Annotated in this window: 108 protein-coding genes (1 of these 108 only partly in view); 50 read left to right on the top strand and 58 right to left on the bottom strand. The window is 64.3% G+C overall.

What is annotated here, in order from left to right; all coding sequences use genetic code 11:
* The 8 genes from ACFZCE_RS07950 to rpmH form a co-directional block, all read right to left on the bottom strand.
* A protein-coding gene (locus ACFZCE_RS07950; protein ID WP_390937737.1) for an AAA family ATPase crosses the window boundary here: on the bottom strand, positions 1-126 show its 5' end (the start). Its footprint begins 666 nt before the window's first position; 126 of the gene's 792 nt are visible here — the first part of the coding sequence; its start codon is at positions 124-126; its stop codon lies off the left edge, out of view.
* Between the two features lie 18 nt (positions 127-144).
* A complete protein-coding gene (rsmG, locus tag ACFZCE_RS07945) occupies positions 145-792 on the bottom strand; it encodes a 16S rRNA (guanine(527)-N(7))-methyltransferase RsmG (protein WP_390937735.1) in 648 nt (215 codons plus the stop codon).
* Positions 789-2681 carry a tRNA uridine-5-carboxymethylaminomethyl(34) synthesis enzyme MnmG gene (gene mnmG, locus ACFZCE_RS07940; protein WP_390937733.1) on the bottom strand — a complete coding sequence of 631 codons (1893 nt, stop codon included), beginning with the start codon at positions 2679-2681 and terminating at the stop codon, positions 789-791. The genes rsmG and mnmG overlap by 4 nt, the downstream gene beginning before the upstream one ends.
* Before the next feature lie 475 nt (positions 2682-3156).
* A complete protein-coding gene (mnmE, locus tag ACFZCE_RS07935; RefSeq protein WP_390937731.1) occupies positions 3157-4521 on the bottom strand; it encodes a tRNA uridine-5-carboxymethylaminomethyl(34) synthesis GTPase MnmE in 1365 nt (454 codons plus the stop codon).
* An 81-nt stretch (positions 4522-4602) separates the two neighbouring features.
* Positions 4603-6276, bottom strand: a complete 1674-nt coding sequence (yidC, locus tag ACFZCE_RS07930) for a membrane protein insertase YidC (RefSeq protein WP_390937729.1) — start codon at positions 6274-6276, stop codon at positions 4603-4605.
* Between the two features lie 2 nt (positions 6277-6278).
* Positions 6279-6524: a membrane protein insertion efficiency factor YidD gene (yidD, locus tag ACFZCE_RS07925; protein ID WP_390937727.1), complete on the bottom strand. Its 246-nt coding sequence runs from the start codon at positions 6522-6524 to the stop codon at positions 6279-6281.
* Complete coding sequence (gene rnpA, locus ACFZCE_RS07920; RefSeq protein ID WP_390937725.1) at positions 6517-6918, bottom strand: ribonuclease P protein component; 402 nt, start codon at positions 6916-6918, stop codon at positions 6517-6519. The genes yidD and rnpA overlap by 8 nt, the downstream gene beginning before the upstream one ends.
* A gap of 14 nt (positions 6919-6932) precedes the next feature.
* Positions 6933-7067 (bottom strand): 50S ribosomal protein L34, encoded by a 135-nt coding sequence (gene rpmH, locus ACFZCE_RS07915; RefSeq protein ID WP_043192020.1) that lies wholly within the window; start codon positions 7065-7067, stop codon positions 6933-6935.
* Positions 7068-7625: 558 nt separating this feature from the next.
* Between rpmH and dnaA the strand changes: the two genes are divergently transcribed.
* The 5 genes from dnaA (at position 7626) to ACFZCE_RS07890 (ending at position 14492) form a co-directional block, all read left to right on the top strand.
* Positions 7626-9140 (top strand): chromosomal replication initiator protein DnaA, encoded by a 1515-nt coding sequence (dnaA, locus tag ACFZCE_RS07910; protein WP_390937723.1) that lies wholly within the window; start codon positions 7626-7628, stop codon positions 9138-9140.
* A gap of 39 nt (positions 9141-9179) precedes the next feature.
* Positions 9180-10283 (top strand): DNA polymerase III subunit beta, encoded by a 1104-nt coding sequence (gene dnaN, locus ACFZCE_RS07905; protein ID WP_390937721.1) that lies wholly within the window; start codon positions 9180-9182, stop codon positions 10281-10283.
* 12 nt (positions 10284-10295) lie between these two features.
* Entirely contained in the window at positions 10296-11399 is a 1104-nt protein-coding gene (gene recF, locus ACFZCE_RS07900) for a DNA replication/repair protein RecF (RefSeq protein WP_390937719.1), read from the top strand.
* Positions 11400-11402: 3 nt separating this feature from the next.
* On the top strand, positions 11403-13823 hold the full coding sequence (gene gyrB, locus ACFZCE_RS07895; RefSeq protein ID WP_390937717.1) for a DNA topoisomerase (ATP-hydrolyzing) subunit B: 2421 nt from the start codon (positions 11403-11405) through the stop codon (positions 13821-13823).
* Between the two features lie 186 nt (positions 13824-14009).
* Complete coding sequence (locus ACFZCE_RS07890) at positions 14010-14492, top strand: DUF2938 family protein (RefSeq protein WP_390937715.1); 483 nt, start codon at positions 14010-14012, stop codon at positions 14490-14492.
* Positions 14493-14526: 34 nt separating this feature from the next.
* On the opposite strand, the gene bkdR is transcribed toward ACFZCE_RS07890, so the two are convergent.
* Both bkdR and ACFZCE_RS07880 read right to left on the bottom strand, forming a co-directional pair.
* Positions 14527-15015: a Bkd operon transcriptional regulator BkdR gene (bkdR, locus tag ACFZCE_RS07885; protein ID WP_390937713.1), complete on the bottom strand. Its 489-nt coding sequence runs from the start codon at positions 15013-15015 to the stop codon at positions 14527-14529.
* 386 nt (positions 15016-15401) lie between these two features.
* Positions 15402-16418, bottom strand: coding sequence for a 1-aminocyclopropane-1-carboxylate deaminase (locus ACFZCE_RS07880; protein WP_390937711.1), 1017 nt, complete (start codon positions 16416-16418; stop codon positions 15402-15404).
* Between the two features lie 139 nt (positions 16419-16557).
* Between ACFZCE_RS07880 and ACFZCE_RS07875 the strand changes: the two genes are divergently transcribed.
* Positions 16558-17055 carry a winged helix-turn-helix transcriptional regulator gene (locus ACFZCE_RS07875; protein WP_390937709.1) on the top strand — a complete coding sequence of 166 codons (498 nt, stop codon included), beginning with the start codon at positions 16558-16560 and terminating at the stop codon, positions 17053-17055.
* Positions 17056-17061: 6 nt separating this feature from the next.
* Here the strand turns inward: ACFZCE_RS07875 and ACFZCE_RS07870 are convergent, their stop codons facing one another.
* On the bottom strand, positions 17062-17949 hold the full coding sequence (locus ACFZCE_RS07870; RefSeq protein WP_390937707.1) for a LysR substrate-binding domain-containing protein: 888 nt from the start codon (positions 17947-17949) through the stop codon (positions 17062-17064).
* 137 nt (positions 17950-18086) lie between these two features.
* Here ACFZCE_RS07870 and ACFZCE_RS07865 point away from each other — a divergent pair, with 137 nt between their 5' ends.
* Positions 18087-19748: a GMC family oxidoreductase N-terminal domain-containing protein gene (locus tag ACFZCE_RS07865; protein WP_390937705.1), complete on the top strand. Its 1662-nt coding sequence runs from the start codon at positions 18087-18089 to the stop codon at positions 19746-19748.
* 94 nt (positions 19749-19842) lie between these two features.
* Positions 19843-21465 carry an MFS transporter gene (locus tag ACFZCE_RS07860; RefSeq protein WP_390937703.1) on the top strand — a complete coding sequence of 541 codons (1623 nt, stop codon included), beginning with the start codon at positions 19843-19845 and terminating at the stop codon, positions 21463-21465.
* Between the two features lie 109 nt (positions 21466-21574).
* On the opposite strand, the gene ACFZCE_RS07855 is transcribed toward ACFZCE_RS07860, so the two are convergent.
* Genes ACFZCE_RS07855 through glyQ form a run of 4 tightly spaced genes read right to left on the bottom strand, consistent with a single transcriptional unit; the run spans position 21575 to position 25905 of the window.
* Complete coding sequence (locus ACFZCE_RS07855; RefSeq protein WP_390937701.1) at positions 21575-22336, bottom strand: 1-acyl-sn-glycerol-3-phosphate acyltransferase; 762 nt, start codon at positions 22334-22336, stop codon at positions 21575-21577.
* Positions 22337-22369: 33 nt separating this feature from the next.
* On the bottom strand, positions 22370-22903 hold the full coding sequence (gmhB, locus tag ACFZCE_RS07850; protein WP_390937699.1) for a D-glycero-beta-D-manno-heptose 1,7-bisphosphate 7-phosphatase: 534 nt from the start codon (positions 22901-22903) through the stop codon (positions 22370-22372).
* Positions 22904-22906: 3 nt separating this feature from the next.
* Positions 22907-24961, bottom strand: coding sequence for a glycine--tRNA ligase subunit beta (gene glyS, locus ACFZCE_RS07845; protein WP_390937697.1), 2055 nt, complete (start codon positions 24959-24961; stop codon positions 22907-22909).
* Entirely contained in the window at positions 24958-25905 is a 948-nt protein-coding gene (glyQ, locus tag ACFZCE_RS07840) for a glycine--tRNA ligase subunit alpha (RefSeq protein ID WP_390937695.1), read from the bottom strand. Before glyQ ends, glyS begins: the two co-directional genes overlap by 4 nt.
* An 84-nt stretch (positions 25906-25989) precedes the next feature.
* On the opposite strand from glyQ, the gene ACFZCE_RS07835 reads away from it, so the two are divergent.
* A complete protein-coding gene (locus ACFZCE_RS07835) occupies positions 25990-26547 on the top strand; it encodes a DNA-3-methyladenine glycosylase I (RefSeq protein ID WP_390937693.1) in 558 nt (185 codons plus the stop codon).
* Positions 26548-26577: 30 nt separating this feature from the next.
* Positions 26578-27465 carry a lysophospholipid acyltransferase gene (locus tag ACFZCE_RS07830; protein ID WP_390937691.1) on the top strand — a complete coding sequence of 296 codons (888 nt, stop codon included), beginning with the start codon at positions 26578-26580 and terminating at the stop codon, positions 27463-27465.
* Between the two features lie 54 nt (positions 27466-27519).
* Here the strand turns inward: ACFZCE_RS07830 and ACFZCE_RS07825 are convergent, their stop codons facing one another.
* From ACFZCE_RS07825 to def, 5 genes are all read right to left on the bottom strand, one after another.
* Complete coding sequence (locus ACFZCE_RS07825) at positions 27520-27825, bottom strand: hypothetical protein (RefSeq protein WP_390937690.1); 306 nt, start codon at positions 27823-27825, stop codon at positions 27520-27522.
* A gap of 134 nt (positions 27826-27959) precedes the next feature.
* Positions 27960-29333 carry a Trk system potassium transporter TrkA gene (trkA, locus tag ACFZCE_RS07820; RefSeq protein WP_390937688.1) on the bottom strand — a complete coding sequence of 458 codons (1374 nt, stop codon included), beginning with the start codon at positions 29331-29333 and terminating at the stop codon, positions 27960-27962.
* Entirely contained in the window at positions 29330-30640 is a 1311-nt protein-coding gene (gene rsmB / locus ACFZCE_RS07815) for a 16S rRNA (cytosine(967)-C(5))-methyltransferase RsmB (protein WP_390937686.1), read from the bottom strand. The genes trkA and rsmB overlap by 4 nt, the downstream gene beginning before the upstream one ends.
* On the bottom strand, positions 30637-31569 hold the full coding sequence (gene fmt, locus ACFZCE_RS07810; protein ID WP_390937684.1) for a methionyl-tRNA formyltransferase: 933 nt from the start codon (positions 31567-31569) through the stop codon (positions 30637-30639). The genes rsmB and fmt overlap by 4 nt, the downstream gene beginning before the upstream one ends.
* Positions 31570-31635: 66 nt before the next feature.
* Entirely contained in the window at positions 31636-32142 is a 507-nt protein-coding gene (gene def, locus ACFZCE_RS07805; RefSeq protein WP_390937682.1) for a peptide deformylase, read from the bottom strand.
* Positions 32143-32277: 135 nt separating this feature from the next.
* Here def and ACFZCE_RS07800 point away from each other — a divergent pair, with 135 nt between their 5' ends.
* From ACFZCE_RS07800 to ACFZCE_RS07790, 3 genes are all read left to right on the top strand, one after another.
* Positions 32278-33303, top strand: a complete 1026-nt coding sequence (locus tag ACFZCE_RS07800) for a LysM peptidoglycan-binding domain-containing protein (protein ID WP_390937680.1) — start codon at positions 32278-32280, stop codon at positions 33301-33303.
* 82 nt (positions 33304-33385) lie between these two features.
* The gene (gene dprA, locus ACFZCE_RS07795; RefSeq protein ID WP_390937678.1) at positions 33386-34504 is read left to right on the top strand and encodes a DNA-processing protein DprA; all 1119 of its coding nucleotides are present in this window, start codon (positions 33386-33388) and stop codon (positions 34502-34504) included.
* Between the two features lie 23 nt (positions 34505-34527).
* Positions 34528-35082 carry a Sua5/YciO/YrdC/YwlC family protein gene (locus ACFZCE_RS07790; protein ID WP_390937676.1) on the top strand — a complete coding sequence of 185 codons (555 nt, stop codon included), beginning with the start codon at positions 34528-34530 and terminating at the stop codon, positions 35080-35082.
* A gap of 267 nt (positions 35083-35349) precedes the next feature.
* Here the strand turns inward: ACFZCE_RS07790 and ACFZCE_RS07785 are convergent, their stop codons facing one another.
* A complete protein-coding gene (locus tag ACFZCE_RS07785; protein WP_390937675.1) occupies positions 35350-36324 on the bottom strand; it encodes an NADPH:quinone reductase in 975 nt (324 codons plus the stop codon).
* A 119-nt stretch (positions 36325-36443) separates the two neighbouring features.
* On the opposite strand from ACFZCE_RS07785, the gene hemF reads away from it, so the two are divergent.
* Entirely contained in the window at positions 36444-37379 is a 936-nt protein-coding gene (gene hemF / locus ACFZCE_RS07780; protein ID WP_390937674.1) for an oxygen-dependent coproporphyrinogen oxidase, read from the top strand.
* A 15-nt stretch (positions 37380-37394) separates the two neighbouring features.
* The gene (gene aroE, locus ACFZCE_RS07775; protein WP_390937673.1) at positions 37395-38222 is read left to right on the top strand and encodes a shikimate dehydrogenase; all 828 of its coding nucleotides are present in this window, start codon (positions 37395-37397) and stop codon (positions 38220-38222) included.
* A gap of 3 nt (positions 38223-38225) precedes the next feature.
* Here the strand turns inward: aroE and choX are convergent, their stop codons facing one another.
* Positions 38226-39146, bottom strand: a complete 921-nt coding sequence (gene choX, locus ACFZCE_RS07770; RefSeq protein ID WP_390937671.1) for a choline ABC transporter substrate-binding protein — start codon at positions 39144-39146, stop codon at positions 38226-38228.
* A gap of 14 nt (positions 39147-39160) precedes the next feature.
* Positions 39161-40678: a choline-sulfatase gene (betC, locus tag ACFZCE_RS07765; RefSeq protein WP_390937669.1), complete on the bottom strand. Its 1518-nt coding sequence runs from the start codon at positions 40676-40678 to the stop codon at positions 39161-39163.
* A 115-nt stretch (positions 40679-40793) separates the two neighbouring features.
* On the opposite strand from betC, the gene ACFZCE_RS07760 reads away from it, so the two are divergent.
* From ACFZCE_RS07760 to ACFZCE_RS07750, 3 genes are read left to right on the top strand one after another with little or no spacing between them, the layout of a single operon-like run.
* Positions 40794-41726, top strand: coding sequence for a choline sulfate utilization transcriptional regulator (locus ACFZCE_RS07760; RefSeq protein ID WP_390937667.1), 933 nt, complete (start codon positions 40794-40796; stop codon positions 41724-41726).
* The gene (locus ACFZCE_RS07755) at positions 41723-42214 is read left to right on the top strand and encodes a hypothetical protein (RefSeq protein WP_390937665.1); all 492 of its coding nucleotides are present in this window, start codon (positions 41723-41725) and stop codon (positions 42212-42214) included. The genes ACFZCE_RS07760 and ACFZCE_RS07755 overlap by 4 nt, the downstream gene beginning before the upstream one ends.
* A gap of 2 nt (positions 42215-42216) precedes the next feature.
* Entirely contained in the window at positions 42217-42549 is a 333-nt protein-coding gene (locus ACFZCE_RS07750; RefSeq protein WP_390937663.1) for a DOPA 4,5-dioxygenase family protein, read from the top strand.
* 57 nt (positions 42550-42606) lie between these two features.
* Here the strand turns inward: ACFZCE_RS07750 and ACFZCE_RS07745 are convergent, their stop codons facing one another.
* The 3 genes from ACFZCE_RS07745 to trpB form a co-directional block, all read right to left on the bottom strand.
* A complete protein-coding gene (locus ACFZCE_RS07745; protein ID WP_390937662.1) occupies positions 42607-43056 on the bottom strand; it encodes an anti-virulence regulator CigR family protein in 450 nt (149 codons plus the stop codon).
* Between the two features lie 139 nt (positions 43057-43195).
* Complete coding sequence (trpA, locus tag ACFZCE_RS07740) at positions 43196-44005, bottom strand: tryptophan synthase subunit alpha (protein ID WP_390937660.1); 810 nt, start codon at positions 44003-44005, stop codon at positions 43196-43198.
* 2 nt (positions 44006-44007) lie between these two features.
* Positions 44008-45228 (bottom strand): tryptophan synthase subunit beta, encoded by a 1221-nt coding sequence (gene trpB / locus ACFZCE_RS07735; RefSeq protein ID WP_390937658.1) that lies wholly within the window; start codon positions 45226-45228, stop codon positions 44008-44010.
* 105 nt (positions 45229-45333) lie between these two features.
* Between trpB and ACFZCE_RS07730 the strand changes: the two genes are divergently transcribed.
* A complete protein-coding gene (locus ACFZCE_RS07730; protein ID WP_390937656.1) occupies positions 45334-46230 on the top strand; it encodes a LysR family transcriptional regulator in 897 nt (298 codons plus the stop codon).
* Here the strand turns inward: ACFZCE_RS07730 and ACFZCE_RS07725 are convergent, their stop codons facing one another.
* Positions 46231-46554: a DUF883 family protein gene (locus ACFZCE_RS07725; protein ID WP_390937654.1), complete on the bottom strand. Its 324-nt coding sequence runs from the start codon at positions 46552-46554 to the stop codon at positions 46231-46233.
* Between the two features lie 158 nt (positions 46555-46712).
* On the opposite strand from ACFZCE_RS07725, the gene ACFZCE_RS07720 reads away from it, so the two are divergent.
* Positions 46713-46928, top strand: a complete 216-nt coding sequence (locus ACFZCE_RS07720; protein ID WP_390937652.1) for a dodecin — start codon at positions 46713-46715, stop codon at positions 46926-46928.
* 93 nt (positions 46929-47021) lie between these two features.
* A complete protein-coding gene (locus ACFZCE_RS07715) occupies positions 47022-47243 on the top strand; it encodes a DUF1161 domain-containing protein (protein WP_390937650.1) in 222 nt (73 codons plus the stop codon).
* Positions 47244-47313: 70 nt separating this feature from the next.
* On the opposite strand, the gene ACFZCE_RS07710 is transcribed toward ACFZCE_RS07715, so the two are convergent.
* Positions 47314-48318 (bottom strand): MsnO8 family LLM class oxidoreductase, encoded by a 1005-nt coding sequence (locus tag ACFZCE_RS07710; protein ID WP_390937648.1) that lies wholly within the window; start codon positions 48316-48318, stop codon positions 47314-47316.
* Positions 48319-48470: 152 nt separating this feature from the next.
* Between ACFZCE_RS07710 and ACFZCE_RS07705 the strand changes: the two genes are divergently transcribed.
* Together ACFZCE_RS07705 and ACFZCE_RS07700 are read left to right on the top strand one after the other, a co-directional pair.
* Complete coding sequence (locus tag ACFZCE_RS07705; RefSeq protein ID WP_390937646.1) at positions 48471-48902, top strand: OsmC family peroxiredoxin; 432 nt, start codon at positions 48471-48473, stop codon at positions 48900-48902.
* A 2-nt stretch (positions 48903-48904) separates the two neighbouring features.
* Positions 48905-49144 (top strand): DUF1161 domain-containing protein, encoded by a 240-nt coding sequence (locus ACFZCE_RS07700; RefSeq protein ID WP_390937644.1) that lies wholly within the window; start codon positions 48905-48907, stop codon positions 49142-49144.
* A 3-nt stretch (positions 49145-49147) separates the two neighbouring features.
* Here the strand turns inward: ACFZCE_RS07700 and ACFZCE_RS07695 are convergent, their stop codons facing one another.
* A complete protein-coding gene (locus ACFZCE_RS07695; RefSeq protein WP_390937641.1) occupies positions 49148-49564 on the bottom strand; it encodes a hypothetical protein in 417 nt (138 codons plus the stop codon).
* A gap of 40 nt (positions 49565-49604) precedes the next feature.
* Positions 49605-50024 carry a hypothetical protein gene (locus ACFZCE_RS07690; RefSeq protein ID WP_390937639.1) on the bottom strand — a complete coding sequence of 140 codons (420 nt, stop codon included), beginning with the start codon at positions 50022-50024 and terminating at the stop codon, positions 49605-49607.
* An 81-nt stretch (positions 50025-50105) separates the two neighbouring features.
* On the opposite strand from ACFZCE_RS07690, the gene ACFZCE_RS07685 reads away from it, so the two are divergent.
* Positions 50106-51200: an aminopeptidase gene (locus ACFZCE_RS07685; RefSeq protein ID WP_390937637.1), complete on the top strand. Its 1095-nt coding sequence runs from the start codon at positions 50106-50108 to the stop codon at positions 51198-51200.
* Here the strand turns inward: ACFZCE_RS07685 and ACFZCE_RS07680 are convergent.
* Positions 51197-51862: an HAD hydrolase-like protein gene (locus ACFZCE_RS07680; RefSeq protein ID WP_390937635.1), complete on the bottom strand. Its 666-nt coding sequence runs from the start codon at positions 51860-51862 to the stop codon at positions 51197-51199. The two genes, ACFZCE_RS07685 and ACFZCE_RS07680, sit on opposite strands and share 4 nt — an antisense overlap.
* Positions 51859-52404: a DapH/DapD/GlmU-related protein gene (locus tag ACFZCE_RS07675; protein WP_390937633.1), complete on the bottom strand. Its 546-nt coding sequence runs from the start codon at positions 52402-52404 to the stop codon at positions 51859-51861. Before ACFZCE_RS07675 ends, ACFZCE_RS07680 begins: the two co-directional genes overlap by 4 nt.
* A gap of 91 nt (positions 52405-52495) precedes the next feature.
* On the opposite strand from ACFZCE_RS07675, the gene prlC reads away from it, so the two are divergent.
* Together prlC and ACFZCE_RS07665 are read left to right on the top strand one after the other, a co-directional pair.
* Complete coding sequence (prlC, locus tag ACFZCE_RS07670) at positions 52496-54547, top strand: oligopeptidase A (protein WP_390937631.1); 2052 nt, start codon at positions 52496-52498, stop codon at positions 54545-54547.
* Between the two features lie 11 nt (positions 54548-54558).
* The gene (locus ACFZCE_RS07665; protein WP_390937629.1) at positions 54559-54813 is read left to right on the top strand and encodes a YheV family putative zinc ribbon protein; all 255 of its coding nucleotides are present in this window, start codon (positions 54559-54561) and stop codon (positions 54811-54813) included.
* Between the two features lie 10 nt (positions 54814-54823).
* Here ACFZCE_RS07665 and ACFZCE_RS07660 read toward each other — a convergent pair whose 3' ends face one another.
* The gene (locus tag ACFZCE_RS07660) at positions 54824-55531 is read right to left on the bottom strand and encodes an FCD domain-containing protein (protein WP_390937627.1); all 708 of its coding nucleotides are present in this window, start codon (positions 55529-55531) and stop codon (positions 54824-54826) included.
* A gap of 212 nt (positions 55532-55743) precedes the next feature.
* Between ACFZCE_RS07660 and gudD the strand changes: the two genes are divergently transcribed.
* Positions 55744-57090, top strand: a complete 1347-nt coding sequence (gene gudD / locus ACFZCE_RS07655) for a glucarate dehydratase (protein WP_390937625.1) — start codon at positions 55744-55746, stop codon at positions 57088-57090.
* Positions 57091-57141: 51 nt separating this feature from the next.
* On the opposite strand, the gene ACFZCE_RS07650 is transcribed toward gudD, so the two are convergent.
* Together ACFZCE_RS07650 and ACFZCE_RS07645 are read right to left on the bottom strand one after the other, a co-directional pair.
* A complete protein-coding gene (locus tag ACFZCE_RS07650) occupies positions 57142-59229 on the bottom strand; it encodes a diguanylate cyclase (RefSeq protein WP_390937623.1) in 2088 nt (695 codons plus the stop codon).
* Positions 59230-59329: 100 nt separating this feature from the next.
* Positions 59330-59968, bottom strand: a complete 639-nt coding sequence (locus ACFZCE_RS07645) for a DsbA family protein (RefSeq protein ID WP_390937621.1) — start codon at positions 59966-59968, stop codon at positions 59330-59332.
* Between the two features lie 229 nt (positions 59969-60197).
* Here ACFZCE_RS07645 and yihA point away from each other — a divergent pair, with 229 nt between their 5' ends.
* On the top strand, positions 60198-60839 hold the full coding sequence (yihA, locus tag ACFZCE_RS07640; RefSeq protein WP_390937619.1) for a ribosome biogenesis GTP-binding protein YihA/YsxC: 642 nt from the start codon (positions 60198-60200) through the stop codon (positions 60837-60839).
* A gap of 2299 nt (positions 60840-63138) precedes the next feature.
* Here yihA and polA read toward each other — a convergent pair.
* A complete protein-coding gene (polA, locus tag ACFZCE_RS07635) occupies positions 63139-65910 on the bottom strand; it encodes a DNA polymerase I (RefSeq protein ID WP_390937617.1) in 2772 nt (923 codons plus the stop codon).
* A gap of 69 nt (positions 65911-65979) precedes the next feature.
* Here polA and ACFZCE_RS07630 point away from each other — a divergent pair, with 69 nt between their 5' ends.
* The gene (locus ACFZCE_RS07630; protein WP_390937614.1) at positions 65980-66252 is read left to right on the top strand and encodes a DUF2782 domain-containing protein; all 273 of its coding nucleotides are present in this window, start codon (positions 65980-65982) and stop codon (positions 66250-66252) included.
* 56 nt (positions 66253-66308) lie between these two features.
* A complete protein-coding gene (locus ACFZCE_RS07625) occupies positions 66309-67262 on the top strand; it encodes a homoserine kinase (protein ID WP_390937612.1) in 954 nt (317 codons plus the stop codon).
* Positions 67263-67265: 3 nt separating this feature from the next.
* On the opposite strand, the gene ACFZCE_RS07620 is transcribed toward ACFZCE_RS07625, so the two are convergent.
* Positions 67266-68195 carry a metal ABC transporter solute-binding protein, Zn/Mn family gene (locus ACFZCE_RS07620; RefSeq protein WP_390937610.1) on the bottom strand — a complete coding sequence of 310 codons (930 nt, stop codon included), beginning with the start codon at positions 68193-68195 and terminating at the stop codon, positions 67266-67268.
* A gap of 57 nt (positions 68196-68252) precedes the next feature.
* Between ACFZCE_RS07620 and ACFZCE_RS07615 the strand changes: the two genes are divergently transcribed.
* From ACFZCE_RS07615 to ACFZCE_RS07600, 4 genes are all read left to right on the top strand, one after another.
* Positions 68253-68735: a transcriptional repressor gene (locus ACFZCE_RS07615; protein ID WP_390937608.1), complete on the top strand. Its 483-nt coding sequence runs from the start codon at positions 68253-68255 to the stop codon at positions 68733-68735.
* Positions 68735-69508 carry a zinc ABC transporter ATP-binding protein ZnuC gene (znuC, locus tag ACFZCE_RS07610; protein ID WP_390937607.1) on the top strand — a complete coding sequence of 258 codons (774 nt, stop codon included), beginning with the start codon at positions 68735-68737 and terminating at the stop codon, positions 69506-69508. The genes ACFZCE_RS07615 and znuC overlap by 1 nt, the downstream gene beginning before the upstream one ends.
* Positions 69501-70286: a zinc ABC transporter permease subunit ZnuB gene (gene znuB / locus ACFZCE_RS07605; RefSeq protein WP_390937605.1), complete on the top strand. Its 786-nt coding sequence runs from the start codon at positions 69501-69503 to the stop codon at positions 70284-70286. Before znuC ends, znuB begins: the two co-directional genes overlap by 8 nt.
* Before the next feature lie 95 nt (positions 70287-70381).
* Positions 70382-71098, top strand: coding sequence for a PA5502 family lipoprotein (locus ACFZCE_RS07600; RefSeq protein WP_390937603.1), 717 nt, complete (start codon positions 70382-70384; stop codon positions 71096-71098).
* Between the two features lie 42 nt (positions 71099-71140).
* On the opposite strand, the gene katE is transcribed toward ACFZCE_RS07600, so the two are convergent.
* Positions 71141-73258 (bottom strand): catalase HPII, encoded by a 2118-nt coding sequence (gene katE / locus ACFZCE_RS07595; RefSeq protein ID WP_390937601.1) that lies wholly within the window; start codon positions 73256-73258, stop codon positions 71141-71143.
* A gap of 231 nt (positions 73259-73489) precedes the next feature.
* Between katE and ACFZCE_RS07590 the strand changes: the two genes are divergently transcribed.
* Genes ACFZCE_RS07590 through ACFZCE_RS07580 form a run of 3 tightly spaced genes read left to right on the top strand, consistent with a single transcriptional unit; the run spans position 73490 to position 75992 of the window.
* On the top strand, positions 73490-74497 hold the full coding sequence (locus ACFZCE_RS07590) for an ATP-binding cassette domain-containing protein (protein ID WP_390937599.1): 1008 nt from the start codon (positions 73490-73492) through the stop codon (positions 74495-74497).
* On the top strand, positions 74497-75168 hold the full coding sequence (locus tag ACFZCE_RS07585) for a methionine ABC transporter permease MetI (RefSeq protein ID WP_390937597.1): 672 nt from the start codon (positions 74497-74499) through the stop codon (positions 75166-75168). Before ACFZCE_RS07590 ends, ACFZCE_RS07585 begins: the two co-directional genes overlap by 1 nt.
* A 50-nt stretch (positions 75169-75218) precedes the next feature.
* Complete coding sequence (locus ACFZCE_RS07580; protein ID WP_390937595.1) at positions 75219-75992, top strand: MetQ/NlpA family ABC transporter substrate-binding protein; 774 nt, start codon at positions 75219-75221, stop codon at positions 75990-75992.
* Position 75993: 1 nt separating this feature from the next.
* Here ACFZCE_RS07580 and ACFZCE_RS07575 read toward each other — a convergent pair whose 3' ends face one another.
* A complete protein-coding gene (locus ACFZCE_RS07575; protein WP_390937593.1) occupies positions 75994-77577 on the bottom strand; it encodes an EAL domain-containing protein in 1584 nt (527 codons plus the stop codon).
* Positions 77578-77674: 97 nt separating this feature from the next.
* Positions 77675-78454 (bottom strand): N-acetylmuramoyl-L-alanine amidase, encoded by a 780-nt coding sequence (locus tag ACFZCE_RS07570; RefSeq protein ID WP_390937591.1) that lies wholly within the window; start codon positions 78452-78454, stop codon positions 77675-77677.
* 111 nt (positions 78455-78565) lie between these two features.
* On the opposite strand from ACFZCE_RS07570, the gene ACFZCE_RS07565 reads away from it, so the two are divergent.
* From ACFZCE_RS07565 to ACFZCE_RS07550, 4 genes are all read left to right on the top strand, one after another.
* The gene (locus tag ACFZCE_RS07565) at positions 78566-79486 is read left to right on the top strand and encodes a LysR substrate-binding domain-containing protein (protein WP_390937588.1); all 921 of its coding nucleotides are present in this window, start codon (positions 78566-78568) and stop codon (positions 79484-79486) included.
* 34 nt (positions 79487-79520) lie between these two features.
* The gene (locus ACFZCE_RS07560; protein WP_390937586.1) at positions 79521-80576 is read left to right on the top strand and encodes a PA0069 family radical SAM protein; all 1056 of its coding nucleotides are present in this window, start codon (positions 79521-79523) and stop codon (positions 80574-80576) included.
* A 232-nt stretch (positions 80577-80808) separates the two neighbouring features.
* Positions 80809-81507, top strand: a complete 699-nt coding sequence (locus ACFZCE_RS07555; protein ID WP_390937584.1) for a carbonic anhydrase — start codon at positions 80809-80811, stop codon at positions 81505-81507.
* Positions 81508-81712: 205 nt separating this feature from the next.
* On the top strand, positions 81713-83239 hold the full coding sequence (locus ACFZCE_RS07550; protein ID WP_390937582.1) for a SulP family inorganic anion transporter: 1527 nt from the start codon (positions 81713-81715) through the stop codon (positions 83237-83239).
* Here the strand turns inward: ACFZCE_RS07550 and ACFZCE_RS07545 are convergent, their stop codons facing one another.
* Positions 83240-83878: a hypothetical protein gene (locus ACFZCE_RS07545; protein ID WP_390937580.1), complete on the bottom strand. Its 639-nt coding sequence runs from the start codon at positions 83876-83878 to the stop codon at positions 83240-83242.
* 238 nt (positions 83879-84116) lie between these two features.
* Here ACFZCE_RS07545 and ACFZCE_RS07540 point away from each other — a divergent pair, with 238 nt between their 5' ends.
* Positions 84117-84749: an SCO family protein gene (locus ACFZCE_RS07540; protein ID WP_390937578.1), complete on the top strand. Its 633-nt coding sequence runs from the start codon at positions 84117-84119 to the stop codon at positions 84747-84749.
* Positions 84750-84755: 6 nt separating this feature from the next.
* On the opposite strand, the gene ACFZCE_RS07535 is transcribed toward ACFZCE_RS07540, so the two are convergent.
* Positions 84756-86543, bottom strand: coding sequence for an ATP-binding protein (locus tag ACFZCE_RS07535; protein WP_390937576.1), 1788 nt, complete (start codon positions 86541-86543; stop codon positions 84756-84758).
* A complete protein-coding gene (gene algB / locus ACFZCE_RS07530; RefSeq protein WP_390937574.1) occupies positions 86540-87886 on the bottom strand; it encodes a sigma-54-dependent response regulator transcription factor AlgB in 1347 nt (448 codons plus the stop codon). The genes ACFZCE_RS07535 and algB overlap by 4 nt, the downstream gene beginning before the upstream one ends.
* Before the next feature lie 185 nt (positions 87887-88071).
* Between algB and ACFZCE_RS07525 the strand changes: the two genes are divergently transcribed.
* The 6 genes from ACFZCE_RS07525 (at position 88072) to ACFZCE_RS07500 (ending at position 93217) form a co-directional block, all read left to right on the top strand.
* A complete protein-coding gene (locus tag ACFZCE_RS07525; RefSeq protein ID WP_390937572.1) occupies positions 88072-88899 on the top strand; it encodes a BON domain-containing protein in 828 nt (275 codons plus the stop codon).
* A gap of 180 nt (positions 88900-89079) precedes the next feature.
* On the top strand, positions 89080-89364 hold the full coding sequence (locus tag ACFZCE_RS07520) for a hypothetical protein (RefSeq protein WP_390937570.1): 285 nt from the start codon (positions 89080-89082) through the stop codon (positions 89362-89364).
* A gap of 30 nt (positions 89365-89394) precedes the next feature.
* Positions 89395-89559, top strand: a complete 165-nt coding sequence (locus ACFZCE_RS07515) for a DUF1328 family protein (protein WP_390937568.1) — start codon at positions 89395-89397, stop codon at positions 89557-89559.
* A gap of 2 nt (positions 89560-89561) precedes the next feature.
* Positions 89562-90029 (top strand): Ivy family c-type lysozyme inhibitor, encoded by a 468-nt coding sequence (locus ACFZCE_RS07510; protein ID WP_390937566.1) that lies wholly within the window; start codon positions 89562-89564, stop codon positions 90027-90029.
* A 569-nt stretch (positions 90030-90598) separates the two neighbouring features.
* Positions 90599-91930, top strand: a complete 1332-nt coding sequence (gene gltP, locus ACFZCE_RS07505; RefSeq protein WP_390937564.1) for a glutamate/aspartate:proton symporter GltP — start codon at positions 90599-90601, stop codon at positions 91928-91930.
* Between the two features lie 45 nt (positions 91931-91975).
* Entirely contained in the window at positions 91976-93217 is a 1242-nt protein-coding gene (locus ACFZCE_RS07500) for a nucleoside recognition domain-containing protein (RefSeq protein WP_390937562.1), read from the top strand.
* Here ACFZCE_RS07500 and ACFZCE_RS07495 read toward each other — a convergent pair.
* The 15 genes from ACFZCE_RS07495 to ACFZCE_RS07425 all read right to left on the bottom strand — a co-directional run bounded on the left by ACFZCE_RS07495 (position 93187) and on the right by ACFZCE_RS07425 (position 109430).
* Positions 93187-94257: a DUF5924 family protein gene (locus ACFZCE_RS07495; RefSeq protein WP_390937560.1), complete on the bottom strand. Its 1071-nt coding sequence runs from the start codon at positions 94255-94257 to the stop codon at positions 93187-93189. The genes ACFZCE_RS07500 and ACFZCE_RS07495 overlap by 31 nt on opposite strands.
* Positions 94258-94323: 66 nt before the next feature.
* Positions 94324-95715 carry an insulinase family protein gene (locus ACFZCE_RS07490; RefSeq protein ID WP_390937558.1) on the bottom strand — a complete coding sequence of 464 codons (1392 nt, stop codon included), beginning with the start codon at positions 95713-95715 and terminating at the stop codon, positions 94324-94326.
* A 78-nt stretch (positions 95716-95793) separates the two neighbouring features.
* Complete coding sequence (locus tag ACFZCE_RS07485; RefSeq protein WP_390937556.1) at positions 95794-97443, bottom strand: sodium-dependent inorganic phosphate transporter; 1650 nt, start codon at positions 97441-97443, stop codon at positions 95794-95796.
* Between the two features lie 146 nt (positions 97444-97589).
* On the bottom strand, positions 97590-98321 hold the full coding sequence (locus tag ACFZCE_RS07480) for a TerC family protein (RefSeq protein WP_390937554.1): 732 nt from the start codon (positions 98319-98321) through the stop codon (positions 97590-97592).
* A gap of 69 nt (positions 98322-98390) precedes the next feature.
* Positions 98391-99698, bottom strand: coding sequence for a citrate:proton symporter (locus tag ACFZCE_RS07475; RefSeq protein ID WP_390937552.1), 1308 nt, complete (start codon positions 99696-99698; stop codon positions 98391-98393).
* A 114-nt stretch (positions 99699-99812) separates the two neighbouring features.
* Positions 99813-101771: a DUF4105 domain-containing protein gene (locus tag ACFZCE_RS07470; RefSeq protein WP_390937550.1), complete on the bottom strand. Its 1959-nt coding sequence runs from the start codon at positions 101769-101771 to the stop codon at positions 99813-99815.
* Positions 101768-102088 (bottom strand): DUF2388 domain-containing protein, encoded by a 321-nt coding sequence (locus tag ACFZCE_RS07465; RefSeq protein ID WP_390937548.1) that lies wholly within the window; start codon positions 102086-102088, stop codon positions 101768-101770. Before ACFZCE_RS07465 ends, ACFZCE_RS07470 begins: the two co-directional genes overlap by 4 nt.
* Before the next feature lie 37 nt (positions 102089-102125).
* Positions 102126-102419, bottom strand: a complete 294-nt coding sequence (locus tag ACFZCE_RS07460) for a DUF2388 domain-containing protein (RefSeq protein ID WP_390937546.1) — start codon at positions 102417-102419, stop codon at positions 102126-102128.
* Positions 102420-102540: 121 nt separating this feature from the next.
* Positions 102541-102861, bottom strand: a complete 321-nt coding sequence (locus ACFZCE_RS07455) for a DUF2388 domain-containing protein (protein ID WP_390937544.1) — start codon at positions 102859-102861, stop codon at positions 102541-102543.
* A 201-nt stretch (positions 102862-103062) separates the two neighbouring features.
* Entirely contained in the window at positions 103063-103275 is a 213-nt protein-coding gene (locus tag ACFZCE_RS07450) for a DUF1127 domain-containing protein (RefSeq protein WP_390937542.1), read from the bottom strand.
* 322 nt (positions 103276-103597) lie between these two features.
* Positions 103598-105091, bottom strand: a complete 1494-nt coding sequence (locus tag ACFZCE_RS07445) for a succinate CoA transferase (protein ID WP_390937540.1) — start codon at positions 105089-105091, stop codon at positions 103598-103600.
* Positions 105092-105278: 187 nt separating this feature from the next.
* Positions 105279-106715 (bottom strand): NAD(P)(+) transhydrogenase (Re/Si-specific) subunit beta, encoded by a 1437-nt coding sequence (locus tag ACFZCE_RS07440; protein WP_390937538.1) that lies wholly within the window; start codon positions 106713-106715, stop codon positions 105279-105281.
* Positions 106712-107032: a proton-translocating transhydrogenase family protein gene (locus ACFZCE_RS07435; RefSeq protein WP_390937536.1), complete on the bottom strand. Its 321-nt coding sequence runs from the start codon at positions 107030-107032 to the stop codon at positions 106712-106714. The genes ACFZCE_RS07440 and ACFZCE_RS07435 overlap by 4 nt, the downstream gene beginning before the upstream one ends.
* Positions 107033-107042: 10 nt before the next feature.
* Positions 107043-108164: a Re/Si-specific NAD(P)(+) transhydrogenase subunit alpha gene (locus tag ACFZCE_RS07430; protein WP_390937534.1), complete on the bottom strand. Its 1122-nt coding sequence runs from the start codon at positions 108162-108164 to the stop codon at positions 107043-107045.
* A 357-nt stretch (positions 108165-108521) separates the two neighbouring features.
* Positions 108522-109430 (bottom strand): LysR substrate-binding domain-containing protein, encoded by a 909-nt coding sequence (locus ACFZCE_RS07425; protein ID WP_390937531.1) that lies wholly within the window; start codon positions 109428-109430, stop codon positions 108522-108524.
* A gap of 143 nt (positions 109431-109573) precedes the next feature.
* Here ACFZCE_RS07425 and ACFZCE_RS07420 point away from each other — a divergent pair, with 143 nt between their 5' ends.
* Entirely contained in the window at positions 109574-110755 is a 1182-nt protein-coding gene (locus tag ACFZCE_RS07420) for an acyl-CoA dehydrogenase family protein (RefSeq protein ID WP_390937530.1), read from the top strand.
* Positions 110756-110784: 29 nt separating this feature from the next.
* The gene (locus ACFZCE_RS07415) at positions 110785-112005 is read left to right on the top strand and encodes a CoA transferase (protein WP_390937528.1); all 1221 of its coding nucleotides are present in this window, start codon (positions 110785-110787) and stop codon (positions 112003-112005) included.
* Positions 112006-112248: the final 243 nt, after the last annotated feature.

Below are 112248 nucleotides of genomic sequence, written 5' to 3'. Positions count from 1 at the left end.
CTGGGGGTCGAGGTCGATCAGCAGCACACGCCGCTTGGTGGCCACCAGGGAAGCCGCGAGGTTGATGCAGGTGGTCGTCTTGCCCACGCCGCCTTTCTGGTTCGCGATCGCGAATACCTTAGCCATTGTTGCCTGTGTTCCCTTTCACGCCGTGCGGCGCAGTATCAGTAGATGGCGCTGGCCTTGGCAACCGGGTACGGCCAAGGCGTGCGCCTCTTGCAGAGTGAAGTCAGCCGGTAATGCTACCAGTTCGTCGGCAGGATGCAGGCCTTTCATCGCCAGCCAGCGGGTATTCACATCACCCAGGTGGCGCGTCCAGTTGGCGAAATCCTCGAGGCTGCTGAAGGCACGGGAGATGATACCGGCATAGGGCTGCGCCGGCACGTGTTGTTCCACCCGGCTGTGGACAACTTGCAGGTTGGCCAGCCCGAGTTCCAGTTTGACCTGGGTCTGGAAGCGGGTTTTCTTGCCGTTGCTGTCGAGGGTGGTCACGCTTTTGCCCGGGAACATGATCGCCAGCGGGATGCCCGGCATGCCGCCGCCGCTGCCGACGTCGAGCCAGCGCTGTTCATCACCGATGTGCGGCAACACGCTGAGGCTGTCGAGCAGGTGCCGCGAAACCATTTCATCGGGGTTGCGCACCGCGGTGAGGTTGTAGGCCTTGTTCCATTTTATCAACAGGGCCAGGTAGGCCAGCAGTTGCTCGGCCTGGCGCTCGGTCAAATCGATACCCAACGCGCGGGCACCTGTGGACAACTCTTCAGCGTGTTGCGGGGTGACAACGGAATTCAAGCGCTTTGCTCCAGGTCGCGGCCGGCGCTGCGTTTTTTCAGGTGGATCAACAACAGGCTGACCGCGGCTGGGGTCACCCCAGGAATGCGCGAGGCCTGGCCGAGGGTTTCCGGCCGGGCATTGGCCAGCTTGCCCTGGATTTCCTTCGACAGCCCAGAGATACCCACATAGTCGATGTCCGCCGGCAGGCGGGTGTTCTCGCTGGCGCGCAGGCGCTCGATTTCATCCTGCTGGCGGTCGATGTAACCGGCGTATTTGGTGCGGATTTCGATCTGCTCGGCAACCTGTGGGTCGATCTCCACCCCGCCGGTGATCTGCATCAGCCCGGCGTAGTCGATTTCCGGGCGGCTGAGCAGGTTGAGCAGGTTGTACTCATGGGCCAGCGGGGTACCGAATTGCTCGGCGACCGCCGCCCCGGTGGCGGTACCCGGGCGTACCCAGGTGCTGCGCAGGCGTTGTTCTTCGCGTTCGATGCCTTCGCGCTTGGCTTCGAAAGCCGCCCAGCGTTGGTCGTCGATCAACCCCAGCTCGCGGCCTTTTTCGGTCAGGCGCAGGTCGGCGTTGTCTTCGCGCAGGATCAACCGGTACTCGGCGCGCGAGGTGAACATGCGGTACGGCTCCTGGGTACCCAGGGTAATCAGGTCGTCGATCATCACCCCGATGTACGCCTCGTCACGCCGTGGGCACCAGGCCTCGCGGCCCTGTGCGCGCAGCGCGGCGTTGGCGCCGGCGAGCAAACCCTGGGCGCCGGCCTCTTCGTAGCCAGTGGTACCGTTGATCTGCCCGGCGAAGTACAAGCCGTCGATCGCTTTGGTTTCGAGGCTGTACTTCAGGTCGCGAGGGTCGAAGTAGTCGTATTCGATGGCATAGCCGGGGCGCATGATGTGGGCGTTTTCCATGCCGCGGATCGACCGCACCACCTGCAACTGCACATCGAACGGCAGCGAGGTGGAGATACCGTTGGGGTACAGCTCATGGGTGGTCAGGCCTTCCGGCTCGATGAACACCTGGTGGCTTTCCTTGTCGGCGAAGCGGTGGATCTTGTCTTCGATCGACGGGCAATAACGCGGGCCGACGCCTTCGATCACGCCCGAATACATCGGCGAGCGGTCGAGGTTGGCGGCGATGATTTCATGGGTGCGGGCGTTGGTGTGGGTAATCCAGCAACTGACCTGCCGCGGGTGCATCGCCTGGTTGCCCATGAACGACATCACCGGGATCGGCGTGTCGCCTGGCTGCTCGGCCATTACCGAGAAATCCACAGACTTGCCGTCGATGCGCGGCGGGGTACCGGTTTTCAACCGGCCTACCCGCAATGGCAGCTCGCGCAGCCGGTGCGCCAGGGAGATTGCCGGCGGGTCACCGGCGCGGCCGCCGGAATAATTCTGCAGGCCGATGTGGATAAGCCCGCCGAGGAAGGTGCCGGTGGTCAGTACCACGGCATCGGCCATGAAACGCAGGCCCATCTGGGTAACCACACCCTTGGCTTGGCCCTGTTCGACGATCAGGTCGTCGCAGGCCTGCTGGAATATCCACAGGTTGGGCTGGTTTTCGAGAATTTCGCGGATTGCCGCCTTGTACAGCACGCGGTCGGCCTGTGCACGGGTGGCGCGCACGGCAGGGCCTTTGCGGTTGTTCAACACGCGGAACTGAATACCACCTTTGTCGGTGGCCAGCGCCATGGCACCGCCGAGGGCGTCGATTTCCTTGACCAGATGGCTTTTACCGATACCGCCAATGGCGGGGTTGCAGCTCATCTGCCCCAGCGTTTCCACGTTGTGGGTAAGCAGCAGGGTTTTCACGCCCATGCGTGCTGACGCCAGGGCGGCCTCGGTACCGGCATGGCCGCCGCCGATGACGATCACCTGAAAACGGGAAGGGAAATCCACCACGCACCTCGTGCCTGTTATCGATGGGTAATTGGGATAGCTGCGCAGTATAGGGAAAGCAGGCCGTGCTTTGAAGCGTTTGACCAAAAAATAGCCAGCTGTGCATAAGCGCCGATCAAAAGAGACAAAAAGGAAAAAAATGAATAAAAGCTTTATTTTTATGTTTATGTATAGGCAAGGCCTCTTCTGTGGATAAGCCATTCAACCTACTGAATATAAAGCTTTTAATTGAAATTAAACCCTGTTGTTCATCCGCCCTGGGCACTAGGGATAACCGCGTATCACCTGTGCATAAAACGAGAGTTATCCAAGGCTGGGTTTGTCGACAGGGTTATGCCTGGGGTTATCAATAGCCCTCAGCGTGGGTTATCCACATAGCTTATTTCGTGCTGGCGGGGCCATTTCGATCACCAGGGCCAAGCTGCGGGCGAAAAAAAACCGGCCTATGGGCCGGTTTCAATACCGTGCGCTGGGTTTATTTGCCGATGCAGAAGCTGGTGAAGATGCGCCCAAGCAGGTCGTCCGGGGTGAATGCCCCGGTAATTTCACCCAGCGCTTGCTGGGCCAGGCGCAAATCTTCGGCCAACAGCTCGCCGGCGCCGGCCAGGGTCAACTGGCGGTGGCCGTGGTCAAGGCTGCCCTGGGCCCGCCTGAGGGCGTCGAGGTGGCGCCGGCGGGCACTGAAGCCGCCCTCGGCCGTCTGCTGGTAGCCCATGGCCTTCTTCAAGTGCCCACGCAGCAGCTCGAGGCCTTCCGCGCCCTGTGTCGCGCTCAGGGCCAGGGAGGCATGGCCATCAGCGCTTTCAACCAGCGCCACCGCCTCGCCAGACAAGTCTGCTTTGTTCCTGATCAGCGTCACCTTGGCGATGTCTGGTGCCTGTTCGAGGAATTCCGGCCACAGCGCGAAGGGGTCGCTGGCTTCCGGCGCCGTGGCGTCGACCACCAACAGCAAGCGGTCTGCCTCGTTGATGGCCTTGAGCGCGCGTTGTACGCCGATCTGCTCAACCTGGTCCTGGGTGGCGCGTAGGCCCGCGGTGTCGATCACGTGCAGCGGCATGCCGTCGATGTGGATATGTTCGCGGAGGATGTCCCGGGTGGTGCCGGCGATGTCGGTCACGATCGCAGCTTCCTTGCCGGCGAGCAGGTTGAGCAGGCTGGATTTCCCCGCGTTGGGGCGGCCAGCGATGACCACGGTCATGCCCTCGCGCAGCAACGCGCCCTGGTTGGCCTCGGCGAGCACCGCGGCCAGTTGCACCTGCACTGCTTCGAGCTGGCGCAACACGTGGCCATCGGCGAGGAAGTCGATCTCTTCCTCCGGGAAGTCGATCGCGGCTTCAACGTAAATGCGCAGGCTGATCAGTTGCTCGACCAGCGCATGCACGCGCTTGGAAAACTCCCCCTGGAGGGAGCGCAGGGCGTTACGCGCGGCCTGTTCGGAGCTGGCTTCGATCAGGTCGGCAATGGCCTCGGCCTGGGCCAGGTCGAGCTTGTCGTTGAGAAACGCGCGCTCGCTGAATTCCCCTGGGTTGGCCAACCGGCAGCCGCCCGCCACACAGGCCGCCAGCAGCATGTCGAGCACCACCGGGCCACCATGGCCCTGCAGCTCGAGCACGTCTTCGCCGGTGAACGAATGCGGGTTGGGGAAAAACAGCGCCAGCCCTTGGTCGATCTCGCGGCCGTTGGCATCGCGCAGCGGGCCATAGTGCGCGTGGCGTGGCTTCAGCGCCTTGCCGGTCAGGGCCTGGCCCAGCGCCGCGGCCAACGGCCCGGAAACCCGCACGATACCCACGCCGGCCCGGCCCTGGGCGGTGGCGATGGCGACGATGGTGTCCTTGTTCATGGAAAAAACCCGTTCGAGGTACAGATAGCAAAAACGCCCCAGAGGGGCGTTCATGCGGTGCGCATCAGGCTGCGGCGCGAATCAGGCTTCGGCCTTCTTCTTGCTCGCGGCTTCGATGTTGCGGGTAATGACCCACTGCTGAAGGATCGACAGCGTGTTGTTGGTGATCCAGTAAAGCACAAGGCCGGCCGGGAACATCAGGAAGAACACGGTGAAGATGATCGGCATCAGCTTCATCACTTTGGCCTGCATCGGATCCGGCGGCGCCGGGTTCAGGCGCTGCTGGATGAACATGGTGGCGCCCATGATGATCGGCAGGATGAAGAATGGGTCTTTGATCGACAGGTCGGTGATCCAGAACATCCACGGCGTCTGGCGCATTTCGACGCTTTCGAGCAGCACCCAGTACAAGGCCAGGAACACCGGCATCTGCACCACGATCGGCAGGCAGCCACCGAGCGGGTTGATGCGTTCCTTCTTGTACAGCTCCATCATCGCTTGAGACATCTTCTGGCGGTCGTCGCCGAATTGCTCTTTCAGCGCGGCCAGGCGTGGTGCCACGGCGCGCATGCGGGCCATCGAGCGGTAGCTGGCGGCCGACAGCGGGAAGAACAGCAGCTTGATCAGGATGGTCAGGCAGATGATCGACCAGCCCCAGTTACCCAGCAGCGCGTGGATGTGCTTGAGCAGCCAGAAGATCGGTTGGGCAATGAACCACAGGAAGCCGTAGTCGACGGTCAGTTCCAGGCCTGGCGACAGCGCCTTGAGCTTGTCCTGGATTTTCGGGCCGGCGTACAGGGTGACCTGGGTTTCGACCTTGGCGCCCGGAGCGGCGGTCAGGGTAGAGCCGGTGAAACCGACGATGTAGTTACCCTGGCTGTCTTTGCGGGTGCTGACGTTGTTGCTGTCTTGCGCGCTCGGGATCCAGGCGGTCACGAAGTAGTGCTGCAGCCAGGCGACCCAGCCACCTTGCACGGTTTCCTTGAAGCTGCCTTTGTCGATGTCCTTCATCGCCACTTTCTTGTAGGGCTCTGAAGGTGTCCACAGGGCGGCGCCCAGGTAGGTGGCAGTGCTGGTCGCGGTGCTGGCGGACGGGTCCGAGCTGGCATCGCGCTTGAGCTGGGCGAACAGGTTGCCGGTCCACGGCTGCGCGCTCTGGTTATCCACAAGGTAGGACACGACCAAGTCGTATTCACCACGGGCCAGGGTGAAGCGCTTGATGTAGTTCACGCCGGCGGCGCTGTACTTCATGTCGACGACGAGCTTGTCCTGGCCGTCAGCCAGTTTGTAGCTTTTGCTGTCGGTGCTGTACAGCGGGCGGCTGGCCTGGCCATCCGGGCCGTTGGCGCCGACCAGGCCGCTCTGGCCTACGTACAGGCGCTCGCCACCGTTGTCGAACAGCTGGAACGGCACATCCGGGCGGCCTTGCTGGCGTGGGTATTCCGGCAGGGTCAGTTGAACGATGTCACCACCCTTCGGGTCGATCGCCAGGTCCAGAACGTCGGTGCGGATGTGGATAAGTTCACTGCTGGCAGCGACCGGCGCGGTGGTTTGCGCGGGTTGTGCGCCGCTCGGCAGGTCTGAAACCGTGGCGTTGTCCGTCGGTGCCTGCGGCACATCGGAGGGCACGGGTGCCTGGTTAGCCGTCGGGTTGTTCGGCATGGGGGCCTGGCCGTAGTCCTGGTTCCACTTCAGGACCATGGTATAGGCCACGACTGCCAGGGCGACCATCAGGATCGTGCGTTTAATATCCATGATTACTCGGCTATCGAAGAAGTACGAGATGAAGAAAGCGGGGGGACGAGATCGACACCGCCTGGATGCCAGGGGTGGCAGCGGCACAGGCGCCGGGTTGTCAGCCAGCCGCCACGCAACACGCCATGCCGTTCGATGGCCTCGAGCGCGTAACTGGAACAACTGGGGTAGAAACGACAGTGGCTAGCCATCAGGGGGCTAATGGCATAACGGTAAAACTGGATCGGAAGCAGGACCAGTTTACGCATCTTGACTCTGCAGCCCCTTGGGTTCGGTATCGACCGCTACGGTGGGTCGCAATCTGGATAAGCGTTTCCAGAGTTTGCTGAAGTGCTGTTGCAGCTCAGGGTTGTCTGTATCGCCAAGGCCTTTGCGAGCCACGATGACAATGTCCCAGCCAGCCAACTGCTGTTGGTGATGGCGGAACGACTCGCGAATCACACGCTTGAGGCGGTTGCGCTCAACGGAAAGCTTGACGCTTTTCTTCCCGATCACGAAGCCCAGGCGCGGATGTTCGAGCTGGTTGTCTCGAGCAAGGATCAGCAGGTTTTTCCCTGGAACCTTGCCGGTCGGGGAGTCAAAGACTGCCTTGAACTGACGGGGTAGCAGTAAGCGCTTTTCCCGGCTGAAGTCCTGACTCACCTACCTATGCCGGATCAGACGGCCAGACGCTTGCGGCCTTTGGCGCGGCGGCGCGACAGAACGGTGCGGCCGTTCTTGGTAGCCATGCGTGCACGGAAACCGTGGGTGCGGGCGCGCTTGATGGTGCTGGGTTGGAAAGTGCGTTTCATTGGAAGTTACCTGGTTCGTCAACCAGGGCCGGGATGGCCCCTGTTTTTAAGAGACCGGCGATTCTAGAGAAACCCTGCCCGTAGGTCAATTTCCGACCAGTGTTTCCTTCAACCCTGTATGACCGGTGGTCGGGAGGCTGCACGGGCATTCATAGACAAGAGAAGGGCAGATAAAAAGCTCTTTGGTTTCTTTTAATACGTATATACAGGCCATTTTCTGTGGATAAAACGCTGCAGGCTGCGTAGAGTTTGGTTTTGAGCGCTGCCAAAAGGTTGTCCACAAGCGCTGTATGGGGTGTGCGGCGGCTGGCAGAAACCTGTTGATGAAAGCGGTGTTTATCCACAGCTGGTTTATCCACAGAGTTCAGGTGTGGGTTGTCCATAAGGCTTAGGCGGGGTTATGCACAGAGCTTATGCTCAGCGTCACCCACCTGATTTTGTTGAAAAAAATCCCGCAGGCCGGCGCCAGGGGCCGGCATTTTGTGGATAAGTAAGCCAATGCCCGGTACAATGGCGGTCGTTTTGGCCGGCCATGCGCTTTCATTTCAGGGGATATCCGTGTCAGTGCAAATCTGGCAGCAGTGCGTTGAATTGCTTCGCGAAGAACTGCCTGCCCAATTGTTCAATACCTGGATACGCCCTCTTCAGGCGGAAGCCGAAGGCGAGGAGTTGCGTATCTACGCGCCGAATCGCTTCGTGCTCGACTGGGTCAACGAAAAGTATCTGGGCCGTTTGCTCGAGCTGATGGCCGAGCACGGTGATGGCGTAGCGCCGGCGTTGTCGCTGCTGATCGGCAGCCGCCGCAGTGCCGCGCCGCGCGCGGCCATTAATGCACCCGCGGCCACCGCGCCCGCGCAGGCCGAGCCTGTGCAGGCCGCGGCGCCGGCGGTGGCACCGGCCGCCAGTGCCGCTCCGGTGCCCCCTGCCTCGATCCTGGCGGAAGTCGCCGCTGAAGACACCGCGCCCGCCGACACTGATGGCTATGACAGCGCCCCGGCCGGCAAAGGCCGCACCGAGCAGCGCAATGTGCAGGTCGAAGGCGCGCTCAAGCACACCAGCTACCTGAACCGTACCTTTACCTTCGAGAACTTCGTTGAGGGTAAGTCGAACCAGTTGGCCCGCGCCGCGGCCTGGCAGGTGGCAGACAACCCCAAGCACGGCTACAACCCGTTGTTCCTTTATGGCGGCGTCGGCTTGGGTAAAACCCACTTGATGCATGCTGTGGGTAACCACCTGTTGAAGAAAAACCCGAATGCCAAGGTGGTGTACCTGCATTCCGAGCGTTTCGTCGCAGACATGGTCAAGGCCCTGCAACTCAACGCCATCAACGAATTCAAGCGCTTCTACCGCTCGGTCGACGCGCTGCTGATCGACGACATTCAATTCTTCGCGCGCAAGGAGCGCTCGCAAGAAGAGTTTTTCCACACCTTCAACGCCTTGCTCGAGGGCGGCCAGCAGGTGATCCTCACCAGCGACCGTTACCCCAAGGAAATCGAAGGCCTGGAAGAACGCCTCAAATCGCGCTTCGGCTGGGGGCTGACGGTGGCCGTGGAGCCGCCTGAGCTGGAAACCCGGGTGGCGATCCTGATGAAAAAGGCCGACCAGGCGAAGGTCGAGTTGCCCCACGATGCCGCGTTCTTCATTGCCCAGCGGATCCGCTCCAACGTGCGTGAGCTCGAGGGCGCGCTGAAACGCGTGATCGCTCACTCGCACTTCATGGGCCGTGACATCACCATCGAGCTGATCCGCGAATCGCTCAAAGATTTGCTCGCGCTGCAGGATAAACTCGTCAGCGTCGACAATATTCAGCGTACTGTCGCTGAGTATTACAAAATCAAGATCTCCGACCTGTTGTCCAAACGCCGTTCGCGTTCGGTGGCCAGGCCTCGGCAGGTGGCGATGGCGTTGTCCAAAGAGCTGACCAACCACAGCCTGCCGGAAATCGGCGACGTGTTTGGCGGCCGCGATCACACCACCGTGTTGCACGCCTGCCGCAAGATCAACGAATTGAAAGAGTCGGACGCGGACATCCGCGAAGACTACAAAAATTTGCTCAGGACCCTCACCACATGATGTCCGTTCAGGCAGCTATCTAAGGCAAAGGACTAGACCATGCATTTCACCATTCAACGCGAAGCCCTGTTGAAACCGCTGCAACTGGTCGCGGGCGTTGTTGAGCGCCGCCAGACTTTGCCGGTGCTTTCAAACGTTCTGTTGATTGTCGAGGGCCAGCAACTGTCCTTGACCGGTACCGACCTTGAGGTCGAACTGGTGGGGCGTGTGCAGCTCGAAGACGCCGCCGAACCCGGTGAGATCACCGTGCCGGCGCGCAAGCTGATGGACATCTGCAAAAGCCTGCCGGCCGATGCATTGATCGACGTGAAGCTCGACGAGCAGAAGCTGGTGGTCAAGGCTGGCCGCAGCCGCTTCACCTTGTCCACCCTGCCCGCCAACGACTTCCCCGCTGTCGAGCAAGGCCCGGGGTCGCTGACCTGCACCCTCGAACAAAGCCGGCTGCGCCGCTTGATCGACCGTACCGGTTTCGCCATGGCCCAGCAGGATGTGCGTTACTACCTTAATGGCATGCTGCTGGAAGTCGACGCCAACGTGATCCGCGCGGTAGCCACCGATGGCCACCGCCTGGCGATGTGTTCGATGGACGCGCAGATCGGCCAGGCCGATCGCCATCAGGTGATCGTGCCGCGCAAGGGCATCCTTGAACTGGCGCGCCTGCTCACCGAGCCAGACGGCCAGGTCAGCATCGTGCTGGGGCAACATCACATCCGCGCCACCACCGGTGAATTCACCTTCACCTCCAAGCTGGTCGACGGTAAGTTCCCGGACTACCAACGCGTACTGCCCAAGGGCGGGGACAAGTTGGTAGTAGGCGACCGCCAGGCGCTGCGCGAAGCGTTCAGCCGTACCGCGATCCTCTCCAATGAAAAGTACCGTGGCATCCGCCTGCTGCTGGCCGCGGGGCAACTGAAGATCCAGGCCAACAACCCGGAACAGGAAGAAGCCGAAGAAGAAATCAGCGTCGACTACAACGGTGCTGGCCTGGAGATTGGCTTCAACGTCAGCTACCTGCTCGACGTGCTGGGCGTAATGGGCACCGAGCAGGTTCGCCTGGTGCTCTCGGATTCCAACAGCAGTGCGCTGTTGCAAGAAGCTGGCAACGACGACTCTGCTTACGTCGTTATGCCAATGCGCCTGTGATCTAGCCCCCTAATGGCCCTTGGTCGCATCACCGTCACCGCGGTGCGCAATCTGCACCCGGTGACGCTTCACCCCTCCCCTCGTATCAACATCCTTTACGGCGAAAACGGTAGCGGCAAAACCAGCGTGCTCGAGGCCCTGCACATCCTCGGCCTGGCCCGCTCGTTCCGCAGCGCCCGCCTGCAGCCGGTGATCCAGCATGAGCAGCCCACCTGCACCGTATTCGGCCAAGTCGACTTGGGCGAAGGGCGCCTCTGCAACCTGGGTGTTTCACGCGAGCGGCAAGGGGACTTCACCATTCGCATCGACGGGCAGAATGCGAAAAGCACTGCCCAGCTTGCCGAGATCCTGCCCCTTCAGCTGATCAACCCAGACAGCTTCAGGTTGCTCGAAGGCGCACCGAAGGTTCGCCGGCAGTTTCTCGATTGGGGAGTGTTCCACGTGGAACCTCGTTTTCTCCCCACTTGGCAGCGCCTGCAGAAAGCGCTGAAGCAGCGAAACTCGTGGCTGCGCCATGGTACACTGGACCCCATTTCCCAAGCGGCCTGGGACCGCGAGTTGTGTCTTGCCAGCGATCAGATCGACGAATTTCGGCGCCAATACATCAAAGCGCTGAAGCCGGTGTTCGAGCAGGTGCTGCAAGAGTTGGTGCAACTCGATGGGTTGGCGCTGAGCTACTACCGAGGTTGGGATAAAGATCGCCCCCTCGCCGAAGTACTCGCCTCCTCTCTCGCCCGGGACCAGCAAGTTGGGCATACGCATGCTGGGCCCCAGCGCGCGGATTTACGTTTGAAGATCGGCACCCACAACGCGGCGGATATTTTGTCCCGCGGCCAGCAGAAACTGGTGGTATGTGCGTTGCGGATTGCGCAAGGCCATTTGGTTAGCCAAGTGAGGCGTGGCCAGTGTGTGTACCTGGTCGACGACCTGCCTTCCGAACTGGACGAGCGCCATCGGAAGGGGCTTTGCCGTTTGTTGGAAGATTTGAAGTGTCAGGTGTTTATCACCTGCGTACATCATGAATTGTTGAGCAGCGATTGGCAGGCGGATACGCCGGTGGCGATGTTCCACGTGGAACATGGCCACATCAACCAAGCGCTCGACCGTCGGGAGTAAGGCATGAGCGAAAACCAAACGTACGATTCCTCGAGTATTAAAGTACTCAAGGGCCTTGATGCCGTGCGTAAACGCCCGGGCATGTACATCGGCGATACCGATGACGGCACCGGGTTGCACCACATGGTGTTCGAAGTGGTGGATAACTCCATTGACGAAGCGTTGGCAGGGCACTGCGACGAGATCACGGTAATCATCCACACCGACGAATCGATCTCGGTCCGCGACAACGGCCGCGGCATCCCTGTCGACATCCATAAAGAAGAAGGCGTTTCGGCGGCGGAGGTCATCATGACCGTGCTGCACGCCGGCGGTAAGTTCGACGACAACTCCTACAAGGTTTCGGGTGGCTTGCACGGTGTGGGCGTATCCGTGGTTAACGCCTTGTCGGAATCGCTGCGGCTGACCGTTCGCCGCGCCGGAAAGATCTGGGAACAGCACTACGTGCACGGCGTGCCGCAAACGCCGATCCAGGCCGTGGGGGAAAGCGAAACCACGGGTACCGAGATCCACTTCAAGCCGTCTGCCGAGACCTTCAAGAACATCCACTTCAGCTGGGACATCCTCGCCAAGCGTATTCGCGAACTGTCGTTCCTGAACTCCGGTGTGGGCATCGTGCTGAAAGACGAGCGCTCGGGTAAGGAAGAAGAATTCCGCTACGAGGGTGGCCTGCGTGCGTTCGTGGAATACCTCAACACCAACAAGACCTCAGTGAACCAGCAGGTTTTCCACTTCAACGTTCAACGTGACGATGGCGTGGGTGTCGAGATTGCACTGCAGTGGAACGACGGCTTCAACGAGAACCTGCTGTGCTTCACCAACAACATCCCTCAGCGCGATGGCGGTACTCACCTGGTGGGCTTCCGCTCGGCACTGACCCGCAACTTGAACAACTACATCGAGCAGGAAGGCCTGGCCAAGAAGAACAAGGTCGCGACCACCGGTGACGACGCCCGGGAAGGCCTGACCGCGATCATTTCGGTGAAGGTGCCAGACCCTAAATTCAGCTCGCAGACCAAAGACAAGCTGGTGTCGTCTGAGGTGAAAACCGCGGTCGAGCAAGAGATGGGCAAGTACTTCTCGGACTTCTTGCTGGAAAACCCGAACGAAGCCAAGGCCGTGGTCGGCAAGATGATCGACGCCGCCCGTGCCCGTGAAGCCGCCCGTAAAGCCCGTGAGATGACCCGCCGCAAAGGCGCGCTGGACATCGCCGGCCTGCCGGGCAAACTGGCGGACTGCCAAGAGAAGGACCCTGCCCTCTCCGAACTGTACCTGGTGGAGGGTGACTCCGCCGGTGGTTCGGCCAAGCAAGGCCGTAACCGTAAAACCCAGGCGATCCTGCCGCTGAAGGGCAAGATCCTCAACGTCGAGAAAGCACGCTTCGACAAGATGATCTCGTCCCAGGAAGTGGGCACGTTGATTACCGCCCTGGGCTGCGGTATTGGCCGCGAAGAGTACAACATCGACAAGCTGCGTTATCACAACATCATCATCATGACCGATGCTGACGTTGACGGCTCGCACATCCGTACCCTGCTGCTGACGTTCTTCTTCCGCCAGTTGCCAGAGCTGGTCGAGCGTGGCTATGTGTATATCGCCCAGCCACCGCTGTACAAGGTGAAAAAGGGTAAGCAAGAGCAGTACATCAAAGACGACGACGCCATGGAAGACTACATGACGCAGTCGGCCCTGGAAGACGCCAGCCTGCACCTGAACGAGTCCGCACCCGGCATCGGTGGCGAGCAGTTGGAGCGGTTGGTGAATGACTTCCGCACGGTGATGAAGACCCTCAAGCGTGTGTCCCGCCTGTACCCACAGGAAATCACCGAGCACTTCGTGTACCTGCCGGCGGTTGCCGTCGAGCAGTTGGGCGACCAGGCCTACATGAACCAGTGGCTGGAAAAATTCACCGCCCGCCTGGCGCGCGCGGAGAAATCCGGCCTGGTGTACAAGGCCACCCTGCGTGAAGACCGCGAGCGCAACATCTGGCTGCCTGAGGTGGAAACCACCTCTCACGGGCTGTCGAGCTACGTCACCTTCAACCGCGATTTCTTCTCCAGCAACGACTACAAAACCGTTACTGCGCTGGGCGCGCAGTTGGCGAGCCTGCTGGACGAAGGTGCCTACGTACAACGTGGCGAGCGTAAAAAGCCGGTGACAGAGTTCAAGGAAGCCCTAGACTGGCTGATGACCGAGAGCACCAAACGCCACAGCATCCAGCGCTACAAAGGGCTGGGCGAGATGAACCCGGACCAACTGTGGGAAACCACCATGGACCCGAACACCCGCCGCATGCTGAAGGTCACCATCGAAGACGCGATCGCCGCGGATCAAATCTTCAACACGCTGATGGGCGACGCGGTCGAACCGCGCCGTGACTTCATCGAAAGCAACGCCTTGGCGGTGTCTAACCTGGACTTCTGATTCAGGCACGCTGCAACCAAAACCCCGGCCTTATCCGCCGGGGTTTTTCATTTTTAGGCTGTGCATAAAAAGCGTTGCCCTGCCCTGCTGGGTTTGGCAATGATGGAGGGGCTACTGGCCCTTCGCCCGGCACCGAGGCCTCCCACAGGGCTGGTAGCCCTACAACAAACGCCATGAGGGCAACACGTGTTCGACTTCCTGTTCAGCGCAATTGTGATCGGTGCCGGTGGCACCGCCCTGCTCGATGTGTGGAACCTGGTGCTGCACCGCACCCGGGGCTTGCCGCTGCCGCCGTGGCACTTGGTGGGCCGCTGGTTCGCTGGCATGCGCCGGGGCGTGTTCGTGCACACCCGCGGGATTAGCCAGTCTCCACCTGTGGATAACGAACTCAGGATCGGTTGGGTGATGCATTACGTGGTCGGCATTGTGTTCGCCATGGCCCTGTTGCTGCTGTGGGGCACCCATTGGGCCCACGCGCCGCGTTTCTTCCCGGCCTTGGTGGTGGGTTTGGTCACGGTGGGCGCTGGCTGGTTCATTCTGCAGCCGGGGATGGGTGTAGGTATCGCCTGCTCGCGGGCGGCTAACCCGGCACAGGCGCGTTGGCTGAATGTGGCGGGGCATGTGGTGTTTGCGCTGGGGATGTATTTGAGCGCTAAAGTCTTCCTCTAGGCCACACCGCAAACCCTAGGGGCGGCTGCAGCCCCTAGCCCGGCACATTGAGGCCGTTGGCCGGCAACGGCAACGCGGTTTTATAGCGCACCTGCTTGAGCGCAAAGCTCGAGCGAATGTTGGCCACGCCTGGGAAGCGCGTCAGGTGGTCCATGATGAAGCGCTCCAGGGCCTGGATGTCTGGCACCAGTACGCGAATGAGAAAATCCGCGTCGCCGCTCATCAAGTAGCACTCCATGACCTCGTCACGCTGGGCGATCGCTTGTTCGAAGCGTGCGATGGCGTCTTCTACCTGTTTTTCCAGGCTGACGTGAATGAATACGTTCACGTGCAACCCGAGCATTTCTGGTGCGAGCAGCGTGACCTGTTGGCGGATCAGGCCGAGCTCTTCCATCGCTTTGACCCGGTTGAAGCAGGGGGTGGGCGACAGGTTGACCGACCGCGCCAGCTCGGCGTTGGTGATCCGCGCGTTGTCCTGCAGGGCGTTGAGAATGCCGATGTCAGTGCGGTCCAGTTTTCGCATAGGTGCTCCGTGAACTGGCACGCCTTTGGCTTTGTGTAGTCATGGTACTGCCGCCAGAGTGGCCTATAGTTGTTTAAGAGCGATTCTACGCTGTTTTCCAGTACCAGGGCGCCCCCGCGCCCTTGAAATGCCGTGTAGAGGCTTACAGGGCGTTACAGCGCACCGGCGCCCGCGTGCGATTGGTAATCCACAACCCTTGCAGAGCGTTGGCGCTGGGCGTCGCACCCGCGGCGTCACACCAGAACAGTGCATTCTGGCGATATTTTGACCAGCAGCCAGCTACTGTTTGGCAATAAAAATAGGACGTGGTACGTACCACGTCCCATTTTAGGGTCAGGCTCTGGAACAGATTGCCAAAACCTGCGAAAAACAGCGCTCAGGCGCCCTCAGCCATTGCGGAAAATATAGCTATAAGCGCTGAGTGCTGGGGCCCCGCCCAAATGTGCATAGAGCACACGAGAGCCTTTGGGGAATTCTCCACGGCGCACCATGTCGATCATCCCGTGCATCGACTTACCTTCATAAACCGGGTCAGTCAGTACACCTTCAGTACGCGCGCACAGGCGTATGGCCTCCAAGGTGCCTTCGTTGGGCAACCCGTACTCCGGGGCGGCATAGCGGGTGTCGAGCACGACGTCTCCGGCTTCAATCGTTGTACCCAGGTCTACCAGCTCAGCGGTGTGGCGGGCGATACGCAAAATCTGCGCGTGGGTTTTTTCCGGTTTGGCCGAGGCGTCGATACCGATCACCCGGCGCTGCCGGCCGTCTGCCGCAAAGCCCACCACCATGCCCGCTTGGGTACTGCCAGTGACCGAGCACACCACGATGTAATCGAAGGTGAAGCCCAGTTCGGCCTCCTGCGCCCGCACTTCCTCGGCAAAGCCGACGAAGCCCAGGCCGCCGTAGGGGTGCTCGGAGCACCCCGCGGGGATCGGGAAGGGCTTGCCGCCGGCAGCTTTTACGTCGGCCATGGCCTGCTCCCAGCTAGGCCGGATGCCAATGTCGAAGCCGGCAGCGTCCAGCCGCACGTCAGCGCCCATGATCCGCGACAGCTCGATGTTGCCGACCCGGTCGTACACCGCGTCGGCATAGTTCACCCAGTGTTCCTGCACCAGCACGCATTTCATCCCCAGGTGCGCGGCCACTGCGGCCACCTGGCGGGTCTGGTTCGACTGCACGCCGCCGATCGACACGAGCGTATCGGCGCCCTGCGCCAGTGCCTCGGGGATCAGGTATTCCAGCTTGCGGGTTTTATTGCCGCCGAAGGCCAGGCCGCTGTTGCAGTCCTCACGCTTGGCGTACAGCTCCACCTCGCCGCCAAGGGCTTCGCTCAGGCGCTTGAGCGGGGTAATGGGGCTCGGCCCGAACGTCAGGGGGTAGCGGGGGTACTTTTTGAGGTTCATCGTTACGCTCCACAGGTGAATTGGCCTGTGGATAGCTTATGAATTCGGCAGTTTTTTGTGGTTGCAAACTTAAGGCATTTGAAGAAACCATAAGCCGAACAGAACCGAACAATCGGCGGTTTATTAGGTAAAAGGCGCCATGAACGAAATAAAAGAAAGCGCTACGGCGACCAGTAAGCTCACCCTGGACCGCACCGATCGGGCCATTCTCAAGCGGCTTCAACACGATGCGTCGCTGGCCAACGTGGCCTTGGCCGAGCACGTGAACCTCAGCCCGCCGGCCTGCCTGCGGCGGGTCGAGCGGCTGCGCCAGGCGGGGTACATCCGTGGCACCGTGGCGTTGCTCGACCCCGAATTGCTCGACGTGGGTATGGTGGTGCTGATCGGCGTGGTGCTCGACCGCTCCACGCCGGATTCCTTCTCGGCCTTCGAGGCCGCTGCGCGGCGGGTGTCCGGGTGTATGGAGCTGCATGTGATCACCGGCGAGTTCGACTACTTCATGCTGGTGCGCACGCGCGACAACCAAAGCTTCAACCGCCTGCACGCCGAACAGCTGCTGTACCTGCCGGGGGTGCGGCAGATCCGTTCATTCATCGGCCTGCGCCAGGTGTTGTCGAGCACCCTGCTGCCGCTGTAAGGGCCGTCAGGGCGCCATCAGCTCGCCCTGCCCTTCGTTGCACAGCTCTAGCAGGAAGTCCCACACCACCCGCAGCCGCACCGAGCGCTGCAGCTCCCGGCGGCAGCTGATCCAGTAGCTGCGCTGGATGGTTTCCGACGGCAGCAGGCGGCGCAGGGCGGGATCGTGGCGGGCCATGTAGATGGGCAGCACGGCGATGCCCAGCCCGGCGCGGGCGGCAATTTGTTGGGCCATCACGCTGGTGCTGCGGTACACCACGTTGGGCGAGCGGCAAAAACCGTCGAGAAACAGCAGCTCCTGGCTGAACAGCAGGTCATCCACGTAGCCGATCCAGGCATGCTGGTTGAGGTCTTCACGGCTGTTCAGCGGCGCCGCCTGTTCCAGGTAGGCCGGGCTGGCGTACAGCGCCAGGCGGTAGTCGGTGAGTTTGCGGCTGATCAGCAGGTCTGCCTGGGGGCGCTCCAGCTGGATGCTGATCTCTACCTCACGGTTGAGGATGCTGACGAACCGCGGCACCGCCACCAGCTCGATCTCCAGCCCCGGGCAGCGCGCCAGCAGCAGCCCCATGCGTTGGGTCAAGAACGCCACGCCGAGGCCCTCGGTCACGCCCAGGCGTACCTTGCCCAGCGGGGTGATGTTCTGCGTCACCGCCTCCTGGGCCAGCAGGGCGGCGTTTTCCATGGCCTCGGCGTGCTTGACCAGCGCATGCCCAGCCGGGGTGAGTTCGTAACCCTGGGCATGCTGCACGAACAAGGTGGTGCCGAGTTCACGCTCGATGCTTTCGATATGCCGCGCCACCGTGGTGTGGGTGGTGCCCAGGCGCTGTGCAGCGGTGAGCAGCCGGCCGCTGCGTTGCAGCTCGAGAAAAAAACGCAGGTCGTTCCAGTCGAACATCGCCCAGCTCTCCATGGCAGCCGTACAGGGGTGTGCAAAATCGCACACGTAGTGGGCAAAAACTATCGTAGGCAAATCGGTTTCTATCAATGAACATGAATGGCGAACAACAACAATAAATGCGGCGAGGGACGTTCATGCCACCTGCCAGCGACACCTATGACTACATCATCGTCGGCGCCGGGCCCGCGGGCTCGCTGCTTGCCAACCGGTTATCGGCCGACCCTGCCACCCGCGTACTGCTGCTCGAAGCCGGCGGCGAAGACAACTACGCCTGGATTCACATCCCCGTGGGCTACCTGTACTGCATCGGTAACCCGCGCACCGACTGGTGCTTCAAAACCGAACAACAGCCAGGCCTGAACGGCCGCCAGCTCAACTACCCGCGCGGCAAGGTGCTCGGTGGCTGCTCGTCGATCAACGGCATGATCTACATGCGTGGCCAGGCCCGCGACTACGATGGCTGGGCCGCCCAGGGCAACCCGGGTTGGGCATGGAACGATGTGCTGCCGCTGTTCCGCCAGAGCGAACACCACTTCGGTGGCGACAGCGCCGTGCACGGCGCCCAAGGCGAATGGCGGGTCGAGCAACAGCGCTATCACTGGCCGATCCTCGATGCCTTCCGTGACGCCGCCGAGCAAAGCGGGATTGCCACGGTCGATGACTTCAACACCGGCGACAACCAAGGCTGTGGATACTTTCAGGTGAACCAGCGCAGCGGTGTGCGCTGGAACGCTTCCAAAGCCTTCTTGCGGCCGATCCTCAAACGCCCCAACCTCACCGTGCTGACCAAGGTCGCGGTCGACCGCCTGTGCTTCGAGCAGAACCGCGTGGTTGGCCTGGAAGCCGACTGGCTGGGCGCGCGGCGTACCTTCCATGCGCGCCACGAGGTGGTGCTGTGCGCCGGCGCGGTGGGCTCGCCGAGCATCCTGCAGCGCTCCGGGCTGGGCCCCAGGGCGTTGCTCGAGCGCCTTGGCATCCCGGTGCGCCGCGACATGCCCGAGGTGGGCGGCAACCTGCAGGACCACCTGCAGTTGCGGTTGATCTACCAGGTCACCAAGGCCAAGACCCTCAACCAGGTGGCCAACAGCCTGTTGGGCAAGGTGGGCATGGGCCTGCGCTATCTGTACGACCGCAGCGGCCCGCTGGCGATGGCCCCCAGCCAACTGGGCGCGTTTGTGAAGTCCAGCCCGGAGCAGCCCAGCGCCAACCTGCAGTACCACGTGCAGCCGTTGTCGCTGGAGCGCTTTGGCGAGCCACTGCACCGCTTCCCGGCCTTTACCGCCTCGGTGTGCAACCTGCGGCCAATGAGCCGCGGCAGTGTGCAGATTCAATCCGCCTCGGCGGCCGACGCGCCGCGTATCGACCCCAACTACCTGAGCCACCCCGAAGACCTCACCGTTGCCGCCCAGGCCATCCGCATGACCCGCCGCATCGTCCAGGCCCCGGCCCTGGCCCGCTACGCGCCGGTGGAATACCTGCCCGGGCCGCAGCTTGAAACCGACGAACAACTCAAGGAAGCCGCCGGCGCCATCGGCACGACGATTTTCCACCCGGTCGGCACCTGCCGCATGGGCAGCGACGCCAGCGCGGTGGTCGACGCCCAACTGCGCGTGCACGGTGTAGAGGGCTTGCGCGTGGCGGATGCGTCGATCATGCCGCAGATCACCTCGGGCAATACCTGTTCGCCTACGCTGATGATTGGCGAGAAAGCCGCGCAGATGATCCTGCAGGCCCGCCAGGCACCTATCGAACGCAGCACCGAGCAACCGCGGGAGGTGGCCGCCACAGCGACCTGACGCCATCAACAGGGCCCCGCAGGGTGCGGTAGCGCGGGGCTGACAGTGGACAACAAGAATAATCACTGTGCCCACCGGGCCGAGGATTTCACCCATGTCGGACTACATCCAGCACCACCCCCATGCTTCCCTGGGCGATGCCCGCCGGGAAGAACGCAAGATCATCTTCGCCTCATCCCTGGGTACCGTTTTCGAGTGGTACGACTTTTTTCTCTACGGTGCGCTGGCCGCGGTGATCAGCAAGCAGTTCTTCGCCGGGGTGAACGACACCACGGCGTTCATCTTTGCGCTGATGGCCTTTGCCGCGGGCTTTCTGGTGCGGCCGTTCGGCGCGCTGGTGTTCGGCCGGCTGGGCGACATGATCGGGCGCAAGTACACCTTCCTGGTGACCATCGTGCTGATGGGTATTTCCACCTTCGCCGTGGGGCTGCTGCCCACCTACGCCAGCATTGGCATTGCCGCACCGGTGATCCTCATCTGCCTGCGGATGCTCCAGGGCCTGGCCCTGGGCGGTGAATACGGCGGCGCCGCCACCTACGTGGCCGAGCACGCGCCGGCCAACAAGCGCGGCCACTACACCGGCTGGATTCAGTCCACCGCTACCCTCGGCCTGCTGCTGTCGCTGATCGTGGTGCTGGCCTGCCGGTACTTCACCGGGGACCAGTTCGAGGTGTGGGGCTGGCGCCTGCCGTTCCTGCTGTCGATCCTGCTGCTGGGCATCTCGACCTGGATTCGCATGAGCCTGCATGAATCCCCGGCGTTCCTGAAAATGAAGTCTGAGGGCAAGGCCAGCAAGGCGCCGATCCGCGAGTCGTTCGGCAACTGGCAAAACCTGAAGATCGTGCTGATCGCGCTGTTCAGCATCAACGCCGGCCAGGCGGTGACCTTTTACACCGCGCAGTTCTACGTGCTGTTCTTCCTCACGCAAATCCTGAAAATGGACCCAGCCCAAGCCAACAGCTTGTTGATCGTGGCGGTGATCCTCGGCGCGCCGTTCTTCGTGATCATGGGTTGGTTGTCTGACCGCATCGGCCGCAAGCCGATCCTGGTGGCCGGGTTGGTGCTGGCCACGGTGTTCTACTTCCCGCTGTTCAAGGCGCTGAGCCATTACGCCAACCCGGCCATCGACCAGGCCAGCAGCCGCGCGCCGATCACCGTGATCGCCGACCCTGCCACCTGCACCTTCCAGTTCGACCCGGTGGGCAAGGCGCGCTTTGACAGCCCCTGCGATAAGGTCAAGACCTTCCTGGTGAAGGCCGGCCTGCCCTACGAGAGCCAGAAGGCCGAAGCCGGCAGCAACGTGGTGGTGACCATCGGTGATACCCGCATCGAAGGCGTAGACCCCGCCGCCATGACCACGGCCATCAACGCCGCCGGCTACCCGGCCAAGGCGGACCCAGCGCTGGTGAACCAGCCGATGGTGGTGGCGGTGGTGTTCGCGCTGATCTTGATCGCCACCATGTGCTACGGCCCGTTGGCGGCGGTGATGGTCGAGCTGTTCCCCACGCGCATCCGCTACACCTCGATGTCGCTGCCGTACCACATCGGTAACGGCTGGTTCGGTGGCCTGCTGCCGACCATCTCGTTCGCGCTGGTGGTGTACACCGGGGATATTTTCTACGGGCTGTGGTACCCGATCATCGTGACGGCGGTGAGCGTGGTGATGAGCCTGACGTGCCTCAAGGAAACCCGGCACGTAGACATCACCAAGACCTAACCTGCAAATACAACCCACAGTTATGCGTTAAAAAAATAAGCAGCTAATTCAGAGAGTTAGCTGCTTATCAAAAAAGTTATTCGAGCTGTTGCCCACAAGTTATCCACAATCACGCCGGATGCGCGGCAGGGACCTCGGGCAGTGAACCCAAGCCGCGTTGCGCGGCTTCGTTCCAGGCGAATACCTGATCATTGAGGTTGGCCACATCCCGCGGGCCGGTGCCCGCGGCGTACATCGGTTCACCGATGACCACTTCGATGGTGCCCGAATACTTGCCCCAGCCTTCCCGTGGCCAGAACTTGCCGGCGTTGTGCGCGATCGGCAGCACCGGCAGCCCGGCGTTGGCGGCCAGCGCCGCGCCGCTGCGGGTGAATTTGCCGATCTGCCCAACCGGCACCCGGGTGCCCTCCGGGAAAATCAGCACCCACACGCCATCCTTGAGCAGCAGGTCGCCTTCGCTGGCCACCCGCTTGAGGGCGTCTTTCGGGTTGCTGCGGTCAATCGCGATCGGCCGCAGCATGGCCATGGCCCAACCAAAGAACGGCACGTACAGCAGCTCTTTTTTCAGTACCTGGCTCATCGGCTGGAAGTACGCCGAGAGGAAGAAGGTTTCCCAGGTGCTCTGGTGGTTCGAGACGATCACGCACGGCTGCGCCGGCACGTTGTGCTCGCCGGTCACCCGGACCTTCAGCCCGAGCACGGCCTTGGCCAGCCACAGGGCGAAGCGGCACCAGTGGCCATTGATGAACCGGTAGCGCTGCGGGAACTTCATGAACGGCGCGACCAGAAAGCTCAGCGAGCACCAGAGGAACGCGCTGGTGGCGAGCAGGAAATAGAACAAGGCGACACGAACGGCCGACAGTTTCGACATGGTTGTAGGGTCCACGGCGGGCTTCCCGCCTTGTTACGTGTTAACCAACGCCCTGGCCACAGCTGCCAGGTCATCAAAAACCAGAGTATCGCTGCCGATGCCCTGGCTTGCCGTTTTTTCGCCCTTGCCGGTTTTCACCAGCACAGGCTGGGCGCCACAGGCGCGCGCGGCCTGCAGGTCGCTGGCGCTGTCGCCCACGAACCACACGCCTTCGAGCCCTACGCCGTAGTGCTCTGCGATGGCCCGCAGCATCCCCGGGAGGGGTTTGCGGCATTCGCAGCCAGCATCCGGGCCGTGCGGGCAGTAGGTGATCATGCCCACTTCGCCGCCTTCGGCCGCCACCAGCTCGCGCAGGCGGCGGTGCATGGCCTCGAGGGTGCCCAGGGAATAATAGCCCCTGGCGATGCCCGACTGGTTGGTGGCCACCGCCACCACCCAGCCGGCCTTGCTCAAGTCGGCGATGGCGCGGACCGAACCCTCGATCGGCAGCCACTCCTCCAGCGCCTTAATGTAGGCGTCGGAGTCGTGGTTGATCACCCCATCGCGGTCGAGGATCAGCAGCTTCACGGCTTAGCCCAACACCGAGATGTCGGCCACGCCGAGGAACAGCCCCCGCAGGCGCGCCAGCAGCGCGTAGCGGTTGGCGCGCACGTTGGCGTCGTCGGCGTTCACCATCACCGCCTCGAAGAACGCATCCACCGGCTCGCGCAGCGCCGCCAGGCGGGCCAGCGCGTCGTTGTACTGGCGCGCCTTGAACATCGGCTGCACGGCCTGGTCGGCCTGCTGGATCGCCGAGTACAGCGAGAACTCGTTGGCGTTGTCGAAGTACTTCGGCTCGACGCTGGCGGCCACGCCACCGTCGGCCTTGCTCAGCAGGTTCGACACCCGCTTGTTCACCGCGGCCAGTGCTTCGGCCTCGGGCAGCTTGCGGAAGGCCTGCACGGCCTGCACGCGTTGGTCGAAGTCCAGCGCCGAGCCCGGCTTGAGCGCGCGCACCGCCAGGTAGCAGGCTACGTCGACGCCTTCGTCTTCGTAGCGCGCGCGCAGGCGGTCGAAGATGAACTCCAGCACCTGGTCGGCCAGGGCGGCCTTTTGCACGCGCTCGGCGTACAGCGCGATGGCCTGTTCCACCGCCTCGTTGAGGTTCAGGTCGAGCTGTTTCTCGATCAGGATGCGCAGCACGCCTAGTGCCGCGCGGCGCAAGGCGTATGGGTCTTTGCTGCCGGTGGGCAGCATGCCGATGCCGAAAATGCCGACCAGGGTGTCGAGCTTGTCGGCGATGGCCACCGCCGCGCCGGTCAGGGTTTCGGGCAGCTCGGCGCCGGCACCACGGGGCATGTACTGCTCGTTCAGCGCCTTGGCGACGTCTTCGGGCTCACCGTCGTGCTGGGCGTAGTAGTAGCCGGCGATGCCTTGCATCTCCGGGAACTCGCCGACCATCTCGGTGGCCAGGTCGCATTTGGACAACAGCCCGGCGCGCGCCGCGCGGGCGGCGTCGCCCTGGATGCGCGGGGCGATGAAGGCGGCCAGTTGCGACACGCGCACGGCTTTGTCGTACACCGTGCCCAGTTGGGCCTGGAATACCACGTTGCGCAGGCGCTCGTTGAAGGTTTCCAGTGGCTGCTTCTTATCCTGGTTGAAGAAGAATTCGGCGTCGGTCAGGCGTGGGCGCACCACCTTCTCGTTGCCCTGCACGATCTGCTTCGGGTCTTTGCTCTGCACGTTGGCCACGGTGATGAAGCGCGGCAGCAGCTTGCCTTCGGCGTCGAGCAGGCAGAAGTACTTCTGGTTGTCTTGCATGGTGGTGATCAGCGCTTCTTGCGGCACTTCGAGGAAGCGTTCCTCGAACGAGCACACCAGCGGCACCGGCCACTCGACCAGCGCGGAGACTTCATCGAGCAGGCTCGGCGGCACGATGGCGGTGCCTTCCTGCTGCAGCGCGAGCTCATCGACGCGCTTGGCGATCAGCGCGCGGCGCTCGTCGAAGTCGGCCAGCACGTAGGCCAGGCGCAGGTCTTCGCGGTAGCTGGCCGGCGACTGGATGCGTACCGCTTCCGGGTGGTGGAAGCGGTGGCCGCGGGATTCGCGGCCGGCGCGCTGGGCCAGCAGGGTGCAGTCGACCACGTCGTCGCCGAACAGCATCACCAGCCACTGGGTGGGGCGAACGAATTCTTCCTTGCGCGCGCCCCAGCGCATGCGCTTGGGGATCGGCAGGTCGTTGAGCGAATCTTCGACGATGGTCGGCAGCAGGCTGGTGGTCGGCTTGCCGGCGATGCTCTGGCTGTAGCGCAGCTTGGCGCCACTGCGGTCGATCTCGGCCAGCTCTACACCGCATTTGCGGGCGAAGCCCAGCGCGGCCTGGGTCGGGTTGCCGTCGGCGTCGAAGGCGGCCTGGATCGGCGGCCCGTCGAGGTTGATCGAGCGGTCGGCCTGTTGGGTGTCGAGGCCCTGGATCAGCACCGCCAGGCGCCGCGGGGCGGCGTAGAAGTGCTTGCCGGTGTAGTTCAGGCCGGCGGCGTTCAGGCCCTTTTCGATACCGGCCAGGAACGCTTCGCCCAGCGCCAGCAGCGCCTTCGGTGGCAGTTCTTCGGTGCCCAGTTCAACCAGGAAATCTTGAGCACTCATTGCGCCGCCTCCAGCTTAGCCAACACTTCATCGCGTAGTTCAGGGGTTGCCATCGGGAAGCCCAGGCGTGCCCGGGCCTGCAGGTAGCTTTGCGCCACGGCGCGGGCCAGCGTGCGCACGCGCAGGATGTAACGCTGGCGCTCGGTGACGGAGATCGCCCGGCGGGCATCGAGCAGGTTGAAGGTGTGCGACGCCTTGAGCACCATCTCGTAGGTGGGCAGCGGCAGTTGCAGCTCGATCAGCCGGTTGGCTTCGCTCTCGTAGAAATCGAACAGCTCGAACAGTTTGTCGACGTTGGCGTGTTCGAAGTTGTAGGTGGACTGCTCCACCTCGTTCTGGTGGAACACGTCGCCGTAGGTCACGGTGCCGAACGGGCCGTCGGTCCAGATCAGGTCGTAGACCGAGTCGACGCCCTGCAGGTACATGGCCAGGCGCTCCAGGCCGTAGGTGATTTCACCGGTGACCGGGTAGCACTCGATGCCGCCGACTTGCTGGAAGTAGGTGAACTGGGTCACCTCCATGCCGTTGAGCCAGATTTCCCAGCCCAGGCCCCAGGCGCCGAGGGTTGGCGACTCCCAGTTGTCTTCGACGAAACGGATGTCATGCACTTCGGGGTCGAGGCCGATGCGCTTGAGCGAGCCGAGGTAGAGCTCCTGGAAGTTCTCCGGGTTCGGCTTGAGGACCACCTGGAACTGGTAGTAGTGCTGCAGGCGGTTGGGGTTTTCGCCATAGCGGCCGTCGCCGGGGCGGCGGCTGGGCTGCACGTAGGCGGCGTTCCAGGTTTCCGGGCCCACGGCCCGCAGGAAGGTCGCGGTGTGAAAGGTACCCGCGCCTACTTCCATATCGTAGGGCTGAAGCACCACACAACCTTGCTCGGCCCAGTACTGCTGCAGGGCCAGAATCAAGTCTTGGAAGGTACGCACGGCTGGCGTAGGCTGGGTCACGAATTCACCTGTATCTTGGGCTGCACATGTAAAGAGCGGGAGTATACCGCGAATCGGGCCGCCCCCCACCACCCCCGGAATCCTATGCCGCGCTGCTTTTGGTGTTCAGACGACCCTCTTTACCAGGCTTACCATGATCAAGAGTGGGGCGTGCCGCTGCGGGACCCGGGCGCGCTGTTCGAGTTGCTTTTGCTCGAAGGGTTCCAGGCGGGGCTGTCGTGGATCACCGTACTGCGCAAACGCGAGCGTTACCGCCAGGTGATGTTCGGCTTCGACCCGGCGCGGCTGGCGCGCATGAGCGACGAAGACATCGAAGCGCGCATGCAAGACCCAGGCATCATCCGCAACCTGCTCAAGCTCAAGGGCGCGCGGCAGAACGCCCAGGCCTGGCTGCGCCTCGAGGACCCAGCCGGGTTTTTATGGTCGTTTACCGGCGGCCAGCCGATCGTCAACCACCACCCTGATCGCGCCAGCGTGCCGGCGGAAACCACCGAAGCCAAGGCCATGAGCAAGGCGCTGAAAAAGGCCGGCTTCACGTTTGTAGGGCCCACCATTTGCTATGCCTTCATGCAGGCCAGTGGCATGGTGATGGACCACACCACCGATTGCGACCGGTACCCAGCGCTCGCTGGGGTAGAATGACCGGCTGAGACAACGCCTAAGGATCACCCTGTGGAAAACTTCAAAGGCGCCTTGCTGGTCGGGGCGTTGAAAACCTTCGCATTGCTGCCCTGGAGCGCCGTGCAGGCGGTAGGCGCCGGCATCGGCTGGTTGATGTGGAAGCTGCCCAACCGTTCGCGCGAGGTGGTGCGGATCAACCTGGCCAAGTGCTTCCCGGAGCTGGCCCCCGCCGCCCGCGAACGTTTGGTCGGTAAAAGCCTGCAAGGCATCGGCCGCTCGTTCACCGAAAGCGCCTGCGCGTGGATCTGGCCGGCCGAGCGCTCGCTGGCGCTGGTCAAGGAGGTCGAAGGCCTCGAGGTGCTGCAGCAGGCCCTGGCCACCGGCAAGGGCGTGGTGGGTATCACCAGCCACCTGGGCAATTGGGAAGTGCTGAACCACTTCTATTGCCACCAGTGCAACCCGATCATCTTCTACCGCCCGCCCAAGCAGAAGGCGGTAGACGAACTACTGCGCAAGCAGCGTGTGCAACTGGGCAACCGGGTGGCGCCGAGCACCAAGGAAGGCATCCTCAGCGTGATCAAGGAAGTGCGCAAGGGCGGCCAGGTGGGCATCCCGGCAGACCCTGAACCCGCGGAATCCGCGGGCCTGTTCGTGCCGTTCCTCGGTACCCGCGCGTTGACCAGCAAGTTCGTGCCGAACATGCTCGCCGGCGGCAAGGCCATGGGCGTGTTCCTGCATGCCTTGCGCCTGCCGGACGGCTCGGGGTTCAAGGTGATCATCGAGGCCGCGCCGGAAGCGATGTACAGCACCGACACCGAAACCGCCGTGGCGGCGATGAGCCAAGTGGTGGAACGCTACGTGCGCGCCTACCCAGACCAGTACATGTGGAGCATGAAGCGCTTCAAGAAGCGCCCCGAGGGTGAAGCGCGCTGGTATTGAGGCCAGCGCCAGGGCGCAAGCGGCCAGCTACAAGCGTGCTTGCCGCTTGCCGCTTCAAACGTTCAACTTCTTCACAAAAACAGCCATCTCTTTCTCGGCCTGTTTATCCCCATGGGCCTGCGCCGCGGCGATGCCCTGCTCCCATGCAGCCCGCGCGCCCGCGGTGTCGCCCTCGGCCTTGAGCGCCTTGCCCAGTAGCTTCCAGGCCGCGGAGTACTTTGGGTCAAACTCGACGCAACGGGCCAAGTGAGTAGCGGCAATGGCGTTCTGCTTCTCGTCCAGGTAAGCCTTGCCCAGGCCAAAGCGCAGCAGCGAGTTATCCACACCCTTGGCGAGCATTTTTTCCAGTGACTCGATCATCCGTGCCTCTCTTGTGTAAGGCCCATCGCCCGGCACAGCCGGCCTCCCACCAGATTGGTGTGGTCCTTGATTTCCGGGACACTACACATCTGGTGGGAGGCCGGCTTCGCCGGGCGAAGGGCCAGCCGGGTGGATTAAAAAAACGACAGCCCCACGTGGAAGAGTTTTTCCACATCGCGAATGTACTTTTTATCCACAACGAACAGGATCACATGGTCGCCACTGGCGATCACCGTGTTGTCGTGGGCGATCATCACTTCATCTTCGCGGATGATCGCGCCGATGGTGGTGCCCGACGGCAGGTTGATCTGGCCAATGGCGCGGCCGACCACCTTGCTCGAATGGGTGTCGCCATGGGCGATCGCCTCGATGGCCTCGGCGGCGCCGCGGCGCAGCGAGTGCACACTGACGATGTCGCCACGGCGCACGTGGGCCAGCAAGGTACCAATGGTGGCCAGCTGCGGGCTGATGGCGATGTCGATTTCGCCGCCTTGGATCAGGTCGACGTACGCCGGGTTGTTGATGATGGTCATCACCTTGCGCGCGCCCAGGCGCTTGGCCAGCAGCGACGACATGATGTTGGCTTCGTCATCGTTGGTCAGTGCCAGGAAAATATCCGCCTGGGCGATGTTTTCCTCTAGCAGCAGGTCGCGGTCCGAGGCGCTGCCTTGCAGTACCACGGTGCTGTCGAGGGTTTCGGACAACTGCCGGCAACGCGCCGGGTTCATCTCGATGATCTTCACCTGGTAGCGGCTTTCGATGGCCTCGGCCAGGCGTTCGCCGATATGGCCGCCGCCGGCGATCACCACCCGCTTGTTGCGCTCGTCTACCCCACGCAGCTCAGCCATCACCGCGCGAATGTCGTTTTTCGCGGCAATGAAGAACACCTCGTCGTCGGCCTCGATCACCGTGTCGCCGCGCGGCATGATCGGCCGGTCGCGGCGGAAGATCGCCGCCACGCGGGTGTCGACGTTGGGCATGTGCTCGCGGATCTGCCGCAGTTGCTGGCCCACCAGTGGGCCGCCGTAGTAGGCCTTGACCGCCACCAGTTGGGCCTTGCCGCCGGCGAAGTCGATCACCTGCAGGGCGCCAGGTTGCTCGATCAGCCGCTTGATGTAGTTGGTCACCACCTGTTCGGGGCTGATCAGCACGTCGACCGGGATCGCGTCGTTGTCGAACAGCCCGGCGCGGGTCAGGTAGGCCGCCTCGCGCACCCGGGCGATCTTGGTCGGGGTGTGGAACAGCGTGTAGGCCACCTGGCAGGCGACCATGTTGGTTTCGTCGCTGCTGGTCACCGCCACCAGCATGTCGGCATCCTCGGCGCCGGCCTGGCGCAGGATCGTCGGGAACGAGCCACGGCCACACACCGTGCGGATGTCGAGGCGGTCACCCAGGCTGCGCAGGCGGTCGCCGTCGGTGTCGACCACGGTGATGTCGTTGGCTTCGCTGGCCAGGTATTCGGCCAGCGTGCCGCCCACCTGGCCGGCACCGAGGATGATGATCTTCATGGGCGGCCTGCGGCGATCTTGATCAGTTTGGCGTAGTAGAAGCCGTCATGCCCGCCGGCCTGGGGGAACAGCTGGCGGCCGTGGGCCTGGGGCTCGCCGGCGGCGATCGGCAGGTCGAGTTCGCGGGCGCCGGGGGTGCGGGCCAGGAAGGCGGCGACGGTGTCGGCGTTTTCCGCCGGCATCAGCGAGCAGGTGGCGTACACCAGCACGCCGCCCACTTCGAGGGTTTTCCACAGGGCGTCGAGCATTTCGCCCTGCAGCGTGGCCAGCGCGGGGATGTCATCGGGCTGGCGGGTGAGCTTGATGTCCGGGTGGCGGCGGATCACCCCGGTGGCCGAGCAGGGCGCGTCGAGCAGGATGCGCTGGAACGGCGTGCCGTCCCACCAGGCGGCGGTGTCACGGGCGTCGGCGGCCAGCAGGCGGGCGCTCAGGCCAAGCCGGTCAAGGTTGCTTTGTACCCGCTCCAGGCGTTTCGGCTCGAGGTCTACCGCGACCACTTCGGCCAAACCCGGCTCGCGCTCGAGCAGGTGGCAGGTTTTGCCGCCGGGGGCGCAGCAGGCGTCGAGCACCCGTTGGCCGGGGGCGAGCTCAAGCAGCCCGGCCGCGAGCTGCGCGGCTTCGTCCTGCACGCTGGCCCAGCCTTCGCTGAAGCCTGGCAGTTGGCCTACGTCGCAGGCCTCGCTGAGGGTCACGCCGTCTTCACTGAAGGCGCACGGGCGGGCATCGATGCCTGCCTGGCTGAGCGCGCGCAGGTAGGCGTCGCGGCGTTGATGGCGGCGGTTCACCCGCAGGGTCATCGGGCCGTGGCCGTTGTTGGCCTCGCAGAGTGCCTGCCAATGCTCCGGCCAGGCGGCCTTCAGGGCCTTCTGCAGCCAGCGCGGGTGTGCGGTGGTGACCACCGGGTCGCGCTCCATGCCGATCAGCAGCTCGCCGCCCTCGCGCTGGGCGCGGCGCAGCACGGCGTTGAGCAACCCTTTGGCCCAGGGTTTTTTCAGTTTGTCGGCGCAGCCGACGGTCTCGGCGATCGCGGCGTGGGCCGGCACCCGGCTGTACAGCAGTTGGTACAGGCCTACCAGCAGCAGCGCTTGCAGGTCGGCGTCCTGGGCCTTGAAGGGTTTTTCCATCAAGGCGGCGGCCAGCAGGGTAAGCCTTGGCTCCCAGCGCGCGGCGCCGAAGGCCAGGTCCTGGGCCAGGCCGCGGTCGCGCGGGTCGACCTTGTCGAGTTGGGCCGGCAGCGAGCCGCCCAGCGAGGCCTTGCCGGCGATCACCGCGGCCAGGGCTTTTGCGGCAGCCAGGCGCGGGTTCATTGGCCGAGTACCGTGCCCACCGCGAACTGCTCGCGGCGGCTGTTGAACAGGTCGCTGAAGGCCAGCGGCTTGCCCCCGGGCAGTTGCAGGCGGGTGAGGCTCAGCGCGCCTTCGCCGCAGGCGACCGTCAGGCCCTGCTTGCTGGCGGCGAGGACCTGCCCCGGCGTACCGCTGCCTTCGCCCAGGGTGGCGGCCAGCACCTTCAGCGGCTCGCCATTGAGCGTGCTGTGGCACACCGGCCAAGGGAACAACGCGCGCACCTGGCGCTCCAGTTCATGGGCCGGGCGCGCCCAGTCGAGGCGGGCTTCATCTTTGTTGAGCTTGTGCGCGTAGGTGGCCAGGGCATCGTTTTGCACGTCCCCGGCCAGGGTCCCGGCGGCCAGGCCGGCGATGGCCTCGACCACCGCCGGCGGGCCCATCTGCGCCAGGCGGTCGTGCAGGCTGCCGCCGGTGTCGCCGGCTTCGATGGCGGTGGTCACCTTCAGCAGCATCGGCCCGGTGTCCAGGCCCGCCTCCATGCGCATCACCGTCACACCGCTTTCGGCATCGCCGGCTTCCACCGCGCGCTGGATCGGCGCGGCGCCGCGCCAACGCGGCAGCAGCGAGGCGTGGCTGTTGATGCAGCCCAGGCGCGGGATGTCGAGCACCGCCTGGGGCAGGATCAGCCCGTAGGCGACCACCACCATCAGGTCGGGCGCCAGCGCGGCGAGGGCTTCTTGGGCCTCGGCCGGCTTCAGGCTGGCCGGCTGGTACACCGCGATGCCGTGCTCGGCCGCCAGTTGCTTGACCGGGCTTGGCGCGAGCTTTTGCCCACGGCCGGCGGGGCGGTCTGGCTGGGTGTACACGGCGACCACCTCATGCTCGCTGGCGAGCAGGGCCTTGAGGTGTTCGGCGGCGAATTCGGGGGTACCGGCAAAAACGATGCGCATTGGGTTCAGGCCATCAGTCTTGAAATAAAAAAGGCTTGCCGCGGCAAGCCTTTGTGTTTCGGCCAGTCAAGCTTGCTGGCGGTGCTGTTTTTCGAGCTTTTTCTTGATCCGGTCGCGCTTGAGCATCGACAGATAGTCTACGAACAGCTTGCCGTTGAGGTGGTCGCACTCATGCTGCACGCACACCGCCAGCAGGCCCTCGGCGATCAGTTCGAACGGCTCGCCGTCGCGGTCCAGCGCCTTGACCTTGACCTTTTGCGGGCGCTCGACGTTCTCGTAGAAGCCAGGCACCGACAGGCAGCCTTCCTGGTATTTGTCGAGCGCGTCGGTCAGCGATTCGAACTCCGGGTTGATGAACACCAGCGGCTCGCTGCGATCTTCGGAGAGGTCCATCACCACGATGCGCTTGTGCACATTGACCTGGGTAGCGGCCAGGCCGATGCCTGGCGCCTCGTACATGGTTTCAAACATGTCGTCGATCAGCTGGCGCACTTCGTCGTCGACCACGGCCACAGGCTTGGCGATGGTGCGAAGACGCGGATCCGGAAATTCGAGAATGTTTAAAATAGCCATATGCTCAAGTGCTGCACTTTAGGGTAATGTCAGGCCCAAGCGGCATCGCCTGGCGCTTGTTGAGCGATTTATGCTCAGGGAAAACCCGCTGCCTGCGGGTTTGACGAATGCGTACATGATAAAGGGATTCACGGCATGAGGAAATCTTTACTCGCCCTGTTGCTGCTGGCGTGCGCCGGCCTGGCGCAGGCGCAGGTACAACTCAGGGACGGTTATCCACAGCGGTATACGGTGGTACAGGGCGACACCCTCTGGGACATTTCCGGCAAATTCCTCAGCAAGCCGTGGGAGTGGCCGCACATCTGGCACGCCAACCCGCAGATCGCCAACCCCGACCTGATCTACCCGGGCGACACCCTGTACCTGAGCTTCGAGAACGGCGAGCCGCGGCTGTCGCTGCAGCGCGGGCAGAGCCGCGGCACGATCAAATTGTCACCGCATGCGCGCTCCACCCCGGTGGCCGAGGCGATCCCGACCATTCCGCTGGGGGCGATCAACGCCTTTCTGATCTCCAACCGGGTGGTAGAAGGCACCGACTCGTTCCAGGGCGCGCCGTACATCGTCGCCGGCAACCAGGAGCGGGTGCTCAGTGGCCAGGGTGACCGCATCTACGCGCGCGGCGCCTTCGACCCCGAGCACAGCGTGTACGGCATCTTCCGCCAGGGCAAAACCTACACCGACCCCGACACCAAGGAAGTGCTGGGCATCAACGCCGACAACATCGGCAGCGCCCAGGTAGTGGCCACCGAGGGCGACATCGCCACGCTGGAATTGCAAAGCTCTAATGTTGAAGTGCGCCTGGGCGACCGCCTGTTCAGCACCGAAGAGCGCCCGGTCAACTCGTTCTTCTACCCCAGCCCGCCCACCCGCGAAGTGCACGGCAACATCATCGACGTACCGCGTGGGGTCACCCAGATCGGCAAATACGATGTGGTCACCCTCGACCGCGGCAGCCGCGACGGCCTGCAGGAAGGCAACGTACTGGCGATTTTCAAGACCGGCGAGACGGTGCGTGACCGCATCACCGGCGAGCAGGTGAAGATCCCCGACGAGCGCGCCGGGCTGCTGATGATTTTCCGCACCTACGAAAAACTCAGCTATGGTTTGGTGCTCAACGCCAGCCGTTCGCTGGCGGTGCAAGACAAGGTCACCAACCCATAGTGGCATTTGTCTAACAATCATCAACAGAGTTATCCACAGGTTGTGCTGGCACGCCTGTGGCCATGAGATCAAGGACGATCACATGCCCCTTCTCGATGCCCTGGCGGGCCCGCCCGCCGAACTGGAGGCGCGCCTGCGCCTGCATCTGCTGCCCAAGGTCGGGCCCATGCACTTCCATAAACTGATCGCCGCGTTCGCCAGCGCCAGTGCCGCCTTGGCGGCGCCGGCCAGCGCATGGGCGGCGCTGGGCCTTGATGGCGCCAGCGCCGCGGCCCGCCGCGAGCCCGCCATTCGCGATGGCGCCAGCGCCGCAATGCGCTGGCTAGAGCGGCCCGGGCAGCATTTATTGATGTGGGACAGCGCCCACTACCCGGCCCCGCTGGCGCACATTCCGGACCCGGCGCCGCTGCTGTTCGTGCAGGGTAACCCCGAGGTGTTGCAGCATCCGCAACTGGCCATCGTTGGCAGCCGCCGCGCCAGCGCCGCCGGCCTGGACAACGCCAAGGCCTTTGCCCAGGCCTTCGCCCAAGCCGGTTTTGCCGTCACCAGCGGCCTGGCGCTGGGTATCGATGGCGCCGCCCACAAGGGCGCGTTGCAGGCCCAAGGGGTGACCATCGCGGTGCTCGGCACGGGCCTGGAAAATATTTATCCACAGCGCCACCGTGGCTTGGCGCAGAGCATTGCCGAGCAGGGCGGCGCGGTGGTGTCGGAGTACCCGCTGGGCACCGCGCCGGCGCGGGACAACTTTCCGCGGCGCAACCGGTTGATCAGTGGCCTGGCCTTGGGCGTGCTGGTGGTGGAGGCGAACCTGGCCAGTGGTTCGCTGATCACCGCCCGCCTGGCCGCCGAGCAAGGGCGTGAGGTGTACGCGCTGCCGGGGTCGATCCATTACCCTGGGGCCAAGGGTTGCCACCAGTTGATCCGCGACGGCGCGCAGTTGGTGGAGTGCCCGGAGCATGTGCTTGAGAGCCTGCACTGTTGGCAGGGCCTGCCCGCCGCCGCGGCGGCCCCGGTGCGGCCCAAGGACCCTCTGCTGCGGGAGTTGCTCGCCGCGCCGCGTACCGCCGAGGGCCTGGCGTTGGCGTTGGGGCGGCCGCTGCCGGCCACCCTGGCGGCGCTGACCGAGCTGGAACTCAACGGCGAAGCGGTTTCTCAAGCCGGGCGATGGTTCGCCAGGCCCATGCCAGATACACTGCGCTGACCTTGAACCGCGGAGTGGCACAGATGGTAAGCAGTTGGCGCGCGCAACAGGCCGCGCGGGAGATTCGCGCAGGCGCAGTGATTGCCTACCCCACCGAGGCCGTTTGGGGGCTGGGTTGCGACCCCTGGGATGAAGCCGCGGTGTACCGCTTGCTGGCGATCAAGTCCCGCGCGGTGAGCAAGGGGCTGATCCTGATCGCCGACAACATCCGCCAGTTCGACTTCCTCTTCGAAGACTTCCCGCAAGACTGGCTCGACAAGATGAGCGCCACCTGGCCAGGGCCCAACACCTGGCTGGTGCCGCACCGCGACCTGCTGCCGGAGTGGATCACCGGCCAGCACGACAGCGTGGCGGTGCGAGTCAGCGACCACCCGCTGGTGCGCGAACTGTGCGCGCTGGTGGGCCCGATCATTTCCACCTCGGCCAACCCACAAGGCAAGCCGCCGGCCCGCACCCGCTTGCGGGTGGAGCAGTACTTCCGGGGGGAGGTGGACCACGTGCTGGGCGGCGCCCTAGGCGGGCGCCGTAGCCCCAGCGTGATTCGCGACTTGCGCACGGGAGAGGTGATCAGGCCTTAGTTTCAGGGCCCATCGCCCGGCACAGCCGGGGTGCCGGACCACGGCCTCCCACCAGATTTGTGTAAGTACTTGATTTATCGGGTAGCACAGAACCCGTGGGAGGCCGTGGTCCGGCACTCCGGCTGTGCCGGGCGATAGACCCTGAAGCTCATGCACAAAATCAGCAGAGCTTACAGATTCCCCCCTTCCTTAAAGCCATGAAATTGCTTAAGTGAACAGCATTACGGCACAGCCGGCCTCCCAGGGTGAGGAAGGCCAGCCACTCCCTCAAGGCAACAGAATGGTCGACCCGGTCGTGCGCCGCCCAGCCAGCTCAATGTGCGCCTGGGCCGCCTCGGCCAGCGGGTACTGATGGTTGACCTCGATCTTCACCTTGCCGCTGCTGACCATCTCGAACAGCTCGTTGGCCATGCCCTGCAGCGCGCCTGGCACCGCGTAGGTGGCCAGGGTCGGGCGGGTGACGTACAGCGAGCCCTTGCTGGCGAGAATGCCCAGGTTGACCCCGCTTACCGCCCCGGAGGCGTTGCCGAAGCTCACCAGCAGGCCGCGCGGGGCGACGCAGTCGAGCGAGGTTTCCCAGGTGTCCTTGCCCACGCCGTCGTAGACCACCGGGCACTTCTTGCCGCCGGTCAATTCGAGCACGCGCTTGGCCACGTCTTCATGGCTGTAGTCGATCACTTCCCACGCGCCGGCAGCCTTGGCCGCGGCGGCTTTTTCCGCGGAACTGACAGTGCCGATCACCTTGGCACCGAGGGCCTTGGCCCACTGGCAGGCAATCAGCCCGACGCCGCCGGCGGCGGCATGGAACAGCACGGTTTCGCCGGCTTCCAGGCGGTAGGTCTGGCGCAGCAGGTACTGCACGGTCAGGCCCTTGAGCATCATCCCGGCGGCCTGTTCGAAGCTGATCGCCTCAGGCAGCTTGACCAGCAGGTTGGCCGGCAGCACGTGCAGTTCACTGTAGGCACCCAGTGGGCCACCGGCGTGGGCAACGCGGTCGCCGACCTTGAAGTGGGTGACCTCGCTGCCCACCGCGTCGACCACCCCGGCCGCCTCGGTGCCGAGCCCCGACGGGAAGGCCGCCAGAGGGTAGAGGCCGCCGCGGAAGTAGGTGTCGATGTAGTTCAGGCCAATGGCCTTGTTGCGTACCCGCACTTCCTGGGGGCCGGGTTCGGCCGGTGTGTAGTCAACGTACTCTAGAACCTCCGGGCCGCCGGTGGCATTGAACTGGATACGCTTGGCCATCTTGTTCTCCTGAGTGTGGGTGCAAAACCGTTATCGGACGCCTTTGTTCGACTGGCGTCAACTGCCAGGGTGCGGCCGCGATGGTATGCTACGCGCCGTTTTGTTGATCGAGGCCCGCCATGAGCAACCCCCGCACCGAAGCCGTGAAGGCGTACCTGCTCGACCTGCAGGCGCGCATCTGCCAGGCCCTCGAAGCCGAAGACGGCAGCGCCCGCTTCGCCGAAGACGCCTGGGTGCGCGACGGCGGCGGCGGTGGCCGCACCCGGGTGATCGGGGGCGGCGCGCTGATCGAAAAAGGCGGGGTGAACTTCTCCCATGTGTTCGGCGCCGGCCTGCCGCCCTCTGCCAGCGCGCACCGGCCCGAGCTGGCCGGGCGCGGCTTCGAGGCGCTGGGGGTGTCGCTGGTGATCCACCCGCACAACCCCCACGTGCCCACCTCCCACGCCAACGTGCGGTTCTTCATCGCTGAAAAAGACGGCGAAGCGCCGGTGTGGTGGTTTGGCGGCGGCTTCGACCTCACCCCCTACTACGCCCACGAAGAAGACTGCGTGCACTGGCACCGGGTGGCCGAGCAGGCCTGCCGGCCGTTCGGCGCCGACGTATACCCGCGCTACAAGGCCTGGTGCGACCGCTACTTTCAGATCAAGCACCGCCACGAGCCACGTGGGGTGGGTGGGCTGTTCTTCGATGACCTGAACCAGTGGGACTTCGACACCTGCTTTGCCTTCCAGCGCGCCATCGGCGATGCCTACCTCGACGCCTACCTGCCGATCGTGCAGCGCCGCCGCCAGCTGGCCTATACCCCTGCGCAGCGCGAGTTCCAGGCGTTCCGCCGCGGCCGCTATGTGGAATTCAACCTGGTCTACGACCGCGGCACGCTGTTTGGCTTGCAGTCGGGCGGGCGCACGGAATCGATCCTGATGTCGCTGCCACCCGAAGTGCGCTGGGGCTACGATTGGCAACCCACGCCTGGCAGCGAGGAAGCGCGGTTGACCGATTACTTCCTCCAGGACCGCGACTGGCTCGGCCTGGCCCCTGACAACAATACGCCCTGACCCAGGACTGCCCGAATGGACCGCTACGTCGTTTTTGGAAACCCCATTGGCCACAGCAAGTCGCCGGCCATCCATCGGCTGTTCGCCGAGCAGGCGGCCCAGCAGTTGGAGTACAGCACCCAGTTGGCGCCACTCGATGGCTTCAGCGGCTGCGCCCGTGAGTTTTTCCACCAGGGTGGCTTGGGCGGCAACGTGACCGTGCCGTTCAAGGAAGAAGCCTACCGCCTGTGCGACGAGCTCACGCCCCGCGCTGAGCGCGCTGGTGCAGTGAACATGCTCAGCCGCCTGGCCGATGGCAGCGTGCGCGGTGACAACACCGATGGCGAGGGCCTGGTGCGTGACCTGATGGCCAACGCCGGGGTCGAGCTGGCGGGCAAGCGGGTGCTGTTGCTCGGCGCCGGTGGCGCGGTGCGCGGTGTGCTCGAGCCGCTGCTGGAGCAGGAACCGGCGGCGCTGGTGATCGCCAACCGCACGGTTGAGAAGGCCGAGCTGCTGGCTGAGGTGTTCGCCGAACTGGGCCCAGTCAGCGCGTCGGCCTTTGGCGTGCTGGCCGAGCCCTTCGACGTGATCATCAACGCCACCGCCGCCAGCCTGGCCGGCGACCTGCCGCCGTTGGCCGCCAGCGTGATCGCGCCGGGGCGCACCACCTGCTACGACATGATGTACGGCAAGGCGCCGACGCCGTTCCTGCGCTGGGCCAGCGAACACGGCGCAGCCCAGGCGCTCGATGGCCTGGGCATGCTGGTTGAACAGGCCGCGGTGGCGTTCCAGTACTGGCGCGGGGTGGCGGTGAACACCGCGCCGGTGCTGGCGCTGCTGCGTGCGCAACTGCGCGAAGGCTAGGCCTTACAGCTTGGCCTTGACCGCTGCCAGCGCATCCTTGCCTTCGGCGGTCTGCACGCCGGCCAGCCATTTCTCGAGCACCTCCGGGTGGGCCTTCAGGTAGGCCTTGGCGGCGTCGGCGTTGCTCTTCTTGGTGTCGACTACGTCAGCCATGATGGTGTTTTCCATCTCTGGGGTGAACATCAACTGGCTGAACAGCTTGGCCACTTGCGGGCAGGCGTCGGCGTAACCGTTGCGGGTCACGGTGTACACGCTGCCGGTGGCGCCGAAGTATTTCTCACCGCCGGTGAGGTAGTGCATCTTCAGCTTCACGTTCATCGGGTGCGGCTGCCAGCCAAGGAACACCACGAAGCGCTCGCGCTTCACCGCGCGGTCCACCTCGGCGAGCATGGCCTGCTCGCTCGACTCGACCAGCTTCCACTTGCCCAGGTCGAAGTCGTTCTTCTTGATGATCTCCTGCAGGCTCTGGTTGGCCGGCGCGCCCGAGCCGATGCCGTACAGCTTGTGGTCGAACTTGTCGGCGAATTTGTTCAGGTCGGCGAAATCATGCACGCCGGCGTTGTACACGTAGTCCGGCACGGCGAGGGTGAACTCGGTGCCGTCGAGGTTCTTGGCCAGTTGGGTAACCTTGCCGTTGGCGATGAACTGGTCGTAGAAGCCCTGCTGGGCCGGCATCCAGTTGCCGAGGAAGACATCCACCTGGTTGTCACGCAGGCCGCCGTAGGTGATCGGCACCGCCAGCGCATCGATCTTCGTCTGGTAGCCCATGGCCTCCAGCAAGAAGGTCGAGATGGCGTTGGTGGCGGCGATGTCGCTCCAGCCCGGGTCGGCCATCTTGACTGGGCTGCAGCTGGTGTCTGCCCAGGTAAAGCTGGCCCCCAGGCTCAGCGCGCCCGCAGCGATCACGGTGGTTATCTTCTTCATGGCTTCCCCTAGTTCTATTCGGATTGGCAGGGTTGTGGATAACGTGCCCTGCGCTCCAGATCGTCCAGATCGATATGGTTGCGCATGTATTGCTGGCTGGCATCGACCAGTGGCTGGTGGTCCCAGCTCTTCAGCTTGCCCTGGGTCAGCGCCTCGGCCACGAAGCGGCGGCGGCGCTGGCTGGCGAGCACCTGCAGGTGAATCGCCGGGATGTTCCACTTGGCCCGTGCTTCGGCCATGAAATTGTCGAAAAGTGCCTGGTGCTCCGCGGTGTGGCTGAGGTCTTCGCGCTCGTGCGGGTCTTGCCGTACGTTGTACAGCAGGCAAGGGTCGGTTTCGCTGTAGATGAACTTGTAGTCGCCGCGGCGGATCATCATCAGCGGGCTGTTGGTGCCTTCGGCCATGTACTCACCAAACACTTCGTCGTGGGCACCGCTGCCGTCGAGGTGGCCCAGCAACGAGCGGCCATCGAGCGGCAGTTCCGCGGCCAGCGTGCCGCCGGCCAATTCGACCAGGGTCGGCAGCAGGTCGGCGGTAGACACCGACGCGGCCACCCGGCCCGCGGCGAACTGCCCTGGCGCGCAGATCAACAGCGGCACCCGGGCAGCCATTTCGAACCAATGCATCTTGTACCAGAGGCCACGCTCGCCAAGCATGTCGCCGTGGTCGCCGGAGAACACCACGATGGTGCTATCGGCCAGGCCGCATTCCTCGAGGGTTTGCATCAGCCGGCCAACGTTGTGGTCGATGTAGCTGCAGGCGCCGAAGTAGGCGCGGCGGGCGTCGCGGATTTTCTGCTCGGGGAGCGGTTTGCCCCAGAGGTCGTAGACTTTCAGCAGGCGCTGGGAATGCGGGTCGAGCTCATCCTGGCCGGGTACGTTGGCCGGCATCGGGATGTCTTCGTCGTTGTACAGCTCCCAGAACGGCTTGGGGATGGTGTAGGGGTCGTGGGGGTGGGTCATCGACACGGTCAGGCAGAACGGCCGGCCGGCGCCTTCGCGCACATGGTCGTAGAGGTACTGCTGGGCCTTGAACACCACTTCTTCGTCGAAGTCGAGCTGGTTGGTGCGCACGCACGGGCCTGCCTGCAGCACCGAAGACATATTGTGGTACCAACTGGGGCGCACGTCGGGCTCGTCCCAGTTCACCGCCCAGCCGTAGTCGGCGGGGTAGATGTCGCTGGTCAGGCGCTCTTCGTAGCCGTGCAGTTGGTCCGGGCCGCAAAAGTGCATCTTGCCCGCCAGTGCCGTGTGGTAGCCCAGCTTGCGCAGGTAGTGGGCGTAGGTGGGCACATCGGCGGGGAAGTCCGCGGCGTTGTCGTAGGCGCCGATCTGGCTGGGCAACTGGCCGCTGACCAGGGTGAAGCGCGATGGCGCGCACAGCGGGCTGTTGCAATAAGCAGACTCGAATACCACGCCGGCATCGGCCAGGCGTTGCAGGTTCGGCAGTTTGATCGGCGATGGGGCGTAAAACGGCAGCAAGGGCGCAGCCATTTGATCGGCCATGATGAAAAGAATGTTCTTGCGCTTCATGGGATCGCGGCGTTCCATTGTTGAGGGTTATGCGGTATTGCTTTTATCCAGAATGAAGCCCATACCGGCAAGCGGTAAATCCCACGTGGGGCAATGGCTAGGATAAGTACAGCTTATGTTTGACAGTTTGGGGGCAGTCTCGCTGGATACCCTGCGCGCGTTTGAAGCCGCGGCCCGCCACCGCAGCTTTACCGCGGCGGCGGTAGAGCTGGGCACCACCCAGCCGGCCATCAGCCAGCAGATCAAACGCCTCGAAGAACAACTGGCGCTGCGCCTGTTCGACCGGGTGTACCGCGGCATCGACCTGACCGAGGCCGGGGCGACGCTGTTCGAGTACGTGTTGGTCGGCCTGCAGAGCATCGACAGCGGCCTGAACGCGGTGACCGAACAAAGCCAGCGTGAAGTGCTGCAAGTGGCCACGGACTTCGCTTTTGCCTCGTACTGGCTGATGCCGCGCCTGCACCGCTTCCACCAGGCCAACCCGCAGGTAGACGTGAGCCTGGTGACCTCCGAGCGCAGCCACGCGATGCTGCGCAGTGACATCGACATCGCCATGCTGTTTGGCGATGGGCGCTTTCGCCAGGGCGAAAGCCATTGGTTGTTCGATGAAGAAGTGTTCCCGGTGTGCAGCCCGCGCCTGCTCGGCGGGCGCGCCACGCCGCTGCCGATGCGCAGCCTGCGCGAGCTGCCGCTGTTGCACCTGCGCGGTGAAAACAGCAGCCAGTGGTTCGACTGGGCCAAGCTGTTCCGTTACTGGCAGATCCCGGCGATGCCGGCGCCGGGGCAGTTGCGCTTCGACAACTACACCCTGGTGGTGCAGGCGGCGATTGCCGGCGAAGGCGTGGCCATCGGCTGGCGCCACCTGGTCGATGCGCTGCTCGAACAAGGCCTGCTGTGCCGCCCGATCGAGGCCAGCGCGCGCTCTAGCATGGGCTACCATGTGGTATTGCCGCCGCGCAAACGGCGCAGCCGGATGATCCAGCGCTTTGTCGACTGGCTAGTCGACGAAAGCCGTGGCCCTTTGAAACCCGAGCACATCGCCCTATGACCCACACCTCCAGCATCGAAGCCCGGGCGTTCATCATCGCCCGCTACTGGGCCCATGCCTTCTGGGTATTGCGTGGCGCCCAGGGGCAATGGCTGGGCGAGCTGCACGGCTTGGCCACCGACCGCCGCAACGGCCACCCGGTGCCGGTGGGCTACCGCCGCTGGCACTCGCTGCGGGCCTGGCATTTCGATGCCGGGCAGCGCCTGACCCTGTGCAAGCCCGGCCAGCCGGTGGAGGTGGTCTACCGCGGCGCCGACGCCCAGGCCCGCTGGGCCCGCGCCCTGGCGCTGATCGAGCGGGTGAACGCGCTAGACCTCCCCTACCCGCGCGGCGGCATCAAATGGTGGGGCGCAACGGTCAACAGCAATTCGATGTTCACCACCTTCGCCGCCGCCCTGGGCCTGGCGCCGCCGAAGTTCTCGGGTTTGTTACAGCCCGGCTTGGGCAACTGTGTGATGATGCACGCCACTACCGCCAGGCAGGACTGAACGTGAACACACCCGTGCAGGGCTACCACGCCCATATCTATTTCGACGCCACCACCCTGCCCCAGGCCCGCGCCCTCTGCGAAGACGCCGCGCGTCGCTTCCCGCTGCAGATGGGCCGGGTGCACGAAAAACCCGTAGGCCCGCACCCCGACTGGAGCTGCCAGTTGGCGTTCGGCGCGGGGTTGATTGGCGAGGTTTTGCCGTGGCTGGCGATGAACCGCAACGGGCTGGTGGTGTTCCTGCACCCGTTGACCGGCGATGAACTGGCCGACCACCGTGACCATGCCATCTGGATGGGCGCGGTGCGGCCGTTGAAGTTGGAGATGTTCGAGTAGGGGGTGAGGGCCCTTCGTGCTCCCGGCGGCGCCGGGCGAAGGGCCCTCGAGCCGGGCTTAGTTCAGCACACCGTTGAGAATCTCATAAACGATCCCGGTGCCCACCGCGACCAGCACCACGTCGGTGCCCAGGCGGCGCCATTCGTAGCCGTCGTAATGCGGCAGGTGGCCACGGGCGCGGGCGTCGAGCGGGCGGCCGTAGCCGTGGGGCAGCGGTTGGCCCTTGGCCACGTGGATGTTCGGCGGCAGCGGGTTGCCGCGGCCGAAGTCGGCGCGGTGTTCGCTGATGGTGTTGCGCACCGGGCCGAAGTCTTGCGGCGGGCGCTGGCCATGGCCTCCGCCGTTGCTCGGGCCGTGGTTGTTGTTGCCTGGGCCGTGGCCGCCCTGCCCTTGCGCGTGTTGCGGGCCCTGGCCATGGTCGTCTGGCCCGGGTGCGGCGTGCACCAGCGGGGAGGCGGCGACCATCAGGATGCTCAAGCCGGCGATCACGGAGCGAACCGATTTCATAGTGTGTTTCCTTAGGGTACTGACAGCGAAAAGGGGGAGAGAACGTGTGTTCCCTCCCCCTTCGTTCTTGCGGTTTAGTCACTGAAAAACCAGGCAAATTCCTCTGTATCAGGAACTTTACGCTTAGCTCGCGTGGCCTTTACACACGGGCCTTGCGAATGCCTTCGGCCAGCTCGCGGCACAGGCCCAGTACGCCTTCCACGGCCTCGCCCGGGTGGCTGGCCTTGGCGATCTTGTCGACCAGCGCCGAGCCCACCACCACGCCGTCGGCCAGGCGTGCGATTGCCGCGGCCTGCTCGGCGGTGCGGATGCCGAAGCCCACGCACACCGGCAACGGCGTATGCCGGCGCAGGCGCTCGACCGCCTCGCTGACGTGCTCGGTGGTGGCCGAGCCAGCACCGGTCACGCCGGCCACCGACACGTAGTAAACAAAGCCGGAGCTACCGTTGAGCACGGTCGGCAGGCGCTTATCGTCGGTGGTTGGGGTGGTCAGGCGGATAAAGTCGATGCCCGCGGCCTGGGCCGGGTCGCACAGCTCGCCGTTGTGCTCCGGTGGCAGGTCGACCACGATCAGCCCGTCCACGCCGGCGGCGTGGGCGTCGGCGATGAAGCGGCTCACGCCGTAGTAGTGGATGGGGTTGAAGTAACCCATCAGCACCAGCGGGGTGGTGTCGTTGCCGGCGCGGAAGTCCCGCACCATCTGCAGGGTTTTCGCCAGGGTTTGCTTGGCGGCCAGGGCGCGGATGTTCGCCAGTTGGATGGCCGGGCCGTCTGCCATCGGGTCGGTGAATGGCATGCCCAGCTCGATCACGTCGGCGCCGGCGTCTGGCAGGCCCTTGAGGATGGCCAGCGAGGTGTCGTAGTCCGGGTCACCGGAGGTGACGAAGGTCACCAGGGCGGCGCGGTTCTGTTCCTTCAGCTCGGTGAAGCGTGTTTGCAGGCGGCTCATGGTCAGTGTTTCTCCTGCGTCGACAGGTCGAGGTGGTGCATCACGGTTTGCATGTCTTTGTCGCCACGGCCGGAGAGGTTCACCACCATTAGGTGGTCCTTCGGCAAGGTGGGCGCGCGCTTGAACACTTCGGCCAGGGCGTGGGCGCTTTCCAGCGCCGGGATGATGCCCTCGAGGCGGCAGCACTGGTGGAACGCGGCCAGGGCTTCGTCGTCGGTGACCGAGGTGTACTCGGCGCGGCCGATGTCGTGCAGCCAGGCATGCTCGGGGCCGATGCCGGGGTAGTCGAGGCCGGCGGAGATCGAGTGGGCGTCGATGATCTGGCCGTCTTCGTCTTGCAGCAGGAAGGTACGGTTGCCGTGCAGCACGCCCGGTTGGCCGCCGTTCAGGCTGGCGGCGTGCTTGCCGGTTTCGATGCCGTGGCCGGCGGCTTCAACGCCGATGATCTGCACGCTTTGGTCATCGAGGAACGGGTGGAACAGGCCCATGGCGTTGGAGCCACCGCCGATGCAGGCCACCAGGCTGTCGGGCAGGCGGCCTTCAGCGGCCTGCAGTTGCTCGCGGGTTTCCTTGCCGATCACTGCCTGGAAGTCGCGGACCATTGCCGGGTACGGGTGCGGGCCGGCCACGGTGCCGATCAGGTAGAAGGTGCTGTCGACGTTGGTGACCCAGTCGCGCAGCGCTTCGTTCATGGCGTCCTTGAGGGTACCGGTGCCCGCGGTGACCGGCACCACTTCCGCGCCGAGCAGCTTCATGCGGAACACGTTGGCCTGCTGCCGATCGATGTCGGTGGTGCCCATGTAGATCACGCATTTGAGGCCAAAGCGGGCGGCCACGGTGGCGGTGGCCACGCCGTGCATGCCGGCGCCGGTTTCGGCGATGATGCGCTGCTTGCCCATGCGCCGCGCCAGCAGGATCTGGCCGATGCAGTTGTTGATCTTGTGCGCGCCGGTGTGGTTCAGCTCTTCGCGCTTGAGGTAGATCTTGGCGCCGCCGCAGTGCTCGGTCAGGCGCTCGGCGAAGTACAGCGGGCTGGGGCGGCCCACGTAGTCGCGCTGGAAGTACGCCAGCTCTTTGATGAAGGCTGGGTCGTTCTTCGCCGCTTCGTATTCGCGGTTCAGGTCGAGGATCAACGGCATCAGGGTTTCGGCCACGTAGCGGCCGCCGAACTGGCCGAACAGGCCGTTGGTGTCTGGGCCGTTGCGGTATTGGGCTTGGGTCATGGGGCGCTCCATTCGGAGTGGCTGGCAATGGCGTCACTTTACCCACGACAGCCCCGGGTGAAAACCGATAAGATCGGCGCAATATGTCAGGAAAACTCACACGTCATGGCCCGTGACCTGCCCTCCCTCAATGCCCTGCGCGCGTTTGAAGCCGTTGCCCGGCTCAACAGCGTGAGCAAGGCCGCCGAGCAGCTGAACGTCACCCACGGGGCGGTCAGCCGCCAGCTCAAAGCCCTTGAAGAAGAGCTTGGCGTCAGCCTGTTCAGCAAAGACGGGCGCGGCCTTAAAGTCACAGAAGCCGGCGCCCTGCTGCGCGACGGCTGCACCGAAGCCTTCGACCGCCTGCGTGGCGTGTGCCGGCAGTTGCAGCACACCCAACAGCAGGCGCCGTTCCTGCTGGGCTGTTCAGGCAGCCTGTTGGCGCGGTGGTTTATCCCGCGGTTGGGCAAGCTCAATGCCGACCTGCCCGACCTGCGCCTGCACCTGTCGGCCGGTGAGGGCGATATCGACCCGCGCCGGGCCGGCTGGGATGCGCTGCTGGTGTTCGCCGAGCCGCCCTGGCCGGCGGACGTGCAGGTGTATGACCTGGGCGCCGAGTGCATTGGCCCGGTGATCAGCCCGCACCACCGGCATTACGCGCGGCTGGCGGCTGCCCCGGCCAGCGCCCTGCTCGGCGAACCGCTGCTGCATACGCTGTCGCGGCCGCAGGCCTGGCCACAATGGGCAGAGGGTGAAGGCCTGGCGGCCGATAAGTTGGTGTTGGGCCAGGGCTTCGAGCACCTGTATTACTTGTTGGAAGCCGCCGTGGCCGGGCTGGGAGTGGCGATCGCCCCGCAGATGCTGGTGGCCGAAGACATCCAGGCCGGCCGCCTGGCCGCGCCCTGGGGCTTCAGGCAAACCCCGGCGCGGCTGGCGTTGTGGGTGGCGCAGCGGCAGCAAGATGAACGTGCCCGGCGGCTGGCCGCCTGGCTGCACGAAGCGCTGCGCGCGACCGGGCGCTGATCAGTCCGAGCGCTTGCACATCAGGTAGGCAGCCAGCAGGCCCAGCGCGCCGACGGCGATGCCCGCGGTGGTCCAAGGGTGCTCTTGCGCGTAGTCACGGGTGGCGGCGCTGGTTTCGCGGGTTTTGACCTTCACCTCTTCGTAGGCATCGGCCAGCAGGCTGCGCGAATGCTTCAGGGCCGTCTCGGCGCTGGCCTTGAGGTTTTTCAGGGTTTTTTTCGATTCATCGGAGGCGTCGTCCTTGAGGCTTTCAAGCGAGCGAAGCAGGCTTTCGATCTCGGCTTCCATGCTTTGCAGCGACGCTTTACGCAACGAATTGGCCATGTTTTTACTCCTGTGAAGGTTGAGTTGCCAGTGTAAAGGTCCGACTACGGCGCCTGCGGAAAGTGCGGTGCACCTGAACTTTTAGCGTGGCACAGGGCACTGATGCAGTAACCGGCCGCTGCGTAAATGGCCATTTGCTCGCCAGAGGAGGCAAGACCATGTCTGACCATCACACCTACAAGAAGATCGAGCTGGTAGGCTCGTCCGCCACCAGCATCGAAGACGCCATCAACAACGCCTTGGCCGAGGCGGCCAAGACCGTCGACCACTTGGAGTGGTTCGAGGTGACCGAAACCCGGGGCCATGTGAAAGACGGCCGCGCCGCGCACTTTCAGGTCACGCTGAAGGTCGGCTTTCGCATTGCCAACAGTTGAACTGGCTGCCCCCTCGTTTTTGCGCTATTAGAGAAAGGCCCTGTTCGCAGGGCCAGGACGTTAGGCCGTTTTATTGACCAGGGAATATGACCGATGAAAAAGTTTTTGTTGGCTGTAGGTATGTTGAGCATGGCCAGCGGCGCGTTCGCCGCGGGCAAGCCGTGTGATCAACTCAAAGGTGAGATCGACGCCAAGATCAAGGCCAAGGGGGCCTCGGGCTATAGCCTGGATGTGGTCGACAAGGGCGCATCGGCCGGCGGCAAGGTGGTCGGCACGTGCGAGGCGGGCAGCAAGGAAATCGTCTATAAGCGCTAGGGCGAAATTTTAAGCGGCAAGTGGCAAGGGGGCGCCATCCACTTGCCGCTTGCCACTTGCCGCTCCTTCCTCAGGAAGCCCTCATCACTTCCGCCAGCAGTTCGTACGAATGAATGCGGTCAGCATGCTCGTACAGGTCGCAGGTGAAGATCAGCTCGTCCACTCCAGTTTGCTCCAGCAGCACCTCGAGCTTGGCGCGAATCTTCGCCGGGCTGCCCACCATCGCCATGCCCAGGAAGCTTGCCACGGCGTCTTTCTCGTGGGGCAGCCAGCGCCCGGCCATGCTCTCGACCGGCGGTTGCTGCACCAGGCTCTGGCCGCGAATCAGGTTGAGGATGCGCTGGTACACCGAGGTGGCCAGGTAGTCGGCGTGTTCGTCAGTGTCTGCCGCCACCAGCGGGATGCCGAGCATCACGTAGGGCTTGGCCAGGGTGGCCGACGGGGTGAAGTGGTCGCGGTAGATGCGGATGGCCTCGTGCATCATTCGCGGCGCGAAGTGCGAGGCGAAGGCATACGGCAGGCCGCGCATGCCGGCCAGTTGCGCGCTGAACAGGCTGGAGCCGAGCAGCCAGATCGGCACTTCGGTGCCGCTGCCCGGTACGGCGATCACCCGTTGTTCCGGCGTGCGCGGGCCCAGGTAGGCGGTGAGCTCTTCGACGTCATCGGGGAAGTCATCGGCCGAGCCTGAGCGTTCGCGGCGCAGCGCGCGGGCGGTCATCTGGTCAGAGCCGGGGGCGCGGCCCAGGCCTAGGTCAATCCGCCCCGGGTAGAGGCTGGCCAGGGTGCCGAACTGTTCGGCGATTACCAGGGGCGCATGGTTGGGCAGCATCACCCCTCCAGAGCCGACACGGATGGTCGAGGTGCCACCGGCCAGGTAGCCCAGCAGCACGGCGGTGGCGGAGCTGGCGATGCCATCCATGTTGTGGTGTTCGGCCACCCAGAACCGCGTGTAGCCAAACCGCTCGGCGTGCTGGGCGAGGTCCAGCGAGTTGTGCAGCGATTGGGCCGGGCCCTTGTCCTGGCGCACCGGCACCAGGTCCAGTGCCGAATACTTCACGTTGTTCAAGGCTTTCATACGCACTCCACTAAAAATGACACCCCCGCGCCGTTAATGTGTAGATGTTGGGGCTACAGTGAACGCTTTCCACCCCGGGCGCAAATTTGCTGAACTTGCTCCAGTGCCCAACCTCATACAGCACACCACCCCCGAATAAACCAGGAGGCAACATGGCTATCAAGAAGAAGGCATCCGCGGTATGGAATGGCAGCCTGAAAGAAGGCACCGGTGCGATTTCCGTCGGCAGCGGCGCCTTCAAAGACCTGCCCTATGGCTTCAAACAGCGTTTCGAGGGCGTGCAGGGCTCCAACCCTGAAGAGCTGATCGGCGCGGCCCACGCCGGGTGCTTCTCCATGGCGCTGTCGATGATCCTCGGCGATGCCGGGCTGACCGCCACGGAAATCAAGACCGACGCGGAAGTGACCCTCGACCAGCAGGACGATGGCTTTGCCATTACCGCGATTCACTTGGTGCTGCGCGCCAAGGTTCCGGGTACCGATGAGGCGCAGTTCAAGGCGTTGGCCGACAAGGCCAAGGTCGGTTGCCCGGTGTCGAAAGTGCTCAACGCCACCATTACCCTGGACGCGGCATTGGTGAGCTGACGATGCACAAGGCCTGGTATTCAGGTGTGGCGGCGGGGGCCCTGTGGGCTGCCGCCGCCCAGGCCGCGCCGGTCGATTGCGAGGCGCTCAAGGCCGAGATCGAAGCGAAGATCCAGTCCCAGGGGGTGGCCAACTACACCCTCGAGATCGTCGCCAATGCCGAGGTGCGCGACCCTGCCATGGTGGTGGGCAGTTGCGCCAATGGCACGCGTAAAATCCTCTACCAGAAGAACAATAACTAGCCCCTACCACAGGCAGTAATTGCTCTTGTCTTCGGCCACCACCTGATTGTTCTGGTCATACAGCAGCGCGCTGGGCTCAATGCCCAGGCTGCGTGCCTGGATACGATAACGCTGGCCAGCCTTGAACTCGGCGTAACGCACGGTGATGTAGCACATGCGCTCGCTCGGCTGGCTCATGATGGTCAGTGGGATGTTCACTTCGTAGTCGTAGCGAAACACCAACTCGTGGGCGCCCGGGGTGACCTGAAAATAACGGCCGTCATCCAGGCGCTGGCCGTCGAGTTTTTCCGCGAGGATGGCCTTGCCGCCGAGGGTGGTGAGGTCGACCCAGGCCTGTTGCGGGTCATGGGGCGGCACTGGGGTGGTGTTGCAGCCGGCGAGCAAGGCCAGGGCAGGCAGTGAGGTCAACGCGCGGCGCATGGGGTGGCTCCTTCAGGGTGTGCCCCAGCATACCGCGTGTTCAAACGCGCTGGCAGCCTGCCGGTTGCGCCGTGCCGACCACCTTGCTTTGTTGGTCGTACAGCTTGGCCCAAGGGGTGAAACCGAAGGTGCCGGCCTGGATCCGGTAGCGCTCGCCGGCGTTGAAGTGGGTGAATTTCAGGTTCAGTTGGCAATCGCGCCACAGCGGCTCGGCGCCCGGGCCAATGTTGGTGGGCGCCACCGCGAACTGGTAGCGCACGGTCAGCTCGTGGCTGCCGGGCTGCACTTCGAAGTAGCGCTTGTCGGCCCAGGCCTGGGCGTCGACTTCCTGGGCGTGCAGCGAGTTGTTCTGGGGTACGTCGAGGTCTACCCAAGCTTGTTTCGGGTCGGGCCGCGGCAGGCCGATCAGCGAGCAACCCGTGAGCATCGACAGGCCGAGAAGTAAAAATGTTTTACGCATGGCGTACCCCGAAAAAGGCAGAATGAAGGCAATCATTGAAGCTGGCGAAGCGGGGCCCCACCGATGGTCTTTGAGGTTCTTTTGCAGCGCTTCGGTCCCGGCTGTCGAGACAACGTTTTTGCCCGCTGGGTTCCCCTGGCGCTGCTTTTGGCGCTGAGCGGTTGTGACAGCCTGCGCTACTACGGGCAGCTCGCCGAGGGCCAGGTGGCCCTGTTGCGGGCGCGTGAACCGGTTGAGCAGGTGATCGCCGCGCCGGGTACATCAGCGGCCCTGCGCCAGCGCCTGGCCACCGCCCTGGAGGCGCGGCGCTTTGCCAGCGAGCAACTGCACCTGCCGGATAACCGCAGCTACCGGTTGTACGCCGACATCCAGCGGCCATTCGTGGTGTGGAACGTGTTCGCCACCGGTGAGTTTTCGCTGCAGCCGCTCACCCATTGCTTCCCGATCGCCGGGTGCGTGGCCTACCGCGGCTACTACGACCAGAACGCTGCCCGCGGCGCCGCCGCCCTGCTGCGCGCCGAGGGCCAGGATGTGTACGTGGGCGGGGTGGAAACCTATTCCACCCTGGGCTGGTTCGATGACCCGATCATCAGCACCATGGCCCGCTGGGGCGATGAGCGCCTGGCCACGCTGATATTCCATGAGCTGGCGCACCAGCGCTTTTATGTGAAGAACGACACCGAGTTCAATGAGTCGTACGCCACCTTCGTCGAGCAGCAAGGTACTCGCCAGTGGCGCGCTGCCCATGGCCTGCCGGCTGAAGACGCCGGCCCGGCGCGCCAGCGCGAGCAGTTCGTGCGGCTGGTGCTGGCCACCCGTGAGCGCCTGGCGGCGCTGTACCAACAGCCGCTGGCGCCGGCGGCCATGCGGGCTGCCAAACAGGCCGAGTTCGAACGCCTGCGCCGGGACTACCGGCAGCTCAAGGCGAGCCAGTGGGGTGGCCAGACCGGGTTCGACGGCTGGATCAACGGGCCGATGAGCAACGCCAAGTTGCTGCCGTTTGGCCTGTATGACCAATGGGTACCGGCGTTCGCCCAGTTGTTCGAGGCGCAGGGGCGCGATTGGCAGCGGTTTTTCAGCGCGGTGGAGCAGTTGGGGGCGCTGCCGGCGCCGGCGCGCAAAGCGCGCTTACAGCAGCTGATGGCCCTTCGCCCGGCGATGGGCCCCGAGGCCTAGCGCGGCGGCGAGCCCGCTAACGCCTGGTGCAGCTCCGCCACGGTTGCGCAGTGCCAGGTGGGCGCCTGCTCGCGCAACTCCTCGGCGCTGCCAAAACCATACCCCACCGCCACGCAGTCCAAGCCATTGGCCCGGGCGCCGAGCAGGTCGTGCTTGCGGTCGCCGATCATCAGGGTGTGCGCCGGGGCCAGGCCCTCGCTGTGCAGCAGGTGGGCGATCAGCTCGCGCTTGTCGGTGCGGGTGCCGTCCAGCTCGCTGCCGTAGATCACCTTGAAGTGCCGGGCAAAATCGAAGTGCCGGGCAATTTCCCGGGCGAACGTCCACGGCTTGGAGGTGGCGATGTACAGGTGCCGCTGCTGCGCCACCAGCAGGTCGAGCAGCTCGATCACCCCTTCGAACACTTCGTTCTCGTACAGCCCGGTCACGCTGAAACGCTCGCGATAGAAATTCACCGCTTGCCAGGCAGTGGCTTCGTCCATCTGGTAGAACTGCATAAAGGCCTGCAACAGCGGCGGCCCGATAAAGTGCTCCAGGGCGCGCAGGTCGGGCTCGTCGATGCCGAGCTTGGCCAGCGCGTACTGGATGGAGCGGGTGATGCCCTCGCGTGGGTCGGTCAGGGTGCCGTCGAGGTCGAACAGGATGTTGCGGTGGTGCAGGTTCATGGGGCGCTGTAGCCTTCGGCCAGGTGGCGGTCTTTGAGTTTTACGTAGTTGGCGGCGCTGTAGCTGAAGAACGCCCGCTCTTTGTCGGTCAATGGCCGCGCCTGCTTGGCCGGGCTGCCCACGTAGAGGTAGCCGCTGGCGAGGACCTTGCCCGGCGGCACCAGGCTGCCGGCGCCGAGAATCACCTCGTCTTCGATCACCGCGCCGTCCATCACCGTGCTGCCCATGCCCACCAGAATGCGGTTGCCCAGGGTGCAGCCGTGCAGCATCACCTTGTGGCCGATGGTCACGTCGTCGCCGATGATCAGCGGGAAGCCCTCGGGGTTGAAAGGCCCGGCGTGGGTGATGTGCAACACGCTGCCATCCTGCACGCTGGTGCGCTGGCCGATACGGATGCGGTGCATGTCACCGCGGATCACCGTCAGCGGCCAAACCGAGCTGTCGGCGCCCAGTTCCACATCGCCCAGCACCACCGCGCTGTGGTCGACGAAAGCCCGGGCCCCGAGGACGGGGGTGTGTTGTTCGAAACGGCGGATGGTCACGATAGCCTCCTTTGATTCGGTTCATAGCTGCGGCCGGCACCGATTGTAATTAAGATGGTCGCATGATTCTTCAATACCAAGGTGCGAAACCGTGAGTGAGAACAACCCGCTGCTTCAGCCCTACGACCTGCCCCCCTTCTCTGCCATCCGCCCCGAGCACGTGCAGCCGGCCATCGAACAGATCCTTGCCGACAACCGCGCTGGCCTCGCCAACCTGCTGGCCGCCCAAGGCACCCAGCCCACCTGGGCCGGCCTGGTGCTGGCGATGGACGAACTCAACGACCGCCTCGGCGCGGCCTGGAGCCCGGTGAGCCACCTCAACGCCGTGTGCAACAGCCCCGAGCTGCGCCAGGCCTACGAGGCCTGCCTGCCGGCGCTGTCGGCCTACTCCACCGAGCTGGGGCAGAACCGCGAGCTGTTCAAGGCTTTCGAAGCCCTGGCCGCCAGCCCCGAGGCCGCGCAGTATGACGCCGGCCAGCGGACCATCCTCGAACACTCCCTGCGGGACTTCCGCCTGTCGGGTATCGACTTGCCGCCCGAGCAGCAAAAGCGTTACGCCGAGGTGCAAAGCAAGTTGTCCGAGCTGGGCAGCCAGTTCTCCAACCAACTGCTCGACGCCACCCAGGCCTGGACCAAGCACGTCAGCGATGAGGCCCAATTGGCCGGCCTCACCGATTCGGCCAAGGCGCAAATGGCCGCCGCCGCCCAGGCCAAGGGCCTCGATGGTTGGTTGATCACGCTGGAATTCCCCAGCTACTACGCGGTGATGACCTACGCCCACGACCGTGCCCTGCGCGAAGAGGTGTACCGCGCCTACTGCACCCGCGCCTCGGACCAAGGCCCGAACGCCGGGCAGAACGACAACGGCCCGGTGATGCAGCAAATCCTCGACCTGCGCCAGGAGCTGGCGCGGCTGTTGGGCTTTGCCAACTTCGCCGAGCTGAGCCTGGCCACCAAGATGGCCGAGAACAGCGACCAGGTGCTGAGCTTCCTGCGTGACCTGGCCGTGCGCAGCAAGCCGTTCGCTGCCCAGGACCTGGAACAGCTCAAGGCTTATGCCGCCGAGCAGGGCTGCGCCGAGCTGCAAAGCTGGGACAGCGGCTACTACGGGGAAAAACTCCGTGAGCAGCGCTACAGCGTGTCGCAGGAAGCGCTGCGCGCGTACTTCCCGATCGACAAGGTGCTGGGCGGGCTGTTCAGCATCGTGCAGCGCCTGTACGGCATCGAAATCGCCGAGCTCAAGGGCTTCGACACTTGGCACCCGGATGTACGCCTGTTCGAAATCAAGGAAAACGGCCAGCACGTTGGGCGCTTTTTCTTCGACCTGTACGCCCGCGCCAACAAGCGCGGTGGCGCCTGGATGGACGGCGCCCGCGACCGCCGCCGCACCGTGGGGGGCACCCTGCAAAGCCCGGTGGCCAACCTGGTGTGCAACTTCACCCCGGCGGTGGCCGGCAAGCCTGCCTTGCTCACCCACGACGAAGTGACCACGCTGTTCCACGAGTTCGGCCACGGCCTGCACCACCTGTTGACCCGCATCGAGCATGCCGGTGTGTCGGGCATCAACGGGGTGGCCTGGGACGCGGTCGAGCTGCCGAGCCAGTTCATGGAAAACTGGTGCTGGGAGCCTGAAGGCCTGGCGTTGATTTCCGGCCACTACGAGACCGGCGAAGCGCTGCCGCAAGACCTGCTGGAAAAAATGCTCGCCGCGCGCAATTTCCAGTCTGGCCTGATGATGGTGCGCCAGTTGGAGTTCTCGTTGTTCGACTTCGAGCTGCACGCCAGCCATGGCGACGGCCGCAGCGTGGCGCAGGTGCTCGATGGCATCCGCGACGAAGTGTCGGTCATGCGCCCGCCCGCCTACAACCGCTTCCCCAACAGCTTCGCGCACATTTTCGCCGGGGGTTACGCCGCGGGTTACTACAGCTACAAGTGGGCTGAGGTGTTGTCTGCCGATGCCTTCTCGCGCTTCGAGGAAGAAGGCGTGCTCAACGAAAGCACGGGCCGCGCCTTCCGTGAAGCGATCCTTGCCCGCGGCGGTTCGCAGGCGCCCATGGTGCTGTTCGTTGACTTCCGCGGCCGTGAGCCGTCGATCGACGCCTTGCTGCGCCACAGCGGCCTCACCGAGGAGGCCGCGGCGTGACGGAGGAAACCGTGACCAAGACCAAGAAGCGCTTCATCGCCGGGGCCGTGTGCCCCGCGTGCAGCGAGCAGGACAAACTCATGATGTGGAGCGAAGACGACGTGCCACACCGTGAGTGCGTGGCCTGCGGCTATGCCGACACCCTCAATGCCCAGGGGCAGTCCGTGCCACGGGAGTTGAGCACGCGGGTCAACCTGGTGGCGGCCAAGCCCAAGCCGAAGGTGCAAACGGTGCAGTTTTTCCCCAACCCGAAGCTGAAGAAGTAGCCGCCACGGCTCAGCGCGCTTGAAACCGCTCGCGGCTGTTGCTCAGGTGCAGCCACATTGCCGCCCGCGCGGCGTCTGGGTCTTGCCGGCGGATGGCGCTGAAGATCGCCTCATGCTCCTGGCCGGCCATCTGCGCCAGGTGGCTGAGGTCGGCGTTGCCGCGCTCGCTGGCGTTCACCTGGGTGCGCGGGATCATCCCCTGGCCCAGGTGCAGCATCAGCTCGGTGAAGTAGCCGTTGCCGGTGGCTTCGGCAATCAGCAGGTGAAAGCGCCAATCGGCGGCCGCGCAGCTGTCGTGGTTGGCGGCCAGCGCGTGGTACTGCTCCAGCGCCAGGTGCATCTCCTGCAGGTGCTGTTCGCTACGGTTACGCGCCGCCAGCGCCGCCGCCTGTGGCTCCAGGCCCAGCCGCACATCGAGAATTCGCCCCACTGAGCGCGCGGTGTCGGCATTCAGCCGCATGCCGCCCTCGCCCTGCTCCAGCACGAAGGTGCCGATGCCGTGGCGGGTTTCGACCAGCCCGGCGGCCTGCAGCCGCGACAGCGCCTCGCGCACCACCGTGCGGCTGACGCCAAACTCCAACACGATCGAATTCTCCGGTGGCAACTTGGCCCCGGGCGCCAGCGTGCCCAAACGAATGCGCCGGGTCAGTGCTTCGACCAGATCATGGGCCAGGCTTTGGCCGCGTTTGCGGGGTGGGGCGAGCGGGACGGCGGGCATGGGCATTCCAGCGGGTTCAGGGGCGTGTTGATGTATGACAACCTAAAATACGGCAAAGATAAAGCCCCAAAAGGGTGGTTGTTGAAGCCTGGAATGTAGTTGTATGATGTCTATCGACTGAGCCTGCCTCAGCACGTACCCGCACAAAAACAATCAGTGGGAGCCTTCAGCCGCACGCGGCGCTCCCAGCCACTGACCCCGAGGATGCACCCATGAACAATGCCAATTCCGTGGGCAACGCCCCTATCGTCACCGACCTGCAGGTGGTGCCGGTCGCCGGCCACGACAGCATGCTGCTGAACCTGTCTGGCGCCCACGGGCCGTTCTTCACCCGCAACATCGTCATCCTCAAGGACAACGCCGGGCATGTGGGCGTGGGTGAAGTCCCAGGCGGGGAAAAAATCCGCCAAACCCTCGAAGACGCCCGCGCGCTGGTGGTCGGCAAGCCGATTGGCCAGTACCAGCGCATCCTCAACGAGATGCGCAGCGCCTTCGCCAACCGTGACGTCGGCGGCCGTGGCCTGCAAACCTTCGACCTGCGCATCACCATTCATGCGGTGACCGCCATTGAAGCCGCGCTGCTCGACCTGCTCGGGCAGTTCCTCGAGGTGCCGGTGGCCGCCCTGCTCGGTGAAGGCCAGCAGCGTGATTCGGTGAAAATGCTCGGCTACCTGTTCTATGTGGGCGACCGCAACAAAACCGACCTGGCTTATCGCAGCGAGGCCGATGCCGACAACGAGTGGTTCCGCGTGCGCCATGAAGAGGCTCTGACCCCTGAGCGCGTGGTGCGCCTGGCCGAGGCCGCCCAGGCCAAGTACGGCTTTGAAGACTTCAAGCTCAAGGGCGGCGTGCTGCGCGGCGATGAAGAAATCGAAGCGGTGACCGCCCTCGCCGAGCGCTTCCCGGATGCCCGGGTCACCCTCGACCCCAACGGCGCCTGGTCGCTGAAAGAAGCGATCCGCCTGTGCCGTGACCAACACCACGTGCTGGCCTACGCCGAAGACCCGTGCGGCGCGGAAAACGGCTACTCCGGCCGCGAGGTGATGGCCGAGTTCCGCCGCGCCACCGGCTTGCCGACCGCCACCAACATGATCGCCACCGACTGGCGGCAGATGGGCCATGCGATCCAGTTGCAATCGGTCGACATCCCGCTGGCCGACCCGCACTTCTGGACCATGGCCGGCTCGGTGCGCGTGGCGCAGATGTGCAACGACTGGGGCCTGACCTGGGGCTCGCACTCCAACAACCACTTCGATATTTCGCTGGCGATGTTCACCCAGGTGGCCGCGGCCGCGCCGGGCAATATCACGGCGATCGACACCCACTGGATCTGGCAGGACGGCCAGCGCCTGACCAAGGAGCCGCTGCAGATCGTTGGCGGTGAGGTGAAGGTGCCGGCCAAGCCGGGGCTGGGTGTGGAGCTGGACATGGACCAACTGGCCAAGGCCCATGAGCTGTACAAGGGCATGGGCCTGGGCGCCCGTGACGATGCGGCCGCCATGCAGTTCCTGGTGCCGAACTGGACGTTCGATAACAAGAAGCCTTGCTTGGTGCGTTAAGGTGTTAGCGCCCGTCGCCCGGCGGTGCCGGGCGACAGCGCCTAAAGCCGGTCACCCCAGGGCGATACGGTTACGCCCATCCCCCTTGGCGCGATACAGCGCCTGGTCGGCCCGCTTCAGGGCCGGCTCCCCCGCCTCCTTGGGCCTGAACGCCGTGGTCCCGATCGACACGGTGATGGTCACCCGCACCCCCTTGAAGTGAAACGGGCACGCCTCGATGGCCTGGCGCAGGGTTTCGAGCAGCGCCGCGGCATCGCCGGAGGTGCTGGCGGGCATCAGCGCCACGAACTCTTCACCGCCGAAGCGGGCGAGGAAATCCCCGGCGCGCAAATTGCGGCTCAGCACCGTGGCGACGATCTTCAACACTTTGTCGCCGGCCAGGTGGCCGTAGGTGTCGTTGATCGCCTTGAAGTGGTCGAGGTCGAAGATCGCCACCTGCAATGGCGCGTCGTTGTGCTCGCGGTGTTCGATCGCCAGCGCCAAGCGCTCGCCCCAGGCGGCGCGGTTGGGCAGCCCGGTGAGGGGGTCTATCAATGCCTTTTGCCGCTGCACCTCAAGGCTTTCGCGGTACTCCTGGGCTTCCTGCTCCATGCTCGCCACCCGTTGGGCCAGGCCCTGCAGGCGTTCGGCAACCTCTTGGTCGCGTTGCTCGCGCTGTTTGCGGTGCTGGTCGAGGGTGCCGATCAGGCCGTCGAAGCGTGTTTCCAGGGTGCGCTTGAGCTCGCCCGGGTCGCTGGCCTGGCTGACCGACTCGCGCAGGTCGCCGACTTGCTCGCGCAGGCTGTCGTCCAGTTGCTCGGCGGCGCCTTGGCTTTGGCTGTGGCCTTCGCTGGCGGCCTGTAGCTGGTCGATGAAGTGGTCGAAGCGCTCGTTCAGTTCCGCCAGGTAGTGCTGCAGTTCGAGCTGGCCGTGGTCGCTGATGCCGAGCATCAGCACGGCCACGTCGTCGAGCAGGGGCAGCAGTTCGTACCAGTTCAGCCCGCTGCTCAGGCGCCGGCGCATCGATTCGGCCAGCGGCAGCAGTTTGTCGGGCAGGCTCAGGTCGTCGAGCATGCCCAGCAGGGTGCTCTCGATGTGCGAGGCCACGCTGCTGTACGACGGCTCGGGGGTTTCCGGCAGCACATAGAGAATGCCCTCTTCCTCGGCTTGCGGGTCGACCGCGGCCAGGGCCTGGGCCATCAGGTCGGGCAGCGGCAGGCTGTCGAGCAACAGCGGCAGGGGCTTTGCGGCCGGCGCTGGCGCGGGGTGCGGCGGGGTTTGTTCGGCGCTGGCCGGTGGAGTGTGTGCCGGGGCGGCGGCTGCTTCAGGGGCAGCTTCTGGCTGCGCCGCGGCCGCGGGTTCTGGCGTGGGCACGGCGGCCAGTTCGGCGTTGCCGATGGGCGCCGGCGCGAGTACTGGGGCTTCCAATACCGCGGTGCCGGTGATCGCCAGTTCCAGTGCGGCGGCTTGCTGTGGGCTGGGGGCTACCGCGGCAGCCAGCACGGGGGCTTCGCCCTCTGGCGCTTGAGCGCTTGTTGCCTGCGCCGGCGCGGGTGGTGGCGGCGCTGCGCTGGCTGGCGCCGCGACGGCGAGCGCTTCAGCGGCGGCACCCTCTGGCTCATCCGGGCGCGTGCCAAACAGCCGCTCGAGCAGGCCCGGCTTGGCTTGGGCGGGGCCCTGTGCCTCAGCCGGGTCGAACGCCGCCAGGGCCTGGCCTTGCAAGCCGCTGAGTTCGGTCAGTAACATCGGCAACTCGCGGGCCTGGGTGGCGCGCTTGTCGAGGCTGCCGGCGAACTTCTTCAGCGGCCGGCTGGCTTCGCGCGGCAACGGCAGGGCCTGCAACTGGGTCACCAGCGCGCCCAGGGCGGTGGCGATCTGCGTCACCCTGGCCTCGCGGCGCTGCTCGGAGTCAAGCACGGCTTTTTCCAGGCGCGGGATCAGCCCCGACAGCGCGGCGTCCATGTTGTCGGTGCGCACCACTTCGCGCATTTCCTTCATGCAGGCGTCTACCGCCTTATCCGAGCCTTCCGCCGCCAAGGTGCTGCGCACAAGGCCACGGCGCAGCAAATCGAGCCGGGCATTCCAGCGGCGTTCGAGCTTTTCCTGCTCTTCTACGCTTTTGAGGTATTTTTCTTTCCAGCGCTGGGCTTCATCGGTCATGGCAAAGGGGGCCGGTACAAACACGCTTAAACGCAAAAAAGCGCCCTTCACCACCGCTTGCGCGGGGCAAAGAGCGCCTTCTCAGGGCTGCTACGAGGGGTTACTTGCTCGCTTGCCGCTCTTTCTCGATCAGGGTATCGGCCACCTTCAGGGTTTCTTCAGGGCCGCCTGCCGAACCGAGGTCAAAACGGTATTTGCCGTTCACGATCATGGTCGGTACGCCGGTCACGCCGTACTGTTGGGCCAGGGCCTTGTACTGGGCGACTTTGCCTTTGACGGCGAACGAGTTGTAGGTTTCGAGGAACTTGGTTTTATCCACGCCCTGGGTGGCGACGAAGTCGGCCATTTCTTCAGGGGTTTTGAACATCTTGTGTTCTTTGTGGATGGCGTCGAACACCGCAGTGTGCACCTTGTGCTCCACGCCCATGGTGTCGAGGGTCACGAACATCTGGCCGTGCACGTCCCAGATACCGCCGAACATGGCCGGGATGCGGTGGAAGTTGACGTCTGCCGGGAGTTTTTCGATCCACGGGTTGATGGTGGGCTCGAACGCGTAGCAGTGCGGGCAGCCGTACCAGAACAGCTCGACCACTTCGATTTTGCCGGGCTCGGACACCGGTACCGGGCTGTCGAGAACGGTGTACTGCTTGCCGGCTTCGATATCGGCGGCCTGGGCGGCACCGACCAAACCGAACACGCTGACCAGCGCGAGGGCGGCGCTGATAATCAGGTTACGCATGCTTGACTCCTGAGCATTGGGGGTTCGTTTGAATACACCGGTTGCTAGACCCGCGTAAACAAGAATGAGTTCGACAGTGTAACGGGTGATGTAGGCAAAAAGGCCGTTGGGGCACGTGCCTGAGCCACAATTTATGTTGCAACGATGAAGCCAAGGTTAAGCGGCGGCCGGCAGGGAGGGGCACAAAGGCGGTATACTGGCGCCCATCGAACGAATTCGCGGACTGCTCATGGTGTACAAGAACCCCCTCATCGGCCTTTGCCAACAGGCGACCTACGCCGTGAGCGCGGCCAAAGTCGATCAGTGCCCCCCCGACGAAGGCTTCGAAGTCGCCTTTGCCGGGCGCTCCAACGCGGGCAAGTCCAGCGCCCTCAACACGCTGACCCACGCCAGCCTGGCGCGCACCTCGAAAACCCCGGGCCGCACGCAGTTGCTGAACTTCTTCCGCCTCGACGACGCGCGCCGCCTGGTCGACCTGCCCGGTTACGGCTACGCCAAGGTGCCGATCCCGCTCAAACAACACTGGCAGCGCCACCTCGAGGCCTACCTGGGCAGCCGCGAGAGCTTGAAGGGGGTGATCCTGATGATGGACGTACGCCACCCGATGACCGACTTCGACCAGATGATGCTCGACTGGGCCGTGGCCAGCGGCATGCCCATGCACATCCTGCTGACCAAGGCCGACAAACTCACCTTCGGCGCCGCCAAGAACACCCTGCTCAAGGTGCAGAGCGAGATCCGCAAGGGCTGGGGCAATGGCATCAGCATCCAGTTGTTTTCCGCGCCCAAGCGCCAAGGGCTGGATGAGGCCTATCAGGTGCTGGCCGGCTGGGTCGGGCTCGAGGCGCCAGAGGCGACCGCCGAGGAATGAGCGCGGATACGCGAGCATAAAAAAACCGCCGATGATGGCGGTTTTTTTATGGGCCTTGGCAGTGTACGAAGCTGCCGAGGCGGGGGCCTTGAAGTCCCACCCACGGCGCTATCCTACGGTTTGCCCGGGGGTTGTGCAAGCCAGTGAACGGCAAGACAAAACGTATTTTTTTGTTATTAAACCCTTTTTAATCAATTAGTTATAAACATTTTTCGTTTTGCCTGAGCGCCGTTTCACGCCTACTATCAGCCTCGCTCAGCCGGTAGGTGGTGGGCGAAGGGCTGGATGGGGACGCGCGCGCAGTTTTGGCCCTTCCGGCCCAGGCGTACGAACCTGGATCGGGCTCGCGGAAGGCCTTCTAACCGGCCTCCCTTGAAGTCCCACCCACCGGACCCACGGCGAGCCAGCTCCGATCAACTCGCCGGAGGGCAGGCCTCTGTCAAAGGAGCCTGCAAGCATGAAGCGTTTTCTTCGGATCGCGTTGCGTGTACTGAGCACCCTGGCGAGCACATACCGCGCGTATGAGTTCTTCAGGGACCACTGGAAGCCGTAAGCCCCAGGGAACCCGCCTCGGCCTAACAGCCGGGGTGGGTTTTAGTGTGTGTACACGGTTGCCGGGGCGCTTCGCCCGGCACTCACCGATGCTGCGTGGACATAAAAAAACCGCCGATGATGGCGGTTTTTTTATGGGCCTTGGCAGTGTACGAAGTTGCCGAGGCGGGGGCTCTACCACTGACAAACTCTGTGCATCCTACCTTAGTGTGTGCACGGTTGCAGGTGCGCTTCGCCGGGCACAGCCGGCCACGGCCCTCACCGATGCTGGGTGGACATAAAAAAACCGCCCATCACGACGGTTTTTTATGCTCCTCAGGTTACGAAGCTGGGGAGCGAGCGTCTCAACACCCTCTCAACCTGGCCATCCTACCGTCGTCAATCAGCCATTGCAATTGCAACTGGAAACGCTGAAGGGAATACCGTTTTTTGTAGAATTATGTATTAAAATCAAACATTTAGAATGATTTTTCGGTTTGCCTAACTGTGCCCACAGCGGTATGGTCCATATCGCTCAGCCAGTTGAGAGGGTGATGCGGGATGGCCGGGGAGCGCGCGCAGTTTTGGCCCTTCCGGCCTGGGCCCACGAACCCTGATCGGACTCGCGGAAGGCCTTTCAACCGGCCTTCTCTCAACATCCTCTCAACCGGACCCACGGTGAGCCAGCTCCGATCAACTCGCCGGAGGGCAGGCCTCTGTCAAAGGAGCCTGCAAGCATGAAGCGTTTTCTTCGGATCGCGTTGCCTGTACTGAGCACCCTGGCGAGCACATACCGCGCGTATGAGTTCTTCAGGGACCACTGGAAGCCGTAAGCCCCAGGGAACCCGCCTCGGCCTAACAGCCGGGGCGGGTTTTAGTGTGTGTCGGTATCCTGTGGGAACAAAAAAACCGCCAATCACGGCGGTTTTTTATGCCCCAACAGTGTACGAAGCTGCCGAGGGTACCCTTTGAATCATGACCTACGGGTAGCATGCTACTGCTGCCCGCATTGGCTTGCAAGCTCACTAGGCTAGCGTTCTGTTTGATAAAAAAGTGTAATTAAAACATATATCTAGACGCATATTTTGGCTTGAGGGCGCTGAGTTGGAAGCGCTATCGTTCCTTTGCTCAGCGGTTGGGCAGTGAATCAGAGGGCAGTCCGGAAGCGCGCGCGGTTTTGGCCCTTCCGGCCCAGGCGTACGAACCTGGCTCGGACTCGCGGAAGGCCCTTTAACCGGCCTACCTTTGAATCCTGACCTACCGGGCTCATGGCGAGCTCGCTCCGAGATGGCTCGCTTGAAGGCAGGCCTCCTGACAAGGAGACTGGCACATGAAGCGTTTTCTTCGGATCGCGTTGCCTGTACTGAGCACCCTGGCGAGCACATACCGCGCGTATGAGTTCTTCAGGGACCACTGGAAGCCGTAAGCCCCAGGGAACCCGCCTCGGCCTAACAGCCGGGGTGGGTTTTAGTGTGTATGCAAGGTTGCCGGGCGAAGCGCCAGTCAACTCACTCACCCTGCTTTTCTCCAGGCGAAAAAAAGCCCCGGACTTCGTATGGGGAGGGAGAAGTTCCGGGGCTTAAGTCCGGACCGCTAGGGCGAAGTCCAGATATCTGCCAACACTTAACACAACATAGGAGCATCGAAGGGCTTCACTAGCCATTCGCAACCTCTGAGTGCCTGGCGGCGGGTTTAGTTCCCGGCGCGGGTGGGCGAAACGCGAATGTGAAGCAGCTTTCACGTTCGCCCGGGTTCGGTTCATCCGCGCCTAGTGGGCCTGGTCCCAGTTATCGCCCACGCCGACTTCCACCAGCAGTGGCACGTCAAGGGTGGCGGCGCTGCTCATGTGCAAGCGCAGTTGCTCGCTCACTTCGCTGACCAAGTCCTCGCGCACTTCCAGCACCAGTTCGTCGTGCACCTGGAGGATCATCCGGGCGTCGACCTGGCTGTGCTGCAGCCATTGGTCCACGCGGATCATCGCCTTCTTGACGATGTCTGCCGCGGTGCCCTGCATCGGCGCGTTGATCGCGGTGCGCTCGGCGCCGCGGCGCAGGGCCGGGTTCTTGGCCTTGAGGTCGGGCAGGTACAGGCGCCGGCCAAACAGGGTTTCGACAAAGCCCTGCTCGTTGGCCTGGGTGCGGGTGCGCTCCATGTAGGCCAGCACGCCGGGGTAGCGGGCGAAGTAGCGGTCGATGTAATCCTGCGACTGCTTGCGGTCTACGCCGATCTGCCGGGCCAGGCCGAAGGCGCTCATGCCGTAGATCAGGCCGAAGTTGATCGCCTTGGCGCTGCGGCGCATGTCTTGGGTCACGCCTTCGAGCTCGACGCCGAACACTTCGGCGGCGGTGGCGCGGTGCACGTCGAGGTTGTTGCGGAAGGCGTGCAGCAAGCCTTCGTCCTTGGCCAAGTGGGCCATGATCCGCAGTTCGATTTGCGAGTAGTCCGCGGCCAGCAATTTGTAGCCTGGGGCGGCGACGAAAGCCTGGCGGATGCGCCGGCCTTCGGCGGTGCGGATCGGGATGTTCTGCAGGTTCGGCTCGCTCGACGACAACCGCCCGGTGGCCGCCACCGCCTGGCCGTAGGAGGTGTGGATGCGCCCGGTGCGCGGGTTGATCTGCTCGGGCAGGCGGTCGGTGTAGGTGCTTTTGAGCTTGCTCATCGAGCGGTACTGCATCAGCACCTTGGGCAGCGGGTATTCCTGCTCGGCCAGCTCCGCCAATACGGCTTCAGCGGTAGAAGGCTGGCCGGTGGCGGTTTTGCTGATCACCGGCAGGCCGAGTTTTTCGTACAAGATGGTGCCCAATTGTTTGGGCGAGCCCAGGTTGAACTCCTCGCCGGCGATGGCGAAGGCTTCGCGTTCGAGGGCAACCATTTTTTCGCCCAGCTCCAGGCTTTGCGCGCCCAGCAACTTGCCGTCTACCAACGCGCCGGTGCGCTCGATGCGTGCCAGCACCGGCACCAGCGGCATTTCGATGTCGCGCAGCACCGGTTCCAGGCTGGGGATTGCCGCCAGCTTCTGGCTCAGCACCTGGTGCAGGCGCAGGGTGATGTCGGCGTCTTCGGCGGCGTAGGGGCCGGCCTGTTCCAGGGCGATCTGGTCGAAGGTGAGCTGCTTGGCGCCCTTGCCGGCGATGTCGGTGAAGGCAATGGTGGTGTGATCGAGGTAACGCGAGGCCAGGCTGTCCATGTCATGGCGGGTGGCGGTGGCATCGAGCACGTAGGATTCGAGCATGGTGTCGAAGGCCACGCCGCGCACCTGGATGCCGGCGCTGCGGTCACCGCCAATGGCGCAGTTGGCGAGGATGTTGATGTCGTACTTGGCATGCTGCGCCACCTTGGCCTTGGCCGGGTTTTCCAGCACGGGCTTCAATGCCGTGAGCACGATGTCGCGGTCGAGCTGCTCGGGTACGCCCATGTAGGCGTGGGTCAGCGGGATGTACGCCGCCTCATGGGGCGCCACCGCGAACGACAGCCCCACCAACTCCGCGCGCTGGGCATCCAGGCCGGTGGTCTCGGTGTCGAAGGCGAACAGCTCGGCGGCCTCCAGCTTGGCCAGCCAGGCGCTGAACCGCTCCGGGGTGAGCACGGTTTCGTAGTTCACCTCGGCCGCCGGCGCGGCCGCTACCGGCTCGCCGTCGGCGCTGGCTACCGGGTTGGCGGCCACGTCGCGCTTGAGCTCTTCGAGCGGGCCCTTGAACTCCAGCTCGGAATACAGCGCCAGCAGCATTTCGCGGTCTGGCTCGCCGCACACCAGTTGGTCGACCTGGATATCGAGCGCCACGTCGGTTTTGATGGTCGCCAGCTCGTAGCTGAGGAACGCCATGGCGCGGTGCTCTTCGAGCTTGGCCGGCAGGCCCTTGGCGCCGCGGATCGGCAGCGTCGGGACCTTGTCGAGGTTGGCGTACAGCTCGGCCAGGCCGCCGCCGATGCCTACCAGCAGGCCTTGGGCGGTTTTTTCGCCCACGCCCGGCACGCCCGGAATGTTGTCGACCTTGTCGCCCATCAGCGCCAGGTAATCGATGATGTGCTCTGGGCCCACGCCGAACTTCTCGCGCACGCCGGGTATGTCGAGCGAGCTGCCGGTCATGGTGTTGACCAGGGTGATGTGTTCGGTCACCAGTTGGGCCATGTCTTTGTCGCCGGTGGAGATCACCACCTCGCGGCCGGCGGCGGCGCTTTGCCGCGCCAGGGTGCCGATCACGTCGTCAGCCTCGACCCCCTCCACGCACAGCAGCGGGTAGCCCAGCGCGCGCACGCTCTGGTGCAGCGGCTCGACCTGCACGCGCAGGTCGTCGGGCATGCTCGGGCGGTTGGCCTTGTACTCGGCGAACAACTCGTCGCGGAAGGTCCCGCCCTTGGCGTCGAACACCACCGCGAACAGGCTGTTGGGGTACTGCTTGCGCAGGCTCTTGAGCATGTTCAACACGCCCTTCACCGCCCCGGTGGGCATGCCCTTGGAGGTGGCCAGCGGCGGCAGGGCGTGAAAGGCACGGTAGAGGTACGAGGAACCGTCCACCAGGACGAGAGGCGCTTGGCTCATGGGCAAAATCAACCTTTGGCGGCAGGGCCGACGCTAGAATATGAAGAACACAAAGGAGACAAGGTTACCATGCGAGTGCTTATCTGCCTGATCATTGCGGCCCTGGCCGCCCCTGCGCTGGCCGCCGAGCCGCCCCCGGCCGGCACCCAGGTGACCACCTACGACCAGGGCAACGTGACCGTGCAGGAATACCGCGTGCGCGGCCAACTGTACCGGGTCAAGGTCATCCCCAAGCACGGCAAGCCCTATGACCTGGTGCGCGCCGACGGCACCGGCGAGAATTTCATTCGCGCCGACCAGCCTGGCTTGCAGATTCCTCAATGGACGCTGTTGCAGTGGTAGAATCGCCGCTTTCTCACTAACCGGCACCCCAGGTGCCCGAACCGGCGCGCGAGCATATGTCTGTTTTTACTCCCCTGACCCGGCCTGAGCTGGAAACCTTCCTTGCCCCCTATGGCCTGGGCCGCTTGCTCGACTTTCAAGGGATTGCCGCCGGCAGCGAGAACACCAACTTCTTCATCAGCCTGGAACAGGGCGAGTTCGTGCTGACCCTGGTCGAGCGCGGCCCGGTCGATGAAATGCCGTTTTTCATCGAATTGCTCGACGTGCTCCATGAGGCCGACCTGCCGGTGCCGTTCGCCGTGCGCACCACCGGCGGCGAAGCACTGCGCGAGCTGGCCGGCAAGCCGGCGTTGCTGCAGCCGCGGCTGAGCGGCAAGCATATCCAGCAGCCCAATGCCCAGCATTGCGCCCAGGTGGGTGGGCTGCTGGCGCACGTGCACCTGGCCACCCGTGGCGAGTGCTTGCTCGAGCGCCGCACCGACCGGGGCCTGGCCTGGATGCAACAGGAAGGCGAGCGCTTGATCGGCCGGATGAACAGCACCGATGCCGCCCTGCTGCGCGCCGCGCTGGATGAAATCAACCAGCACCAGGCGGCGATCATGGCGTTGCCACGGGCCAACCTGCATGCTGACCTGTTCCGTGACAACGTGATGTTCGAAGGCACCCACCTGACCGGGGTGATCGACTTCTACAACGCCTGCTCCGGGCCGATGCTCTACGACGTGGCCATCAGCCTCAACGACTGGTGCTCGGAGGCCGACGGCAGCATCAACCTGCCCTTGGCCCAGGCCTGGCTGGGCGCCTACGCGGCGCTGCGGCCGTTCACCCCGGCGGAGGTGCAACTGTGGCCGGCGATGCTGCGGGTGGCCTGCGTGCGCTTCTGGCTGTCGCGGCTGATTGCCGCGCAGTCGTTCGAAGGCCGCGACGTGCTGGTGCACGACCCGGCCGAACTGCAGCGGCGCCTGGCGCAACGCCAACAGGTGGCGCTGGCGCTGCCGTTCGCGCTGTAAGGCTTACAGCGCTTCGAGGCACCCGGCCAGGTTATCGGCCAGGTTGTTCAGCAGGGTTTCGTAGCCATCGGCCGGGGCGTTCTTGAAGCTGCCCAGGGCGTCTAGCTCAGCCAGCTTGACCGGCAGCCCGGCGGTGAGGGTCTCGGCCAGCCGCGGGCGCACCGGCGGTTCGCTGAACACGCAGGTTTTGCCCGCCTCCTGCAAGCGCGCGCGCATCGCCGCCACGTGCTGGGCACCGGGCTGCACTTCGGCGGCCACGGCGAACACCCCGGCGTGATGCAGGCCGTAGGCCGCTTCGAAGTAGTCGAAGGCTTCGTGGAACACAAAGTACGGCTTGCCTTGCACCCCCGCCACGCGAGCCTTGATGCGCGCGTCCAGGGCGTCGAGGCGCTGGCTGAAGGCGGCGGCGTTGGCCTGGTAGCGCGCGGCGTTGGCCGGGTCGGCGTTGGCCAGGTCGGTGGCCATGCGCTGGGCGATCACCCGCGCATTCACGCTCGCCAGCCACAGGTGGGCGTCCAGCGAGCCTGGGCGGTGGTCATGGTCGTGGTCGTCGCTGTCTTCTTCATGGGAGTGGGCGTCTTCGGCGAAGCGGCGCAGGGCCAGCCCTGGCAAATTCTGCACGGCCACGGTGGGCTTGCCGCGGGCTTGCAGCGGCTTGGCCATGAAGGCTTCCATGTCTGGGCCGATCCAGTACAGCAGGTCGGCCTCGGCCACCTTGCGCACGTCAGACGGGCGCAGTGCGTAATGGTGCGGCGAGGCGCCCGGCGGCAGCAGGACGTCTGGCTGGCCCACGCCGTTTTGCACGGCGGCGGCGATCAGTTGCAGCGGCTTGATGCTGGCCAGCACCTTCACCTCGGCCTGGGCGCTGGGCAATAGCGCGGCGGCGAGGGTAAAAACGACAAACAGCCTAAGAATACGCGGCACGAAGAACACCTCTGGGCCCTGAAAGGGGTAACATAATAACGTCTCTAGCCTGGAACGTCCTCGCCCATGCTCAAAACGCCTCTGGCCAACCAGCCCCATGACCATTCCCGCTGCGTGCACAGCGCGCTCGCCGAAGCCGACACCCTGTGCGGGCAAAAAGGCCTGCGCCTGACCGCCCTGCGCCGGCGGGTGCTCGAACTGGTATGGCAAAGCCACAAGCCGCTGGGTGCGTACGACATCCTCGGCGTGCTCAGCGAGCAAGACGGCCGCCGCGCCGCGCCGCCGACGGTGTACCGCGCGCTGGACTTCCTCCTCGAAAACGGCCTGGTGCACCGTATCGCCTCGCTCAACGCCTTCATTGGCTGCGTACACCCCGAGCACTCGCACCAGGGCCAGTTCCTGATCTGCCGCAGCTGCCATGTGGCGGTGGAGCTGGAACAGCAAAGCATCAGCGAAGCGATCGTCAACGGCGCCGCCGGCATTGGCTTCACCGTCGAGGCGCAAACGGTCGAAATCGTCGGCCTGTGCACCAACTGCAAGGCCGCCTGATGAGCGACGCGTTGATCCGCCTGGAGCAGGTGAGCGTGACGTTCGCCGGGCAGAAAACCCTCGATGGCATCGACCTGGTGGTGCGCCCGGGCGAAATCGTCACCCTGATCGGCCCCAACGGCGCCGGTAAAACCACCCTGGTGCGGGCCGTACTCGGCCTGCTGGCGCCGGGCAGTGGCACGGTGTGGCGCAAGCCGAAGCTGCGTATCGGCTACATGCCGCAAAAGCTCCAGGTAGACGCCACCCTGCCGCTGTCGGTGCTGCGGTTTTTGCGTTTGGTGCCGGGCGTGAGCCGCGACACCGCCGCCGCGGCGCTGGCTGAAGTGGGCGCCGGGCATGTGATCGACCACCCGATCCAGTCGATCTCCGGCGGCGAAATGCAACGCGTGCTGCTGGCCCGGGCCCTGTTGCGCGAGCCGCACCTGCTGGTGCTCGATGAGCCCGTGCAGGGTGTGGACGTCGCCGGCCAGGCCGAGCTGTACAGCCTGATCACCCGCCTGCGCGACCGCCACCAGTGCGGCGTGCTGATGGTCTCGCACGACCTGCACGTGGTGATGAGCACCACCGACCACGTGGTGTGCCTGAACCGCCACGTGTGCTGCTCCGGCCACCCTGAACAGGTGAGCGGGGACCCAGCCTTCGTCGAGCTGTTCGGCGACAGCGCGAAGAACCTCGCCATCTACCACCACCATCACGACCACCGCCATGGCTTGCATGGCGATGTGCTCCGGCAAGCGCCCCACGTACACGGCCCCCACTGCAACCATGGCTGATTTTCTTCTTTATGCCCTCATTGCCGGGCTTGCCCTGGCGATCGTCGCCGGCCCGCTGGGCTCGTTCGTGGTCTGGCGGCGCATGGCCTATTTTGGCGACACCCTCTCCCACGCCGCGCTGTTGGGCGTGGCCCTGGGCTTTGTGCTCGACGTCAGCCCCACCCTGGCGGTGACCGTCGGCTGCCTGCTGCTGGCGGTGCTGCTGGTCACCTTGCAGCAACGCCAGCCGCTGGCCTCGGACACCCTGCTGGGCATCCTGGCGCCCAGCACGCTGTCTTTAGGGCTGGTGGTGCTGAGCTTCATGCACGACGTGCGCATCGACCTGATGGCCTACCTGTTCGGCGACCTGTTGGCGATCAGCCCTACCGACCTGTACTGGATTCTCGGCGGCAGCGTGCTGGTGCTGGGCCTGCTGGCCTGGCTGTGGCAGCCATTGCTGGCGATCACCGTGCACGAGGAGCTGGCGCGGGTCGAAGGGTTGCCGGTGGCCAGCCTGCGCTTGGGCTTGATGCTGCTGATCGCCATCGTGATCGCGGTGGCGATGAAGATCGTCGGCGTGCTGTTGATCACCTCGCTGCTGATCATCCCGGCCGCGGCCACCCAGCGCCATGCCCGTTCGCCGGAGCAGATGGCCCTTGGCGCGAGCGTGCTGGGGGTGTTGGCGGTGTGCGGCGGGCTGGCATTGTCGTGGTTCAAGGACACCCCGGCCGGGCCGTCGATCGTGGTCAGCGCGGCGGCGCTGTTTCTGTTGAGTTTTGCCTGGCCACGCAAGGTTTGATCGCAGGCGGCGGGCCCTCGAATGCCGATGGCTTTTTCGCCAGCCCCCTTAGCGTGTATGCTTGCGCGATTTGCGCAACTTAGAGAATGGCAGCAATGACGCTTTTCGCCTCCCGTTGTTTGCTGGTCGCGGTCGTTTCGCTGGGCTTGGGCTTGGCCGCTTGCCAGAGCAAGCCGCCCGAGCCTGCGCCGCCCGCGCCTCCAACGGCCGCGGAGGCCTTGCAGCAGAACATCGCCAGTGGCGAGCTGGCCACCGCTGAAGACCAACTCGGTACCCTGCAGGCGCAGAACCCGGCAGACCCGGCCCTGGAGGGCTACCAGCGGCAGTTGGCCGAGGCCTACCTGCAACGCAGCCAGGTGTCTCTGCAAAAGGGTGATGTGAACGCCGCCGCCACCGCGCTGGCGCGGGCGCGCTCGCTGATGCCGCAAGCACCGGCGCTGATCGGTGGAGTGAACGGCGCCATCGCCCAAGCGCGCAAGGCTGAGCTGGAACAGGCCGAAGCGGCGCTGAAGGCCGCCGAGGCCAAGCCGGCGGCGAAAGTGATCGACCCGTCCGCCAACAGCACCCCAGTGGCCCTCGATACCGCCCATATCCACAAGATGCAGGCGCAGCTCGACGACATCGCCACCGATGTGGTCAATTACAACTGTGACGTGGTCATTCAGGCGCCGCGCAAGGCCGACGGCCCATGGCTCGAAACCTTGTTGCGCAAACGTGTGGGTAAGCTCAGTTCGGGGCTGGACTACACCGTTGGGCACCGGGTAGTGCGCAACCAGCCGGCGATCATCATCTTGAGCCCGGCTAAGCCTTGAGGGCCCCTCGCCCGGCTGCGCCGGGCGATAGGCCTCAACCCGCTACGCCGGAATCGCCTTCGCCTTCGGCTCACGCGCCCAGACGCGGTGCTCGCCGATGGCCTTGATCCAGGCTTTCGGGTCGCCAATCACCAGCCCGGCGTCTTCTTCCAGCCCCAGCGCATCGACCAGTGGCTTGGCCCCCGGGCAAACGCCGATGGCCTTCAGGTGCTTGTAGGCTTCGAGCACGAAGTGCTTGGCCACCCCATCCTCGCCCAGCGCCTGTACCGCGGCGTCGCCGCCGATCACCCAGATCGCGTCGAAGGCGATCGACGGCAGGCCTTCCATCGAGGCGTCGACGGCCAGGGTTTTGCCGTCACTGCTGGTCACCGGCGCCGAGGTGGGGCCCAGCACCTTGGCGTGGGCACCGGCGGCGGCCACGGCTTTTTTCACCGTGTCCACGGCGCTGGCGTCGGTGCCGTTGGCCACCAGCAGCGCCACCTTGCGGCCCTTGATGTCGGCCGGTAGCAGGTTGAGCTGGCTCAGCGCCGGCGAGGCCTTGAGCGACGCCTGCTTGCCCTTGCTGCCCGCGGCCGGCTTGGGCAGGCCCAGGTTGGCCGCCACGCGGCCGGCCAGCTCCGCGTCGATGTTGGCAAGGATTTCGTTGACCACCCGCTCGCGGATGAACACCCGCTCCACCTTGCCCAGCTCGAAGCTGTACGCCGCGATGATGTGCTCTTGCTCAGGCGTGCTCATGCTCTGGAAGAACAGCCGCGCCTGGGAGAAGTGATCGGCGAACGAATCACTGCGCTCGCGCACCTTGTGCGCTTCCACGCGCTCCTGATACGTCTCGAAGCCGCCGTCTACCGGCCCGGCCGGGGTTTCCTTCGGCCAGCCGCCGTCGATCGAGTTTGGCTCGTAGGCGGCGCGGCCCTTGTCGACGGTCATCCGGTGCATGGCGTCGCGCTGGCCGTTGTTGTTCGGCGCGATGGGCCGGTTGATCGGGATTTCATGGAAGTTCGGCCCGCCGAGGCGGCTGATTTGCGTGTCGGTGTAGGAAAACAACCGGCCTTGCAGCAGCGGGTCGTTGCTGAAGTCGATGCCCGGCACGATATGCCCGGGGCAGAACGCGACCTGCTCGGTTTCGGCGAAGAAGTTGTCTGGGTTGCGGTTGAGCACCATCTTGCCCAGCGGCGTCACCGGTACCAGCTCTTCGGGGATGATTTTGGTCGGGTCGAGCAGGTCGAACTCGAACTTGTGCTCGTCGGCCTCGGGCACGATCTGCACGCCCAGCTCCCATTCGGGGTAGTCGCCCATTTCGATGGCTTCCCAGAGGTCGCGGCGGTGGTAGTCGGTGTCTTTGCCGGCGAGCTTCTGCGCTTCGTCCCAGACCAGCGAGCACACGCCCTGCTTGGGCTTCCAGTGGAACTTGATGAACACCGCCTCGCCCTTGCCGTTGATGAAGCGGAAGGTGTGGATGCCAAAGCCTTCCATGGTCCGCAGGCTTTTCGGGATGGCCCGGTCAGACATCGCCCAGATCACCATGTGCGCCGACTCCGGCACCAGCGAGACAAAGTCCCAGAAGGTGTCGTGGGCCGAGCCGCCAGTGGGGATTTCATTGTGCGGCTCGGGTTTGACCGCGTGTACGAAGTCCGGGAACTTGATCGCGTCCTGGATGAAAAACACCGGCATGTTGTTGCCGACCAGGTCGAAGTTGCCTTCGTCGGTGTAGAACTTGGTGGCGAAGCCGCGCACGTCGCGCACGGTATCGCCCGAGCCGCGCGGGCCCTGCACGGTGGAAAAGCGCACGAACACCGGGGTTTGCTTGCCCTTCTCGCGCAAAAAACCGGCCTTGGTCAGCGGGGAGTGGTCCGCGTAGGACTCGAAATAGCCGTGGGCCGCGCAGCCGCGGGCATGCACGATGCGCTCGGGAATGCGCTCATGGTCGAAGTGGGTGATCTTCTCGCGCATGATGAAGTCTTCGAGCAGCGAGGGCCCACGGGCGCCGGCCTTGAGGGTGTTCTGGTTGTCGCTGATCTTCACCCCGTGGTTGGTACGCAGCGCCTGGCCGGTGGCATCGGAGCGGAACGGCTCCAGCGCGTCGAGTTTGGCGTTGTGGTTGGCGCGGTCCGGGGTGTCGGTACCGGCCATCTGGCTCTTGACTGGTTTCATCGGGCCCATCTCCTCAATTGGCTATGGCCCTCTCGGCGGAGGGCTGATCACGGTCACTGAGGTAACTGACTGGCGCGGTGAAATACCCGTTCCATTTATATGGGGTCGCCATCGGTCGGCTTATGACCAGGGCGAAGCATGCGCTAAAAATAAATGCTAAATCGGTGTGCCGGGCTCAGGTAAAATGCTCGGCTTTTTGGCTATCCGCCAATCAATTCCAGCGCCCAAAAGGTTTGCCCATTGATTGAATTTCACGACGTCCACAAGACCTACCGTGTGGCCGGGCGGGACATTCCCGCCCTGCACCCGACCCGCCTGGAAGTCCCGCGCGGCCAGGTGTTTGGCATTATCGGCCACTCCGGCGCCGGCAAAAGCACCCTGCTGCGCCTGATCAACCGCCTGGAGCAACCCAGTGGCGGCAAGCTGATCATCGACGGTGAAGACGTCACCGCCTTCAATGCCGGCCAATTGCGCCGCCTGCGCCAACAGATCGGCATGATCTTCCAGCACTTCAACCTGCTCAGCTCGCGCACCGTGGCCGACAACGTCGCCCTGCCGCTGCGCCTGGCCGGTGAGTTGCAGGCCCGCGAGATCGACGCCCGGGTTGCCGAACTGCTGGCCCGGGTAGGCTTGGCCGACCACGCGCGCAAGTACCCGGCGCAGTTGTCTGGTGGGCAAAAGCAGCGGGTCGGCATCGCCCGCGCGTTGGCCACCCAGCCGAAAATCCTGCTGTGCGACGAAGCCACCAGCGCGCTGGACCCGCAAACCACCGCCTCGGTGCTGCAGCTGCTGGCGCAGATCAACCGCGAGCTGGGCCTGACCATCGTGTTGATCACCCACGAAATGGACGTGATCCGCCGTGTGTGCGACCAGGTCGCAGTGATGGACGCCGGGCGCATCGTCGAGCAAGGTCCGGTGGCCGATGTGTTCCTGCACCCGCAGCACATCACCACCAAGCGTTTCGTGCAGGAAAGCGAGCACACCGACGGCGACGAGCAGCACGATGACTTCGCTCACGTGCCTGGGCGCATCGTGCGCCTGACCTTCCGCGGCGAGGCCACCTACGCCCCACTGCTGGGCACCGTGGCGCGGGAAACCGGCGTGGACTACAGCATCCTCGCCGGGCGAATCGACCGCATCAAAGACAGCCCCTACGGCCAGTTGACCCTGGCCATCACCGGCGGGGACCTCGACGCCGCCTTTGCCCGCTTCGCCGCGGCCGACGTGCATCTGGAGGTGCTGCGCTGATGGACATGCTGTCTTACTTTGCCAATGTCGACTGGGCCGACATCTGGGAGGCCACCCAGGACACCCTGCTGATGATGGGCGGCTCGCTGCTGTTCACCGTGCTGCTGGGCCTGCCGCTGGGGGTGTTGCTGTTCCTCTGCAGCCCACGGCAGTTGCTGGAGAACCGCGCGGCGTACATGGCGTTGTCGTTCGTGGTCAACGTGCTGCGTTCGCTGCCGTTCATCATCCTGCTGATCGTGATGATCCCCTTCACCGTGCTGCTCACCGGTACCTCGCTGGGCGTGGCCGGGGCGATTCCGCCGTTGGTGGTGGGGGCCACGCCGTTCTTCGGCCGCCTGGTCGAAACCGCGCTGCGGGAAGTGGACCGCGGCATCATCGAGGCGACCCAGGCAATGGGCGCCACCACTGGGCAGATCATCACTCGCGCGCTGTTGCCCGAGGCACGCCCAGGAATAATTGCAGCGGTGACCGTCACGGCGATCACTTTGGTGTCATATACCGCGATGGCCGGCGTTGTCGGTGCCGGTGGCCTGGGTGACCTGGCCATCCGCTTCGGCTACCAGCGCTTCCAGACCGACGTGATGATCGTCACCGTGGTGCTGCTGCTGGTACTCGTGCAAGTGCTGCAAAGCGTGGGCGACCGCTTGGTCGTGCATTTTTCGCGCAAATAAAGAATGACAACAACCGCGCCCCCGCGGGCGCGGCTTCAAGGAGCAACACCATGAAAAACCTGCTGGTGGCCCTGGCCGCCGTTTTCAGCCTCAGTGCCCATGCCGCCGACACCCTGACCGTGGCGGCCACCGCCGTGCCGCACGCGGAAATCCTCGAATTCGTGAAGCCGCAACTGGCCCAGCAAGGCGTTGACCTTCAGGTGAAGGTATTCACCGACTACGTGCAGCCCAACGTGCAGGTGGCGGAAAAACGCCTCGACGCGAACTTCTTCCAGCACCAGCCGTACTTGAGCGAGTTCAACGCCGGCAAGGGCACCGACCTGGTCGCGGTGACCGGCGTGCACCTCGAGCCGCTGGGCGCTTACTCCACCAAGTACAAAAGCCTCAGCGAACTGCCCGGTGGCGCCACCGTGGTGATCCCCAACGACGCCACCAACGGCGGCCGCGCGCTGTTGCTGCTGCAGGCCGCGGGCCTGATCAAGCTGAAAAACCCGACGGACATCCTGGCCACCACCAAGGACATCGCGGAAAACCCCAAAGACCTGAAAATCCGCGAGCTCGAAGCCGCCACCCTGCCGCGGGTGCTGACCCAGGTCGACCTGGCGCTGATCAACACCAACTATGCGCTGCAGGCCAAGCTCGACCCTTCCAAGGATGCGCTGGTGATCGAAGGCAAGAACTCGCCTTACGTGAACATCCTCGTGGCGCGCCCCGACAACAAAGACGCCCCGGCCATGCAGAAGCTCGCCGAGGCCCTGCACAGCCCTGAGCTGAAGCAGTTCATTCTCGACAAGTACAAAGGCGCGGTGGTGCCGGCGTTCTGATTCAGGCCAGGTGCGCCGCCGGCTGCAACACCAGCTTGCGGAACCGGCGCGCATCCAGCGGCTCGGCGAACAGCCAGCCCTGGCCGTAGTCCACCCCTTCGGCGTGCAGCAGTACCGCCTGGGCTTCGGACTCGATCCCCTCGGCGATCACCCCCATGCCCAAGGCGTGGGCCATGCGGATGATGTGCGGCGCCAGGCCGCTGCTGGCGACGTCTTCGCCCATGGCGCCGACGAATGCCTTGTCGATTTTCAGCGCATCCACCGGCAGGCTTTGCAGGTAAGCCAGGCTGCTGTAGCCGGTGCCGAAGTCGTCGATGAGAATCCGGTGGCCGTGTTCGCGCAGGCTTTGCAGGGTGCTGCGCGCCGCTTCTACGTCAATCAGCCCGCGCTCGGTCACCTCGAAGGTGATCTGCTGCGGCGCCACCCGGTAGCTTCTGAGCAGCCGCGCCGCCACGCTGGCGATGCGCGGCTCTTCGACATCGCACGCCGCCAGGTTAACCGAGATGTACAGCTCTGGCTGTGAGCGCAGCAGGCTGCCGAGTTGGTCGAGCACGCTGTGCAGCACGAAATCGGTGATCTGGCGGATCTGCCCGTTGTCTTCGGCCATGGGGATGAACAGCTCTGGGCTGGTCAGCGAACCGTCGGTGCGGCGCCAGCGCACCAGCGCCTCGGCGCCGATGCAGCGGCGGCTGCCAAGGTCGAAGATCGGCTGGTACAGCACGCGCAGTTCGCCCCGGCGCAACGCCCCTTGCAGCGCCGTGCTCAATGAGCCGCGGTACATGGCGGCCTGGTACACCAGCCAGCCGATGCACAGGCTGAGCAGCGCGCTGAACGGGTAGAACAGCCACAGCGTGCCCACCATCACCGCTGGCAGGTCGGCGCGGGGGGTGATCATGACCAGTTGGTAATCCGGCGAGCGGGTGTTCATCCAGTAGATGAGCTGGTCCGGGGTGACCTGCAGGATGTTCTGCGTGCCCACCCGCGGTGGCGGCCAGGCTTGCGCTGGGCCCAGCACGGGTACCGCGCGGCGGCCTTGGTCGAGCACCATCAACAGGCTGCCGCCGGGGGGCAGTTCGACCATGTCGACCAGGTGCCCGCGGGAGGTCGAGACGCGGAAGTCCCCACGGCCCACCACCAGCGAGGCGATGTTGTCGTTGGGCTCCAGGGTGGAATTCAGCCAGTAGCTGTACACCGGGCCACGCAGGTCGGGTGAGCGGTTCCACACCGCGCTGCTCTCGCGGTTCGAGCAGGCTTGCGGCCCGCCGACGTAGGCGGCTTCGTAAACGAAGCGGTGTTCATACCCCACCTGGCGCAACAGCGACAGCATGGCCGGGCCGCAGTCACGCAGGCCTTGGGCCTGGAGGGTGTCTACCGCCTCGCGCAGTTGGCTGAAAATCTGTTCCAGGCGCTGCACGAAGCGTTCGCCGCGGGCGTTCATCTGGGCGCGTTCGTTTTCCAGCTGCTGGTGGCGGATCAGCCAGTGGCTGAACAGGAACAACAAGGCTGCGCAGGCCAGGGCCGCGACCATGGCGCTGAGGCCGGGCCGGCCCAGGCGTTGGTACAACCGCGTGCGCAGGTGCTCCATAGAAGGGTCCCGATGGCGAAGGCTAGAGTAACCGACGACACAAGCCTGACGACCCATCGGCCTGACTATTTAACCCCAAGCGAAGCGGCGCGCAAGCTCAACGCATGTTCAACAGCACCTGGACCAGCGCGGCGGTTTGCGCGTCGGGCACGCCGTCGAAGCGTTGTGGCCGGTAATGCATCTGGAAGGCGCCGATCACCCGCTGGGTTTGCACGTCGAGCGTGCCGCTTTGCGGGATGGCGTAACCCAGGCGGGCGAGTTGCTCCTGGTACCAGGTAACGCTCGGTGGGTTGATGTCGAAGCGGGCCTTCTGTTGCGCCACTGCCGCCTCATCCGGCCATACCCCGAAGCCGGCCTGGGCCAGGCGCTTCCAGGGGAACAGCGGGCCGGGATCCTGCTTGCGCAGGGGGGCGATGTCGCTGTGGCCGATGAAATTTCGCGCGTCAATCGAGTAGCGGCTGGAAATGTCTTTCAACAATGCCAGCAGGGCCTGCACCTGGGCTTCGCTGTAGGGGTACCACACGCGGCCGTTGGCGGTGTTCTGGAAGCCGGGGTTGACGATTTCGATGCCGATGGAGCTTGAGTTGAGCCAGGTACGGCCGGCCCACTCGCTTTCACCGGCGTGCCAGGCGCGGTATTGCTCGTCGACCAATTTGTACACGGTGGCGTTGGCGTCATCGCCGATCAGGTAGTGGGCGCTCACCTCGCCTTGGGTGAGCAACTGCAATGAGCGCTCCAGCGAGGCGGAGGTGTAGTGCATCACCACGAACTGCACGCGGCTGTCGTAGTTGGCCGAAGGGTGGCTGGTGTCGATGCGGGGGGCCTGGCTGCAGCCGGCAAGCAACGCCAGGGCCAAGGCGACGAGTAAGGGCTTCATGAAGGCTCGGACATCACAGGTGGCAGAAAATGCAACATTGTAACGCACACGGCCTTCCCCTTCGATGCCGCTGGGTTACCATGATGTAACAAGCCCCCCTTAAGGCCGCCCATGGACCTGCGTGACCTCGCCTACTTCGAAACCATCGCCGAGCTTGGCCACCTGGGGCAGGCGGCGGAAAAACTCAACCGCAGCCAGCCGGCGCTGACCAAAAGCATCCAACGCCTTGAAGAAAGCCTCGGCGCGCGATTGTTCCAGCGCCAGGGCCGGCGCATTGTGCTCACCCCGGTGGGTGAGTTGCTGCTGGCGCGCGGCAAGGCGCTGTTGCAAGGGGTCGACGACACCCGCCGGGAAATCCGCGACTTCGCCGAGGGCGCGCTGGGCAACATTCGCCTTGGCTGCGCCGCCACCATGATCGAATACCTGTTGCCGGAGCTGGTCGCCACGCTGATCGCCGAGGCGCCTGAGGTGACCCTCGCCGTGGTGGTCGGCCAGGACGACGTGCTGCGTGAAGGCCTGCGCTCCGGCGAGCTCGACGTGATCATCGGGCCGATGAGCGAAGACGACCCCGACCTGACCACCCACCTGCTGCTCGAAGACGAAGCGCTGGTGGTCGCCAGCGCCAGCCACCCGTTGTTCGAGGGGCCGATCACCCTCGGCGAGCTGTGCAAATACCGCTGGATCCTGCCGCCCAGCACCACCCTCGGGCGGCGCTGGATCGACCACCTGTTCCATCGCCATTCGCTGCCGCCGCCGTTCGTGCAGATCGAAACCAACCTGATCACCCTGACCCCGAAGATGATCGCCAGCACCGGCCTGCTGAGCTTCATGACCCGCCAATCGCTGGCGAATTCGCGCAGCGTGGCGCGCCTGCGCGAGGTGCCGCTGGAGCAAACCCGCTTCACCCGCAAGGTGGGCGTGGCCTGGCGCCGCGGCAGCTACCTGTCGCCGGCGGCGCGGCGCCTGGTGCAGGTGCTGGAGGCCTACGTGCCCGTTGAGCGGGAGGGGCTTAATCGCATCGGCCAACTCTGATACTGTATTTATATACAGCTACGGAGAAGCCGGCATGGCCCTTGAGCCCATTCGCGGGCGCGGCACCGCGACCAACCCCGATAACCGCTTCGCGCCACGCACCTCGGTGGCCGAAGACGACGGCTGGTGGCAAGACGTACCGCCCACCCGCAACACCGAAGTGCGCATTGAGCTGGCCAAAACCATCATCACCCGCAACAGCTCGCCAGACATCCCCTTCGACCGTTCGATCAACCCCTACCGCGGTTGCGAGCACGGCTGCATCTATTGCTATGCGCGGCCCAGCCATGCCTATTGGGACCTTTCGCCCGGCATCGACTTCGAAACCCGGCTGATCGCCAAGACCAACGCCGTACAGCGCCTCGAAGAACAACTGAGCAAGCCAGGCTATGTATGCGCGCCGGTCAACCTGGGCTCCAACACGGACCCTTACCAGCCGATCGAGCGCCAGTACCGGCTGACCCGCGAACTGCTAGAAACCCTGTTGCGCTACCGCCACCCGGTCACGATCGTGACCAAGGGCGCGATGGTGTTGCGTGACCTCGACCTGCTCGAAGCGTTGGCCAGCCAGCGGCTGGTGAAGGTGATGATCAGCCTGACCACCCTGGATGACGAGCTCAAGCGAACCCTCGAGCCCCGCGCGGCCTCACCGGGGGCACGCCTGCGGGCCATTCGCCAGCTTCGCGAGCACGGCGTGCCGGTGGGCGTGCTGTGTTCGCCGATGATCCCCATGGTCAACGATTGCGAGCTCGAAGCGCTGGTCGCGGCGGCGGCCGAGGCGGGTGCGCAAAGCGCCAACTATATGTTCCTGCGCCTGCCGCTGGAGGTGGCGCCGTTGTTCGAGCAGTGGCTGCAGGACCACTACCCGCAGCGCGCCGCGCACGTGCTCAGCCTGGTGCGGCAAAGCCGTAACGGCGAGTTGTACGACTCACGCTTCGGCAGCCGCATGCGCGCCGAGGGGCTGTTCGCCGACCTGCTCGCCCAGCGCTTCGCCAAGGCGATCAAACGCCATGGCCTGGCGCGGCGCGAGGGCTATGCTCTGGATACCAGCCAGTTCTGCCCACCGGGCCGGCAGATGAACTTATGGTGATGGTACGATACGGCTTATATATAACGGAACATGGCATATTGATGTTAAAATAGTGTCTGATGGCCTTCTCTTAAAGGTTAGCGTGCCAGTTTTAAGTTTTCCTTAAGCTGTGTGCCGTACTTTAAGAATTGTCTTATTCAGTCACACTTCCACAAGTCGACAGCGGCGATTGGCGGTGTAGGATTTATTACCCATTTGCGTGGGAAAGTTAACCCGTTAAAGAGGATAGAGCATGCCTTTCAAGGACCAGACCCACACCGAAAGCGCGGAAGAGGCCCTCAAGCATATCGTCGACGGCTTTCGGCATTTCCACCAAGAGGTGTTCCCTGAGCAGCAAGCGCTGTTCAAGAAGCTCGCCACCGCGCAAACCCCACGGGCGATGTTCATTACCTGTGCCGACTCGCGCATTTCTCCCGAGCTGATCACCAACAGTTCGCCTGGCGACCTGTTCGTCACGCGTAACGTCGGTAACGTGGTGCCGCCTTACGGGCAAATGAACGGCGGCGTGTCTACCGCCATCGAGTACGCCGTGACCGCCCTGGGCATCAAGCACATCATCGTGTGCGGGCACTCCGACTGCGGCGCCATGCGCGCGGTGCTCAACCCCGACAGCCTCGAAAAAATGCCGACAGTCAAAGCCTGGCTGCGCCATGCCGAGGTGGCCAAGACCGTGGTGCACGACAACTGCAGCTGCGGCACCGAGGTCGAAACCATGGGCGTGCTCACCGAAGAGAACGTGATCGCTCAGTTGCAGCATTTGCGTACGCACCCGTCGGTGGCTTCGCGCCTGGCCAGCGGGCAGTTGTTCATCCATGGCTGGGTGTACAACATCGAAACCAGCGAAATCAAAGCCTACGATGCCAGCGAAGATCGCTTCCTGCCGCTGGACGGCGCGCAGGTGCCGAGCGCTACCCCCAAAGGCCGGTTTTAAACCAGGCTTTTCAACTCCCAGGCCAATGAAGGCTGCACTTTACTTGCGTGCAGCCAGGGCCAGCGCCGAATTCCAATAACAACAATAACGGTTTCGCTCGCTCTGCCGGCCCCCGGCAGCCGAACCCGGCTGCCTGGGTATTGGGAGCGTGTGGCCGTCAGTTGGGTGGCGTGGCCCGGCCGGATGTTCATTCAGGAGAACGAACATGAATATCGCACGTGCCCAAGCGGCCATACCGCGCGAGTTATTGGCTTCGGTCGTTGTATTCCTGGTTGCTTTGCCCTTGTGCATGGGCATTGCGATCGCCTCCGGTGTGCCGCCGGCCAAAGGCCTGGTCACGGGCATCATCGGCGGCATCGTGGTCGGCCTGTTGGCCGGTTCGCCGTTGCAGGTCAGCGGCCCGGCAGCGGGCCTGGCGGTGCTGGTGTTCGAGCTGGTGCGCCAGCACGGTTTGGCGACCCTCGGGCCGATCCTGTTATTGGCGGGGCTGTTGCAGTTGGCCGCCGGGCGCTTTCGCCTCGGCTGCTGGTTCCGGGTGACCGCGCCGGCGGTGGTGTACGGCATGCTCGCCGGTATCGGTGTGCTGATCGTGCTGTCGCAGGTGCACGTGATGTTCGACCAGGCGCCGCAGCCTTCGGGCCTGCAGAACCTGCTGGAGTTCCCCGGCACCGTGGCCGAGTCCCTGCCACTGGAAACCGGCGCCGCTGGCTGGCAGGCAGGGTTGATCGGGCTGCTCACGATTGCCGTGATGTACGCCTGGGAAAAACTCAAGCCCCAACGTTTGCGCTTTGTGCCCGGTGCCTTGCTGGGGGTCACCCTGGCCACGGTGCTGAGCCTGTTGCTGCCCATGGAGGTGAACCGCGTGCAGGTGCCGGCCAACCTGGCCGACGCCATCGACTGGATCACCCCTGCCCGGCTGATGGACCTGGCCAACCCGGCCGTGCTCATCGCCGCGGTGGCCGTGGCCTTTATCGCCAGCGCCGAAACCTTGCTCTCCGCCGCCGCGGTAGACCGCATGCACAATGGCGTGCGCTCAGACTTCGACCGTGAGCTGTCGGCCCAAGGCGTGGGCAACATGCTCTGCGGCCTGGTGGGCGCATTGCCGATGACCGGGGTGATCGTGCGCAGCTCGGCGAACGTGCAGGCCGGGGCGCAAACCCGTTATTCCGCGGTGTTGCACGGGGTGTGGCTGCTGGGCTTCGTGGTGCTGCTGTCGAGCTTGCTGCAGAGCATCCCGGTGGCCAGCCTGGCCGGTGTGCTGGTGTTCACCGGCATCAAGCTGGTCGACTTCAAGGCGCTGCGCAGCCTGGGCCGCTATGGCCGCATGCCGGTGTTCACCTACGCCGCCACGGCGCTGGCGATCGTGTGCACCGACCTGCTTACCGGGGTGCTGGTGGGCTTTGCCCTGACCCTGCTGAAGCTGGCGCTGAAGGCCGCGCGGTTGAAGATCAACCTGGCCGAAACCGGCCCGGGCGAAATGGAACTGCGCATGAGCGGGTCGGCGACCTTCCTCAAGGTGCCGGCGCTGACCAAGGTGCTCGGCACCATCCCCCCGGGCACCCGGGTGTACGTGCCGCTGGGCAACCTGAACTACATCGACCACTCCTGCCTGGAGTTGCTCGAGGACTGGGGCCGGGCCAACCAGGCCAGCGGCGCGCGGATGGTCATCGAGAGCCGTGGCTTGAAGCGGCGTATCGAGGGGCAGTTGCGCACCAGCGCCGGGGTGGCCTGATCAGGCCACGCCCAGGCCGATCCCCAGTTGCCGCGACAGGCATGGCCAGCGTTTCCAGGCCGCGCCGGTTTCCGGGGCGGTCAGCTTGTCCTTGTAGGCTTGCACTGACTCCAGCTGGAAGCTGTCTTCGTCCAGCAGGCTGTCGACCGAATGGTGTACCACCTCATCCAGCTGGTTGGCGAAGCTTTCGCCGATCAACTGGTGGGCAATCAGGTTGGCCACGGTGGTGTCGAGCGGGATCAGCGGCTGGCTGAAGTGGCGGATGTACAGGTCGTTCACCTCTTCTACCAGCCGGTGCGCCAGGTAGGCCTCGTCGAGCAGGCAGTCCAGGCCTTGGTGGCCGTCCATGATCCGCGGGGGGGTGAAGAAGTATTCTTCGGCGATTTTCAGCACCGGCTTGACCTGCCCCTCGATGCCCGCTTCGGCGGCGACCTGCGCGGCGGCGTCGAGCAAATCAGGCACCTGCTCGATGTAGGCACTGACAAAACGCGCCAGTGCGGCCTTCGGGTCGTTCTCGGAAAACCGTATCGACGGGTGCAAACCGGCCAGTTGGCCTTCGAGGTGGGTCAGGAGTTGGCCGGTGGCCTGCTCGTGCTGATGGGCACGCTGGATCTGCTCGCGAAGTGCGGCGGTCTTCATGGATTCTCCACGGACATAATCGGTTACTAACGTGAAGGTCGATACAATAGCTGCCTTCCTAGAGCGGGTAAGACGCATTTTTCATAAAGCCGTCACAGATTTTCACCTGAAGTTATATCGAATTGCCATTATGTGCTGGGTGGTGATCTGGGCTAGAGTCGAACCGGCCTCAGGGCCCTTGGCCCGGCGTAGCCGGCCGCCCACAAGGCCTGCCCAATCTCCAGTACCGAGTTGACCCATGACCCGCCTGCACAAAACCCTCTTCGGCGCCTTCGCCGTGATCGCGATCATCGCCGGCTTCGTGCTTGAGCGCGTGTTCGAGCAACGCAGCCTGGAGAACGACCCGGCGCTGCTCGGCGCCGGCATCATCCTGCTGCAACAGGGCCGGCCCATGCCGGCCCTGAGCATGACCGACGAACAAGGCCAGCCGGTGCAGCTCGACCAGTTGAAGAACCAGTGGAGCTTGCTGTTCTTCGGCTACACCTTTTGCCCAGACATCTGCCCCACCACCCTGGCGCAGCTGCGCAATATCCGCGCGAAGCTGCCCGCCGAGGCCGCCCAGCGTTTGCGGGTATACCTGGTCAGCGTTGACCCGGCCCGTGATTCCCCGGCGCGGTTGAAGGAGTACCTGGGCTTTTTCGACAAAACCTTCAAAGGCCTAACGGGGCCGCAAGCGGTGTTGGAGCAGTTTTCCACCGCGGTGAGCATCCCCTACGTGCCGGCCGACACTCGCAAGCCCAACTACACGGTGCAGCACAGCGGCAACCTGGCGGTGGTCGCACCTGACGGCACCTTGCGCGGGTTCATCCGCGCGCCGTTCGACAGCGCCAAGTTGCAGGAAGCCCTGCCGGGGTTGTTGCGCCGGGGCTAACCGGCTTCAGATAGGCAGGGCAAAGTAGAACTGGGTGCCCTGCCCTGGCCGCGAGTACACGCCCATGCGCCCGCCGTGCAGCTGCACGATTTCCTTGCACAGCGCCAGGCCCAGCCCGGCCCCGCCTTTTTTCCGGCCGACCTGCACGAAGGGCTCGAAAATCCGCCCTTGCTGGCCATAGGCGATGCCTTCGCCGGTGTCTTCCACGCTGATGATGATGCGCTCGGCGTGGCGCCGGGCTTGCAGGCGGATCTCGCCGCCCGATGGGGTGTGGCGGATGGCGTTGTCGATGAGGTTGTCGAGCACTCGCTCGAGTTGGCCCTGGTCGGCATGGATGCGCGGCAGCGCGTCGGCCGGGTCGACCAGCAGCTCGACGCCCTGTTCGCCGGCGGCGGCGGCATGCCGGCCTTGGGCGCGCTCAAGCAGGCCCTCGACTTCGCAAGGCGCCAAGGTGAGCTTTTGTTGCCCGCTTTGGTAGCGGGAGAAGTTGAGCAGGTCGTTGATCAGTTGCATCAACCGCTGCATCTCGTCCTTGACCACCATGAACAGGTCGGCCTCGCGCGATTGCGGGGCAAAGTGCACGCGCTCCTGCAGCAGGCCGAACGCCATGTGCATGCCGGTGACCGGCGTGCGCAGTTCATGGGAGGCGCGCAGCACGAATTCGCTACGCACCCGCTCGAAGGCACGCTGCTCGGTGACGTCGTGCAGCACCATCACCGCGCCGGCGATCTGCCCTTCGAGGTGGGTCACTGGGGTCAGGCTCCAGGCCAGCAGTCGGGCTTCGCCATCGACCTCCAGGCTGAGGTCGTCGAGTACCCGGTCCAGGCTGCCGCCGCGCAGCACCAGTTGCAGTTGCTCGTTCAGCTCCGGGCGGCCGAGGGCCGCGCCCAGGCTCATGCCGGTGCGGTCGTCTTCCCAGCCGAGTTGGCGCTGGGCCACCGGGTTGAGGTGCTCGAGCAGGCCCTGGTGGTCGATCATCAACAGGCCGTCGTCGATGCTGTCGAGCACCGCCTGCAACCGTTGTTGGCCGGCGAGCAGTTCCTCGACGTTAGTGGCCTGGTGCTCGCGCAGGGCCCTGGCCATGCTGCCGAAGCGGCGGGTGAGGAGTTTCATTTCCGCGGCGTGGGGTTCGGGCAGCTCCACGTCGTAGTTGCCCTTGCCAATGGCGTCGGCGGCCTTGACCAAGCCCTCGATCGGCTGGCCAAAGCGCCGGGCGATGCGGTGCGCGGTCACAAAGCCGATGAACAACACCGCCAGGCCCAGCAGCCCGAGCAGGGCGGAGACCATCACCGCGTGTTGGTGCGAGGTGCGCTGGGTGCTGGCGAAGTGCTCGAGGTTGCCCTTGTAGGCGTCGATCAGGTCGCGCCGCAGCGTGTTGAAGGCATTGCTCAGGTCGGTGTCGTTGCTCGGGGTTGGGTCCCGCGCGAGGGCTTGCTGGTAGATGTCGAGAAAACGCTGGTTGTCGGTGCTGGCCTGGCTGTAGGCGGCCAGCTCCGCGCCACTGCTGGCGGCCGCCAGGGCTTGGCCGAGCAGTTGGCCGAATTCGCCCTGGGCCCTGGCCAGGGCGCCTTTGTCTGGCACGTCGGCCTGGATCATCGCCAGTTGTTCGCCGAGGTTTTGCCGCAACTTCAGGCTGAGGTCGAGGGCGTTGATATTGCGCTGCACCAGGTCTTCCTGGCGGTCGGCGATCTGCATCACGCTGACCAGCCCCAGCAGCAGTCCGAGCAGGGCCACGGCAATCAGCGCCGAGATGCTCAGAAACAGCCGGGTGCGCAATTTCATCGGCAGTTTCATAGGTTGTATTGCTTGCGCTTGCGGTACAGCGTCGAGGCATCGATGCCCAGGGTACGGGCGGCTTGGTCAAGGGTGTCGCTGGTGGCCAATACCGCGCCGATGTGGGCTTTTTCCAGCTCGTCGAGGCTCATCGCCGCGCCGATGCGCGGGGCATTGGTGGTGGGCTGTTCGCCCATGCCCAGGTGGCTGACCTCAACCTTTTCTTGCGAGCAGATGATGCTGGCGCGCTCGATCACGTTGCGCAGCTCGCGGATGTTGCCCGGCCAGCGGTAGTTGAGCAGCGCGGCCTTGGCTTCTTCGCTGAAGCTGCGCGCCGGGCGGGCGTATTCCTTGACGAAGCGAGCGAGAAAACGCTCGGCCAGGGTGAGGATGTCTTCGCTGCGCTCGCGCAGTGGCGGCAGGTGCAGGGTGATTACGTTCAGGCGGTAGAGCAGGTCTTCACGAAACCGCCCTTCGCGCACCATGTCTTCGAGGTTCAAGTTGGTCGCGGCGAGAATGCGCACATCGGCGCGGCGGGTGACCGGGTCGCCCACGCGCTCGTATTCCTTATCCTGAATAAAGCGCAGTAACTTGGGCTGTAGGGTCAGCGGGAAGTCGCCGATTTCATCGAGGAACAGCGTGCCGCCGTCGGCCTGGTTGACCCGGCCCAGGGTGCTCTCGCTGGCGCCGGTGAAGGCGCCGCGGCTATGGCCGAACAGCTCGCTTTCCATCAGCTCAGCCGACAGCGACGGGCAGTTGATGGTCACGCAAGACTTCTTGGCGCGCTTGCTCCAGCCGTGAATGGCCCGCGCCAGCTCGCCCTTGCCGGTACCGGACTCGCCCAGGATGAGGATGTTGGCGTCGGTGACCGCCACTTGGCGGGCGGTTTCCAGTACCACCATCATCGCCGGGCTGTGGGAATCGAGGCCGTCTTTGGGCTTGCGGATTTCCCCCTCGAGCGCTTCGAGGCGGGCCGACAACTGGCGCACCTCCAACTGCTTGGCGGTGGCCAGGCGCAGTTGGTCGGGGCTGCACGGCTTGACCAGGTAGTCGGCGGCGCCGGCCTGGATGGCGTCGACCGCGGTATCCACCGCCGAGTGCGCGGTCACGATCACCACGCGCATCCAGGGCGCTTGCACGCGCATTTGCGCGAGCACGTCGAGGCCGCTGTCTTCGCCCAGGCGCAGGTCGAGAAAGCACAGGTCGAACACCTGCCGCTGCAGCAGCGCCTCGGCTTGCGCGGCGCTGCTGGCGGTGGCCACGTTATAGCCTTCGTCTTCCAGGCAGTAGCGGAAGGTGCGCAGGATGGCGGCTTCGTCGTCCACCAACAGAATACGGCCCTGAGTGCCCGTATCGGTTTCCATCTTGCTGCGCTCCCCTACAGAAATGACGGTCAGGCCCGTGGATCGGGCAAGTTGCAATGCTCATTGTGAACGATTCGGCGGGCTGCGTGGTAGCCACGCACAACTGACAACGCTAAGGGGCTGAAATTCGGTGAAATTAAGGTTGTCCCATGGATAACGTTCCGCCTACTACAAGGAGGCCCGCAATGCTCACGTTCAAACCCTTTGGCCTGGCCCTGGCCACCACCGCCCTGCTGCACGCCACAGCCTACGCGGCGCCCGCGCCGCAACAGGCCGCGCGCGACGAAGGTGCCATCTGGATGGCCATGGCGCTGAACAAACGGCTTAGCCCCTACGCCCTGGGGGTAGAGGTACAGGGTGAACAGGTGGTACTCACCGGCAAGGTCGAAAACCAGCAAGACAAAGACCTCGCCCAGCAGATTGCCGAAGCCGTGGGGCACCAGCCGCAGGTGAGCAACCAATTGCAGATCGACCCCGCCCTGGGCGACCAGCCGCCCAGCCGCCAGGCGCTGGCGCAGCAGGTAGACGACGCCACCCTGACCGCCACTGTGCGCGCCAAGCTCAGTTGGAACACCTCGACCCATGGCTCGGCGATCAAGGTGAGCACCGACGCCGGTGTGGTCACCCTCACCGGCCGGGCGAAAACCGCCGACGCCAAGTTGCTGGCCGGTACCCTGGCGAGCAATACCGATGGCGTGACCGTGGTGAACAACCTGATCAGCCTGAGCGCGGCCGACACCCGGACTACCCAGGCCGAGGTCGCGGCGAAAACCACTGACGAAAGCGTGAGCGATGCGTGGATCACCAGCAAGGTGAAGGCGAGCTTTCTCTACGACCGTAACCTCGATGCCCTGACCATCGACGTGCAAACCCGCGAAGGGGTGGTCAGCCTGGGCGGCGAGGTGGCCAGCAGCGAGCAGAAAACCCAGGCCGTGCAGGTGGTGCGCACGCTGCGCGGGGTGCGTGGGGTAGACGCGGACCTGCTCAAGGTGGCGCTGGCCAGCGCCGGCTAGGCAGTCGTGCAAACTGCCCGACGCCAACCGCGCCATCGGGCAGTTTGCTCGCTGCAATCGGCGAATTACGTTCTTTAAATTATTGATTTTTAAGGATAAAAATAAACGATAAAGATTGGCATGCACGCTGCAATACTTCTAGCGAACCGTGAATCAGGCGCCGCAAGGGAGGAACACAGGATGAGCCGTCAACCGTTCGCTACTGCTGATGTTGTCGACTTCAACCTGGCGTTGCGCAAGGGGTTGTCCATCTTGCTGGCGGTGTTGGTCACCTTGGTGCTGTGCCAGCAGTGGCAGCACTGGACCGCCGCCCCCGAGCCGCTGATTCACACGCATCACACCACCGCCCTGCCCCGTTTGAGCGCTGCCAGCGCCCAGGCCGGTGTAGCACAAGGCCGCCTGCAAGCGGCCGAGGTGGTGGACAGTATCGACCGTGCGCCCAGCGAGCCACGTTGGGTGTTCTGATCGGTAACCACGCGCTGAAGGAGTGAAGCCATGCTGAGTTGGGCCGTAACATTTTTGATCATTGCCATCATCGCCGCCGTACTGGGCTTCGGTGGTATCGCTGGCGCCGCCGCCGGCATCGCCAAGATCCTCTTCGTGATCTTCCTGGTGCTGTTCGTCGCGTCGTTCTTCTTCGGGCGTAAAGGCAGGTTGTAACCGTGATCGGCAAGGCCTTCAAGCCGCTGCTGGCCGGGCTGATGCTCGCCAGCAGTGCCGTTGCCCTGGCGGGCAATGACGGGCAAGACCGCGCCAGCGAGCTGGTGTCGACCGATAAAGACTACCGCAGCGCCTGGCAACACCTGGTGCAGCAGCAGGAACGCCTGCCGGACTGGATCATCAACCTCTCCGGGTATTCTCCGCCGCTGGCGGCGACCACCGAAGATGGCGACAAGTACCTGGTGGGTGAGGTGTGCGAGCAAGAGCAGCAATGCCGCAACAACCGCGTGATCGTGGCCTTCAGTTGGAACAAGGCCCATGCCTACGCGTTGTGGGTGCAGGTGCCGGCCGGGTTGCCGGCGGATAAATCGCCTACCCAGCATGCGGACTATCGCTGGCTGGGTGACCCTGACCCAGGCATGCAAACGTTGCTGATGGAACAACTGAAGAAAGACCCGAACTGGTATTGAACCGAATTCCCGTGGCGCACTCTGTTGTGCCGCTCAGTTTCACTCACCCCCACAGGGGTGTGACCAGGGGGCCGGGATGCTTTGGCTGTGGTAGGGCCGGAGCGACCTAAGGGTACAGGGAGTGCCTTCGAAAGGGCCGGGTCAGGTAAAAACCGTACCGAAACCGCACCGTCAACGTGCGGGTTCGGTGCGGTTTTTTTATGGCGGGCGGGCCTAGGCCAAGGCACCGCCAATCCGCTTTCACAAGTTTTCACCGCCCTCCTCGCGCCAATTCGGTTTTCCGAACGCTTGACAGCCTTTTTACCCCTCCCCGGGCGATAACCCCCGCAGGCCAGTGGCATGGCCGTTCGGCTGGGCGAACGCTTGCCTTTATTGCGTAACTCATTGAATTAAATGGATTTGTATTATGCCGATTGTGCATGGGGTAGCCGTTTCCGGCATTAGACGTGCTCGGCCCCCCTCGGAATAGTTGCGCCTTTTTTCAGATAACACGGCGTTGCACGCCAGCCTTCCCCATGGCCTCCCTCGGCCCCGGGGCCCGACGAACGATCACGCAGAGGGTAAACACAATGAAAAAGGCAAAGCTAAGCCTGGCCTGGCAAATCCTCATCGGTTTGGTGCTGGGCGTGGCCCTGGGCGCCCTGCTCAACCACTTCAGCGCGGAAAAAGCCTGGTGGATCACCAACGTGCTGCAGCCGGCCGGCGACATCTTCATTCGCCTGATCAAGATGATCGTGGTGCCGATCGTGGTGTCTTCGTTGATCGTCGGCATTGCCGGGGTGGGTGATGCCAAGAAGCTCGGGCGCATCGGCGTGAAGACCATCCTGTACTTCGAGGTGGTTACCACTATCGCCATCGTGGTTGGCCTGGCGCTGGCGAACTTCTTCCAGCCGGGTGCCGGCATCGACATGAGCACCCTGGGTACCGTGGATATTTCCCAGTACACCAAGACCACCGCCGAAGTGCAGCACGACCACGCCTTGGTTGCCACCCTGCTCAACTTGATCCCGAGCAACATCTTCGCCGCGGTGGCCCGGGGTGAAATGCTGCCGATCATCTTCTTTTCGGTGATGTTCGGCCTGGGCCTGGCAAGCTTGCCCGACGCCACCCGCGAGCCGCTGGTGCGCACCTTTCAGGGTGTGTCGGAGACCATGTTCAAGGTCACCCACATGATCATGAACTACGCCCCGATCGGCGTGTTCGCGCTGATCGCGGTGACCGTCGCCAACTTCGGTTTCGCCTCGCTGCTGCCGCTGGCCAAGCTGGTGATCCTGGTGTATTTCGCCATTGCCTTCTTCGCCCTGGCGGTGCTCGGGCTGGTGGCGCGGGTGTTCGGCTTCTCGATCCTCAAGCTGATGCGCATCTTCAAGGATGAACTGGTGCTCGCCTACTCCACGTCGAGCTCCGAAACCGTGCTGCCGCGGGTGATCGAGAAGATGGAAGCCTATGGCGCGCCGAAGGCGATCTGCAGCTTCGTGGTGCCCACCGGCTACTCGTTCAACCTCGACGGCTCGACCCTGTACCAGAGCATCGCGGCGCTGTTCATTGCGCAGATGTACGGCATCGACCTGCCGATCGGCCAACAGCTGTTGCTGGTGCTGACCCTGATGGTCACTTCCAAGGGCATCGCCGGGGTGCCGGGGGTGTCGTTCGTGGTGCTGCTGGCCACCCTGGGCAGCGTGGGCATCCCGCTGGAAGGCCTGGCGTTCATCGCCGGTGTCGACCGCATCATGGACATGGCCCGCACCGCGCTGAACGTGATCGGCAACGCCCTGGCGGTATTGGTGGTGGCGCGCTGGGAAGGCCTGTACGACGACGCCAAGGGCCAGCGCTACTTCAATTCGCTGCCGCACTGGCGCCGCCGCGAAGCCGAACCGGCCGCGCAGGTGGAGCGCTCCTGAGCCGCGGGGTATCATCCCCGCCACGATAAACAGCGGGGGTGATCGATGCTCAACGGCCTATGGCTCGGGTTCTTCCTGGTGGCGGCGGTGTCTGCCCTGGGGCAGTGGCTGCTGGCCGGTAACAGCGGCATCTTCGCCGCCATGGTCGAGAGTATCTTTGCCATGGCCAAGCTGTCGGTCGAGGTGATGGTGCTGTTGTTCGGCACCCTCACGCTGTGGCTGGGCTTTCTCAAGATCGCTGAAAAAGCCGGCATCGTCGACTGGCTGGCCAAGGTGCTCGGCCCATTGTTCAAGCGCCTGATGCCCGAAGTGCCGCCCGGCCACCCTGCCCTGGGCCTGATCACCCTGAACTTCGCCGCCAACGCCCTGGGCCTGGACAACGCCGCCACGCCGATCGGCCTGAAGGCCATGCGCGCGCTGCAGGCGCTTAACCCCAGCACGACCGCGGCGAGCAACGCGCAAATCCTCTTTCTGGTGCTCAACGCCTCGTCGCTGACGCTGCTGCCGGTGACCATCTTCATGTACCGCGCCCAGCAGGGCGCGCCAGACCCTACGCTGATTTTCCTGCCGATCCTGCTGGCCACCAGTTGCTCCACCCTGGTGGGTTTGCTCAGCGTGGCGGTGATGCAGCGCCTGCGCCTGTGGGACCCCGTGGTGCTCGCCTACCTGGTGCCGGGGGCATTGCTGCTGGGGGCGTTCATGGCGTTTCTCGGTACGTTGTCGGCCACTGCGCTGGCGGGCCTGTCGTCGGTGCTGGGTAATGTCACGCTGTTCGGCTTGATCGTGCTGTTCCTGGTAACCGGCGCGCTGAAGCGCCAGCCGGTGTACGAGCACTTCATCGAAGGCGCCAAGGAAGGCTTCGACGTGGCCAAGAGCCTACTGCCGTATCTGGTCGCGATGCTCTGCGCGATCGGCGTGCTGCGTGCCTCGGGGGCGCTGGAGTTGCTGCTCGAGGGCATTCGCCACGGCGTGCAGTGGCTGGGGCTGGATGCGCGCTTCGTCGATGCCTTGCCCACCGCGCTGGTCAAGCCGTTCTCTGGCAGCGCGGCGCGGGCGATGCTGATCGAAACCATGCAGAGCCACGGGGTGGACAGCTTCCCGGCGCTGGTGGCGGCGACCATCCAGGGCAGCACCGAGACCACCTTCTACGTGCTGGCGGTGTACTTCGGCGCGGTCGGCATCCAGCGCGCGCGCCATGCGGTAGGCTGCGCCTTGTTGGCGGAGCTGGCCGGCGTGGTGGCGGCGATTGCCGTGTGCTACTGGTTCTTTGGCTCGGTGCCCGGTTGATCGGCGCCCGGGTTTGAGGGCGCGTCCGCGGTAATGCTGAACTTCAGGATCCCGATCAACTGGCCGTCTTCGGTTTCTACCCGCACCCGCCACTTGCCGCTTGGGTCCGCCGGGAAGTTCTGCTTGCGGGTCCAGGCGCGGTAGCCTTCTTTGCGCCCGCCGTGGATGTCCAGCGGGATGCGGTCCATGTCTTGGCCGTTCATCTCCCACACATGGTAGATGCGCTCATCCAGCCCGCGTGGGGCGTTGATCGCGGTGTAGGCGTACACGCCGTTGCGCGCCTGGGTCACGCTCAGGGTGTCGATGCCGTCGCCGTGGGTGCGGGTCTGGTTGTCGAGGTCCTGGGTGATGGCGTCTTCGGTCATCCACAAGGTGGCCGGCGGCACCCAGGTGCGCAGCAGCCAGCCGGCCGCGCCCACGCCCAGGGTGACCACCACCAGCAGCAGCCCGCGGCGCCAGGTACGGATCGGGAAGCTGCTGGCCAGGCTCGGGAACGACAGCAGCATGGCGGTGCCCAGCGCCAGTTGGAAGCTCTGCGAGGTGGTCAGGTGCAGGATGATCGGCAGCGAAGTCAGCAACGCGGCGAACAGCGTGAGGGTGTGCAGCGCGAGGAACAGCCAACGCCGCGGCGCCAGCCAGTGGTAGTACAGCGGGTCGATGATCGACACCAGCCCGGCCAGCCCGAGCAGGCCGGTGAAAACCAATTGGCCGCTGTTCCAACTGGTGGTGATGAAAAAGAACGGCAGCACGAAGAACAGGCTTTCCTGGTGGATCATCTGCGTCAGGTAGCGCAGCAGCCCCGGGGGGATTTCGCGCTTGAAGCGCCGGCTGAACAGTTGGGTGACCGCGTTCTCGACCATCAGCCACAGCCAGCTCACCAGCAGCAGCACGGCAATCGGCGTGGCCAGCCGGGCCTGGCGGTCGACCAGGATGAAACTGCCCAACCCGGAGCAGAAGCCGAACAGGGCGATCACGCCGGGGTAGCGTTTGATCAATTCCAGAACACGGATAACAACAGTGGGCAACGGCTTGGACTTCATGGGGCTCGGGCAGGCAACAAAAGCGCACAGGATAACCCCTTGGCCGCCGCCCTGCTCGCCCGCCCGTCAATGGCGCCGGCGATACCAGGCGCCGGCCAGCAGCAACAGCAGGGCCAGGCCTACCCAAGGCGCCGCCTCGAGCAGGTTTTGCAGTTGGCTGTAGCCCAGCAGGCGTTGCTCTACGCGCACGTAGCCGGGGTCAGCCAGCATTTGCCGCAGGGCTTCGTTGGCGTGTTCGAAGGTGACCGCGCGCAAGGCCCGGGCGGGGTCGGCGAAGCGGCCGCCGTCGTAGTCGGCCAGCGACTGCCAGTAATAGTCGGCCAGCGCGCTGTTGCCCTGCACCGCCCAGGCCTGGCGGGCGATGGTGGCTTGCTTGAGGCGCTCGAAAGTGGCGCGGTCGAGGCCGTTGGCGCGCAGTTGCCCGAGTACTTCGGCCATGGCTTGGCGCGCGGCGGCCACGTCGTCACGGCCGAGGTCGGCGTTCAGGCTCATCAGGTTGCTGTCGCCAAAGCCTTCGTTGCTGCTCCAGGGGCCGTAGCTCAGCCCGCGCTTGAGCCGCAGTTCGTCGTACAGCAGCCAGTCGAAGTAGCTTTGCAGCACGTCCCACGTGGGCGGCGGCACGTTGTCGGGCAGGTCGGGTTCGGGGAAGTACCAGTGCAGGGTGGCGCCGTCGCCCAGCCAGCCGTCGTACAGCGTGCGGTCGCGCTGGGCCGGGGTTTGCTTGGCCGGGATCGGCTCGTGGTCGCTGGGCTCGCTCGGCTCGAGGTCGCCAAAGGTGCGTTCCAGGTAGGCCGGTAGCAGTTTGTCCAGCTCGCCGACCACGATCAGGGTCATGTTGTTCGGCGCGTACCACTGCTGGCGAACGTTGTTCACCTGGGCGAGGGTCAGGCCCGCCGGTGAGGCGCGGTCGGCGCAGCGCAGGCCCATCTCCACCGCCAGTTGGTCACTGGCCGAGCGGCCCAGGCCCTGGTGGTCGAGCCAGCGCTGCAGGTGTGAGTACTGCCCGCCGTCTTCGCGCGCAACGATTTTGCGCGCGGTTTCCAGGTTGGTTTCGTTGAGTTGGGTGCGGGTAACGATGGCCAGCAGCAGGTCGAGCACCTTGCGCTGGTTCTGCGCCGGGGCCTCGATCACGAAGGTGGTGTCGGTGTCGCTGGTGAAGGCATTCCATTCGCCGCCCAGGGCTTGCATGCGCTGCTCCAGGCCGGCCTCGCCCTGGTCATCGATGCCGGTGAACAGCAAGTGCTCGAGCAGGTGCGGCAGCTCTTGGGTGGCGCAGGGGAAGTCATCGAAACCCACGCCCACCACCAGGCGGATGGCCACGTGACCTTTTTCGCTGCCCGGCTTGAGCAACACCTGCAAGCCATTGGGGAGCAGGTAGCCCTCCACCTGCAGGCGGTCGGCGGCGAACAGCGGAAGTGGCAAGCCCAACAGCAGAACCAACAGCAAACAGCAGCGCATACGTGCGTCCTTGCGAAGACTCCTAAAGCCTACGCCATAGGCGGGCCCAGTCAACAGACTACGGCCCGCCGTGGTCGTTCAGGGCGTGTCGGGGTACGCCTCGGGCATCAACGCGCCGGTGTCGGAGGCGCCCAGCACCGCATAGGCGCTGGCGCAGAACAACGAGTTGAGGCGTTTCATGTCGGCGATCAGCTCCAGGTGCAGCGAACTGGTTTCAAGGCTTTGCACCACCTGGCGCTGCAGGCGGCTGACGTGGGCGTGGTTCAGCCGCCGCTCCTGGGCGCGGAAGCGGCGCTTTTCCTTGAGCAACTGCTGGGCGCTGTCTGGGTCGGCGTTCAAGTACACGTTCAGGCCCAGGCGCAGGTTGGCCATCAATTGCGTGTGCAGCACGGTCAGTTCTTCCAAGCCGGTGGCGGAAAACGACCGGCGCTGGGAGGTTTTCTGTTGCTGCACCTTGCGCAGCATGCGCTCGATCAGGTCGCAGGCCAGGTTCAGGTTGACCGCCAGCTCCAGGGTTTCGGCCCAGCGGTGGCTGTCGCGCTCGCTGAGGTCTTCCCGCGGCATTTGCGCCAGGTACAGCTTGACCGCGCTGTAGAGGGCTTCGGCTTCATCACCGAGGCTGCGCATTTCCTGGGTCAGGGCGGTTTGCTCACCGCGCAGCACATTGAGGGTTTTGCCAAGCATCAGCTCGACGATGTCACCGATGCGCAGGGTTTCCCGGGTGGCGTTGGCCAGCGCCAGCCCCGGCGTGCTCAGGGCGGTCGGGTCCAGGTGGCGCGGGCCGGCCTGGCTGTGGGTTTCGGCCGGCGCTTGCAGCACCCGTTCGCACAGCCGCGCCATGTGCCCGGTAGTGGGCAGCAGCAGCAGGCAGCGCAGGGTGTTGTAGAGCACATGGAAGCCGATCACCATGGTTTGCGCATCGAAGTGCAGGCTGTCCATCCAGTTCACCAGCGGGTGCAGCACCGGGATCACCAGCAGCAGGCCGATCAGCTTGTATAGCAGGCTGCCCAGCGCCACTTGCCGCCCCGGGGTGTTCTGCATGCTGGTCGACATGAACGCCAGCAGGCCGCTGCCGATGTTCGCGCCGATCACCAGGCCAATGGCCACGGGCAAGCTGATCACCCCGGCTTCGGCCAGGGTGGCGGTCAGCAGCACGGCCGCCAGGCTTGAGTAAGACACCATGGCGAACAGCGCGCCGACCAAGGCGTCCAGCAGAATATCCCCGGTTAGGGAGCCGAACAGCACCTTCATGCCTTGGGCATGGGTAATGGGTGCGGAAGCTTCGACGATCAACTGCAGCGCCAGGATGATCAGCCCCAGGCCGATGCTCACCCGGCCCAGTTGGCCCAGGCGGGTTTGCTTGCGCGACAGGAAGAAGATCACCCCGAGGAAAATCAGCAGCGGAGACAGCCACGACAGGTCGAGGGTCAGCACCCGCGACATCAACGCGGTGCCCACGTCCGCGCCGAGCATGATGGTCAGCGCCGGCACCAGGGTCATCAGGCCCTGGCCCACGAACGAGGTGGTGAGCATGGCGGTGGCGTTGCTGCTTTGCACCACCGCGGTCACCAGGATGCCGGCGATGAACGCCAGCGGCCGCTTGCTGATGTTTTGCCCCAGCAGGCGGCGCAGGGCGGTGCCGTACACCCGCAGGATGCCGGTACGGACGATGTGCGTGCCCCAGATCAGCAGGGCGACCGCGGAGAGCAGGTTGAGCAGGGTCAGCATGAAAGGCCGCCTCCCTGTTGCGCTTGCCCGGATGGCAAGTGGCTGAATCAGCTGGGTTTATGGTTAAACCCAGCATGGCACAGCTTTACATCCTTTGAAATAAAACTGTCACAAATGTGAGTGCACGGCAAAACGCCCCTAATCGATCACTCGCCCTGCTTACGCTTGCCCATGCTGGTGCGCATGCGGATGTTGATCGCCTCGACCGCCAGCGAAAACGCCATGGCGAAATACACGTAGCCCTTGGGCACATGCACGTCGAAGGCTTCGGCGATCAGCACGGTGCCCACCACCAGCAGGAACGACAGCGCCAGCATCTTCAGCGACGGGTGCTGGTCGATGAAGTGGCTGATCGCGCCCGAGGCCAGCATCATCACCAGCACCGCGACGATGATCGCCGCGACCATTACCGGAACGTTGGACACCATGCCGACCGCGGTGATCACCGAGTCCAGCGAAAAAACGATGTCGATGATGGCGATCTGCACAATGGTGAACAGGAAGTTGCCGCCCTTGCCCTTGGGCTCGTCGCCGGCTTCCTCTTCGCCTTCCATGCCGTGGTAGATCTCTTGCGCGCTTTTCCAGAGCAGGAACAGCCCGCCGAGGAAGAGGATCAGGTCACGCCCGGAAATCCCCTGGCCGAAGACGCTGAAGAGGTCTGCGGTGAGGCGCATCACCCAGGTGATCGAGAGCAACAGCAGAATGCGCGTGATCATCGCCAGCGCCAGGCCGAACAGCCGGGTGCGCGCCTGCATGTGCTTGGGCATGCGGCTGACCAGGATCGAGATCATGATGATGTTGTCGATGCCCAGCACGATTTCCAATGCGGTCAGGGTGAAGAAGGCAACCCAGAGTTCCGGGCTCGTCAGCCATTCCATATGTAGTCCTTATCAAACGATGAAAGCCGGCACAGGGTGCCGGCTGGAGTGGGGTGCGGCGAGGGTAGCTCAGTGGCTGCCGATCAACGGGAAGATCCCCATCAGCAGCGCCGCGACCAGGATGCACAGGCACACCAGTACCGCCCATTTAAGGGTAAAACGCTGGTGGTCGCCGAATTCTATACCGGCCAATGCGACCAACAGGTACGTGGAAGGTACCAGCGGGCTGAGCAAATGCACCGGCTGGCCCACAATCGACGCCCGGGCCATTTCCACCGGGGTAATGCCATAGTGCGCGGCGGCTTCGGCCAGCACTGGCAATACGCCGTAGTAGAAGGCGTCATTGGACATGAAAAACGTGAACGGCATGCTGACCAGCGCGGTAATGGTCGCCAGGTACGGCCCCATGGAGTCCGGAATCACCGCCAGCAGGCTTTTCGACATGGCATCGACCATGCCGGTGCCTGACAGGATGCCGGTGAAAATCCCCGCCGCGAAGATCAACCCGACCACCGCCAGCACGCTGCCGGCATGGGCGGCGATGCGGTCTTTTTGCGCCTGCAGGCACGGGTAGTTGACGATCATCGCGATGCTGAACGCCACCATGAACAGCACCGGCAACGGCAGCAGGCCCTTGATCAGCGCCACCATCAGCAGCAGGGTCAAACCGGCGTTGAACCACAACAGCTTCGGCCGGCGCGCTTCGGGGAACTGCGACACGCTGATGTCGCTGTGGTCCACGGCGTCATCGGGCAGCTTCAGCTCACCCAGGCGGGCGCGCTCGCGCTTGCCGTAGCACCAGGCGATCATCAGGATCGCCAGCACGCCGGCGAACATCGCCGGGATCATCGGCACGAAGATCGCCGACGGGTCTACATGCAGGGCGCTGGCGGCACGGGCGGTGGGGCCGCCCCAAGGGGTCATGTTCATCACGCCGCCGGCGAGGATGATCAACCCGGCCATCAGCCGGGCGTTCATGCCCAGGCGCTGGTACAGCGGCAGCAGCGCCGCGCAGCAGATCATGTAGGTGGTGGCGCCGTCGCCGTCGAGCGAGACCACCAGGGCCAGCACGGCGGTGCCGACCGACACCTTCAGCGGGTCACCCTTGACCAGCTTGAGGATCTTGCGCACGGCCGGGTCGAACAGGCCGGAGTCGATCATCAGGGCAAAATAGAGGATGGCGAACATCAGCATCACCCCGGTGGGGGCGAGCTTGCTGATGCCTTCGAGCATCATCGGGCCGATCTTGCTGGCAAAACCACCGAACAGGGCGAAGAGGATAGGGATGATGATCAGGGCGATCAGCGCGGAGAGGCGCTTGGTCATGATCAGCACCATAAAGGTCATGACCATGGCGAAGCCAAGGAATGTGAGCATCAGGGCACCATTGTTTTTATAGGCGTTTTTATCGGGGCACCGGGCGGGCCGGTGCGTGGTGCCGATGGTAGGGGGGTAACCTTTCAGCAGCCTTTCGCGGGGTTTGTGCCGTATTTACAGGTTCAAACCGCCGCTGGCCTTGTGCAGGTCGCGCAGGTGCTGGCCAATTTGCTTGAGGTTGGCCTCGCTGGCGTCGATGCCTTGGGCGCGTTCGGGGGTGAGCAGGGCACGGATTTCCTTGTCGAGGCTGTTGTTCAGTTGCTGCAGCTTCTTTTGCCGCTCGCTGCTCTCGGCCTGCAGGCGCTGCCACTCGCCTTGCTGCGGCAGGCCGTAGCCGTCGCTGCCCAACAGCTCGGCGGGGCGGCTGAGGAAGCCGCTGCCGGCGAGGATCGCTTCTAGCGTCTGGTTGGCGTTGGCCACTCCGGGGGCGTGGGCGTCGCGGTCGCTCAGGTAACGTTGCTTCACCTCGTCCTGGGCCAGCAGCAGTTGCCGGCGAAAGCCCGCCTGCTCGAGCAGCAGCAAGGCGGCGCTGGTGCGCAGGTCAGCCTGGGCAAACCATTGGCGGCGGGCTTCGGCGGGTTGCTCCAGCCAGCTTTCGACGCTGGTTTGCGGGATGGGCAAGTGCTGGCGCAAGACCGCGAACATCGCCTGGTAGCGGTCGCGGTAGGAGTCGAACAGGTAGCCCCGGCGCAGGGCCTCTTTCGGGTTGTCGAGCACGCTGCCGTCGGCCAGGCCGCGGGCTTCGAGCACCCGCAGCAGGCCGTTGGGCACGATGCTGTCGAGGTCGCCGAGGCGCTGGGCGCCGGTACCGGCCCGCAGCAGCTTGAGGGTTTCGACCGCGCAGTTGTTGGAGAGGAAGTAATAGTCGCCGTCGTAGCCCCAGTGCATCTCGGCGGCGTGGCGCACCAGCGCGTTGATTTCCTCGCGGCTGAGCTTGAGCGGCACCGAGGCCAGGCTGCGCATCTCGACCTTGGTGTACTCGTCGATGACCTGGTTCAACGGCAGCACGAACAGCCGCGACGGGTACTGCCCATTCAGGCCGCCCCAGGTCGACAACTGCACATCGTTGACGAACGCCCGGTACGACAACACCAGGCTCTGGTCCAGGTCGAGCCGGCAATCCGGCCCGCGCGGGCGGCCCGGGGCGCAGATCACCAGGCGCAACATGCTGTGGCCCCAGCGGCTGACCCAGTTCTGGTTGGCCTCGGCGAGCAGGTAGTCCACTTCGTACACCCGTTCCGGGTCGATCTTGCCCAGCGGCTCGCGGCCAAAGTCGCTGCCGGCATTGAGGTAGGGCAGTTCCCGTGGGCACTGCTCGGCATTGGCCGGGGCCCAATCGAAGTGCTGCTTGAGGTAGGCGTACAGCTCCGGCCGGCGGCAGGGGTAGCTGGGGTCAAGCAGGAAATACTCCATGTTGACCGCGATGAATTCCTTGGGGTTGGTCAACTCGTAGAGGTCTGGGCTGCGTACCACCTGGCGGTTGCGGGTGTCGCGCTCGCCGCGCTGGCCAACCGATTGCGGCCAGCCGCCGAGGTCAAGCAGGCGTGGGTCGTCGCTCAGGGTAAAACGCCGGGCGACCTGGCCACGGCAGCCTTCGGGCAGGCCCACCTCGCCTGAGGTCTCGGCCTGCTGGCCGCAGCGCAGTATCTGCGTACGCTCGGCCGCCGGCCACAGCCGGGCCCGGTCGTACAGGTGGGTGAGTTCGTGCAGCACGGTGGCCAGTAGCTCTTCGCGCACGGTGCCATGGGGCCGGCCGGTTTGCTGCTTGGCGGCGCTGCCGTCGGTGAGGCCCGGCAGCAGGCGGCTATTGAGTTCCAGCTCGGCGACCATGCCGGCCTGGCCATAGGCATCGGCGGGCATGGCGCTGCTCCAGCGCACCTGAACGGTACGGTCCAGGCGCTGTTTGAAGCTCGGCGGCAGGTGCGCCAGGGCGTCGCTGAGCAGTGCCTGGCTGGCCTGGGTTTGTGGGGCGGACAGCTCGGCGCTTTGCAGGGCCAGTGTCAATTCAGCCTGGGCGGCCTGGGCCACCAGGGCCAGGGTGCCGGCCAGCAGCCAGCCGAGCAGGCGCCTCACAGAGAGAGAATGGCTTCGGCCAGCTGCTGGTCGCTGGCGCTACGGGCCTCGGGCAGGTGCGCGCGCAGGGTGTGGAAGGCGGCTTCGAGTTGCACGCCGCGGTAGTCACCGGCGCTGGCCACGTAGCTGGCGGCGTCTTCCTTGGCGGCCATGACCACTTTGGAGTCGCGCACCGAGGTGGTGGTGTCGGAGGTGAAGTCGATCGAGCGGCCGAAGGCGCGAACGATGATGTTACTGGTGGCGACCAGGGTGTGTGCCTGGGCAACTTCGGTGGCGGCCAGCAGGGCCAGTGCAGCAACGATGAGCGGTTTACGCATCGACGGGTATCTCCGGGTTCGGCTAATGCAAAAGTGCCTATTGGACGAGAATTGCCTCGGCCAGTTCAAGGTCGGCTGCATGAAGTTTCGGGCGGGTTTGCCGCAGGTAGCTGAGCGCGGCTTCGAGTTGCGCCCCGCGCAGCTGCCCGCCACTGGCGACGAAGGCCGCGGCGTCATCCTGGGCGCTGAGCACCAGCTTGCGTTCGAACGGGGTGGAGGTGAGCTTGCTGGTCACGTAGCCCGCCATCACCGTGCCTTGGGTGGTGGTGTCGAAGGCGTGGGCGCTGCTGGCGCAAGCCATGAGCGTTAGCCAGGAAAGTGTTTTTCGCATGGGGCCGTCAATCACAGTGGAAACGGCCCCGAGGTTAGCGCAGCGGCCGTGCTAGAGCCAGACCGCCCCCGCTGCCTGGAAACAATATGTACCAACTTTAATGGCAGAAGGGCGCTGGGTTTCAGTTCGTGGCGAGGATGGCCTGGGCCAGTTGCGCGTCGGTGGCCTGCAGCTGTGGCTGCTGCTCACGCACGAAGGCCAGGGCGCTTTCGAGGCGGGCACCGCGCACGGCGCCGTCGGTGGCGACGAAGCTGGCGGCGTCTTCACGGGCTTGTTGCACGATCTTGTTATCGCGCAGCGACGAGGTCGCGTCGGAGGTGGCGTTGGTGCTGGCGTTGACACCGCGTACCAGCGCGTCGGTGGTTACGACGAAGCTGGAAGCGAAGGTGCCACAGCTCAGGGTAAGGGCCAGTGCACCGGCGGCCAGGCGAACAGCTTTCATGGGGTGTCCTCGAGTTAGGCACAAAGCCGTATTAGAGCGGTTCCCGAGGAGGTTGGCCAGCTATCCAGTAACTGTACCGGTATAAATGGCGGCCATAGAAACTGTTTTATCTTTGCTAACTGCCTGATTTTTGAAAATAAAAAAAACCGCCAGGCTTCCCGGGCGGGTTTTGCGCGAAGGGCTAGGCCCTGGCGGCTTGGCTTAGCGCCAGAACGGCTTGCTCAGCTCTTCGAAACGCTGGGCTTCGCTGATGCCGGCGTCAGACAGCAGGCGCGAATCCAGGCGGGCCAGTTGGTGGCGGCTGGCGATGCGGCGCTGCCACAGGCTGACGTTAGCGAGTACGCGCAGCACGAACGACGAAGGCTGGGCGGTAGTGTTCTTGAATTGCAGGTCGGAACTGAGGGTACGTTCCATGGTGAGCATCCTTCCGCTTTTGGCGGGACTAGAGAAGTGGTTTGAACTTGAAGCAAATGATGCGCTTCGCCGGCCACCTTCTAAAGGCACAGTTCCACATTATTGTGGGCAATCAGTCAGCTGTTATGGGGCCCTGTTGTGGTCGATTTGGGGCAAACTGTACTGGTCCGATCCAAAATAGTGCATTTTGCCGAAAGCAGGCTATGTGATATCGGCAAAAGGCAGAGTTTTTAGCGGTACAGCAGTACAGTTATATCGATATGGCGGCCCGTGATGGCAAACTGTTCCTGAGTTGCTCAGGAACAGTCGCGCCGGGGCACTCTCAGAGGGCAACCATGCAGCCGGTTTCTTCGGCGTTGATGTGCCAGGCCAGTGCATCGCGCAGAATGTGCGGGGTGTGGCCACCGCGGGCGCAGGCCCGGGCGAAGTAGTCGGCCAGGGCGGGGCGATAGCTGGGGTGCACGCAGTGTTCGATCACTTGCAACGCGCGTTCGCGGGGCGCCAGGCCACGCAGGTCGGCCAGGCCCTGTTCGGTCACCAGGATGTCGACATCGTGTTCGGTGTGGTCCACGTGGCTGACCATCGGCACCACGCTGGACAGCGCGCCGCCTTTGGCGATCGACTTGGTGACGAAAATCGCCAGGTGGGCGTTGCGGGCGAAGTCACCCGAGCCGCCGATACCGTTCATCATCCGCGTGCCACCCACGTGGGTGGAGTTCACGTTGCCGTAGATGTCGAACTCCAGCGCCGTGTTGATGCCGATGATCCCCAGCCGGCGGATCACCTCGGGGTGGTTGGAGATTTCCTGCGGGCGCAGTACCAGCCGCGATTTGTACCGCTCGAAGTCGGCGAACACCTCGGCGTGCTTTTGCGCCGAGAGGGTCATCGAGCTGCCCGAGGCGAACGCCAGCTTGCCGGCATCGAACAGGTCGAAGGTGGAATCCTGCAGCACCTCCGAATACATCGTCAGGTTTTCGAACGGTGAGCCAAGCAGGCCGTGCATCACCGCGTTGGCGATGGTGCCGATGCCGGCCTGCAGCGGCATCAACTGGTTGGTCAAGCGGCCCTGGGCCACTTCCTGCTGGAAGAACGCCACCAGGTGGTTGGCGATTGCCTGGGTGTCGGTGTCAGGGGGCAGCACGGTGGAGGGGGAGTCCGGCTGCTCGGTGATGACGATGCCGGCGATCTTCGCCGGGTCGATCGGGATCGCCGTGGCGCCGATGCGGCTGTCGGCCCGCAGCACCGGGATCGGCTGCCGGGTTGGGCGGTAGGTGGGTATATAGATGTCGTGCAGGCCTTCGAGCGCCAACGGCTGCGACAGGTTGATCTCGATGATCACCTGCTTGGCGAGGATGGCGAAGCTGGCCGAGTTGCCCACCGAGGTGGTCGGCACGATGTGCCCCTGCTCGGTGATCGCCACCGCCTCGATCACCGCCAGGTCGACCGGCTTGATTTGCTGGTTGCGCAGTTGCTCGACGGTTTCGGACAAATGCTGGTCGATGAACATCACCGAGCCGTCGTTGATCGCCTTGCGCAGGGTGCTGTCGACCTGAAACGGCATGCGCCGCGCCAATACCCCGGCTTCGGTCAGTTGTTTGTCGAGGTCGTTGCCCAGGCTGGCGCCGGTCATCAGGCTGATCTTCAGCGGGTGGGCCTTGGCCCGTGCGGCCAGCGCTTGCGGCACGGCCTTGGCTTCACCGGCGCGGGTGAAGCCACTCATGCCAACGGTCATGCCGTTCTGAATCAACGCGGCGGCGTCAGCCGCGCTCATCACCTTGCTGTGCAAAGCGGCCATGCGAATGCGATCACGGTACATGATTATTATCTCGATACAGGCTAAGCAAGAAGCGAAGTCTATTGCGCCGAAGGGCGGGGCGCCGCGCGACCAAGGTCGTAGCAACGGCTCTGGCGCAGGGGTTTTCCGGTAAAACACTGTTACCGAAAATGAAAAAAAGAGCCCTGACCTAGGGCAAGGCGCAGGGCTCTTTTATAGAGGGGCGGGGTTACTCGACCGCTTTGACCATGTCTTCGATGACTTTCTTGGCGTCGCCGAACACCATCATGGTTTTGTCGAGGTAGAACAGTTCGTTGTCCAGCCCGGCGTAACCGCTGGCCATCGAGCGTTTGTTGACGATGATCGTCTTGGCCTTGAACGCTTCGAGGATCGGCATGCCAGCGATGGGCGATTTCGGGTCGTTCTTGGCCGCCGGGTTGACCACGTCGTTGGCGCCCAGCACCAGCACCACGTCGGCCTGGCCGAACTCGGCGTTGATGTCTTCCATCTCGAACACCTGGTCGTACGGCACTTCGGCCTCGGCCAGCAGCACGTTCATGTGCCCTGGCATGCGCCCGGCCACCGGGTGGATCGCGTACTTCACGGTCACGCCATTGTGGGTGAGCTTCTCGGTCAGCTCCTTCAGCGCGTGCTGGGCACGGGCCACGGCCAGGCCGTAACCGGGCACGATGATCACGCTGTCGGCGTTGCTGAGCAGGAACGAGGCGTCATCCGGCGAGCCGGACTTCACCGGGCGCTGCTCTTTGGCGCCGCCGCTGCTGGCCACTTCCGTGGCGCCGCCGAAGCCGCCGAGGATCACGTTGAAGAACGAGCGGTTCATCGCCTTGCACATGATGTACGAAAGGATCGCACCCGACGAACCCACCAGTGAACCGGCCACGATCAGCATCGAGTTGTTCAGCGAGAAGCCGATACCGGCGGCGGCCCAGCCCGAATAGCTGTTGAGCATCGACACCACCACCGGCATGTCGGCGCCGCCGATCGGGATGATGATCAGCACGCCCAGCACGAAGGCCAGCGCCAGCATCACGGCGAAGGCGTGGTAGTTGCCAGTGAACATGAACAGCAGGCCCATGCCCAGCATCACCAGGCCCAGCACCAGGTTGATCAGGTGCTGGCCGGCGAACTGCACCGGGGCGCCCTGGAACAGGCGGAACTTGTATTTGCCCGACAGCTTGCCGAAGGCGATCACCGAACCGGAGAAGGTAATCGCGCCGATCGCCGCGCCGAGGAACAGCTCCAGGCGGTTGCCCGTGGGGATGGCGTCGCCCAGTTGCGCGACGATGCCCAGCGATTGCGGCTCGACCACCGCGGCCACGGCGATGAACACCGCGGCCAGGCCAATCATGCTGTGCATGAACGCCACCAGCTCGGGCATCTTGGTCATTTCAACGCGCTTGGCCATGATCGAACCGGCGGTACCGCCGACCAGCAGGCCGATGATCACGTACACCAGGCCGGTGGTGGCCAGTTCGCTGCCTAGCTTGTACACCAGGGCGACGGTGGTCAGCACGGCGATCCCCATGCCGAGCATGCCGAAGAAGTTGCCGCGGCGCGAGGTGGTGGGGTGCGATAGGCCTTTGAGAGCCTGGATGAAGCAGACCGAGGCCACGAGGTAAAACAGGGTAACCAGGTTCATGCTCATGGCTTGTTGCCCTCGGCTTTCTTGTCTTTCTTCTTGAACATTTCCAGCATGCGGCGGGTCACCAGAAAGCCCCCGAACACATTCACCGAGGCCAGCGCCACGGCCAGTACGCCCATGATCTTGCCCAGTGGGGTAACGGTCAGGGCCGCGGCGAGCATGGCGCCGACGATCACGATCGCCGAAATGGCGTTGGTCACGGCCATCAGCGGGGTGTGCAGGGCCGGGGTGACGTTCCACACCACGTGGTAGCCCACATAGATGGCCAGCACGAAGATGATCAGGTTGTAGATGCCGTGGGAAATCAGCATGTCTTCCATGGCGGGCTCCTTATCCGTTCTTGCGCACGACTTCACCACCGCGGCACATCAGGCACGCGGCGACGATGTCGTCTTCGAGGTTGAGGGCCAGGTTGCCGTCTTTGTCGAACAGCAGCTTGGTGAAGTCGAGCAGGTTGCGCGCGTACAGCGCCGACGCGTCGGCCGGGACCTGAGCGGGCAGGTTGGTCGGGCCAACCAGGGTAACGCCATGTTGCACCACGGCCTGGTCGGCCACGGTCAGCGGGCAATTGCCGCCCTGGGCAGCGGCCAGGTCGATCACCACCGCGCCGGGTTTCATTTGCGCTACGGTTTCGGCGCTCAGCAGCGTCGGCGCCTTGCGGCCGGGGATCAACGCCGTGGTGATGACGATGTCGGCCTGCTTGGCGCGCTCGTGCACGGCCTGGGCCTGGCGCTGCATCCAGCTGGCAGGCATCGGCCGCGCGTAACCGCCCACGCCCACGGCGCACTCCCGTTCTTCGTCGGTTTCGAAGGGCACGTCGATGAACTTGGCGCCCAGCGACTCGATCTGCTCTTTCACCGCGGGGCGAACGTCAGAGGCCTCGATCACCGCGCCCAGGCGCTTGGCCGTGGCGATGGCCTGCAGGCCGGCCACGCCAGCGCCCAGTACCAGCACGCGGGCAGCCTTCACGGTGCCGGCGGCGGTCATCAGCATGGGCATGAAGCGCGGGTAGTGGTGGGCGGCGAGCAGCACCGCTTTGTAACCAGCGATGTTGGCCTGGGACGACAACACGTCGAGGCTTTGCGCGCGTGAGGTGCGCGGGGCCGCCTCCAAGGCGAAGGCGGTGATGCCGCGCGCAGCCATGCGGGCGATGTTGTCGTTGTCGAACGGGTTGAGCATACCCAGCAGCAGCGCGCCACTGGCCATTTGCGCCAGCTCGGCCTCGGAGGGCGCGGCCACCTTCAGCACCAACTCCGCGCCCAGCGCCTCGGCGCTGCTGCCCAGGGTCGCGCCAGCGTGCTCGAAGGCTGCGTCCGGGATGCTGGCGGCCACACCGGCACCGCGTTCAACGGTAATCCGATGGCCTTGGCCAATCAGCTTCTTGAGGGTTTCGGGGGTGGCGGCAACCCTTGTCTCACCAAGGCGTGTTTCGAGAGGAACACCTATGTGCACGTTTTTTCTCCTGAGCTCTTTTCCGATTGGCCAGCACACGGCAATGGCGCAACTGGGTTGCCCAATGTTTTGATCGGTTTTGCCCGTAAAGCGAAGCGGGGTGATTCATTGTGCTAATTAAGGTTTGAGAGGGCAACTTGTTATTGGTGGTAACTACGCCAAGTGGTGCGGCAAGTTGTCGCTGGATAGGCCTATATGCCTGATATTGTTGAATAAATTATTTTGTATCGGTAGGCGATTTAAATGCCTGAAAGGCCCGGCTGGCGGGCTGTTGCGGTTGAAAGTTATGGCTGCCATTCTTGCGGGTAATTAGCGTGGTTATAGCAGCCATTCTAGCCGGTTATTGTGCGCTGAAAGTTATATCTGCCATGCGGTCGAGGAATAGGCGTTGGCACACTCGACCAGCCATTGGCTGAAGCCTTTCAGTGCTTCAGATTCAACTTTCCGTTGAGGGATCATCAAGTAATAGGCTTTGTCACTGTGCAGTGCTTGCGGGTGGGCGATCACCAACTCGCCGCGGGCCAGTTCCTGGGCAATCAAGAACGGCGGGATCAACGCAATGCCCATGTCGTGGCTGGCGGCTTTGGCCAGCATCGAGAACAGCTCATAGCGGGGGCCGGTCATGTCATGGGGCACCTGCAGCCCTTGGGCGTTGAACCATTGCCGCCACACATGGGGGCGGGTGGTTTGCTGCAGCAGCGGCAGCCGCGCAATCTGTTCGGCGCTCAAGGCGGTTCGGCCGGCCAGCAGGGCCGGGCTGCACACCGGCGCGGGGCTTTCGCCCATCAAGCGGTGGGCCTGGGTGCCGGGCCAGTCGCCGTCGCCAAAATAGATGGCGGCATCGAACGCGGTATCGGCAAAGAGGAACGGCCGGGTGCGGTTGGTCAGGTTGACCCGGACCTGGGGCGCGCGCTGGGCAAAGTGTTTCAAGCGTGGCAGCAACCATTGGGTGCCAAAGGTCGGCACCACCGCCAGCTCGATCACATCGGCGCCGCTCTGCCCCATGATCGACAACGTATCGCGCTCCACCGCATCCAGCTGTGCGCTCACCTGGCGGCTATAGGCCAGGCCTGCATCGGTGAGGCGTACGCCACGCCGCGAGCGGCGAAACAACTCAACATTAAGGAAGCTTTCCAGCGAGGCGATTTGCCGGCACACCGCCCCTTGGGTGAGGGCCAACTCCTGGGCGGCCTTGGTAAAGCTTTCATGGCGGGCGGAGGCTTCGAAACACACCAACGCCGTGGTGCTGGGGATCTTCCTGCGCATTGTTATTATCCGAAACGCATCAAGCCCCCGTTTTGCGCTTTTCGGAGTGAGAAATCAACACAGGTGCGTGCGTTTTCCTCGTTTGTGCGTTGGCCGAGGCTTCACTAGGCTTAAACCAAAACAACTTCAAGAGGAACCTGCCCATGGCCGCCAAAGCCAGCTTCAACTGGATCGACCCTCTGCTGGTCGACCAGCAACTCAGCGAAGAAGAACGCATGGTGCGCGACAGCGCCGCCCAGTTTGCCCAGGCAAGCCTGGCGCCGCGGGTGCTCGAGGCGTTCCGCCATGAGAAGACCGACCCGGCGATCTTCCGTGAAATGGGCGAAGTGGGCTTGCTCGGCGCGACCATCCCTGAACAGTACGGCGGCAGTGGCCTGAATTACGTGTGCTACGGGTTGATCGCCCGCGAAGTGGAGCGGGTCGACTCAGGCTACCGCTCGATGATGAGCGTGCAGTCTTCCCTGGTGATGGTGCCCATCAACGAGTTCGGCACCGAAGCGCAAAAGCAGAAATACCTGCCCAAGCTCGCCAGCGGTGAGTGGATTGGTTGCTTTGGCCTGACCGAACCGAACCATGGCTCCGACCCAGGGGCAATGGCCAGCCGGGCGAAAAAGGTCGAGGGCGGTTATCGCCTCAATGGCAGCAAGATGTGGATCACCAACAGCCCGATTGCCGATGTGTTCGTGGTCTGGGCCAAGGATGAAGCCGGCGACATTCGCGGGTTCATCCTGGAAAAGGGCTGGCAAGGGCTGAGCGCGCCGGCTATCCATGGCAAGGTCGGCCTGCGCGCGTCGATCACCGGTGAGGTGGTGATGGACAACGTGTTCGTCCCGGAGGAAAACGCCTTCCCGGACGTGCGCGGCCTCAAGGGCCCGTTCACCTGCCTGAACTCCGCGCGGTATGGGATTTCCTGGGGGGCGCTGGGCGCGGCGGAGTTCTGCTGGCACACCGCGCGCCAGTACACCCTCGACCGCCACCAGTTCAATCGGCCGCTGGCGGCCAACCAATTGGTGCAGAAGAAGCTCGCCGACATGCAGACCGAGATCACCCTCGCGCTGCAGGGGTGCCTGCGCCTGGGGCGGATGAAAGACGAGGGCACCGCGGCGGTGGAGATCACCTCGCTAATGAAGCGCAACTCCTGCGGCAAGGCACTGGACGTTGCCCGCCTGGCCCGCGACATGCTCGGCGGTAACGGCATCAGTGATGAGTTCGGCGTGGCCCGGCACTTGGTCAACCTGGAGGTGGTGAACACCTATGAGGGGACCCACGATGTGCATGCGCTGATCCTTGGCCGCGCGCAAACCGGCATCCAGGCGTTTTACTGAAGTTACCTATATAAGAAGAGGGCATTGCGATGGGGGCGTTGTCAGACCTGCGCGTGCTGGATCTCTCGCGTGTACTCGCCGGGCCATGGGCCGGGCAGATCCTCGGGGACCTGGGCGCCGAAGTGATCAAAGTGGAGCGCCCCGGCAGCGGCGACGATACCCGCGCCTGGGGGCCGCCGTATCTGAAAGACGCACACGGCAACAGTACCGGCGAGGCCGCCTACTACCTGGCGGCCAACCGTAACAAGCACTCGGTGACCATCGACTTCACTCGCCCGGAGGGGCAGGCGCTGGTGCGGCAGTTGGCGGCGAAGTCCGATGTGCTGATCGAGAATTTCAAGGTGGGCGGGTTGGCCGCTTATGGGCTGGACTACGCTTCGCTGCGTGAGCTGAACCCGCGACTGGTGTACTGCTCGATCACCGGCTTTGGCCAGACCGGGCCCTATGCCAAGCGCGCCGGCTATGACTTCATGGTCCAGGGCTTGGGCGGGCTGATGAGCCTCACCGGGCGCGCCGACGACGAGCACGGCGCTGGGCCGGTGAAGGTCGGCGTGGCGCTGACCGACATCCTCACCGGCTTGTATGCCAGCGTGGCGATCCAGGCGGCATTGCACAGCCGCCAGCACAGCAACGTTGGGCAGCATATAGACATGGCGCTGCTAGACGTGCAGGTGGCTTGCCTGGCCAACCAGGCCATGAATTACCTCACCACCGGCGTCGCGCCGCGGCGGCTGGGTAATGCCCACCCCAACATCGTGCCTTATCAGGATTTTCCTACAGCCGATGGCGACATCATCCTTACCGTGGGCAACGACAGCCAATTCCGCAAGTTCTGCGAAGTGGCCGGGCAGCCGGGGTGGGCGCAGGACGCGCGCTTCATCACCAATGCCGCGCGGGTAGCCCACCGCCAGGTGTTGGTGCCAATGATTCGCCAGGCCACGGTGTTCCGTACCACCGCCGAGTGGGTGGTGGCACTGGAGCAGGCCGGGGTGCCCTGTGGGCCCATCAATGACCTGGAACAGGTGTTCGCTGACCCGCAGGTTATCGCCCGTGGCTTGAAGGTAGTGCTGGAGCACCCGCTGGCCGGCCAACTGAGCCAGGTTGCCAGCCCGCTGCGGCTGGCGGATACGCCCGTGCAGTACCGGCACGCGCCGCCTCTATTAGGCGAGCACACGGCCGAGGTACTGGGGCAGGTACTGGGGCTGACGGCGGTAGAGCAAGCCGCGCTGCGGGGGGCGGGGGTTATTTGACACATTTTTGAAATTAACGGTTGACGCCCCGTTTTATCCCCCTATAATGCGCACCACTTCCAGCGACAACGGAACGCGAAAAGCCTTGGTAAACAAGGAGTTAGCGAAACTGGGTGGCAGGAAGTCGCTTCGGTCTCCGGATTGAGCGCGGTGAAAAAGGTGGTTGACAGCAGGTTGTAACGCTGTAGAATTCGCCTCCCGCTTCAAGAGGTTCTGAGGCGAGTCAAGTGTTTGAAGTTAAAC

Origin of the sequence: Pseudomonas sp. NPDC007930 (assembly GCF_042958985.1) — a bacterium.
Lineage (GTDB): Bacteria > Pseudomonadota > Gammaproteobacteria > Pseudomonadales > Pseudomonadaceae > Aquipseudomonas.
The sequence above is the reverse complement of the archived record's forward strand: the minus strand, read 5'-3'. Positions and strand labels throughout refer to the sequence as shown.

Coding starts and splice junctions, on each gene's coding strand:
- mnmE (WP_390937731.1), bottom strand. CDS start 4,521: ATGAACAAGGACACCATCGTCGCCATCGCCACCGCCCAGGGCCGGGCC.
- yidC (WP_390937729.1), bottom strand. CDS start 6,276: ATGGATATTAAACGCACGATCCTGATGGTCGCCCTGGCAGTCGTGGCC.
- yidD (WP_390937727.1), bottom strand. CDS start 6,524: ATGCGTAAACTGGTCCTGCTTCCGATCCAGTTTTACCGTTATGCCATT.
- rpmH (WP_043192020.1), bottom strand. CDS start 7,067: ATGAAACGCACTTTCCAACCCAGCACCATCAAGCGCGCCCGCACCCAC.
- dnaN (WP_390937721.1), top strand. CDS start 9,180: ATGCATTTCACCATTCAACGCGAAGCCCTGTTGAAACCGCTGCAACTG.
- recF (WP_390937719.1), top strand. CDS start 10,296: ATGGCCCTTGGTCGCATCACCGTCACCGCGGTGCGCAATCTGCACCCG.
- gyrB (WP_390937717.1), top strand. CDS start 11,403: ATGAGCGAAAACCAAACGTACGATTCCTCGAGTATTAAAGTACTCAAG.
- bkdR (WP_390937713.1), bottom strand. CDS start 15,015: ATGCGAAAACTGGACCGCACTGACATCGGCATTCTCAACGCCCTGCAG.
- ACFZCE_RS07880 (WP_390937711.1), bottom strand. CDS start 16,418: ATGAACCTCAAAAAGTACCCCCGCTACCCCCTGACGTTCGGGCCGAGC.
- ACFZCE_RS07875 (WP_390937709.1), top strand. CDS start 16,558: ATGAACGAAATAAAAGAAAGCGCTACGGCGACCAGTAAGCTCACCCTG.
- ACFZCE_RS07870 (WP_390937707.1), bottom strand. CDS start 17,949: ATGTTCGACTGGAACGACCTGCGTTTTTTTCTCGAGCTGCAACGCAGC.
- ACFZCE_RS07865 (WP_390937705.1), top strand. CDS start 18,087: ATGCCACCTGCCAGCGACACCTATGACTACATCATCGTCGGCGCCGGG.
- ACFZCE_RS07860 (WP_390937703.1), top strand. CDS start 19,843: ATGTCGGACTACATCCAGCACCACCCCCATGCTTCCCTGGGCGATGCC.
- ACFZCE_RS07855 (WP_390937701.1), bottom strand. CDS start 22,336: ATGTCGAAACTGTCGGCCGTTCGTGTCGCCTTGTTCTATTTCCTGCTC.
- glyS (WP_390937697.1), bottom strand. CDS start 24,961: ATGAGTGCTCAAGATTTCCTGGTTGAACTGGGCACCGAAGAACTGCCA.
- ACFZCE_RS07835 (WP_390937693.1), top strand. CDS start 25,990: ATGCCGCGCTGCTTTTGGTGTTCAGACGACCCTCTTTACCAGGCTTAC.
- ACFZCE_RS07825 (WP_390937690.1), bottom strand. CDS start 27,825: ATGATCGAGTCACTGGAAAAAATGCTCGCCAAGGGTGTGGATAACTCG.
- trkA (WP_390937688.1), bottom strand. CDS start 29,333: ATGAAGATCATCATCCTCGGTGCCGGCCAGGTGGGCGGCACGCTGGCC.
- rsmB (WP_390937686.1), bottom strand. CDS start 30,640: ATGAACCCGCGCCTGGCTGCCGCAAAAGCCCTGGCCGCGGTGATCGCC.
- fmt (WP_390937684.1), bottom strand. CDS start 31,569: ATGCGCATCGTTTTTGCCGGTACCCCCGAATTCGCCGCCGAACACCTC.
- def (WP_390937682.1), bottom strand. CDS start 32,142: ATGGCTATTTTAAACATTCTCGAATTTCCGGATCCGCGTCTTCGCACC.
- ACFZCE_RS07800 (WP_390937680.1), top strand. CDS start 32,278: ATGAGGAAATCTTTACTCGCCCTGTTGCTGCTGGCGTGCGCCGGCCTG.
- dprA (WP_390937678.1), top strand. CDS start 33,386: ATGCCCCTTCTCGATGCCCTGGCGGGCCCGCCCGCCGAACTGGAGGCG.
- ACFZCE_RS07790 (WP_390937676.1), top strand. CDS start 34,528: ATGGTAAGCAGTTGGCGCGCGCAACAGGCCGCGCGGGAGATTCGCGCA.
- ACFZCE_RS07785 (WP_390937675.1), bottom strand. CDS start 36,324: ATGGCCAAGCGTATCCAGTTCAATGCCACCGGCGGCCCGGAGGTTCTA.
- hemF (WP_390937674.1), top strand. CDS start 36,444: ATGAGCAACCCCCGCACCGAAGCCGTGAAGGCGTACCTGCTCGACCTG.
- aroE (WP_390937673.1), top strand. CDS start 37,395: ATGGACCGCTACGTCGTTTTTGGAAACCCCATTGGCCACAGCAAGTCG.
- choX (WP_390937671.1), bottom strand. CDS start 39,146: ATGAAGAAGATAACCACCGTGATCGCTGCGGGCGCGCTGAGCCTGGGG.
- betC (WP_390937669.1), bottom strand. CDS start 40,678: ATGAAGCGCAAGAACATTCTTTTCATCATGGCCGATCAAATGGCTGCG.
- ACFZCE_RS07760 (WP_390937667.1), top strand. CDS start 40,794: ATGTTTGACAGTTTGGGGGCAGTCTCGCTGGATACCCTGCGCGCGTTT.
- ACFZCE_RS07755 (WP_390937665.1), top strand. CDS start 41,723: ATGACCCACACCTCCAGCATCGAAGCCCGGGCGTTCATCATCGCCCGC.
- ACFZCE_RS07745 (WP_390937662.1), bottom strand. CDS start 43,056: ATGAAATCGGTTCGCTCCGTGATCGCCGGCTTGAGCATCCTGATGGTC.
- trpA (WP_390937660.1), bottom strand. CDS start 44,005: ATGAGCCGCCTGCAAACACGCTTCACCGAGCTGAAGGAACAGAACCGC.
- trpB (WP_390937658.1), bottom strand. CDS start 45,228: ATGACCCAAGCCCAATACCGCAACGGCCCAGACACCAACGGCCTGTTC.
- ACFZCE_RS07730 (WP_390937656.1), top strand. CDS start 45,334: ATGGCCCGTGACCTGCCCTCCCTCAATGCCCTGCGCGCGTTTGAAGCC.
- ACFZCE_RS07725 (WP_390937654.1), bottom strand. CDS start 46,554: ATGGCCAATTCGTTGCGTAAAGCGTCGCTGCAAAGCATGGAAGCCGAG.
- ACFZCE_RS07720 (WP_390937652.1), top strand. CDS start 46,713: ATGTCTGACCATCACACCTACAAGAAGATCGAGCTGGTAGGCTCGTCC.
- ACFZCE_RS07715 (WP_390937650.1), top strand. CDS start 47,022: ATGAAAAAGTTTTTGTTGGCTGTAGGTATGTTGAGCATGGCCAGCGGC.
- ACFZCE_RS07710 (WP_390937648.1), bottom strand. CDS start 48,318: ATGAAAGCCTTGAACAACGTGAAGTATTCGGCACTGGACCTGGTGCCG.
- ACFZCE_RS07705 (WP_390937646.1), top strand. CDS start 48,471: ATGGCTATCAAGAAGAAGGCATCCGCGGTATGGAATGGCAGCCTGAAA.
- ACFZCE_RS07700 (WP_390937644.1), top strand. CDS start 48,905: ATGCACAAGGCCTGGTATTCAGGTGTGGCGGCGGGGGCCCTGTGGGCT.
- ACFZCE_RS07695 (WP_390937641.1), bottom strand. CDS start 49,564: ATGCGCCGCGCGTTGACCTCACTGCCTGCCCTGGCCTTGCTCGCCGGC.
- ACFZCE_RS07690 (WP_390937639.1), bottom strand. CDS start 50,024: ATGCGTAAAACATTTTTACTTCTCGGCCTGTCGATGCTCACGGGTTGC.
- ACFZCE_RS07680 (WP_390937635.1), bottom strand. CDS start 51,862: ATGAACCTGCACCACCGCAACATCCTGTTCGACCTCGACGGCACCCTG.
- ACFZCE_RS07660 (WP_390937627.1), bottom strand. CDS start 55,531: ATGCCCGCCGTCCCGCTCGCCCCACCCCGCAAACGCGGCCAAAGCCTG.
- gudD (WP_390937625.1), top strand. CDS start 55,744: ATGAACAATGCCAATTCCGTGGGCAACGCCCCTATCGTCACCGACCTG.
- ACFZCE_RS07650 (WP_390937623.1), bottom strand. CDS start 59,229: ATGACCGATGAAGCCCAGCGCTGGAAAGAAAAATACCTCAAAAGCGTA.
- ACFZCE_RS07645 (WP_390937621.1), bottom strand. CDS start 59,968: ATGCGTAACCTGATTATCAGCGCCGCCCTCGCGCTGGTCAGCGTGTTC.
- yihA (WP_390937619.1), top strand. CDS start 60,198: ATGGTGTACAAGAACCCCCTCATCGGCCTTTGCCAACAGGCGACCTAC.
- polA (WP_390937617.1), bottom strand. CDS start 65,910: ATGAGCCAAGCGCCTCTCGTCCTGGTGGACGGTTCCTCGTACCTCTAC.
- ACFZCE_RS07630 (WP_390937614.1), top strand. CDS start 65,980: ATGCGAGTGCTTATCTGCCTGATCATTGCGGCCCTGGCCGCCCCTGCG.
- ACFZCE_RS07625 (WP_390937612.1), top strand. CDS start 66,309: ATGTCTGTTTTTACTCCCCTGACCCGGCCTGAGCTGGAAACCTTCCTT.
- ACFZCE_RS07615 (WP_390937608.1), top strand. CDS start 68,253: ATGCTCAAAACGCCTCTGGCCAACCAGCCCCATGACCATTCCCGCTGC.
- znuC (WP_390937607.1), top strand. CDS start 68,735: ATGAGCGACGCGTTGATCCGCCTGGAGCAGGTGAGCGTGACGTTCGCC.
- znuB (WP_390937605.1), top strand. CDS start 69,501: ATGGCTGATTTTCTTCTTTATGCCCTCATTGCCGGGCTTGCCCTGGCG.
- ACFZCE_RS07600 (WP_390937603.1), top strand. CDS start 70,382: ATGACGCTTTTCGCCTCCCGTTGTTTGCTGGTCGCGGTCGTTTCGCTG.
- katE (WP_390937601.1), bottom strand. CDS start 73,258: ATGGGCCCGATGAAACCAGTCAAGAGCCAGATGGCCGGTACCGACACC.
- ACFZCE_RS07585 (WP_390937597.1), top strand. CDS start 74,497: ATGGACATGCTGTCTTACTTTGCCAATGTCGACTGGGCCGACATCTGG.
- ACFZCE_RS07580 (WP_390937595.1), top strand. CDS start 75,219: ATGAAAAACCTGCTGGTGGCCCTGGCCGCCGTTTTCAGCCTCAGTGCC.
- ACFZCE_RS07575 (WP_390937593.1), bottom strand. CDS start 77,577: ATGGAGCACCTGCGCACGCGGTTGTACCAACGCCTGGGCCGGCCCGGC.
- ACFZCE_RS07570 (WP_390937591.1), bottom strand. CDS start 78,454: ATGAAGCCCTTACTCGTCGCCTTGGCCCTGGCGTTGCTTGCCGGCTGC.
- ACFZCE_RS07565 (WP_390937588.1), top strand. CDS start 78,566: ATGGACCTGCGTGACCTCGCCTACTTCGAAACCATCGCCGAGCTTGGC.
- ACFZCE_RS07560 (WP_390937586.1), top strand. CDS start 79,521: ATGGCCCTTGAGCCCATTCGCGGGCGCGGCACCGCGACCAACCCCGAT.
- ACFZCE_RS07555 (WP_390937584.1), top strand. CDS start 80,809: ATGCCTTTCAAGGACCAGACCCACACCGAAAGCGCGGAAGAGGCCCTC.
- ACFZCE_RS07550 (WP_390937582.1), top strand. CDS start 81,713: ATGAATATCGCACGTGCCCAAGCGGCCATACCGCGCGAGTTATTGGCT.
- ACFZCE_RS07545 (WP_390937580.1), bottom strand. CDS start 83,878: ATGAAGACCGCCGCACTTCGCGAGCAGATCCAGCGTGCCCATCAGCAC.
- ACFZCE_RS07540 (WP_390937578.1), top strand. CDS start 84,117: ATGACCCGCCTGCACAAAACCCTCTTCGGCGCCTTCGCCGTGATCGCG.
- ACFZCE_RS07535 (WP_390937576.1), bottom strand. CDS start 86,543: ATGAAACTGCCGATGAAATTGCGCACCCGGCTGTTTCTGAGCATCTCG.
- algB (WP_390937574.1), bottom strand. CDS start 87,886: ATGGAAACCGATACGGGCACTCAGGGCCGTATTCTGTTGGTGGACGAC.
- ACFZCE_RS07525 (WP_390937572.1), top strand. CDS start 88,072: ATGCTCACGTTCAAACCCTTTGGCCTGGCCCTGGCCACCACCGCCCTG.
- ACFZCE_RS07520 (WP_390937570.1), top strand. CDS start 89,080: ATGAGCCGTCAACCGTTCGCTACTGCTGATGTTGTCGACTTCAACCTG.
- ACFZCE_RS07515 (WP_390937568.1), top strand. CDS start 89,395: ATGCTGAGTTGGGCCGTAACATTTTTGATCATTGCCATCATCGCCGCC.
- gltP (WP_390937564.1), top strand. CDS start 90,599: ATGAAAAAGGCAAAGCTAAGCCTGGCCTGGCAAATCCTCATCGGTTTG.
- ACFZCE_RS07500 (WP_390937562.1), top strand. CDS start 91,976: ATGCTCAACGGCCTATGGCTCGGGTTCTTCCTGGTGGCGGCGGTGTCT.
- ACFZCE_RS07495 (WP_390937560.1), bottom strand. CDS start 94,257: ATGAAGTCCAAGCCGTTGCCCACTGTTGTTATCCGTGTTCTGGAATTG.
- ACFZCE_RS07490 (WP_390937558.1), bottom strand. CDS start 95,715: ATGCGCTGCTGTTTGCTGTTGGTTCTGCTGTTGGGCTTGCCACTTCCG.
- ACFZCE_RS07485 (WP_390937556.1), bottom strand. CDS start 97,443: ATGCTGACCCTGCTCAACCTGCTCTCCGCGGTCGCCCTGCTGATCTGG.
- ACFZCE_RS07480 (WP_390937554.1), bottom strand. CDS start 98,321: ATGGAATGGCTGACGAGCCCGGAACTCTGGGTTGCCTTCTTCACCCTG.
- ACFZCE_RS07475 (WP_390937552.1), bottom strand. CDS start 99,698: ATGCTCACATTCCTTGGCTTCGCCATGGTCATGACCTTTATGGTGCTG.
- ACFZCE_RS07465 (WP_390937548.1), bottom strand. CDS start 102,088: ATGCGTAAACCGCTCATCGTTGCTGCACTGGCCCTGCTGGCCGCCACC.
- ACFZCE_RS07460 (WP_390937546.1), bottom strand. CDS start 102,419: ATGCGAAAAACACTTTCCTGGCTAACGCTCATGGCTTGCGCCAGCAGC.
- ACFZCE_RS07455 (WP_390937544.1), bottom strand. CDS start 102,861: ATGAAAGCTGTTCGCCTGGCCGCCGGTGCACTGGCCCTTACCCTGAGC.
- ACFZCE_RS07450 (WP_390937542.1), bottom strand. CDS start 103,275: ATGGAACGTACCCTCAGTTCCGACCTGCAATTCAAGAACACTACCGCC.
- ACFZCE_RS07445 (WP_390937540.1), bottom strand. CDS start 105,091: ATGTACCGTGATCGCATTCGCATGGCCGCTTTGCACAGCAAGGTGATG.
- ACFZCE_RS07440 (WP_390937538.1), bottom strand. CDS start 106,715: ATGAGCATGAACCTGGTTACCCTGTTTTACCTCGTGGCCTCGGTCTGC.
- ACFZCE_RS07435 (WP_390937536.1), bottom strand. CDS start 107,032: ATGGAAGACATGCTGATTTCCCACGGCATCTACAACCTGATCATCTTC.
- ACFZCE_RS07425 (WP_390937531.1), bottom strand. CDS start 109,430: ATGCGCAGGAAGATCCCCAGCACCACGGCGTTGGTGTGTTTCGAAGCC.
- ACFZCE_RS07420 (WP_390937530.1), top strand. CDS start 109,574: ATGGCCGCCAAAGCCAGCTTCAACTGGATCGACCCTCTGCTGGTCGAC.
- ACFZCE_RS07415 (WP_390937528.1), top strand. CDS start 110,785: ATGGGGGCGTTGTCAGACCTGCGCGTGCTGGATCTCTCGCGTGTACTC.